At 72.7% G+C, this 112,710-nt stretch carries 115 protein-coding genes, 1 tRNA gene and 1 riboswitch (2 of these 117 cut by a window edge); of the genes, 69 read left to right on the top strand and 47 right to left on the bottom strand.

The genetic code is table 11. The features are described from left to right. The 6 genes from mqnC to ACYVP9_RS10160 form a co-directional block, all read left to right on the top strand. On the top strand, positions 1-756 hold the 3' portion of the coding sequence (mqnC, locus tag ACYVP9_RS10185; RefSeq protein WP_460604694.1) for a radical SAM protein. 411 nt of this gene lie to the left of the window's left edge; 756 of the gene's 1,167 nt are visible here — the last part of the coding sequence; its start codon lies off the left edge, out of view; it ends in the stop codon at positions 754-756. A 66-nt stretch (positions 757-822) separates the two neighbouring features. Then, entirely contained in the window at positions 823-1,764 is a 942-nt protein-coding gene (locus ACYVP9_RS10180) for a DMT family protein (RefSeq protein WP_460604693.1), read from the top strand. Between the two features lie 21 nt (positions 1,765-1,785). After that, the gene (locus tag ACYVP9_RS10175; RefSeq protein ID WP_460604692.1) at positions 1,786-2,493 is read left to right on the top strand and encodes a class I SAM-dependent methyltransferase; all 708 of its coding nucleotides are present in this window, start codon (positions 1,786-1,788) and stop codon (positions 2,491-2,493) included. 58 nt (positions 2,494-2,551) lie between these two features. Beyond that, positions 2,552-2,815, top strand: a complete 264-nt coding sequence (locus ACYVP9_RS10170) for a hypothetical protein (protein WP_460604691.1) — start codon at positions 2,552-2,554, stop codon at positions 2,813-2,815. Between the two features lie 3 nt (positions 2,816-2,818). Then, positions 2,819-4,078 carry a cupin domain-containing protein gene (locus tag ACYVP9_RS10165; protein ID WP_460604690.1) on the top strand — a complete coding sequence of 420 codons (1,260 nt, stop codon included), beginning with the start codon at positions 2,819-2,821 and terminating at the stop codon, positions 4,076-4,078. After that, positions 4,075-4,980 (top strand): sucrase ferredoxin, encoded by a 906-nt coding sequence (locus tag ACYVP9_RS10160; RefSeq protein WP_460604689.1) that lies wholly within the window; start codon positions 4,075-4,077, stop codon positions 4,978-4,980. Before ACYVP9_RS10165 ends, ACYVP9_RS10160 begins: the two co-directional genes overlap by 4 nt. Positions 4,981-5,004: 24 nt before the next feature. Here the strand turns inward: ACYVP9_RS10160 and ACYVP9_RS10155 are convergent, their stop codons facing one another. Then, a complete protein-coding gene (locus ACYVP9_RS10155; RefSeq protein ID WP_460604688.1) occupies positions 5,005-5,514 on the bottom strand; it encodes an inorganic diphosphatase in 510 nt (169 codons plus the stop codon). A gap of 40 nt (positions 5,515-5,554) precedes the next feature. Between ACYVP9_RS10155 and dacB the strand changes: the two genes are divergently transcribed. From dacB to ACYVP9_RS10035, 24 genes are all read left to right on the top strand, one after another. Then, the gene (dacB, locus tag ACYVP9_RS10150; RefSeq protein ID WP_460604687.1) at positions 5,555-6,937 is read left to right on the top strand and encodes a D-alanyl-D-alanine carboxypeptidase/D-alanyl-D-alanine-endopeptidase; all 1,383 of its coding nucleotides are present in this window, start codon (positions 5,555-5,557) and stop codon (positions 6,935-6,937) included. A 62-nt stretch (positions 6,938-6,999) separates the two neighbouring features. After that, positions 7,000-8,049 carry a zinc-dependent metalloprotease gene (locus tag ACYVP9_RS10145; RefSeq protein WP_460604686.1) on the top strand — a complete coding sequence of 350 codons (1,050 nt, stop codon included), beginning with the start codon at positions 7,000-7,002 and terminating at the stop codon, positions 8,047-8,049. Positions 8,050-8,071: 22 nt separating this feature from the next. Further along, the gene (tilS, locus tag ACYVP9_RS10140; protein WP_460604685.1) at positions 8,072-9,019 is read left to right on the top strand and encodes a tRNA lysidine(34) synthetase; all 948 of its coding nucleotides are present in this window, start codon (positions 8,072-8,074) and stop codon (positions 9,017-9,019) included. Positions 9,020-9,098: 79 nt separating this feature from the next. Beyond that, complete coding sequence (gene hpt / locus ACYVP9_RS10135) at positions 9,099-9,647, top strand: phosphoribosyltransferase (RefSeq protein ID WP_460604684.1); 549 nt, start codon at positions 9,099-9,101, stop codon at positions 9,645-9,647. 132 nt (positions 9,648-9,779) lie between these two features. Next, positions 9,780-12,044, top strand: a complete 2,265-nt coding sequence (gene ftsH / locus ACYVP9_RS10130; protein ID WP_460604683.1) for an ATP-dependent metallopeptidase FtsH/Yme1/Tma family protein — start codon at positions 9,780-9,782, stop codon at positions 12,042-12,044. Beyond that, on the top strand, positions 12,041-12,628 hold the full coding sequence (folE, locus tag ACYVP9_RS10125) for a GTP cyclohydrolase I (protein WP_460604682.1): 588 nt from the start codon (positions 12,041-12,043) through the stop codon (positions 12,626-12,628). Before ftsH ends, folE begins: the two co-directional genes overlap by 4 nt. A gap of 5 nt (positions 12,629-12,633) precedes the next feature. Beyond that, on the top strand, positions 12,634-13,479 hold the full coding sequence (gene folP, locus ACYVP9_RS10120; RefSeq protein ID WP_460605057.1) for a dihydropteroate synthase: 846 nt from the start codon (positions 12,634-12,636) through the stop codon (positions 13,477-13,479). Continuing rightward, positions 13,476-13,847 carry a dihydroneopterin aldolase gene (folB, locus tag ACYVP9_RS10115; RefSeq protein WP_460604681.1) on the top strand — a complete coding sequence of 124 codons (372 nt, stop codon included), beginning with the start codon at positions 13,476-13,478 and terminating at the stop codon, positions 13,845-13,847. Before folP ends, folB begins: the two co-directional genes overlap by 4 nt. Then, on the top strand, positions 13,844-14,353 hold the full coding sequence (gene folK, locus ACYVP9_RS10110; protein ID WP_460604680.1) for a 2-amino-4-hydroxy-6-hydroxymethyldihydropteridine diphosphokinase: 510 nt from the start codon (positions 13,844-13,846) through the stop codon (positions 14,351-14,353). Before folB ends, folK begins: the two co-directional genes overlap by 4 nt. Next, the gene (locus ACYVP9_RS10105; protein ID WP_460604679.1) at positions 14,350-14,814 is read left to right on the top strand and encodes a DUF3180 domain-containing protein; all 465 of its coding nucleotides are present in this window, start codon (positions 14,350-14,352) and stop codon (positions 14,812-14,814) included. The genes folK and ACYVP9_RS10105 overlap by 4 nt, the downstream gene beginning before the upstream one ends. A 52-nt stretch (positions 14,815-14,866) precedes the next feature. After that, positions 14,867-16,735 carry a DUF6779 domain-containing protein gene (locus ACYVP9_RS10100; protein WP_460604678.1) on the top strand — a complete coding sequence of 623 codons (1,869 nt, stop codon included), beginning with the start codon at positions 14,867-14,869 and terminating at the stop codon, positions 16,733-16,735. A 68-nt stretch (positions 16,736-16,803) separates the two neighbouring features. After that, entirely contained in the window at positions 16,804-17,295 is a 492-nt protein-coding gene (locus ACYVP9_RS10095) for a DUF2975 domain-containing protein (protein ID WP_460604677.1), read from the top strand. After that, on the top strand, positions 17,295-17,558 hold the full coding sequence (locus ACYVP9_RS10090) for a helix-turn-helix domain-containing protein (protein WP_460604676.1): 264 nt from the start codon (positions 17,295-17,297) through the stop codon (positions 17,556-17,558). Before ACYVP9_RS10095 ends, ACYVP9_RS10090 begins: the two co-directional genes overlap by 1 nt. 107 nt (positions 17,559-17,665) lie before the next feature. Beyond that, on the top strand, positions 17,666-18,460 hold the full coding sequence (locus tag ACYVP9_RS10085) for an SDR family NAD(P)-dependent oxidoreductase (RefSeq protein WP_460604675.1): 795 nt from the start codon (positions 17,666-17,668) through the stop codon (positions 18,458-18,460). Beyond that, the gene (locus ACYVP9_RS10080; protein WP_460604674.1) at positions 18,454-19,332 is read left to right on the top strand and encodes a 3-hydroxyacyl-CoA dehydrogenase family protein; all 879 of its coding nucleotides are present in this window, start codon (positions 18,454-18,456) and stop codon (positions 19,330-19,332) included. The genes ACYVP9_RS10085 and ACYVP9_RS10080 overlap by 7 nt, the downstream gene beginning before the upstream one ends. Before the next feature lie 36 nt (positions 19,333-19,368). After that, the gene (locus ACYVP9_RS10075) at positions 19,369-20,610 is read left to right on the top strand and encodes an amino acid ABC transporter substrate-binding protein (RefSeq protein WP_460604673.1); all 1,242 of its coding nucleotides are present in this window, start codon (positions 19,369-19,371) and stop codon (positions 20,608-20,610) included. A 19-nt stretch (positions 20,611-20,629) separates the two neighbouring features. Further along, positions 20,630-21,514, top strand: a complete 885-nt coding sequence (locus ACYVP9_RS10070; protein WP_460604672.1) for a branched-chain amino acid ABC transporter permease — start codon at positions 20,630-20,632, stop codon at positions 21,512-21,514. Further along, positions 21,511-22,515, top strand: a complete 1,005-nt coding sequence (locus tag ACYVP9_RS10065) for a branched-chain amino acid ABC transporter permease (protein WP_460604671.1) — start codon at positions 21,511-21,513, stop codon at positions 22,513-22,515. The genes ACYVP9_RS10070 and ACYVP9_RS10065 overlap by 4 nt, the downstream gene beginning before the upstream one ends. After that, complete coding sequence (locus tag ACYVP9_RS10060) at positions 22,508-24,097, top strand: ATP-binding cassette domain-containing protein (RefSeq protein WP_460604670.1); 1,590 nt, start codon at positions 22,508-22,510, stop codon at positions 24,095-24,097. Before ACYVP9_RS10065 ends, ACYVP9_RS10060 begins: the two co-directional genes overlap by 8 nt. Before the next feature lie 18 nt (positions 24,098-24,115). Continuing rightward, positions 24,116-24,961 (top strand): cyclase family protein, encoded by an 846-nt coding sequence (locus ACYVP9_RS10055; RefSeq protein WP_460604669.1) that lies wholly within the window; start codon positions 24,116-24,118, stop codon positions 24,959-24,961. Next, entirely contained in the window at positions 24,961-25,347 is a 387-nt protein-coding gene (locus tag ACYVP9_RS10050) for a cupin domain-containing protein (protein ID WP_460604668.1), read from the top strand. The genes ACYVP9_RS10055 and ACYVP9_RS10050 overlap by 1 nt, the downstream gene beginning before the upstream one ends. Next, positions 25,344-26,159, top strand: a complete 816-nt coding sequence (locus ACYVP9_RS10045) for a beta-keto acid cleavage family enzyme (protein ID WP_460604667.1) — start codon at positions 25,344-25,346, stop codon at positions 26,157-26,159. Before ACYVP9_RS10050 ends, ACYVP9_RS10045 begins: the two co-directional genes overlap by 4 nt. Before the next feature lie 7 nt (positions 26,160-26,166). Beyond that, complete coding sequence (locus ACYVP9_RS10040) at positions 26,167-26,856, top strand: DAPG hydrolase family protein (protein WP_460604666.1); 690 nt, start codon at positions 26,167-26,169, stop codon at positions 26,854-26,856. 36 nt (positions 26,857-26,892) lie between these two features. Then, positions 26,893-27,666 carry an IclR family transcriptional regulator gene (locus ACYVP9_RS10035; RefSeq protein ID WP_460604665.1) on the top strand — a complete coding sequence of 258 codons (774 nt, stop codon included), beginning with the start codon at positions 26,893-26,895 and terminating at the stop codon, positions 27,664-27,666. Positions 27,667-27,731: 65 nt separating this feature from the next. Here the strand turns inward: ACYVP9_RS10035 and ACYVP9_RS10030 are convergent, their stop codons facing one another. The 11 genes from ACYVP9_RS10030 to ACYVP9_RS09980 all read right to left on the bottom strand — a co-directional run bounded on the left by ACYVP9_RS10030 (position 27,732) and on the right by ACYVP9_RS09980 (position 39,482). Next, on the bottom strand, positions 27,732-28,340 hold the full coding sequence (locus tag ACYVP9_RS10030) for a TetR/AcrR family transcriptional regulator (RefSeq protein ID WP_460604664.1): 609 nt from the start codon (positions 28,338-28,340) through the stop codon (positions 27,732-27,734). Continuing rightward, the gene (locus tag ACYVP9_RS10025) at positions 28,337-29,098 is read right to left on the bottom strand and encodes a Clp protease/crotonase-like domain-containing protein (protein WP_460604663.1); all 762 of its coding nucleotides are present in this window, start codon (positions 29,096-29,098) and stop codon (positions 28,337-28,339) included. Before ACYVP9_RS10025 ends, ACYVP9_RS10030 begins: the two co-directional genes overlap by 4 nt. Continuing rightward, on the bottom strand, positions 29,098-30,258 hold the full coding sequence (locus tag ACYVP9_RS10020; protein WP_460604661.1) for an acyl-CoA dehydrogenase family protein: 1,161 nt from the start codon (positions 30,256-30,258) through the stop codon (positions 29,098-29,100). Before ACYVP9_RS10020 ends, ACYVP9_RS10025 begins: the two co-directional genes overlap by 1 nt. Positions 30,259-30,331: 73 nt before the next feature. Further along, positions 30,332-32,281, bottom strand: a complete 1,950-nt coding sequence (locus ACYVP9_RS10015) for an acetyl/propionyl/methylcrotonyl-CoA carboxylase subunit alpha (protein WP_460604660.1) — start codon at positions 32,279-32,281, stop codon at positions 30,332-30,334. 157 nt (positions 32,282-32,438) lie between these two features. Beyond that, a complete protein-coding gene (locus ACYVP9_RS10010; RefSeq protein WP_460604659.1) occupies positions 32,439-34,037 on the bottom strand; it encodes an acyl-CoA carboxylase subunit beta in 1,599 nt (532 codons plus the stop codon). Then, complete coding sequence (locus tag ACYVP9_RS10005; protein ID WP_460605056.1) at positions 34,037-35,182, bottom strand: acyl-CoA dehydrogenase family protein; 1,146 nt, start codon at positions 35,180-35,182, stop codon at positions 34,037-34,039. The genes ACYVP9_RS10010 and ACYVP9_RS10005 overlap by 1 nt, the downstream gene beginning before the upstream one ends. 8 nt (positions 35,183-35,190) lie before the next feature. Continuing rightward, positions 35,191-36,870: an acyclic terpene utilization AtuA family protein gene (locus tag ACYVP9_RS10000; RefSeq protein ID WP_460605055.1), complete on the bottom strand. Its 1,680-nt coding sequence runs from the start codon at positions 36,868-36,870 to the stop codon at positions 35,191-35,193. 5 nt (positions 36,871-36,875) lie between these two features. Beyond that, on the bottom strand, positions 36,876-37,655 hold the full coding sequence (locus tag ACYVP9_RS09995) for a TIGR03084 family metal-binding protein (protein ID WP_460604658.1): 780 nt from the start codon (positions 37,653-37,655) through the stop codon (positions 36,876-36,878). Positions 37,656-37,771: 116 nt separating this feature from the next. After that, entirely contained in the window at positions 37,772-38,203 is a 432-nt protein-coding gene (locus ACYVP9_RS09990) for a hypothetical protein (RefSeq protein ID WP_460604657.1), read from the bottom strand. Between the two features lie 197 nt (positions 38,204-38,400). Further along, positions 38,401-39,156: an SDR family oxidoreductase gene (locus tag ACYVP9_RS09985; RefSeq protein ID WP_460605054.1), complete on the bottom strand. Its 756-nt coding sequence runs from the start codon at positions 39,154-39,156 to the stop codon at positions 38,401-38,403. Next, positions 39,153-39,482 (bottom strand): hypothetical protein, encoded by a 330-nt coding sequence (locus ACYVP9_RS09980; RefSeq protein WP_460604656.1) that lies wholly within the window; start codon positions 39,480-39,482, stop codon positions 39,153-39,155. The genes ACYVP9_RS09985 and ACYVP9_RS09980 overlap by 4 nt, the downstream gene beginning before the upstream one ends. A gap of 121 nt (positions 39,483-39,603) precedes the next feature. On the opposite strand from ACYVP9_RS09980, the gene ACYVP9_RS09975 reads away from it, so the two are divergent. The 6 genes from ACYVP9_RS09975 to ACYVP9_RS09950 all read left to right on the top strand — a co-directional run bounded on the left by ACYVP9_RS09975 (position 39,604) and on the right by ACYVP9_RS09950 (position 45,644). After that, positions 39,604-40,494 carry a Rossmann-like and DUF2520 domain-containing protein gene (locus ACYVP9_RS09975; RefSeq protein WP_460604654.1) on the top strand — a complete coding sequence of 297 codons (891 nt, stop codon included), beginning with the start codon at positions 39,604-39,606 and terminating at the stop codon, positions 40,492-40,494. After that, complete coding sequence (gene panC / locus ACYVP9_RS09970; RefSeq protein ID WP_460604652.1) at positions 40,491-41,315, top strand: 4-phosphopantoate--beta-alanine ligase; 825 nt, start codon at positions 40,491-40,493, stop codon at positions 41,313-41,315. Before ACYVP9_RS09975 ends, panC begins: the two co-directional genes overlap by 4 nt. After that, positions 41,312-42,931: an L-aspartate oxidase gene (locus ACYVP9_RS09965; protein WP_460604651.1), complete on the top strand. Its 1,620-nt coding sequence runs from the start codon at positions 41,312-41,314 to the stop codon at positions 42,929-42,931. Before panC ends, ACYVP9_RS09965 begins: the two co-directional genes overlap by 4 nt. Then, positions 42,928-43,767 carry a nicotinate-nucleotide diphosphorylase gene (gene nadC, locus ACYVP9_RS09960; protein ID WP_460604650.1) on the top strand — a complete coding sequence of 280 codons (840 nt, stop codon included), beginning with the start codon at positions 42,928-42,930 and terminating at the stop codon, positions 43,765-43,767. Before ACYVP9_RS09965 ends, nadC begins: the two co-directional genes overlap by 4 nt. Before the next feature lie 23 nt (positions 43,768-43,790). Then, on the top strand, positions 43,791-44,555 hold the full coding sequence (locus tag ACYVP9_RS09955) for a type III pantothenate kinase (RefSeq protein ID WP_460604649.1): 765 nt from the start codon (positions 43,791-43,793) through the stop codon (positions 44,553-44,555). A gap of 171 nt (positions 44,556-44,726) precedes the next feature. After that, on the top strand, positions 44,727-45,644 hold the full coding sequence (locus ACYVP9_RS09950; RefSeq protein ID WP_460604648.1) for an LLM class F420-dependent oxidoreductase: 918 nt from the start codon (positions 44,727-44,729) through the stop codon (positions 45,642-45,644). Between the two features lie 90 nt (positions 45,645-45,734). Here ACYVP9_RS09950 and ACYVP9_RS09945 read toward each other — a convergent pair whose 3' ends face one another. Genes ACYVP9_RS09945 through ACYVP9_RS09930 form a run of 4 tightly spaced genes read right to left on the bottom strand, consistent with a single transcriptional unit; the run spans position 45,735 to position 49,169 of the window. Then, a complete protein-coding gene (locus ACYVP9_RS09945; RefSeq protein ID WP_460604646.1) occupies positions 45,735-46,340 on the bottom strand; it encodes a response regulator transcription factor in 606 nt (201 codons plus the stop codon). Next, positions 46,337-47,467, bottom strand: a complete 1,131-nt coding sequence (locus tag ACYVP9_RS09940) for a sensor histidine kinase (protein WP_460604645.1) — start codon at positions 47,465-47,467, stop codon at positions 46,337-46,339. The genes ACYVP9_RS09945 and ACYVP9_RS09940 overlap by 4 nt, the downstream gene beginning before the upstream one ends. A gap of 23 nt (positions 47,468-47,490) precedes the next feature. Beyond that, the gene (locus ACYVP9_RS09935; protein WP_460604643.1) at positions 47,491-48,222 is read right to left on the bottom strand and encodes an ABC transporter permease; all 732 of its coding nucleotides are present in this window, start codon (positions 48,220-48,222) and stop codon (positions 47,491-47,493) included. Continuing rightward, positions 48,219-49,169 (bottom strand): ABC transporter ATP-binding protein, encoded by a 951-nt coding sequence (locus ACYVP9_RS09930; RefSeq protein ID WP_460604641.1) that lies wholly within the window; start codon positions 49,167-49,169, stop codon positions 48,219-48,221. Before ACYVP9_RS09930 ends, ACYVP9_RS09935 begins: the two co-directional genes overlap by 4 nt. Before the next feature lie 99 nt (positions 49,170-49,268). Between ACYVP9_RS09930 and lysS the strand changes: the two genes are divergently transcribed. Then, positions 49,269-50,792 carry a lysine--tRNA ligase gene (lysS, locus tag ACYVP9_RS09925; RefSeq protein WP_460604639.1) on the top strand — a complete coding sequence of 508 codons (1,524 nt, stop codon included), beginning with the start codon at positions 49,269-49,271 and terminating at the stop codon, positions 50,790-50,792. A 163-nt stretch (positions 50,793-50,955) separates the two neighbouring features. Continuing rightward, the gene (locus ACYVP9_RS09920; protein WP_460604637.1) at positions 50,956-51,303 is read left to right on the top strand and encodes a histone-like nucleoid-structuring protein Lsr2; all 348 of its coding nucleotides are present in this window, start codon (positions 50,956-50,958) and stop codon (positions 51,301-51,303) included. 55 nt (positions 51,304-51,358) lie between these two features. On the opposite strand, the gene ACYVP9_RS09915 is transcribed toward ACYVP9_RS09920, so the two are convergent. Further along, positions 51,359-52,072 carry a dienelactone hydrolase family protein gene (locus ACYVP9_RS09915; RefSeq protein ID WP_460604636.1) on the bottom strand — a complete coding sequence of 238 codons (714 nt, stop codon included), beginning with the start codon at positions 52,070-52,072 and terminating at the stop codon, positions 51,359-51,361. Between the two features lie 202 nt (positions 52,073-52,274). On the opposite strand from ACYVP9_RS09915, the gene ACYVP9_RS09910 reads away from it, so the two are divergent. Then, positions 52,275-54,788 carry an ATP-dependent Clp protease ATP-binding subunit gene (locus tag ACYVP9_RS09910; RefSeq protein WP_460604634.1) on the top strand — a complete coding sequence of 838 codons (2,514 nt, stop codon included), beginning with the start codon at positions 52,275-52,277 and terminating at the stop codon, positions 54,786-54,788. Between the two features lie 65 nt (positions 54,789-54,853). Here ACYVP9_RS09910 and ACYVP9_RS09905 read toward each other — a convergent pair whose 3' ends face one another. Next, entirely contained in the window at positions 54,854-55,741 is an 888-nt protein-coding gene (locus tag ACYVP9_RS09905; RefSeq protein ID WP_460604632.1) for an HhH-GPD family protein, read from the bottom strand. 101 nt (positions 55,742-55,842) lie between these two features. On the opposite strand from ACYVP9_RS09905, the gene ACYVP9_RS09900 reads away from it, so the two are divergent. Continuing rightward, positions 55,843-56,502: a hypothetical protein gene (locus ACYVP9_RS09900; RefSeq protein WP_460604631.1), complete on the top strand. Its 660-nt coding sequence runs from the start codon at positions 55,843-55,845 to the stop codon at positions 56,500-56,502. 174 nt (positions 56,503-56,676) lie between these two features. Here the strand turns inward: ACYVP9_RS09900 and disA are convergent, their stop codons facing one another. The 3 genes from disA to ACYVP9_RS09885 all read right to left on the bottom strand — a co-directional run bounded on the left by disA (position 56,677) and on the right by ACYVP9_RS09885 (position 60,086). Then, entirely contained in the window at positions 56,677-57,756 is a 1,080-nt protein-coding gene (disA, locus tag ACYVP9_RS09895) for a DNA integrity scanning protein DisA (protein ID WP_460604629.1), read from the bottom strand. A gap of 48 nt (positions 57,757-57,804) precedes the next feature. Next, entirely contained in the window at positions 57,805-59,301 is a 1,497-nt protein-coding gene (gene radA, locus ACYVP9_RS09890) for a DNA repair protein RadA (RefSeq protein ID WP_460604627.1), read from the bottom strand. 86 nt (positions 59,302-59,387) lie between these two features. Further along, positions 59,388-60,086 (bottom strand): hypothetical protein, encoded by a 699-nt coding sequence (locus ACYVP9_RS09885; RefSeq protein ID WP_460604625.1) that lies wholly within the window; start codon positions 60,084-60,086, stop codon positions 59,388-59,390. Between the two features lie 237 nt (positions 60,087-60,323). Between ACYVP9_RS09885 and ACYVP9_RS09880 the strand changes: the two genes are divergently transcribed. The 3 genes from ACYVP9_RS09880 to ispF are packed head-to-tail and all read left to right on the top strand — an operon-like array spanning position 60,324 to position 61,978. Next, positions 60,324-60,815 carry a CarD family transcriptional regulator gene (locus tag ACYVP9_RS09880; protein WP_460604623.1) on the top strand — a complete coding sequence of 164 codons (492 nt, stop codon included), beginning with the start codon at positions 60,324-60,326 and terminating at the stop codon, positions 60,813-60,815. A 31-nt stretch (positions 60,816-60,846) separates the two neighbouring features. After that, positions 60,847-61,515 (top strand): 2-C-methyl-D-erythritol 4-phosphate cytidylyltransferase, encoded by a 669-nt coding sequence (ispD, locus tag ACYVP9_RS09875; RefSeq protein WP_460604621.1) that lies wholly within the window; start codon positions 60,847-60,849, stop codon positions 61,513-61,515. A gap of 1 nt (position 61,516) precedes the next feature. Next, complete coding sequence (gene ispF / locus ACYVP9_RS09870; RefSeq protein ID WP_460605053.1) at positions 61,517-61,978, top strand: 2-C-methyl-D-erythritol 2,4-cyclodiphosphate synthase; 462 nt, start codon at positions 61,517-61,519, stop codon at positions 61,976-61,978. On the opposite strand, the gene ACYVP9_RS09865 is transcribed toward ispF, so the two are convergent. Beyond that, positions 61,968-63,077, bottom strand: a complete 1,110-nt coding sequence (locus tag ACYVP9_RS09865; protein WP_460604619.1) for a trans-sulfuration enzyme family protein — start codon at positions 63,075-63,077, stop codon at positions 61,968-61,970. The two genes, ispF and ACYVP9_RS09865, sit on opposite strands and share 11 nt — an antisense overlap. Before the next feature lie 33 nt (positions 63,078-63,110). On the opposite strand from ACYVP9_RS09865, the gene rlmB reads away from it, so the two are divergent. After that, entirely contained in the window at positions 63,111-64,061 is a 951-nt protein-coding gene (gene rlmB, locus ACYVP9_RS09860; RefSeq protein ID WP_460604618.1) for a TrmH family RNA methyltransferase, read from the top strand. Here rlmB and ACYVP9_RS09855 read toward each other — a convergent pair. Together ACYVP9_RS09855 and ACYVP9_RS09850 are read right to left on the bottom strand one after the other, a co-directional pair. After that, positions 64,058-64,798, bottom strand: coding sequence for a lysophospholipid acyltransferase family protein (locus tag ACYVP9_RS09855; RefSeq protein ID WP_460604616.1), 741 nt, complete (start codon positions 64,796-64,798; stop codon positions 64,058-64,060). The two genes, rlmB and ACYVP9_RS09855, sit on opposite strands and share 4 nt — an antisense overlap. A 55-nt stretch (positions 64,799-64,853) precedes the next feature. Then, on the bottom strand, positions 64,854-65,630 hold the full coding sequence (locus tag ACYVP9_RS09850; protein ID WP_460604614.1) for a hypothetical protein: 777 nt from the start codon (positions 65,628-65,630) through the stop codon (positions 64,854-64,856). A 65-nt stretch (positions 65,631-65,695) separates the two neighbouring features. On the opposite strand from ACYVP9_RS09850, the gene ACYVP9_RS09845 reads away from it, so the two are divergent. Beyond that, a tRNA-Thr gene (locus ACYVP9_RS09845) sits at positions 65,696-65,769 on the top strand. A 63-nt stretch (positions 65,770-65,832) separates the two neighbouring features. Here ACYVP9_RS09845 and ACYVP9_RS09840 read toward each other — a convergent pair. The 6 genes from ACYVP9_RS09840 to ACYVP9_RS09815 all read right to left on the bottom strand — a co-directional run bounded on the left by ACYVP9_RS09840 (position 65,833) and on the right by ACYVP9_RS09815 (position 72,944). Then, complete coding sequence (locus ACYVP9_RS09840) at positions 65,833-66,540, bottom strand: collagen-like triple helix repeat-containing protein (RefSeq protein WP_460604612.1); 708 nt, start codon at positions 66,538-66,540, stop codon at positions 65,833-65,835. Positions 66,541-66,614: 74 nt separating this feature from the next. Further along, entirely contained in the window at positions 66,615-67,391 is a 777-nt protein-coding gene (locus ACYVP9_RS09835; protein ID WP_460604611.1) for a Rossmann-fold NAD(P)-binding domain-containing protein, read from the bottom strand. A gap of 502 nt (positions 67,392-67,893) precedes the next feature. Then, positions 67,894-69,342, bottom strand: a complete 1,449-nt coding sequence (locus ACYVP9_RS09830) for a S1C family serine protease (RefSeq protein WP_460604610.1) — start codon at positions 69,340-69,342, stop codon at positions 67,894-67,896. A gap of 77 nt (positions 69,343-69,419) precedes the next feature. Next, complete coding sequence (locus ACYVP9_RS09825) at positions 69,420-70,091, bottom strand: Rossmann-fold NAD(P)-binding domain-containing protein (RefSeq protein WP_460604609.1); 672 nt, start codon at positions 70,089-70,091, stop codon at positions 69,420-69,422. 28 nt (positions 70,092-70,119) lie between these two features. Then, positions 70,120-70,932, bottom strand: coding sequence for a sulfotransferase family protein (locus ACYVP9_RS09820; RefSeq protein WP_460604608.1), 813 nt, complete (start codon positions 70,930-70,932; stop codon positions 70,120-70,122). Positions 70,933-71,048: 116 nt separating this feature from the next. Further along, positions 71,049-72,944 (bottom strand): hypothetical protein, encoded by a 1,896-nt coding sequence (locus tag ACYVP9_RS09815; RefSeq protein ID WP_460604607.1) that lies wholly within the window; start codon positions 72,942-72,944, stop codon positions 71,049-71,051. 173 nt (positions 72,945-73,117) lie between these two features. Between ACYVP9_RS09815 and ACYVP9_RS09810 the strand changes: the two genes are divergently transcribed. From ACYVP9_RS09810 to ACYVP9_RS09795, 4 genes are read left to right on the top strand one after another with little or no spacing between them, the layout of a single operon-like run. Then, the gene (locus ACYVP9_RS09810) at positions 73,118-74,539 is read left to right on the top strand and encodes an SDR family NAD(P)-dependent oxidoreductase (protein ID WP_460604606.1); all 1,422 of its coding nucleotides are present in this window, start codon (positions 73,118-73,120) and stop codon (positions 74,537-74,539) included. Then, positions 74,536-76,074, top strand: coding sequence for a methyltransferase domain-containing protein (locus tag ACYVP9_RS09805; RefSeq protein WP_460604605.1), 1,539 nt, complete (start codon positions 74,536-74,538; stop codon positions 76,072-76,074). The genes ACYVP9_RS09810 and ACYVP9_RS09805 overlap by 4 nt, the downstream gene beginning before the upstream one ends. A gap of 13 nt (positions 76,075-76,087) precedes the next feature. Further along, positions 76,088-76,411, top strand: coding sequence for a hypothetical protein (locus ACYVP9_RS09800; protein ID WP_460604604.1), 324 nt, complete (start codon positions 76,088-76,090; stop codon positions 76,409-76,411). Further along, a complete protein-coding gene (locus tag ACYVP9_RS09795) occupies positions 76,408-78,291 on the top strand; it encodes a glycosyltransferase family 2 protein (protein WP_460604603.1) in 1,884 nt (627 codons plus the stop codon). Before ACYVP9_RS09800 ends, ACYVP9_RS09795 begins: the two co-directional genes overlap by 4 nt. A gap of 374 nt (positions 78,292-78,665) precedes the next feature. Here the strand turns inward: ACYVP9_RS09795 and ACYVP9_RS09790 are convergent, their stop codons facing one another. Together ACYVP9_RS09790 and ACYVP9_RS09785 are read right to left on the bottom strand one after the other, a co-directional pair. After that, positions 78,666-79,358, bottom strand: a complete 693-nt coding sequence (locus ACYVP9_RS09790) for an IspD/TarI family cytidylyltransferase (RefSeq protein WP_460604602.1) — start codon at positions 79,356-79,358, stop codon at positions 78,666-78,668. A gap of 24 nt (positions 79,359-79,382) precedes the next feature. Continuing rightward, positions 79,383-80,165: a Rossmann-fold NAD(P)-binding domain-containing protein gene (locus ACYVP9_RS09785; protein ID WP_460604601.1), complete on the bottom strand. Its 783-nt coding sequence runs from the start codon at positions 80,163-80,165 to the stop codon at positions 79,383-79,385. A 74-nt stretch (positions 80,166-80,239) separates the two neighbouring features. Here ACYVP9_RS09785 and ACYVP9_RS09780 point away from each other — a divergent pair, with 74 nt between their 5' ends. The 4 genes from ACYVP9_RS09780 (at position 80,240) to ACYVP9_RS09765 (ending at position 84,068) form a co-directional block, all read left to right on the top strand. Further along, positions 80,240-80,992 (top strand): class I SAM-dependent methyltransferase, encoded by a 753-nt coding sequence (locus tag ACYVP9_RS09780; protein WP_460604600.1) that lies wholly within the window; start codon positions 80,240-80,242, stop codon positions 80,990-80,992. Between the two features lie 78 nt (positions 80,993-81,070). Next, positions 81,071-82,081 (top strand): acyl-CoA dehydrogenase, encoded by a 1,011-nt coding sequence (locus ACYVP9_RS09775; RefSeq protein ID WP_460604599.1) that lies wholly within the window; start codon positions 81,071-81,073, stop codon positions 82,079-82,081. Beyond that, a complete protein-coding gene (locus tag ACYVP9_RS09770) occupies positions 82,078-83,403 on the top strand; it encodes a bifunctional PIG-L family deacetylase/class I SAM-dependent methyltransferase (RefSeq protein ID WP_460604598.1) in 1,326 nt (441 codons plus the stop codon). Before ACYVP9_RS09775 ends, ACYVP9_RS09770 begins: the two co-directional genes overlap by 4 nt. Continuing rightward, positions 83,400-84,068, top strand: a complete 669-nt coding sequence (locus tag ACYVP9_RS09765; RefSeq protein ID WP_460604597.1) for a glycosyltransferase family 2 protein — start codon at positions 83,400-83,402, stop codon at positions 84,066-84,068. Before ACYVP9_RS09770 ends, ACYVP9_RS09765 begins: the two co-directional genes overlap by 4 nt. A gap of 4 nt (positions 84,069-84,072) precedes the next feature. Here ACYVP9_RS09765 and ACYVP9_RS09760 read toward each other — a convergent pair whose 3' ends face one another. Next, complete coding sequence (locus ACYVP9_RS09760; protein ID WP_460604596.1) at positions 84,073-84,828, bottom strand: Rossmann-fold NAD(P)-binding domain-containing protein; 756 nt, start codon at positions 84,826-84,828, stop codon at positions 84,073-84,075. A gap of 76 nt (positions 84,829-84,904) precedes the next feature. Here ACYVP9_RS09760 and ACYVP9_RS09755 point away from each other — a divergent pair, with 76 nt between their 5' ends. Beyond that, positions 84,905-85,399 (top strand): SigE family RNA polymerase sigma factor, encoded by a 495-nt coding sequence (locus ACYVP9_RS09755; RefSeq protein ID WP_460604595.1) that lies wholly within the window; start codon positions 84,905-84,907, stop codon positions 85,397-85,399. After that, positions 85,399-86,322 (top strand): hypothetical protein, encoded by a 924-nt coding sequence (locus ACYVP9_RS09750; RefSeq protein ID WP_460604594.1) that lies wholly within the window; start codon positions 85,399-85,401, stop codon positions 86,320-86,322. The genes ACYVP9_RS09755 and ACYVP9_RS09750 overlap by 1 nt, the downstream gene beginning before the upstream one ends. On the opposite strand, the gene ACYVP9_RS09745 is transcribed toward ACYVP9_RS09750, so the two are convergent. Beyond that, positions 86,319-87,644 carry a cytochrome P450 gene (locus tag ACYVP9_RS09745; protein WP_460604593.1) on the bottom strand — a complete coding sequence of 442 codons (1,326 nt, stop codon included), beginning with the start codon at positions 87,642-87,644 and terminating at the stop codon, positions 86,319-86,321. The genes ACYVP9_RS09750 and ACYVP9_RS09745 overlap by 4 nt on opposite strands. Positions 87,645-87,812: 168 nt before the next feature. On the opposite strand from ACYVP9_RS09745, the gene ACYVP9_RS09740 reads away from it, so the two are divergent. After that, positions 87,813-89,000, top strand: coding sequence for a sensor histidine kinase (locus tag ACYVP9_RS09740; RefSeq protein WP_460604592.1), 1,188 nt, complete (start codon positions 87,813-87,815; stop codon positions 88,998-89,000). Next, on the top strand, positions 88,997-89,662 hold the full coding sequence (locus ACYVP9_RS09735) for a transcriptional regulator (protein ID WP_460604591.1): 666 nt from the start codon (positions 88,997-88,999) through the stop codon (positions 89,660-89,662). Before ACYVP9_RS09740 ends, ACYVP9_RS09735 begins: the two co-directional genes overlap by 4 nt. Before the next feature lies 1 nt (position 89,663). On the opposite strand, the gene ACYVP9_RS09730 is transcribed toward ACYVP9_RS09735, so the two are convergent. Then, entirely contained in the window at positions 89,664-90,122 is a 459-nt protein-coding gene (locus ACYVP9_RS09730; protein ID WP_460604590.1) for a MarR family winged helix-turn-helix transcriptional regulator, read from the bottom strand. Positions 90,123-90,214: 92 nt separating this feature from the next. On the opposite strand from ACYVP9_RS09730, the gene ACYVP9_RS09725 reads away from it, so the two are divergent. Genes ACYVP9_RS09725 through ACYVP9_RS09710 form a run of 4 tightly spaced genes read left to right on the top strand, consistent with a single transcriptional unit; the run spans position 90,215 to position 92,503 of the window. Beyond that, positions 90,215-90,982 (top strand): pirin family protein, encoded by a 768-nt coding sequence (locus ACYVP9_RS09725; RefSeq protein ID WP_460604589.1) that lies wholly within the window; start codon positions 90,215-90,217, stop codon positions 90,980-90,982. Beyond that, entirely contained in the window at positions 90,979-91,857 is an 879-nt protein-coding gene (locus tag ACYVP9_RS09720) for a DUF5996 family protein (protein ID WP_460604588.1), read from the top strand. The genes ACYVP9_RS09725 and ACYVP9_RS09720 overlap by 4 nt, the downstream gene beginning before the upstream one ends. Then, positions 91,854-92,165: a GNAT family N-acetyltransferase gene (locus ACYVP9_RS09715; protein WP_460604587.1), complete on the top strand. Its 312-nt coding sequence runs from the start codon at positions 91,854-91,856 to the stop codon at positions 92,163-92,165. Before ACYVP9_RS09720 ends, ACYVP9_RS09715 begins: the two co-directional genes overlap by 4 nt. Further along, positions 92,162-92,503, top strand: coding sequence for a ubiquitin carboxyl-terminal hydrolase family protein (locus ACYVP9_RS09710; RefSeq protein ID WP_460604586.1), 342 nt, complete (start codon positions 92,162-92,164; stop codon positions 92,501-92,503). Before ACYVP9_RS09715 ends, ACYVP9_RS09710 begins: the two co-directional genes overlap by 4 nt. Before the next feature lie 6 nt (positions 92,504-92,509). Here ACYVP9_RS09710 and ACYVP9_RS09705 read toward each other — a convergent pair whose 3' ends face one another. Together ACYVP9_RS09705 and ACYVP9_RS09700 are read right to left on the bottom strand one after the other, a co-directional pair. Beyond that, positions 92,510-93,007: a hypothetical protein gene (locus ACYVP9_RS09705; protein ID WP_460604585.1), complete on the bottom strand. Its 498-nt coding sequence runs from the start codon at positions 93,005-93,007 to the stop codon at positions 92,510-92,512. Positions 93,008-93,038: 31 nt separating this feature from the next. Next, the gene (locus tag ACYVP9_RS09700) at positions 93,039-93,782 is read right to left on the bottom strand and encodes an endonuclease/exonuclease/phosphatase family protein (RefSeq protein WP_460604584.1); all 744 of its coding nucleotides are present in this window, start codon (positions 93,780-93,782) and stop codon (positions 93,039-93,041) included. A 108-nt stretch (positions 93,783-93,890) separates the two neighbouring features. Here ACYVP9_RS09700 and ACYVP9_RS09695 point away from each other — a divergent pair, with 108 nt between their 5' ends. Then, on the top strand, positions 93,891-95,009 hold the full coding sequence (locus ACYVP9_RS09695) for a glycosyltransferase family 4 protein (RefSeq protein ID WP_460604583.1): 1,119 nt from the start codon (positions 93,891-93,893) through the stop codon (positions 95,007-95,009). 130 nt (positions 95,010-95,139) lie between these two features. Further along, positions 95,140-96,630 carry an alkaline phosphatase PhoX gene (locus ACYVP9_RS09690; RefSeq protein ID WP_460604582.1) on the top strand — a complete coding sequence of 497 codons (1,491 nt, stop codon included), beginning with the start codon at positions 95,140-95,142 and terminating at the stop codon, positions 96,628-96,630. A 76-nt stretch (positions 96,631-96,706) separates the two neighbouring features. Here the strand turns inward: ACYVP9_RS09690 and ACYVP9_RS09685 are convergent, their stop codons facing one another. Both ACYVP9_RS09685 and macS read right to left on the bottom strand, forming a co-directional pair. Then, on the bottom strand, positions 96,707-97,417 hold the full coding sequence (locus ACYVP9_RS09685; RefSeq protein ID WP_460604581.1) for a transcriptional regulator: 711 nt from the start codon (positions 97,415-97,417) through the stop codon (positions 96,707-96,709). Further along, entirely contained in the window at positions 97,414-98,565 is a 1,152-nt protein-coding gene (gene macS / locus ACYVP9_RS09680; protein WP_460604580.1) for an ATP-binding protein, read from the bottom strand. The genes ACYVP9_RS09685 and macS overlap by 4 nt, the downstream gene beginning before the upstream one ends. 77 nt (positions 98,566-98,642) lie before the next feature. Here macS and ACYVP9_RS09675 point away from each other — a divergent pair, with 77 nt between their 5' ends. Genes ACYVP9_RS09675 through ACYVP9_RS09665 form a run of 3 tightly spaced genes read left to right on the top strand, consistent with a single transcriptional unit; the run spans position 98,643 to position 101,505 of the window. After that, complete coding sequence (locus ACYVP9_RS09675) at positions 98,643-100,094, top strand: purine-cytosine permease family protein (RefSeq protein WP_460604579.1); 1,452 nt, start codon at positions 98,643-98,645, stop codon at positions 100,092-100,094. After that, positions 100,091-100,549, top strand: a complete 459-nt coding sequence (locus tag ACYVP9_RS09670) for a nucleoside deaminase (protein ID WP_460604578.1) — start codon at positions 100,091-100,093, stop codon at positions 100,547-100,549. Before ACYVP9_RS09675 ends, ACYVP9_RS09670 begins: the two co-directional genes overlap by 4 nt. Continuing rightward, a complete protein-coding gene (locus tag ACYVP9_RS09665) occupies positions 100,546-101,505 on the top strand; it encodes an isopenicillin N synthase family dioxygenase (RefSeq protein WP_460604577.1) in 960 nt (319 codons plus the stop codon). Before ACYVP9_RS09670 ends, ACYVP9_RS09665 begins: the two co-directional genes overlap by 4 nt. On the opposite strand, the gene ACYVP9_RS09660 is transcribed toward ACYVP9_RS09665, so the two are convergent. From ACYVP9_RS09660 to ACYVP9_RS09635, 6 genes are all read right to left on the bottom strand, one after another. Beyond that, positions 101,492-102,730, bottom strand: a complete 1,239-nt coding sequence (locus ACYVP9_RS09660) for an MFS transporter (protein WP_460604576.1) — start codon at positions 102,728-102,730, stop codon at positions 101,492-101,494. The genes ACYVP9_RS09665 and ACYVP9_RS09660 overlap by 14 nt on opposite strands. 53 nt (positions 102,731-102,783) lie before the next feature. Next, a complete protein-coding gene (locus tag ACYVP9_RS09655; RefSeq protein ID WP_460604575.1) occupies positions 102,784-103,452 on the bottom strand; it encodes a DUF4232 domain-containing protein in 669 nt (222 codons plus the stop codon). Next, positions 103,449-106,241 carry a fibronectin type III domain-containing protein gene (locus ACYVP9_RS09650; protein WP_460604574.1) on the bottom strand — a complete coding sequence of 931 codons (2,793 nt, stop codon included), beginning with the start codon at positions 106,239-106,241 and terminating at the stop codon, positions 103,449-103,451. The genes ACYVP9_RS09655 and ACYVP9_RS09650 overlap by 4 nt, the downstream gene beginning before the upstream one ends. A gap of 373 nt (positions 106,242-106,614) precedes the next feature. Further along, positions 106,615-108,240: a long-chain fatty acid--CoA ligase gene (locus tag ACYVP9_RS09645; RefSeq protein ID WP_460604573.1), complete on the bottom strand. Its 1,626-nt coding sequence runs from the start codon at positions 108,238-108,240 to the stop codon at positions 106,615-106,617. Between the two features lie 84 nt (positions 108,241-108,324). After that, on the bottom strand, positions 108,325-109,575 hold the full coding sequence (locus ACYVP9_RS09640; protein ID WP_460604572.1) for a hypothetical protein: 1,251 nt from the start codon (positions 109,573-109,575) through the stop codon (positions 108,325-108,327). Then, a complete protein-coding gene (locus ACYVP9_RS09635) occupies positions 109,572-109,931 on the bottom strand; it encodes a hypothetical protein (RefSeq protein WP_460604571.1) in 360 nt (119 codons plus the stop codon). Before ACYVP9_RS09635 ends, ACYVP9_RS09640 begins: the two co-directional genes overlap by 4 nt. A 209-nt stretch (positions 109,932-110,140) precedes the next feature. Here ACYVP9_RS09635 and ACYVP9_RS09630 point away from each other — a divergent pair, with 209 nt between their 5' ends. Then, on the top strand, positions 110,141-110,443 hold the full coding sequence (locus tag ACYVP9_RS09630) for a DUF3263 domain-containing protein (protein ID WP_460604570.1): 303 nt from the start codon (positions 110,141-110,143) through the stop codon (positions 110,441-110,443). Here the strand turns inward: ACYVP9_RS09630 and ACYVP9_RS09625 are convergent. Next, the gene (locus ACYVP9_RS09625; RefSeq protein WP_460604569.1) at positions 110,440-110,769 is read right to left on the bottom strand and encodes a hypothetical protein; all 330 of its coding nucleotides are present in this window, start codon (positions 110,767-110,769) and stop codon (positions 110,440-110,442) included. The genes ACYVP9_RS09630 and ACYVP9_RS09625 overlap by 4 nt on opposite strands. Here ACYVP9_RS09625 and ACYVP9_RS09620 point away from each other — a divergent pair. Continuing rightward, positions 110,705-111,025, top strand: coding sequence for a LytR C-terminal domain-containing protein (locus ACYVP9_RS09620; RefSeq protein WP_460605052.1), 321 nt, complete (start codon positions 110,705-110,707; stop codon positions 111,023-111,025). The genes ACYVP9_RS09625 and ACYVP9_RS09620 overlap by 65 nt on opposite strands. Before the next feature lie 51 nt (positions 111,026-111,076). Further along, a riboswitch (SAM riboswitch) is annotated at positions 111,077-111,209 on the top strand. Between the two features lie 14 nt (positions 111,210-111,223). Continuing rightward, positions 111,224-112,486, top strand: coding sequence for a threonine synthase (gene thrC / locus ACYVP9_RS09615; protein ID WP_460604568.1), 1,263 nt, complete (start codon positions 111,224-111,226; stop codon positions 112,484-112,486). A gap of 64 nt (positions 112,487-112,550) precedes the next feature. Here the strand turns inward: thrC and ACYVP9_RS09610 are convergent, their stop codons facing one another. Next, a protein-coding gene (locus tag ACYVP9_RS09610; RefSeq protein ID WP_460604567.1) for a hypothetical protein crosses the window boundary here: on the bottom strand, positions 112,551-112,710 show its end. 743 nt of this gene lie beyond the right edge of the window; the window shows 160 of its 903 coding nt (coding positions 744-903); its start codon lies beyond the right edge, outside the window; the stop codon is at positions 112,551-112,553.

Here is a 112,710-nt window from a genome sequence, read left to right as displayed (position 1 = left end):
CTGCACTCGCTGGGTGCGTCCGAGGTCGTGCACATCGGACGGACGTCCGGGCTCGACCACGCCACCGTCATCCGCCGCCTGCACGAGGCGGGCCTCGACTCGTTCGCCGGTGCCGGTGCCGAGATCCTCGTCGAGCGGCCCCGCACCGCGATCGCCCCGCTCAAGGAGAAGGGCGAGGTGTGGCTGGCGGTCATGGAGCAGGCGCACGAGCTGGGCGTCGAGTCGACCGCCACCTTCATGATGGGCACCGGCGAGACGAACGCCGAGCGCATCGAGCACCTGCGCATGATCCGCGACGTGCAGGACCGCACCGGCGGGTTCCGGTCGTTCATCCCGTGGACCTATCAGCCCGAGAACAACCACCTCAAGGGACGCACCCAGGCGACCAGCCTGGAGTACCTGCGCATGGTGGCCGTGGCGCGGCTCTTCTTCGACAACATCACGCACCTGCAGGGTTCGTGGCTGACCACCGGCAAGGACATCGGGCAGCTGACGCTGCACTTCGGCGCCGAGGACCTCGGCTCGGTGATGCTCGAGGAGAACGTCGTGTCCAGCGCCGGTGCGCGCCACCGGTCCAACCGCCAGGAACTCATCGAGCTCATCCGCGGTGCCGGGCGTATCCCCGCACAACGGGACACCTTGTACAACCACCTCGTGGTGCACCGCGACCCCGCCGACGACCCGGTCGACGACCGCGTGCACTCGCACGTCAGCTCGACCGCGTTCGCGCAGCTCCCCGTCGTCGCCGCGAGCTGAACCGGGGGCAGTCCTGCCCCTCCGTCCGGAGGGACCGGCCGGCGTCCGGCCGTTAGTCTCACCAGCGTGTCCCTCGCCGTCGCGATCCCGTTCGGTCTCGCGTCGGCGGCTGTCTACGGCACGTCGATCGTGGTGCAGCACCGCGTGGCGCAGGAGCAGGCGGACGACCACGGCGCCAGCGCCGCCGGTCTGATCCGCCTCGTCAAGCACCCGATCTTCCTGCTCGCGCTCGCCGGCGACTTCGTCGGCTTCCTGCTGCAGCTGGTGGCGCTGTCGACCGGACCGGTCGTGATCATCCAACCGCTGGTCGTGCTCATGCTCCCGGTGGCGTTGATCGTCGGGTTCCTCATGGGCGGTCACAAGCCCAACCGCGGCGACTACGCCGGTGTGGTCGCGGTGCTCGGCGGCCTCGCCGTCTTCCTCGCCCTCATCGGGCATCCGGCCGAGCCGCGCGTGCCCAAGGTGCGCTTCATCGTCATGACGATCCTGATCGTGCTCGCGGTGGCGCTGGCGGTGTGTCTGGTGACGCTCGGGCGCAGCAAGACCGTCCGGGGCGCCGCCTACGGTGCCGCGGCGGGCATCTGCTTCGGCACGCTCGCCATGCTGGTCGACGCCGCCTCGGTGCGGCTGGCGGACCGGGGCGTCGCCGGCCTGCTCGACAGCCCCAAGGGGCTCGTGCCCATCGTCGGCATGTTCGTCGTCGGCACCGCCGGGATGATCCTCACCCAGATGTCCTTCCAGGTCGGGGCGCTCGGCGCGACGCTGCCCGCGAACCTGGCGGCCGACCCGCTCGTCGCCGTGCTGCTCGGCGCGCTCGTGCTGCGCGAGAGCATCCCGTCCGACGCCCTGCACCTGCTCGCCTACGCCGCGTGCCTCGCCGTCGTGACGGCCGGGGCGATCAAGCTCGCGAACCCGTCCGACGGCCACCTCGGCGAGGGCCGGGCCGCGGCCGATCCCCCCGCGCCCGTCGGCCGCGGGGACGAGTCGCCGCCGCGCTCGGCCGCCTGACCCGCGTGACAGACTGAGGTCGTGGGCCGCGCGACTCTGGACAAGCAACCCGTCGAGGTCGCCAGGATGTTCGACGGCGTCGCCCGTCGTTACGACGTCACCAACACCGTCCTGTCGTTCGGTCAGGACCGCCGGTGGCGGCGGCACACCCGTCAGTGCCTGCAGCTGGAGCCCGGGCAACGGGTGCTCGACCTCGCGGCCGGCACCGGGGTCTCGACCGTCGAACTCGCCCGCAGCGGTGCCGACGCGGTCGCCTGCGACTTCTCGCTCGGCATGCTGCGGGCAGGGGCTGCGAACAAGCGCCGTCGAGGCGTGCCGTTCGTGGCCGGCGACGCCACCCGGCTGCCCTTCGCGGACCAGTCCTTCGACGCGGTGGTCATCAGCTTCGGCCTGCGCAACGTCGTCGACGTGCCGCGCGCCCTGCGCGAGATGGCCCGAGTGACCAGACCCGGCGGACGGCTGGTGGTGTGCGAGTTCAGCACGCCCACGTGGCGTCCGTTCCGCGCGCTGTACATGCGCTACCTGATGCGGGCGCTGCCGGCGATCGCGAAGCGCGTGTCGTCCAACGCCGAGGCCTACGTCTACCTCGCCGACTCCATCCGCGTCTGGCCGGCGCAGGAACAGCTCGCGGCCGTCCTCGCGGGCAACGGCTGGAGCGACGTCCGGTTCCGCAACCAGACCGGCGGCATCGTCGCGCTCCACATGGCGGCGCGGGTCGCGGTCAGTTAGCGGCTCGCCGTCCGGGGGTAGTTCCGGAGCGAGAGACCCTGCTGACGAAAGGACCACGATGACGTTCGAGGACGACGAGATCCAGGCCATGGACGGCGGCGCCGACGGCGGTGCCGACGGTGGCGCTGACGGTGGTGCGGACGGCGGCGGCGACGGCGGTGCCGACGGCGCGGCGACCCCGGGCCCCGAGGGCCCGGCCGACAGCGGCGACGGCGGTGCCGACGGCGCGGCGACCCCGGGCCCCGAGGGCCCGGCCGACAGCGGCGACGGCGGTGCCGACGGCGCCGCGACCCCCGGTCCCGAGGGCCCGGCGGACAGCTGAGCAGTGAGCACCACCGACACCGGTGGTGACCCCGGCGGTGCGGTCGGCACGGCGCTCGCGCGCTGCGTCGCCCGCACCGCCGGTGCGTTCGCCGCCGAACACTGGGGACGCGCGCCGCTGCTGAGCCGCGCGGCCGAGCTGCCGTCCCGCTTCGACGACCTGCTCACCGCGGCGGCCGTCGACGAGCTGACCTCCGAGCGCGGTCTGCGCACGCCGTTCCTGCGCATGGCGAAGGACGGCGAGGTGCTGCCCGCCAAGCGCTTCACCCGTGGCGGCGGCGCCGGCGCCACCATCGCCGACCAGGCCGCCGACGACAAGATCCTGACCACGATGGCCGACGGCGGCACCCTCGTGCTGCAGGCCCTGCACCGCAGCTGGCCGCCGCTGGTCGACTTCAGCTCCCGCCTCGCCCAGGAACTCGGCCACCCGGTGCAGGTGAACGCCTACATCACCCCGCCGCAGAACCAGGGCTTCGCGGCGCACTACGACGTGCACGACGTGTTCGTGCTGCAGGTGTCGGGCCGCAAGCGGTGGTCCATCCACGCGCCCGTCGTCGACGCCCCGCTCGACGACCAGCCCTGGGACGCGCGCGCCGACGAGGTGCGCGCCGCCGCCGCGGGCGAGCCGCTCATCGACACGGTGCTCGAGCCGGGCGACGCGCTCTACCTGCCGCGCGGCACCATCCACTCGGCCGCCGCTCTCGGTGAGACGTCGATCCACCTGACCGTCGGCGTGCACCCCCTGACCCGCTACCACCTGGTTCAGCACCTGCTGAAGGCCGTAGCGGACGACGTCGAGTTGCGCCGCTCCCTGCCGATGGGCGTCGACCTGGGCGACCCGGCCGCGTTGGCCGCCGAGTTCGCCGAGACGCTCGAGGCGCTGCAGGCCTCCCTCGCGCACCGCAGCGCCGACGCCGCCGCGCGGCACCTCGATCTCGACCTGATGCGACGGACCCGTCCCGAGGCGATCGGACCGCTCGCGCAGCTCACAGCCGCCGAGCGCCTGACCGGCGAGACCGCGCTGCGGTTGCGGCGGGGTCTGCGGCTGCGGCTCGAGCACGTCGGCGACGAGCTCCGGGTGGTGCTGCTCGACCGCACCGTCGTGCTGCCGGCGCGCATGGCCGACGCGGTCAAGACCGCGGTGTCGGGTGGCCGTGTCACCCCGTCCCAGCTGCCCGGGCTGGACGCCGACACGCAGCTCACCGTCGCCCGCCGGTTGGTGCGCGAAGGAGTCCTCGTCCCCGCTGCCACACTCGCAGGGTGAGCGGAGCCCGACCCCGGCCGCGCGAGACGCCCGACCGGTGCGCCCTGCGCTCGCAACTGCGCGGCGACCCGATGCTCGGCACCGCCTTCCCGGCCGCCCGCGTACTGCTGATCGAGCAGCCCGGGCCGTGGGGGCGGCGGGGACTGCAGGACTCCCACTTCGACCACGAGGTCGCGACGCCGCTGATCGCGCGGGCGAACCGGGCCGGGGTGCGGGTGCAGGCGATACGCCGGCACGGCCGCACCGAGACCCACCGTCATCGCGCGTGGATCCTCGCCGACACCCGGCCCGGACACGAGTCGCTGCGGTGGGGGCTGTACGAGCGCGACGCCGACCTGCTCGAGCTGCCGCTGGACGGGTCCGTCGGCACCGAGGCCGACGGCGTCCTCTACCTCGTGTGCGCCCACGGCAAGCACGACCCGTGCTGCGCGCTGCGGGGACGCACCGTCGCCAAGGCGCTCGACGAGCTGCGTCCCGATCGCGTGTGGGAGACGACCCACCTCGGCGGCGACCGGTTCGCTGCCAACGTGCTCGTCCTGCCCACCGGCCTGCTCTACGGACGGGTGCTGCCGATGGCCGCGCCCGAGTTCGTCGCCGCCGCCGAGGCGGGCGAGGTCGTCGGCGCCCTGCTGCGCGGCCGCGTCGGGCTGCCCCCGGCCGCCCAGGCGGCGCTGGCGTTCGGCTTCGAGCACCTCGCCGTGCGCAGGGTCGACGAGCTGGCGGTCGTGTCGCACAAGCGGGCGGACGACGGTTCGGTGACCGTCCGGCTGCGCGGCCCCCACGGGCTGCTCGACGTGCGCGTGAACGTCGAGCAGACCGCCGTCTCGGGCCTGACCTGCGTGAACCCCCGGCCCGGCACGTTCCTGACCTACCGTCCGGTGGCGATCGAACCGGTCCTCTGAGCCGACCGGCTCATCGCCGAAGGGTCAGTGCTGGTCCTCGGGGTGCTTCCCGTGCTTGCGCGCCCGCTCGTACGACCGCTCGATCTCGGCCTCCGCCTCCTTGCGGCCGACCCAGTTCGCACCCTCGACGCTCTTGCCGGGCTCGAGGTCCTTGTAGACCTCGAAGAAGTGCTGGATCTCGAGCCGGTCGAACTCGGGCAGGTGGTGGATGTCGCGCAGGTGCTCGAGGCGCGGGTCGGCGTCGGGCACGGCGAGCAGCTTGTCGTCGCCGCCCTTCTCGTCCGTCATCCGGAACATGCCGATCGCCCGGCACCGCACCAGCACGCCCGGGTAGAGCGGGTCGCCGTGCACCAGGACGAGGGCGTCGAGCGGGTCGCCGTCCTCACCGAGGGTGTCCTCGACGAAGCCGTAGTCGGCCGGGTACTGGGTGGCGGTGAAGAGGGTGCGGTCGAGGCGCATCCGCCCGGACTCGTGATCGACCTCGTACTTGTTGCGACTGCCACGAGGGATCTCGATGAGGACGTCGAACTCCACGGCTGCTCCTTCGCCTGTCAGGGTTCTCTAGTCTCGCACCGTGGACGACGACCGGGCACGCCGAGCCGCCCGCCGGGCGCTGCTCGTCACCGTGATCGTGGTCCTCGCGCTCGCGGCCGGTGCCGCCGGCTTCCTCGTCACCCGCGAGGCGCGCACTCCCGACGCCGGTGCGCCGGCGGCGCCGGCCCCCCGCGTCTACGCGCGGGCCACCGCCGCGGCGCCCACGGCGTCGGCGTCGGGGACGGCGGCCGCGGTGCCCCCCGCCGACCTGCGCGCCGCCCTCGCCGGCGCGGTCGGCAACCCCGCTCTCGGACGGCTGCTGGCCCGCGTGATCGACGCCCGCACCGGCCAGGTGCTGTACGACCGGTCGGGCGCGCGCCCCACCGCGCCGGCGTCGACGACCAAGCTCGCCACCGCGTTCGCCGCGCTCACCGAGTTCGACGCGACCGACCGCTTCACCACCAGCGTGCGGACCGACGGCCGCGGCACCGTCGTGCTCGTGGGCGGCGGCGACCCGACGCTCTCGGCGGCGCCGGCCGGCGCGGACACCCTCTACCCGCAGGCGGGACGGCTGTCGACGCTGGCCCGTGCGGTCGCCCGCTCCGGTGTCCGCGTCACGCGCGTCGTCGTCGACGGCAGCCGGTTCGCCGGCCCGTCGGTGTCGCCGGCCTGGGCGTCCGAGGACGTGCCCAGCAGCTACGGCGCGGCCGTCACCGCGTTCATGGCCGACGGCGGGCGCCCGTCCCCGACCGCGACCGTCCGCTCGGCCACGCCCGACCTTGCCGCGGGACAGTCGTTCGCCGCCCTGCTCGGCCGTCCCTCCGTCCCCGTCGTGCGAGGGTCGGCGGGCACCGGGCGGACGATCGCGTCCGTCCGGTCCGCGCCGGTCGGCGTGATGGTCGAGCAGATGCTGCTCGACTCCGACAACGTGATCGCCGAGGTGCTGTCGCGGCAGGTGGCGGTCGCCCGGAAGCTGCCCGTGAGCTTCACCGGCGGCGCCGCGGCCACGCGCGCGGTGCTGCGGGCCGCCGGGCTCGACCCGGGAACCGGGCTGGTCGACGGCAGCGGTCTCGCCGCCCGCGACCGGCTGACACCCGCGTTCCTCGCGCAGCTGCTGCGCACGGTCGCGACCGCGCCCGCCGACGATCCGGTGCGCGAGATCCTCGCCGGGCTTCCGGTCGCGGCGTGGTCGGGCTCGCTGCAGACCCGGTACCTGGCCGGGTCGGCCCGCGCCGCGCAGGGTGCGGCGCGCGCGAAGACCGGCACGCTCACCGGCGTCTCGACGCTGGCCGGTTTCGTCCCGACCGCGGGCGGACGGCTGCTCGCGTTCGCGCTCGCCGCCGACGGCAACGCCGACACCCCCGCCGCCCAGGGCGCGCTCGACACCCTCGTCGGGCGCATCGCGGCCTGCCGCTGCAGCTGACCGGGCGCGAACGGCAGCCGTGCAGACCGCACGCACAGTGAACGGTGGGTAGCGTGGCGCCCGTGGGCTCGCTCATCGACTGGGAACTCGCCGCCCGGACCGCGCGACGGGTGAGCCCTGCCTCGCCCGACGTGTCGCGCCGCGAGGCCGACGACGTGGTGACGCAGCTGTACCGGGCCACCGCCGAGGCCGCCGACCACGTCGCCGAGCTCACGCACCTGTCCGAACCGCCGGTCACCGCCGCCACCCGCGTCATCGACCGTGCCGCCTGGATCGACGCGAACGCCGGCGGCATGCGCAACGTCATGTCCCCGATCGTCGAGCGGCTCACGGCCGAGAACCCGGTCGGCAAGGTCGCCGAGCGGGTCGGCGGGCGCCTCACGGGGGTCCAGGTCGGCGTCGTGCTCGGGTTCCTCTCGGGCAAGGTGCTCGGCCAGTTCGAGTTCTTCGACCGCCCCGGTGGGCAGCTGCTGCTCGTCGCCCCGAACCTGGTGGCCGTCGAGCGACAGCTCAAGGTCGACCCGCACGACTTCCGGCTGTGGGTGTGCTTGCACGAGGTCACCCACCGCGTGCAGTTCACCGCCGTGCCGTGGCTGCGCCAGCACATGCTCGACGAGGTCGACGCCCTGTCGGCGACGCTCGACGCCGACCCCGCCGAGTTGCGCAAGCGGCTGTCCGGGGCGGTGGGCGAGCTCGTCAAGGTCGTCCGCGGGCAGGACGACGGCGCCGGGCTGATCTCGGTGCTCGCCACCCCCGAACAGCGCCTCGTGCTCGACCGCGTCACCGCGTTCATGTCGCTCGTCGAGGGCCATGCCGAGTACGTGATGAACGCGGTCGACCCGTCCGTCATCCCCAGCCAGCAGGTCATCGAGAACCGGTTCGCCGCCCGCCGCAGCCGCCGGGGCGGCAACCCGCTCGACCGATTGCTGCGCCGCCTGCTCGGCCTCGACGCCAAGACCCGGCAGTACGTCGACGGTTCGTCGTTCGTCCGCACCGTCGTCGAGCGCATCGGCGTCGACGACTTCAACGCCATCTGGACGTCGCGCGACACCCTGCCCACCAAGGCCGAGATCGCCGATCCGGCCCGCTGGATCGCGCGCGTCCACGCCTGAGCCGGCGGGTCGGGCGGACCGGATGAGCGGGCCGACGCCCGCGGTGGCGGCGGTGCGCACCGCCGTCCGCGCGGTGATCGGCGACCGCCGGGTGCTGGTGGCGTGTTCCGGCGGCGCCGACTCCGTCGCCCTGGCGGCGGCGACCGCGTTCGCGGCACCGCGCGCCGGCGTCGCGGCGGGTCTGATCACCGTCGACCACGGTCTGCAGGACGGGTCGGCCGACGTCGCCCGCGCGGTCGCCGCCCTGGGACACGAGCTGGGCCTCGACCCGGTCGAGACCGTCCGCGTCGAGGTGGGCGCCCACGGCGGCCCGGAGGCGGCCGCGCGCGAGGCCCGCTACGCCGCGCTCGGCCGCGCGGCGTCCGCCCTGGACGCCGACGTGCTGCTCGGCCACACGCTCGACGACCAGGCCGAGACGGTGCTGCTCGGGCTCGGGCGCGGGTCCGGTCCACGCTCGATCGCCGGCATGCGTCCGGCGGACGGACGGTGGCTGCGGCCGCTGCTGGGCGTGCGCCGGGCGACCACCCGCCGGGCGTGCGCCGACCTCGGGCTGGCGGTGTGGGACGACCCGCACAACGACGACCCGTCGTTCCGGCGGGTACGCCTGCGCCACGAGGTGCTCCCGCTGCTCGAGGACGTCCTCGGTGGCGGCGTCGCCGAGGCGCTGGCGCGCACCGCGAACCTGCTCCGCGACGACCTGGACGCCCTCGACTCGTGGGACCCCGGCATCGCCGCCGACGGCCCGACCCTGGACGTGGCCGCGCTCGCGGAGCTGCCGCGCGCCGCCCGGACCCGGGTGCTGCGCGCCTGGGCGCTCGCGCGGGGCGCCGCGCCCCTCTCCGCCGAGCGGACCGCCGCCCTCGACGCCCTCGTGAGCGACTGGCACGGCCAGGGACCGATCGATCTACCGGGGGGCGTCAGCGTCCGCCGCGCGTCTGGGAGACTCGAAACCGTGGGGATTTCAGCGTGAGCGACGCTTGCGGAGCGAACCGGAAACACAGTGTGACGTGGAGCCTCGCGGCGTCCCCGGAGCGCAGCGAGGAGACGCCGTGAGCGAACTCGACCGCGACATCGACGAGGTGCTGATCAGCGCTGACGCGATCAGCGCGAAGATCGGCGAGCTGGCCAAGGAGATCGACGCCGAGTACTCCGACCGCGAACCGGTGCTCGTGGGCGTCCTCAAGGGCGCGGCCATGTTCATGTCCGACCTCGCCCGGGCGCTCGAACGGCCGGTGACGATGGAGTTCATGGCCGTCAGCTCCTACGGCAGCGGCACCCAGAGCAGCGGCGTGGTCCGCATCCTCAAGGACCTCGACCGCGACATCGCGGGCAAGGACGTCCTCATCGTCGAGGACATCATCGACTCGGGCCTGACGTTGAGCTGGCTGCTGAAGAACCTGCGCGCCCGCCAGCCCGCGTCGATCCGCATCGTCGCCCTGCTGCGCAAGCCCGAGGCGGTGAAGGTCGACGTGCACGTCGACCACATCGGCTTCGACATCCCGAACGAGTTCGTCGTCGGGTACGGCCTCGACTACGCCGAGCGCTATCGCGACCTGCCCTACATCGGACGGCTGCGCCCCGCCGTTTACGGGGGTTAGGCGCCTCGGCGCCCGGGCGCGCCGTGTACCGTCAGTGGTCCGGGAAGGCCGCTCCCCGAGTGGTGTCGGCCACCTGTCGGACCGTCCACTTCTGGGAAGGAACGCGAGCGGCTCCCCGTTCGTGGTAACGATATGAATCGCAGGCGCATTCTCCGGTCGTGGTGGCTCTGGGCCATCGTGATCCTCTTCGGCTTCATCGTGCTGCCGAACCTGCTCTCGAGCGGCAGCGACTACCACGGCGTCTCGAGTTCCGACGCCCTCGCCGAGGTCCAGGCCGGGCACGTCCGCAAGGCCGTCATCGACGACAAGGCCCAGACGATCAAGCTCGAGCTCAAGAAGGGCGAGTCGTTCGAGGGCAAGTACGAGAAGATCAGCTCGCAGTACCCCTCGGGCTCGGCCAACAACGTCTTCACCCAGCTGCAGAAGGCCGCCGACACCAAGGGCAACGGACTCGAGTTCCGCACCTACGTGGCCAAGGAGAACACCTGGCTGTCGATCCTCGTCAGCCTGCTGCCCATCCTGTTGATCGTCGGCATCCTGTTCTTCGTCATGAGCCAGGTGCAGGGCGGCGGCAGCCGGGTCATGAGCTTCGGCAAGAGCAAGGCCAAGCTCGTCAGCAAGGACACCCCGAAGACGACGTTCCAGGACGTCGCCGGGGCGGACGAGGCGATCCAGGAGCTCGACGAGATCAAGGAGTTCCTCGCCAACCCGGCCAAGTTCCAGGCCATCGGCGCGAAGATCCCCAAGGGCGTCCTGCTCTACGGCCCGCCCGGCACCGGCAAGACGCTGCTCGCCCGCGCGGTCGCCGGCGAGGCGGGCGTGCCGTTCTACTCGATCTCCGGATCCGACTTCGTCGAGATGTTCGTCGGCGTCGGCGCGTCCCGTGTGCGTGACCTGTTCGAGCAGGCGAAGAACAACGCGCCCGCGATCATCTTCGTCGACGAGATCGACGCCGTCGGCCGCCACCGCGGCGCCGGCATGGGCGGCGGTCACGACGAGCGCGAGCAGACGCTGAACCAGATGCTCGTCGAGATGGACGGCTTCGACGTCAAGGGCGGCGTCATCATGATCGCCGCGACGAACCGTCCGGACATCCTCGACCCGGCGCTGCTTCGCCCGGGCCGTTTCGACCGCCAGATCGCCGTCGGCCCGCCCGACGTGCTGGGCCGCGAGGCGGTCCTCAAGGTCCACGCGAAGGGCAAGCCGTTCGCCGCCGACGTCGACCTCGGCGTCATCGCCCGTCGCACGCCCGGCTTCACCGGCGCCGACCTCGCGAACGTCATCAACGAGGCCGCGCTGCTCACCGCGCGCACCAACGGCCGCCTCATCACGGGCGCCGCCCTCGAGGAGTCGATCGACCGCGTCATCGCCGGCCCCGAGCGCAAGACGCGGGCGATGAGCGACAAGGAGAAGCGGGTCACCGCCTACCACGAGGCGGGCCACGCCCTCACTGCGTGGGCGATGCCGAACCTCGACCCGGTGCACAAGGTGACGATCCTGCCGCGCGGCCGCTCGCTCGGACACACGCTCGTGCTGCCGCTCGAGGACCGCTACACGCAGACTCGCGCCGAGATCCTCGACCAGCTCGTCTACGCGCTGGGCGGGCGTGCCGCCGAGGAGCTCGTGTTCCACGAGCCCACCACCGGCGCGTCCAACGACATCGAGAAGGCCACCAAGCTGGCCAAGGCGATGGTCACCGAGTACGGCATGAGCGCGAAGCTCGGTGCGGTCAAGTACGGCACCGGCGACAGCGAGCCGTTCATGGGCCGCGACTACGGCAACCAGCGCGACTACTCCGAGGACATCGCCGCCGACATCGACGCCGAGGTGCGCGACCTCATCGAGGGTGCGCACGACGAGGCGTGGGAGATCCTGCAGCAGTACCGCGACGCACTCGATGCCATGGTGCTCGAGCTCGTCGAGAAGGAGACGCTGTCGAAGGACGACCTCGAGCGCATTCTCGCGCCCGTGCGCAAACGTCCGCCGCACAACACGTTCACCGCGTTCGGCAAGCGCACGCCGTCCGACCGCCCGCCGGTCGACATCCCGCCGTCGCTGCGCAAGCCGGCACCGAACGGGGTCGACGCCTCGAACGGTCACCACAACGGCAACGGGCACAACGGCAACGGCAACGGCAGCGGCAACGGCCACGGGGCGCAGCCCGGCGTGACCCCCGAGCCCGTCGCCCCGCAGCCGCCGTCCGGTCAGGGTGGCTACTTCGGACCGCCGCAGGCGCCGCCCGGCGGCTACGGTCCGCCGCCCGGGCAGCCCGGCCAGTACGGCCCGCCGCCCAGTGGGTACGGTCCGCCGCCCGGCCAGCCGGGGCAGTACGGTCCGCCGCCCGGGGGCAACCCGCCGCCGTCCGGGCCGTACGGCACCGGCGGCGACGGTCGGTGAGCGATTCCGAGGCGCTCGGTATCGACGTCGCCCGCGCCGAGGCAGCGGTGCGTGAGCTGCTGCTGGCCATCGGCGAGAACCCCGACCGGGACGGGCTGAAGGCCACACCCGGACGGGTCGCACGTGCCTACGCCGAGGTGTTCGGCGGCCTGGCCGTCGACCCCGCGGACGTGCTCGAGACGACGTTCGACGAGGACCACGACGAGCTCGTCCTGGTCAAGGACATCCCGCTGTACTCGATGTGCGAGCACCACCTCGTGCCGTGGCACGGCACGGCGGCGGTCGGCTACATCCCCGGCGCCGACGGCCGCATCACGGGCCTGTCGAAGCTGGCGCGGCTCGTCGACCTGTACGCCCGCCGACCGCAGGTGCAGGAGCGGCTGACCACCCAGGTCGCCGACGCGCTGGCCGACCGGCTCAAGCCGCGCGGGGCCATCGTGGTGATCCAGGCCGAGCACCTGTGCATGGCGATGCGCGGCATCCGCAAGCCGGGTGCGCTGACGATGACCTCGGCCGTCCGCGGCATCTTCAAGAGCGACCAGCGCACCCGCTCCGAGGCGTTGAGCCTGATCCTGGGTCGGTGACCGTGGTGGGCGCCGGCGTGCTCCCCCGCCGCGACGACCGCCTGGTCGTCGTCGGCGTGCTGAACACGACCCCCGACTCGTTCTCCGACGGCGGGCAGCACGACGACGTCGACGCCGCCGTCGCCCACGGGTTGCGGCTGCGCGCCGAGGGCGCCGACCTCGTCGACGTCGGCGGTGAGTCCACCCGTCCCGGTGCGCGCCGGGTCGAGGCGGACGAGGAACTGCGGCGGGTGCTGCCGGTCGTCACCACCCTGGCCGCCGAGGGCGTGCCCGTCTCGATCGACACGTACCGCGCGAGCGTGGCCGAGGCGGCGCTCGGCGCCGGTGCGCTCATGGTCAACGACGTCTCGGGCGGCCTCGCCGACCCCGCGATGGTGTCCGTGGTGCGCGACGCCGGCGCGCCGTGGGCGCTCATGCACTGGCGCGCGCACGCCGACCACATGAACGAGCACGCCGTCTACGACGACGTCGTGAAGGACGTCCGCGACGAACTGCAGGCCCGGGTCGACGCCGCGCTGTCCGCGGGGATCGACGCGTCCCGGCTGGTCGTCGACCCCGGCCTGGGGTTCGCGAAGACCGCCGCCCACAACTGGGCACTGCTCGCGCACCTGCCCGTGCTCGAGGAACTCGGTCTGCCCGTGCTCGTGGCGGCGTCGCGCAAGTCGTTCCTCGGCCGGTTGCTCGCCGGCGCCGACGGCACTCCCCGCCCGGTCGACCAGCGCGAGGACGCCACCGTCGCCATCACCGCGCACTGCGCCGCCGCCGGCGTGTGGGGCGTGCGGGTGCACGAGGTGCGCCGCTCGGTCGACGCCGCGCTCGCCGTCGCCGCCATCAGAAGGGCCACCCCATGACCCGTCCCGACGCCATCTCGCTGCGCGGGCTCACCGTCCGCGGTTTCCACGGCGTGTTCGACCACGAGCGGCGCGACGGCCAGGACTTCGTCCTCGACGTCGTCCTGTTCGTGCCCACCGCGGCCGCCGCGCGGTCGGACGACCTCGCCGACACCGTCGACTACGGCGCGCTCGCCCAGGGTCTCGCCGCCGTCGTCGAGGGCGAGCCGGTGAACCTGCTCGAGACGCTCGCCGACCGTCTCGTGGCCGTCTGCCTCGCCGACGAGCGGGTCGAGGCCGCCACCGTCACCGTCCACAAGCCCCAGGCGCCGATCCCGCTGACGTTCGCCGACGTGTCGGTCACCGTGCACCGGGAGAGATCGGCGTGACCGGGGCGGTGCTGTCCATCGGGTCGAACCTGCCCGACCGCGGCGGTCACCTGCGCACCGCGCTCGACACGCTGCGGCCCTGGGTCACCGGGGTCTCGCCGGTCTTCGAGACGCCGCCGTGGGGTCCGGTCGAGCAGGGACCGTTCCTCAACGCCGTGCTGCTGGTCGACGACGACACGGCGGACGCCGACGAGTGGCTGCGCCGGGCGCACGCCGCCGAGGACGCCGCCGGACGTACCCGCGAGGTGCGCTGGGGTCCGCGCACCCTCGACGTCGACGTCGTGACCGTCGTCGAGGGGGGCGTGGAACTGCGCGACGAGCGGCCCGACCTCACGCTGCCCCATCCCCGCGCGCACGAGCGGGCGTTCGTGCTGGTGCCGTGGGCGGCGCTCGACCCGTCCGCCCGGCTCGGCGGACGGCCGGTGGCCGACCTGATCGCGGCCCTCGAGGCAGCCGACCCCGGTGAGGTCGCGGCCGTCCGCCGGGTCGAGGCGGCACTCGCGTGACCCGCCCGGGCATGCAGCGCACCGGATGGCGCGAGCTCGTGCTGCCGGCCGTGGTCGTCGGCGGGCTCGTCTACCTGCTGCTGCGCTACGCCTACGACTCGATGCCGCCGCTGCAGCTGCTCGTCCCGGTGCCCGTGGCCGCCCTCGCGGTCGCCGAGTTCGTCGCCGCGCGCCGGGTACGGGCGGCCGTCCGCCACGACCCGGACGCCAAGCCGATGGCGGCGATCGTCATCGCCCGGTGCGTCGCGCTCGGCAAGGCGTCCTCGATCGTCGGCGCGGGCGTGGGTGGTGCCGCGCTCGCGCTGCTCGCCCGGGTCTTCCCGGACGTGGGAACGGTCGACGCCGCCGGTCACGACGCGATCGTCGCGACCGCCATGTTCGTGGCGTGCGTGCTGCTCGTGGGGGCCGGTCTCTGGCTCGAACGGGCGGGACTCGACCCCAACCGCGACCGCCGCCCCTGAGGGGTTCGTGCGAGCCGGCTGCGGCTCTGGTCCCGGCCTCTAAACTGTCCCGGTGCCGCCCCGGACCAGACCCCCGCTCACGCGTGGCGTCGTGCTGCGCGGCATCGGCTTCACCGTCGCGATCGCCCTCGGCGGCATCGCGGTGTGGCTCATCGTCACCAGCGACACGCAGAAGAGCCTGCGCATCGCGATCCTGGTCGGTCTCTGGGGACTGCTGCTCGGCGCGTACTCGATGTTCGGCGCCCGTCGCAGCCTCGCCGACGAGCTCGCCGAGGCGTCCGCCGACGCCCCCTCGCGCCGCGAGGTCGCGGTGCGCGACTCCCGTACGGCCGTCGAACGGGCGGACGACGCCAACGCCCGGCGCGAGTGGGAGCACCGCCTCGAGCGGCTGATCGCCCACGAGATCAGCAACGGCGTCGCCCGCGAGACCGCCGCGCTGCGCGGCGAGATCGCGGCGCTGCGCAAGGAACTGCTCGAGAAGGTCGGCGGCCAACTGCGCCTCGAACGCATCGAGACCACGCGGGTCATCGGGTCCGACCTCGAGGCGCTGCAGCACGAGGTGCGGCAGCTCAAGTCGGTCACCGAGGACGTCCGCCTGCCCGAGTTCGGCGACCAGCGGCTGTCGCTGCGCCCGGTGGTCGAGCCGGCGCGGGTGCGTCCGGTGAGCCGCGCGACGGCGGAGGTCGAAGCGGACGTCCGGCCCGCCAACTCCGAGGTGCCCGAGCACGGCGCGCCGTCGCTCACCGCCCCCGGGGCGAGGGCCGGGGCGCCCGCCCGGGTCGCGGGCCCGCCGGCCGACGACCCGGCCGCCAGGGTGCACCAGCCGCCACGCGAGGACGGGCGTCCGGTGCAGCAGGACGTTCCGGCATCCCGCGGTCCGGCCGCTCCGGCGGCCCAGCCGGGCGCGCAGCGCCCCGCGCAGGTCGCCGGTACCGGTGGGCCGCAGCAGGCGGGCGGCACGGGCGGCACGGGCGGAACTGCCCAGCCGCCGTTGCGCCCCACGTTGCGTCCCGCGCAGGGCGCGCAGGCAGCGCAGCCCGCGGCCACGCCGCCCCGGCCGGAGCAGCCGCGCACGAGCCAGCAGGCGGCCGACCCCCGTCAGTTCGGACCCCAGCAGGCGGCCCAGCAGCCCGGCCGGTCGGCGCCCCGTCAGTCGGCGCAGCACCAGGCGGCGGCCGAGGAGGCGGCCCGGCAGGAGGCGGCGCAGCACGCCGCCCAGCAGGCGGCCGAGCAGCAGCGCCGGGCGCAGCAGGCGGCCGAGCAGCAGCGCCTGGCCCAGCAGGCGGCCGAGCAGCAGCGCCTGGCCCAGCAGGCAGCCGAGCGCCGGCACGCCGAGCAAGCAGCCGAGCGCCGGCGCGCCGAGCAGGCGGCCGAGCAGCAGCGCGTGGCGCGGCAGGTGGCCGAGCGACAGCGCGAGGAGCAGCAGGCACCGCAGCAGGGGAGCGACGCGCCGGCCGCCGGCCCGTCGGTGCCGCCGGCCGACCGCGCGGCCGACCGGGCCGCCGCGAAGCGCCGCGACGACGACCCCTTCGCGTCGCTGCCCCGCTTGACACCGTTTCGCGACTTCGCCCTCGACGACGCCATCGACCAAGCCCCCGACGACGCCCCGGTCAACGGCAACGGCAACGGCACCGCCCACGCCGACGCTGCCGCCGACGGCCCGGCCTACACCGGCCGCCGCCGGCGCTCGGCCGGAGCGGACGGCGAGCCGGGCGGTCACGGTGCCGTGCGCGACACCGACGCCACCGAGGACACCGAGGACATCGAGGACACCGAGGCCGCCGACGTCGATGCCGCCGGCGCCGCCGACACCGACGACGACAACGGCCGGCGTCGCCGGCATGCGAGCGACGCTGCCGACGACGGCAACGACCTGCTCGCCCGCCTGCTCGCGCGCGAAGGCGGTCGCCGCCCTTCCTGACGCCCGACCTTGCCGCACCTATCGAAAATCGATAGATTTCTCTCGAAGAACGAGCGAGGGAGTGCGTGATGGGTCGTGTGACGGTGCTGGCGCTGCGCGGGGTGCTCCTGGCTGCGGGTCTGTCGACGCTCGCGGTGCAGGCGGGCACGATCGCGCTGCTCGCCACGGTCGGCCGGGGCGACGTGCCGGCCCCGCAGCGGGTGCAGGTGGCGGTGGGCGTGGCGCTCGCGGTCGGGTGCGTGCAGCTCGCGATGGTCGGGGTGTGGCGCCTGGTCACCCGTGTCCGCCGGGGCACGGTGTTCTCGACCGGCTCGTTCGGCATCGTCGAGTCGGTGCAGTGGGCGCTGGTCGCGGCCGCCGTGCTCGTGCTGCTCGTCGGCTGCGCGCTCGCGCCGGGTGAGGCGGTGCCGCCCGGCATGGTGCTGCTGGTCGGGGTCGTCGGACTCGTGCTGGGTGGGGTCGCCCTCGTCGTCGCGGTGTTGCGCGGCCTGCTCGCCCAGGCCGTCGACCGCGACGGCGAGGCCCGCCGGCTGCGTGCCGAGCTGGACGCGGTCGTCTGATGGCGATCGTCGTCGATCTCGACGTGCTGCTGGCGCGCCGGAAGATGTCCGTCGGAACGCTGGCCGACCGTGTCGGCATCACCCCCGCCAACCTCGCGGTGCTCAAGAACGGGCGGGCGAAGGCGGTCCGCTTCACCACCCTCGACGCGCTGTGCGCGGTGCTCGAGTGCCAGCCCGGCGACCTGCTGCGCTGGGTGCCCGACGATCCCGCGGCAGGTTCGACCGCGGGTCCGCCCACCCCGGCGGGCGTGGCGTCCGGCTGAGGTCGCCCGTCCGGCCCGTCCGCCCGGTCACTGCTTGACGTTGTGACGCGGGCAACTCTATGGTCTCCCGTCAAGCGGAACAACTGTTCCGCAGATCGGGAGAAGACATGGACGCCGCGGGAGCCACGACGAACCCGTCCGCCCTGTTCGACCTGTCCGGACGGTCGCTGCTGATCGTCGGCGCCACCGGGGCGCTCGGCTCGGTCGCGGCGCGCACGCTGGCTGCGGCCGGCGCCCGGCTGACGCTCACGGGCGGGTCGGCGGACGCCCTCGAGGCCCTCGCCGCCGGGCTCGGCACGAGCGACGTGCGCACCGTCGCCCGCCGTCCCGACACCGAGGACGACGCCGCGGCGATGGTGGCCGAGGCGGAGAGCCAGGGCCCGCTGGCCGGCGTGCTCGTCACCGCCGGCGTCAACCACGTCGCGCCCATCACCGACATGGCGGTCGACGACTTCGAGCGGGTGCTCGACGTCAACGTGCGCGGCTCGTGGCTGGTCGCCCGCGCGGCCGGCCGGGTGATGCTCGAGCACGGTGGCGGCAGCGTCGTGCTCGTCTCGTCCACCCGTGGCCGGCTCGGTCATCCCGCGGGGTACAGCGCCTACTGCACGTCCAAGGGCGCGGTCGACTCGCTGACGCGGACCCTCGCGGCCGAATGGGGCGGGCGCGGCGTGCGCGTCAACGCGCTCGCCCCGACCGTGTTCCGCTCGGAGCTCACCGCGTGGATGTACGCCGACGACGAGAAGGGCCGCGCCGTCCGCGAGGCGATGTTCGCGCGCATCCCGCTCGGCCGCTTCGCCGAGCCCGAGGACTTCGCCGGTGCGCTCGTCTACCTGCTCAGCGACGCGGCCGCCTTCGTCACCGGGCAGATCCTCTACCTGGACGGCGGGTACACGGCGTGCTGACGCTGTCGCGCGTGGCGGTGGTGGGCGCCGGCCTGATGGGCCGGGGCATCGCCCGGGTGTTCGCCGAGCACGGCCACGACGTCGCGCTGTTCGACCTCGACGCCGCGGCGCTCGACGGCGCGACGGCCGGGATGCACGCCGACGGGCTCGACGTCGGACGGGCGATCGACCTCACCGACCTCGCGCACGACGCCGACCTGGTCGTCGAGGCCGTCGTCGAGGACCTCGCCGTCAAGCAGGACCTGCTCGCCGAGTTGTCGCGCATCACCGACACCGCCGTTCTGGCCACGAACACCTCCGTGCTGCCGGTGACCGCGATCGCGGCGCACACCCGCCGTCCGGAGCGGGTCGTCGGCACCCACTGGTGGAACCCGCCCGACCTCGTCCCGGTCGTCGAGGTCGTACGCGGCGAGCGGTCGGAGGCGGCCGCGCTCGACGCCGTCACCGCGACACTCACCGCGCTCGGCAAACTGCCCGTCCGCGTCGAACGTGACGTCCCCGGCTTCATCGGCAACCGGCTGCAGCACGCGTTGTGGCGCGAGGCGATCGCGCTCGTCGCCGACGGCGTGTGCGACGCCGCCACCGTCGACCTCGTCGTCCGCAACACGATCGGCCTGCGGCTGGCGACCCTCGGGCCGCTCGAGAACGCCGACCTCGTCGGGCTGGACCTCACGTTGGCGATCCACTCCGCGGTGCTGGCCTCGCTGAACGCCGACCCGCATCCGTCCCCGCTGCTCGAGAAGCACGTCGCCGACGGGCGGCTGGGGGCCAAGTCGGGGTCGGGGTTCCTGGCGTGGCCGCCCGGTACCCGCGAGGCCACCACCGCCCGGCTGCACGAGCACGTCCGCCGTCAGCTCGCCGCCACGCCCTGACCCGTCCGTCCCATCGCGTCTCACCGAGGAGAGCACATGGCCATCGTTCCCCTGTCCCGGCGGGCCGCGCGGCGCGCCGCGCTCGGCGCCGCCGCCGTCGCGACGCTCGCGCTCACGGCGTGCGCACCCGACTCGGGCAACGACGACCCCGGCGGCGGGGACGGGCCGATCGTCATCGGCGCGAGCCTGCCGCTGTCGGGGCCGCTCGCCGGCTTCGGCAGCTTCCAGGACTGGGGCTACAAGCGCGCCGTCCAGCAGGTCAACGCCGCCGGCGGCATCGACATCAGCGGCACGAAGCGCAAGGTCACCCTCAAGATCGTCGACGACAAGACCGACCCCAACCAGGTCACGTCGAACATCAAGAGCCTGATCTCCGGCGACGACGCGGTCGGCCTGCTCGGCTCGTGCACCCCCGACCTCGTCAACCCCGGCGCGGTCGTCGCCGACCAGCAGAAGGTTCCCTTCGTCGCGGGGTGCGACCCGATCGAGGTGTTCTCGGGCGTCAAGAAGTGGACCTACGCGTGGGACATCTTCTTCAGCGTCCCCGAGCTGGCCGCCCTGTCGTTCGAGACCCTCGAGGGCCTGAAGCTGGCGACCAACAAGCGGGTCGCGATCCTGCACGACAACGGTCCGGACGGCAAAGCGGTCGGCAACGAGATCTGGCCGGGCCTGGCGAAGAAGTACGGGTACTCGGTCGTCGCGAACGTCGAGTTCCCGACCGACAACACCGACTTCTCCGCCTCCATCCAGAAGGCCAAGAACTCCGACGCGGACGTGCTCCTCGTCGACAGTGTGACGCCGCAGGCGATCTCGCTGCGCAAGCAGATGGCCGCCGTCGGCTATCGCCCGAAGTACATGGTCAGCGAGAAGGGCGCCGAGCCGGTGCAGTACGCGCAGGCGCTCGGCACGCTCGCCGACGGCGTGATGGTCGGTGCGTACTGGGACCCGAGCTTCCCGTACCCGGGAGCGGCCGCTCTGCAGAAGGCGTTCGAGTCCGAGACGGGCAAGACCTCGAGCCAGCACATCGCCGACAGCTACACCGCCGCACAGGTGCTGCTGGACGCCATCGCGAAGGCGGGCTCCACCGACCCGAAGAAGATCAACGACGCGATCCGCGCCACCGACAAGACCTACGTCGTCGGTCCGGTGAAGTTCAGCGGCAACAACACCTCGAAGATCCCGGTCGCGCTGTCGCAGTGGCAGAACGGCAAGCCGGTGATCGTCTGGCCCGCGAACCGGAAGACGGGCTCCATCGTCTTCCCGCTCCCGTCGTCGTGACGCGGGGGCGGCGACCGTCATGACCATCCCGAGTGCCGACGCGCTGCTGCAGGCCGTGGTGCTGGGCCTGCTGCTGGGCGGCCTCATGTCGCTGAGCGCGCTGGGCCTGTCGATCGTGCTGGGCGTGATGCGGCTGGTGAACCTCGTGCACGGCGAGATCGTCGTGCTCGGGTCGTACACCGCTTTGCTGCTGCTCGACCACGCCGGGCTCGATCCGCTGCTGTCGCTGCCGATCGTGTTCGCGGGTGCGCTGCTGCTGTTCTACCCGCTGTACCGGTTGCTGCTGGCCCCGGTCGCGAAGTACGGCGACGAGGCCCCGCTGCTCACGGCGTTCGCGCTGTCGATCATCGGACAGAACCTGTTCGTCCAGGGCTTCACCGGAGACGTCCGGTCGCTCGACCGGCCCTACACGCGCAGCAACTTCGACCTGCTGGGCGTCACGGTGCCCACGGTCTACCTGATCGGCTTCGGGGTGGCCCTGGCCATCACGGCGCTGGTGTACCTGCTGATGACCCGCACCGGCCTCGGCCGCCGGATGCGGGCCAGCGCCGAGGACCCGGCGGCCGCCGCCATCGTCGGGGTGCCGGTCGGACGGGTGCACGCCCTCACGTACGCACTCGGAGCCGCTCTCGCGGCGGTCGGCGGCATCCTGATCGCGCTCTGCTTCTCGTTCACGCCGGCGTCGGGCACGGAGTACCTGCTGCTCGGGTTCACGGTCGTCGTGCTGGGCGGGCTCGGCAGCGTGTTCGGCACCTTCGCGGGCGGTCTCGTGCTCGGTGTGCTGCAGGCCGTCGGCGCGCTGCTGTTCGGCGACGGGTACCGCACCTTCGTCGGGCTCGTGCTGTTCCTCGTCATCCTCGCGCTGCGGCCGCAGGGCCTGTTCCGGAAGGCGGCGACGGCGTGACCGCCCTGCACGCCGCCCCGGCCGGCACCGCCGAGCCGGCCGCCCCGGCACGGCGACGTCCGCCGTGGGTCCGCGAGTTCGCGGTGCTCGCCGCCGGCGCGGTCCTGCTCTTCCTGGTGCCCTACGTCGCGAGCACCTACCTCGTCGAGGTGGGTTACCTGTTCCTGCAGCTCGCGGCGCTGGCCACGGCGTGGAACCTGCTCGCCGGTTACACCGGCATGGTGTCGCTCGGCTCGGCGTCGTTCGTCGGCATCGGGGTCTACGCGTTCGCCCAACTGGACTCGTCCCTGGACGGCGTCCCGTTGCCGGTCGGGCTGCTCGCCGGTGGCGTGCTCGCCGCCGGGTTCGCCGTGGTCGTCAGCCCCGCGATGTTCCGGCTGCGCGGCCTGTACTTCACCATCGGGACGCTCGCGCTCGCCGAGGCGCTGAGGCTGTACATGAGCACGAGCGCCACCTTCGGCGGCGCGAGCGGCATCTTCCTGGTGACACCCTCGCCGGAGGCCTACCAGCTGTACTGGATGGTGCTCGGCGTCGCGGTGGTGGCCACCGCGGTCGTCCTGGTCCTGCTGCGCCGGCCGATCGCCCTGCGCCTCAACGCCGTCCGCGACGACGAGACGGTGGCGCGCACGATGGGCGTGTTCACCTTCCGCACCAAGCTGATCGCCTTCGTGATCGCGGGTTTCCTCATGGGCGTGGTCGGGGCCGTGCAGGCGCTCGACGCGGGTGTCGTCGAACCCGACGGGGCCTTCGGGCTGACCTGGACGGTCGACATCGTGACGGCCGCGATCATCGGCGGTCTCGGGACGCGCACCGGCCCCTGGGTGGGCGCCCTGTTCGCGGTCGCGCTCGCGGAGCTGCTCAAGGACTACGCCACCGTGCACCTCGCGGTCACCGGCGCGGTGCTGCTGCTCGTCGTCCGCTTCGCGCCGCTCGGCATCTGGGGCAGCCTGGTCGCCGCCGCGTCGCGGGCGCGTGCCCGCCGGACGGTGTCCCGTGGGTGACACCGTCCTGGAGGTCCGCGGTCTGACGCGCCGCTTCGGCGGCGTGGTCGCCATCGACGACCTGTCGCTCGACGTGCGCCGCGGCGAGGTGGTGGGCGTCATCGGCCCGAACGGTGCGGGCAAGAGCACCTTCGTCGGCCTGGTGTGCGGCGCGCTGCCCGCGTCCGCCGGCACGGTCGCGATCGACGGGCAGGACGTGACCCGCCTGGACGCTGCGCGCCGGGCGCGGCTGGGCGTGGGTCGCACGCACCAGATCCCGCGGCCGTTCGACCGCATGACGGTGCTGGAGAACCTGCTGCTCGCAGCGGGCAGCGTGCCGAAGGGCCGCTCGGCCAGGCAGCGGGAGGCCTTCTGCCGCGACGTGCTCGCCCGCACCGGTCTCGCCGACCGTGCCGACGAGCGCGCCGGCGGGCTGACCCTGCTGCGCCGCAAACGGCTCGAGCTGGCCCGGGCGCTCGCCCTGAGCCCCCGGCTGCTGATGCTCGACGAGATCGGAGCCGGGCTCGTCGAGTCCGAGACGGCGGAACTGATCGAACTGATCCTGCAGCTGCGTGACGAGTGCGACGCGCTGCTCGTCATCGAGCACGTCATGGACGTCATCACGACCTGCTGCGACCGCACGGCGGTGCTCGACTTCGGCCGGCTCATCGCGCTCGGCCCGACCCGTGAGGTGCTCGCCGACGCGAAGGTCGCCGCCGTCTACCTGGGCACGGCCTCCGTTCGTCACCGCGCCGGCGACGCGACCGAACCGACCGCGTCCGACGGTCACCGCGCCGCCGAGGTGACCGAACCGCCGCCCGCCCACCACCCCGTCGCACCGGACGCGATCACGCCGCTGGTCGACACGTCCGGCCCCGGCGACGGCCCGCTGCTCGAGGTGCGCGGCGTCTCGTACGCCTACGGCGGGCTGCGGGCGCTGCGGGACGTCGACCTGACCGTCGGCCGGGGCGAGGTCGTGGCGCTGCTCGGCGCGAACGGGGCGGGCAAGACCACGCTGACGCGGGTCGTCGCCGGCGCGTTGCACCCCGACACCGGCACCGTCCGCTTCGACGGCCGCGAGACCACGGCGATGCGCGCCGACCGCGTCACCGGCCTCGGGCTCGCGCAGTGCCTCGAGGGCCGCCGCATCTTCGGCACCCTCAGCGTGCAGGAGAACCTCGTGCTCGGCGCCGGCGACGCATCGGCCGCCCAGCGGGCCGAACGCCTCGACGCCGTGTACGGCGTCTTCCCCGCCCTCGCCGAGCGTCGTCACCGCAGCGGCACCGCCATGTCGGGTGGGCAGCAGCAGATGCTGGCGATCGGACGGGCACTCATGTCGGCGCCCAAGCTCGTCGTCCTGGACGAGGTGTCGCTGGGCCTGGCGCCCATCGCCGTCGACCGCCTCTACGAGGCGCTCGCGGCCATCGCTGCCTCCGGCGTCTCGCTGGTCCTCGTCGAACAGAACATCGGACGCGGGCTCAGCCTCGCCGCGCGCGCATACGTCCTCTCGCAGGGACGCATCGCGCTGTCCGGAACCACCGAAGACGTCGCCGCGCACCCCGCGCTGCGTGCCCTCTACGTCGGCGAGACCGCCGATGCCTGACAACCGGAAGGACGTCCGATGACCGCCACGAAGACCGAGTGGACCTGGCCCGCCGGCCCCAAGGAGGCCGGACTGCAGTTCTTCGACCTCTCGCACCCGTGGGGGCACGGTGTGCCGGCGTGGCCGTACTTCGAGGACGTCAAGATCGAACGGCTGCACGGCATGGCGAAGAGCCGCGTCCTCACGCAGAAGATCACGACGGTGATGCACTCGGGCACCCACATCGACGCCCCCGGCCACGTCATCGAGGGCACGCCGCTGCTGCACGAGATACCACTCGCCAACTTCTTCGGCACCGGCGTCGTGCTCGACATCCCGAAGAAGAAGTGGGGTGTCGTGACCCCGGACGACCTCGAGGCGGCGAGCGAGCGGACGCCGGTGCGCGAGGGCGACATCGTCATCGTGAACACCGGCTGGCACCACACCTACGCCGACAGCGCCGAGTACTACGCCTACAGCCCGGGCTTCTACAAGGAGGCGGGCGAGTGGTTCGCCGCCAAGGGACTGAAGGCGGTGGGCACCGACACCCAGGCGCTCGACCACCCGCTCGCCACCGCCATCGGCCCGCACGGGCCCGCGGCCGAGTCCGGCGGACTGCTGCCCTGGGCGTGCGCCGAGTACGAGGCCGAGACCGGACGGTCGGTGCTGCAGGACTTCCCGGAGTGGGAACCGTGCCACCGCGCGATCCTGTCCAAGGGCATCTACGGGTTCGAGAACGTGGGCGGCGACCTCGACGCGGTCACCGGCAAGCGGGTCACCTTCGCCGCCTTCCCGTGGCGCTGGGTCGGCGGCGACGGGTGCATCGTCCGCCTCGTCGCCATCACCGACCCGACGGGTGAGTACCGCTTCGAGCCGGGGTCGTGATGGCCGCGCGCGTCACCCGTTTCGACGCCGCCCCGCGGTACGAGCCGCCGCTGCACAACGGCGTGGCCGGACGGCGGCTGCAGGGTCTCGAGGCGGGACCCACCGATGCGTTCTGGGTCGGGCACTCGCACTACCCACCCGGTGCCGACTCCGAGCTCGCACCCACGGCGGCCGAGACGGTGTACGTCGTGCTGGGCGGCGAGCTGACGCTGCACGTCGAGGGGGAGCAGCCGGTCGTGCTGCGCCGGCTCGACTCCGTCCACCTGCCGCAGGGAACGGTGCGCCGCGTCGTCAACGACACCGGCGACGACGTCGAGGTGCTGGTCGCGATCGCGTCCGCCGGCGGTCCCGACGCTGCTCACCGCCCGTCGGGGGACGGGCGGTGAGCGTCGTCGTCACCGTCGCGCCCACGGGGCCGATCGCGTCCAAGGCCGACAACCCGTCCCTGCCCACGCAACCGCACGAGATCGCCGCCGCGGTCGTCGCCGCGTACGGGGCCGGCGCGTCGGTCGCGCACCTGCACCTGCGCGACGAGCAGGACCGTCCGACCGCCGACCCCGGCGTGGCCCGCCGGACGATGGACCTCATCGCCGAGCGGTGCCCGATCCACCTGCAGCTGTCGACCGGGGTCGGGCTGTCGGTGCCGTTCGAGGAGCGGGAGAAGCTCGTCGAACTGCGGCCCCGGATGGCGACGTTGAACCCGTGCTCGATGAGCTTCGGTGCCGGGGAGTTCCGCAACCCGCCGGACGGGGTGCGGCGTCTCGCCGCCCGCATGCAGGAGCTGGGGGTGAAGCCCGAACTGGAGGTGTACGACACCGGCCACCTCGACGCCTGCCTGCGCCTGCGCGACGAGGGGCTGCTCGACGGCGTCTTGACGTTCAGCATCGTGCTCGGCGTCGTGGGTGGCGCCGCGGCGACGGTCGACAACCTGGTGACCATGGTGCGACGGCTGCCGCCCGGTGCCGTCTGGCAGATCATCGCGATCGGGCGGGCCAACCTCGAGCTGACCGCCATGGCCCTGGCGATGGGCGGCAACGCACGCGCCGGCATGGAGGACACCCTGTATTTGCGCAAGAGTGAGCAAACACCCGGCAACACGCCACTCGTCGAGCGCACCGTGTCACTGGTGCGGGCTCTCGACCGCACGGTGGCGTCCGTCGACGAGGCCGCGTCCGCGCTCGGCCTCCCCGAGAGCTGAGGCCGCCGTGGACCTCTCCGGCGTGGGCGCCCTGCTCGACCCGACCCCGCTGAACCTCGAGACGGGCTGGGAGCGCCTGCCCGACGGCGTACTGCACGTCGCCTGCCGCACCGACATGCACGGCTGCAGTGGCGAGATGTTCGAGTGGTGGTTCCGGTGGCGCTGCGACACGCAGAAGTACACGTGGTGGCACCCGGTCGACCACGTGTACTCGGCCTGGTCGGGAACGCTGCGCGACGACACGCACGTCGGCAGCGAGCACGTCGTGACCGAGTACTTCACCGGCCTGCCGGCGGAGGACCTCACCATCCAGTTCCGCGATCCGGCGGAGTTCTTCGACGCGGACGCCTACGCCGCGGCGCGGACGTCCGGTGCGCTCACCTGTGCCGTGCTCGGGCGGACGGGCATGTCGCACGAGCCGTCCCGGCGCGACGACGGCGCGGTGCTCGGCGGACGGCTGCTGCACGTCGGGCGCGACACCCCGTGGGGCCTCGCGCTGCGCAGCCACTTCTTCATGGGCCAGGACCTCCCGGCCCGCGGCCTGACGCCGACCCAGGTCGCCGACCAGGTTCCGGGCGCGTTCGGGATCGCGTTGCTGCAGCACTGCTACAACGAGTTCACGTTCCTGTCGCGGTTCCTGCCGTCGTTGTTCGTCGCCGAGCACCGGGACGAGAGGACGCCCGATGTGCCGTGGTAGATCGGAAGTGTCCGTTCCGCTGGCAGGATGGAAACCGTGACAGAGCACGTCGATGCACCCGGTGACGCCGGGCGCGGGGCCGGCATCCAGGTGATCGCCCGGGCCGCGGACATCCTGCGCGCCCTGTCGGCCAACCCGGGCGGGCTCAGCCAGGCCGATCTCGTCGAGCACCTCGGGCTCGCCCGGACGACCGTGCACCGCATGGTGAACGCGCTCGTCGCCGAGGGTCTGGTGGGGGTCTCGCGCGGGCGTGGCCGCTACCAGCTCGGACCCGAGATCGCCCGGATGGCGACCACCGTGCGGCGCGATCTGGTGGCGGGCTTCCATCCGCTGCTCGAGAGCCTGTCGGCGCGGCTGCAGGAGACGGTCGACCTGTCGATGCTCGAGGGCAGCCGGGTCGTGTTCCTCGACCAGGTCACCGCCCCGCAGCGGCTGCGGGCGGTGAGCGCGGTCGGCGAGTCGTTCCCGGTGCACGCGTGCGCCCCGGGCAAGGCGCTGCTGGCCGGGCTGGCGCACGACGAGATCTCCGCCGTCGTCCCGGGCCGGCTCGAACCGCTGACCTCGCGCACGATCACGTCCTTCCCGGCGCTGATGAGCGAGATCACCGGCGTGCGGCAGGCCGGTGTCGCGTTCGACCGGGAGGAGCACACCGAGGGCATCTGCGCCCTCGCCGTCGCCCTCGACCAGGACGGCGGCAGCCGGGTCGCTATCAGCGTGCCCATGCCGTCCCAGCGGTTCTACGGACGTGAGGAGCAGCTCGCCGAGCAGCTCCGCAGCACGGTCGAGGAGTGGCCCTCGCTGTTCGCCTGACCGCCACAACCGGCGAAGCTGCCGGTCGGTCGGCGAAGCCGCCGGTCGACCGGCGAAGGTGCCGGTCAGTTCGGGGCGGCGGCGGGCAGCAGCGCGGCCAGCGTGCGGGACCACTCGGCGGCGATGCGGGTGCGCCGGTCGGTGTCGTCGGTGAGCAGGTTCGCCAGTCCCAGCCCGCGGGCGAGGTCGAGCGTGGCCTGCACGGTCTCGCGCACGCCCGGCTCGCGCTCGTCGACCCCCAGCAGCGAGACCACCATGCGGTGCACCTCGCGCCCGATGCGGGCCTCGAGCGGCACGACCTGGTCACGCAGCTGCGGGTCGGACGCGGCCGCGACCCACAACATGAGCGCGGCCCGGAAGAACGTGCCCGAGTAGAGGTCGAAGACGAGCGCGACCACCTGCTCGGCGTCGAGCCGCTCCCGGCCGGCCAGCTCGCGGCGCAGTTGCTCGGTGCGCTCGCCGGTGACGTGCTCCAGCGCGGCGGTGAACAACGCCTCGCGGGTGGGGAAGTGGTGCTGCGCCGCGCCCCGCGAGACGCCCGCCCGCTCGGCGACGACGGCGACCGTCGACGCCGTCCACCCGAGCTCGGCGAGGCACCTGATCGCCGCCTCGAGCAGCCGGGCCCGGGTGGCCCGGGACCGGTCCTGCTGCGGCGGACGGTCGACGGCGGTCACTGCACCGCGGCCCACCGGGGCGGCCGCTTCTCCAGGAACGCGAGCATGCCCTCGCGGGCCTCGTCCGAGCCGAACAGCCGGGCCGACAACGCCTGCAGGTCGCTCGCCCCCGCCTCGAACGCGGCGCGCGCCCGCGCGGTCGTCAGCGGCTTGGTCTCGGCGAGACCCTGCGGCGAGCACCGGCGCAGCGCGTCGAGCACACCGTCGGTCTCGGCGCCGAGGTCGTCCGGGGCCGCCGTGACCAGACCGGCCGCGAGTGCCTCGGCGGCGCCGAACGTCTCGCCGGTCAGGTAGTAGCGCGAGGCGGCCCGCTCGGTCATCCGTCCGAGGGTGGTGAGCGAGATGATCGCGGGCGCGAGACCCAGGCGCACCTCGGTGAAGGCGAACGTCGCCGCAGGGCCGGCCAGCGCGATGTCGCACGCGCCGACCAGCCCGACCCCACCGGCTCGGACGGCGCCGTCGACCTTGGCGATCACGGGCTTGGGCAGCTCGACGATCGAGCGCATGAGGTCGAGCATCCGCTGCGTGCCCCGCTGTGGCCCGCCCTCGGACGACTGCTCCTTCAGGTCGGCGCCGGCGCAGAACACGGTGCCGGTGTGGGTGAGTACCACCGCGCGGACGTCGGCGTCGGCGGTCGCCGTCCGCAGGTGATCGGTCAGCTCGTCGACCAGCTGTGACGACAGGGCGTTGCGGTTCGTGGGTGAGTCGAGGGTGAGCGTGACTATTGCGCGATCCTGCGCATACCGGACGACGCTCATCAGTACGACTTCGGCAGGCCGAGGCTGAACTGCGCCACGAAGTTCAGGATCATCTCGCGCGACACCGGGGCGATGCGCGCGACGCGGGCGCCGATGAGCAGGTTGCCCAGCCCGTACTCGTGGGCCAAGCCGTTGCCGCCGTGGGTCTGCACGGCCTGGTCGACGCAGGCGATGGAGGCCTCGGCGGCCGCGTACTTCGCCATGTTCGCCGACTCGCCGGCTCCCATGTCGTCGCCGCTGTCGTACAGCGCCGCCGCCTTCTGCATCATCAACCGGGCCAGCTCGAGCTCGACCTTCGCCTTGGCGAGCGGGTGCGAGATGCCCTGATGGGTACCGATGGGCTTTCCGCCCCACACCGTGCGCTCGTTGGCGTACGCGACCGCCTTGTCGAGCGCGTAGCGGCCCATGCCGACCGACCCGGACGCCGCCATGATGCGCTCGGGGTTGAGCCCGGCGAACAGCTGCGCGAGGGCCGCGTCGCCCTCGCCGACGAGCGCCTCGGCGGGCAGGCGGACGTCGTCGAGGTAGAGCATGAACTGCTTGTCCGGCATGACGACGTCCATGTCGATGGCCGTGTACTCGAAGCCGGGAGTGTCGGTCGGGAACGCGAACAGCGCGGGCTTGAGCTTGCCGGTGTCGGCGTCCTCGGTGCGGGCGACGATCAGGATGGCCTGCGCGTGGTCGACGCCGGAGACGTAGTACTTGCGGCCGTTGAGGATCCAGTCGCCCCCGTCGCGTCTCGCGGTCGTGGTGATCCGGTGCGTGTTCGATCCCGCGTCGGGCTCGGTGATGCCGAACGCCATGATCGTCTCGCCGGACGCGATGCCGGGCAGCCAGCGCCGCTTCTGCTCGTCGGTGCCGAAGCGGCTGATGATGGTGCCGTTGATGGCGGGTGAGACGACCATCATGAGCAGCCCGCAGCCCGCGGCGTTGAGCTCCTCTCCGGCGATGGCCAGCTCGTACATGCCGGCCCCGCCGCCGCCGTACTCCTCGGGCAGGTTCAGGCCGATGAAGCCGCTGCGCCCGGCCTCCTGCCACAGCTCGGTCAGCGGCTCGTGCGCCCGCGCGCGCGGCGCGGTGTACTCGTGCCCGTAGCGGCGTCCCAGCTCGGCGACCGCCTTGCGCAGCGCGATCTGCTCCTCGGACTCTCTGAAGTCCACGGCAGTCCTCTCCTCGGTACTCGTCGTCGGTTCTCGTCGGGTGATCGTTGGGTGATCGTTGGGTGATCGTCGGTCAGTTCTCGTCGTCGACGACGGCGAGCGTCTGTCCGACCTCGACCTGCTGACCCACCTCGACGGGCAGCTCGGTCACGACGCCCGCCGCGGGTGCGGCGATGCGGTGCTGCATCTTCATGGCCTCGAGCCACAGGACGGGATCGCCCGCCTGCACCCTGTCGCCGACCGCCACCGCGACACGGACGACGGCCCCGGGCATGGGGGCGAGCAGCGAGCCGGCGGCGACCTGGTCGGCGGGGTCGGTGAAGCGGGGCACGCGCCGCAGCCGGACGGGCCCGAGCGCGGAGTCGACGTGCACCTGCTCGCGGGCCACCGCCACGGCGAAGGCGCGGCGCACCCCGTCGACGTCGAGCACGACGCGATGGGGCGCCGCCGCCACCAGCGTGACGCCCTCGACGCCGATCAGACCGTCGCGGGTGAGTCGGTACTCGACCGTGTGCTCGTCGAACACCGTCCGCTGCGGCTGGCTGGGTACGTTGCGCCACCCGGACGGGACGCTGCGCAGCACCCGCGCCGACGACCTGTCCGCGCTGTCGATCGCCAGGGCGGCGGCCAGGGCGGACAACTGCGTGGCGGCGTGGTCGGCGAGCGGCGCGGCCAGCACGTCGAGGCCGTGCGTGGCGAAGAACGTGGTGTCGGTGTCCCCTGCGAGAAAGGCGGGGTGCCGCACCGTGCGCACCAGCAGGTCGCGATTGGTGACCACGCCGTGCACCTCGGCCCGGGCGAGGGCTCCCGCCAGCCGCGCCGCCGCCACCGCCCGCACGGGCGCCCATGCGATGACCTTCGCGAGCATCGGGTCGTAGTGCACCGACACGACCGACCCGTCCGCGACACCGCTGTCGAGCCTCAGCCCTGCTTTCGCGCCGTTCTGCGCGAATGCGGTGTCGGCACCGGGTACGCGGAAGCGGGTGAGGGTGCCCGACTGCGGCTGCCACTCGGCGGACGGGTCCTCGGCGTACACGCGCACCTCGATCGCGTGACCTCGCGACGGTGGCGGCTCGGGGTCGAGGCGCGCGCCGTCCGCCACCGCGAGCTGCAGCGCGACCAGGTCGAGTCCGGTGGTCGCCTCGGTCACCGGGTGTTCCACCTGCAGGCGCGTGTTCATCTCGAGGAAGTGGAAGCTGCCGTCCTCGTCCGCCAGGAACTCGACCGTGCCCGCTCCGGTGTACCCGATCGCCCGCGCGGCCAGCCGGGACGCCTCGAACAGCCGCTCCCGCATGCCGTCCGTGCGCTCGACGAGCGGGGACGGCGCCTCCTCGACCACCTTCTGGTGCCGTCGCTGCACCGAGCACTCGCGCTCGCCGACCGCCCACACCGTCCCGTGCGTGTCGGCCATGACCTGCACCTCGATGTGCCGCCCGGTCGCCAGGTACGGCTCGCAGAAGACCGTCGGGTCACCGAACGCGCTCGCGGCCTCGGCCCGGGCCAGTTCCGTTTCGGACGCCAGGTCGGCGAGCGACGTGACGACCCGCATCCCCCGCCCACCACCGCCCGCGGAGGCCTTGACGAGGACGGGCAGATCCGCGGCCGTCACGTCGGCCGGGTCCAACTCGGCGAACACCGGCACGCCGGCGTCCGCCATCAACCGCTTGGCCCCGATCTTCGAGCCCATCGCGTCGATCGCCTCCGGAGACGGTCCGATCCACGCCAACCCGGCCTCGATCACCGCCCGCGCGAACCCCGCGTTCTCGGACAGGAATCCGTACCCCGGATGCACCGCGTCGGCCCCCGCCCGCCGTGCCGCCTCGATCAGCAGATCCGTCCGCAGGTACGTGTCGGCCGGCGCGGATCCGGGCAACCGCACCGCCGCGTCCGCCTCCGCCACGTGCGGCGCGTCCGCGTCCGGATCGCTGAAGACGGCCACCGTCCCCAGCCCCAGCTCCCGGCACGTCCGGAACACCCGCCGCGCGATCTCTCCGCGATTCGCCACCAACACCGAGGTGATCACAGACGGTCACCTTCGTCGGTCTGCGAGGGGCGGGACGGAAGGGCCCGACCGTGAGCGTGGACGGGACTGGCCGCCGAGCGAGGGACGAGCGAGGCCGGTTGCGAACGGTCGGGCCCTTCCGTTCCGACCCGGACGGACGCCGGACCCACGATGTCCCTCACAGCCGAAACACCCCGTACCCCGTCGCGCCCTCGACCGACCCCGAGTGGATCGCCGAGAGCGCGATCCCCAGGACCGTCCGGGTGTCGCGCGGGTCGATGATGCCGTCGTCGTACCCCATGCCCGACAGGAACATCGCGGCCGACTCCTTCTCGATCTGCGCCTCGACGTACTGCCGCATCTGCGCGTCGGCGGCCTCGTCGAACTCCTGGCCGCGGGCGGCGGCGGCCTGCCGTCCGACGATGGACATGACGCCGGCGAGCTGCGCGGGTCCCATGACGGCCGACTTCGCGTTGGGCCAGGTGAACAGGAAGCGGGGGCCGTACGCCCGTCCGCACATGCCGTAGTTGCCGGCGCCGTAGGACGAGCCCATCGTGACGGTCAGGTGCGGTACGCGCGAGTTCGAGACGGCGTTGATCATCTGTGCGCCGTGCTTGATGATGCCGCCGCGTTCGTACTCGGCGCCGACCATGTACCCGGTCGTGTTCTGCAGGAACAGCAGGGGCGTGTCGGCGCGGTTGGCGAGCTGGATGAACTGCGCGGCCTTCTGCGCCTCCTCGCTGAACAGCACGCCGCGGGCGTTGGCGAGGATGCCGATCGGAAAGCCGTGCAGCGACGCCCACCCGGTGACGAGGGACGTTCCGTAGAGCGGCTTGAACTCGTCGAAGTCGGACCCGTCGACGATGCGGCCGATGACCTCGCGCGGGTCGAAGGGCGTCTTGGGGTCGGACGGCACGAGGCCGAGCAGGTCCTCGACCTCGAGCACGGGTTCGGCGGGGTCGGGCGCGGGCGCGGGGCCGTGCTTGCGCCAGTTGAGCCGGGCGACGATGCGGCGGCCGATGCGGATGGCGTCCTGCTCGTCGAGGGCGTAGTGGTCGGCGAGGCCGGACTGCCGCGCGTGCAGGTCGGCGCCCCCGAGCGACTCGTCGTCGGAGTCCTCGCCCGTGGCCATCTTGACCAGGGGTGGTCCGGCGAGGAACACCTTCGAGCGTTCCCTGATCATCACGACGTGGTCGCTCATGCCGGGCACGTAGGCGCCGCCGGCGGTGCTGTTGCCGAACACCAGCGCGATGGTCGGGATGTTCGCGGCGGAGAGGCGGGTGAGGTCGCGGAAGATCCGTCCGCCGGGGATGAAGATGTCCTTCTGCGTCGGCAGGTCGGCGCCACCGGACTCGGTGAGTCCGATGACGGGCAACCGGTTCTCGAGCGCGATCTCGTGGGCGCGCAGTTGCTTCTTCAGGGTGTGCGGGTTCGACGCGCCGCCGCGGACGGTGGGGTCCGACCCGCTGATCAGGCATTCGACGCCGCTCACCACGCCGATGCCGGTGACGACGGACGCGCCGACCGGGAAGTCGGTGCCCCAGGCCGCGAGCGCACCGAGCTCGAGGAACGGCGAGCCGGGGTCGAGCAGCAGCTCGATGCGCTCGCGCACCAGCAGCTTGCCGCGGTCGTGGTGCCGCTTCGTGTACTTCTCGCCGCCGCCCGCGACCGCCTTCGCGTGTTCGACGTCGAGGGCGGCGAGTTGCTCGAGCAGGGACGCCCGGTTGGCCGCGTACTCGTCGGACGTCGGGTCGACGAGACTGCGCAGCACGCTCATCAGGAGTAGCCCAGCATCTTGGCCGCGAGCCCGGCGAGGATCTCGGTGGTGCCGCCGCCGATGCCGATGATGCGCATGTCGCGGTACTGCCGCTCGACCTCGCACTCGCGCATGTAGCCCATGCCGCCGTGCAGTTGCACGGCCTGGTGCGCGACCCACTCGCCGGCCTCGACGGCGGTGTTCTTCGCGAAGCACGCCTCGAGGATCAGGTTCGGGTCGGCGACCGCGCGCTGCGCGACCGAGCGTGTGTAGACGCGCGCCACCTCGATGCGGCGCGCCATCTCGGCGAGCGTGTGCTGCACCTGCTGCCGGCTGATCAGCGGACGTCCGAACGTGTCGCGCTCGCGGCACCACTGGGCGGTCAGGTCGAGGCAGCGCTGCGCGCACGCGTACGCCTGCGCGGCGAGGCCGATGCGTTCGGACACGAAGTTCTGCGCGATCTGCACGAAGCCGCTGTTCTCCTCGCCGACCAGGTTGGCGGCGGGCACGCGGACGTCGGCGTAGGACAGCTCGGCGGTGTCGGAGCACAGCCATCCCATTTTCGCGAGTTTGCGCGAAACCGTGAAACCCGGCGTGCCCTTGTCGACGACCAGGAGGGAGATGCCGTGCGCGCCCTCGTCGCCGGTGCGGACGGCGGTGACCACGAAATCGCCCCGCACCGCGGACGTGATGTAGGTCTTCGACCCGTTCACCACGTACTCGTCGCCGTCACGCTTCGCGGTGGTGCGCAACCGGGCGACGTCCGACCCGCCGTCGGGTTCGGTGACGGCGAGCGAGCCGATGAGCTCTCCCGCGAGTGTCGGACGGACATAGCGGTCGATCAGCTGCTCGCCGCCGCCGGCGACGATGTGCGGCAGGGCGATGCCCGATGTGAACAGCGACGCGAACGCCCCGCTCGAACCGCCGGCGTAGTGGAACTCCTCGGTGAGGACGAGCGCGTCGACCGCGTCGCCACCCCCGCCGCCCACGGCCTCGGGGTACGACAGCCCGATCAGCCCGAGCTCGCCCGCCCGCTTCGACAGCGAGCGCGGCAGTTCGCCGTCCGCCTCCCACTGCTCGAGGTGCGGCAGGACGTCCGTGGCGACGAAGCGGCGGACGGTGTCACGCAGCGCTTGCCGCTCGGGGGTCGAGAACGGATCGCTCACCACGGGGTTCACAGCAGCTCCTCCGGGACGTCCACGTGACGGGACCGCAACCACTCGCCGAGTGCCTTGGCCTGCGGGTCGTGTCGGGCGTCGTAGGCGACGCCCTCGCCGAGCAGGCCGTCGATCACGAAGTTCAGGGCGTGCAGGTTGGGCAGCACGTGCCGCTCGACCGGCAGGTGTGCCGCTTCGGGCAGCAACCGCCGCAGCGTGGGAACGTCGAGGAACCCGAGCAGCCACTGGAACTCGTGGTGCGTGCGGGCCCACACGCCCACGTTGGCGCCGCCGCCCTTGTCACCCGACCGCGCGCCGAACAGCCGCCCGAGCGGAACTCTCTGCTTCGGTCCGCCGTCCCACCTCGTGATCCGCGGTTCCGGGACGTCCTCGAGTTCCCTCGTCGCCCCCGTGGGCTCGATGCCGACCCGGGTGCCGTCGGGCAGGACGGCGACGTGCGGCACGGCGGCGCGGTCGACGGACGCGGCGCGGAACACGCCGTACGGCGACGCGTCGCCGGGTGGGGCGGTGACGTGGAAGCCCGGCACCGACGCGAGCGCCAGCTCGATGGCCCGCGACGAGAACGCCCGTCCGAGGGACTTCTGGTCGCTGCCGCGCACCACGCAGTGCAGCAGCGCCGACGCCTCCTCCTGCACGTCGGCGTCGGGCCGGTCGGTGCGTGCGAGCGTCCAGGTCGCGTCGACGTCGCGCAGCTGGGCGCGCAGCCACTCGGCCTTGGCGTCGATGTCGAGGCCGGTGAGCACGAAGGTCACCTCGTTGCGGAAGCCACCCAGAGCGTTCACGCCCACCTTGAGCGTGGGCGGGGGCGGTTCGCCGCGGACGCCGCTGATGCGGACGCGGTCGGTGCCGTCCTGGGCGAGGGCGATCGTGTCGAAGCGGGCGGTGACGTCCGGGCCCGCGTACCGGACGCCGCCGATCTCGTACAGCAGCTGCGCGGTCACGGTGCCGGTGGTCACCGCGCCGCCCGTGCCGGCGGGTTTGGTGACGACGGACGATCCGTCCGCCGAGACCTCGGCGATCGGGAAGCCGAGCGGACGGTCCCGGTGCGGCAGTTCGGTGAAGAAGGCGTAGTTGCCGCCGGTCGCCTGGGGTCCGCACTCGATGACGTGACCGGCCACGACCGCGCCGGCGAGCGCGTCCCAGTCGTCGCGGGCCCAGCCGAAGTGGGCCGCCGCGGGGCCGACGACCAGGGACGCGTCGGTGACCCGTCCCGTGACGACGATCTGCGCGCCGGCGCGCAGCGCCTCGGCGATGCCCCACGCGCCGAGGTAGGCGTTGACGGCGAGGGCATCGGCGCCCAGGTCGAGCTCGGCGGCACGATCGCGCAGGTCGTCGCCCTCGACGTGCGCGACGGCCACCTCGATGCCGGCGTTGTCGGCGAGCGTCCGGACGGCGTTGGCGAGCCCCGCCGGGTTCAGGCCACCCGCGTTGACGACGATGCGCACGCCCTTCTCGACCGCGGGCGCGAGCGCGGGTTCGAGCTGGCGCAGGAAGGTCCTCGCATAGCCGAGGTGGGGGTCGCGCAGGCGGTCGCGACCGAGGATGAGCATCGTCAGCTCGGCGAGGTAGTCGCCGGTCACGACGTCGCCCGCGCCGATCTCGGCGCAGGTCACCATGTCGTACAGCGCGCCGGCCCGGTCGCCGTAGAAGCCGGACGCGTTCGCGATGCGCAGCATCCCGGTCACGGGGCCTGCCGTCCGGTGCCGATCTTGCCGGCGAAGGCCTGGGCGATGTCGAGCCACCGGTCGGCGTCCGCGCCGACGGCCACGACGGCCAGCTCGCCGCGGTGGCGGCGCTGCGTGACCAGCAGGCAGAAGTCGAGGGCGGGTCCGGCCACCTGCTGGTCGGCGTCGTCGGGCCCCCAGGCCCAGAGATCGCCCGTGGGGCCGGTGAGTTCGACGCGGAACGGTTCGTCCGGAGGCGTCAGGCCCCGCAGCCGGAAGGAGAAGTCACGGGTGCGGACGCCGATATGCGCGATGCCGCGCAAACGGTCGGTGGGGCGGCGGGTGACGTCGAGCGTGTCGGCCACGTCCTGCCCGTGGGCCCACGTCTCCATCAGCCGTGCGGTCGCCATCGACACCGCGCCCATGGGCGGACCGAACCACGGCAGCTTCGCGCCGTCGGGCAGGGCGACCAGGGCTTCGCGCAGCGTCCGCCGGCTGTCGCGCCAGCCGGCCAGCAGCTGATCGGGGGGGCGCGCCGCGCCGCGCTCGGCCGCGTCGTCGACGAACGTGTCCAGGGTGGCGCTCGCGGTGGCGACGAACTCGTCCCAGCCCTCGCCCGTCGCCGCGGCGATCGCCGCGGAATCCGTCCAGGTCAGATGCGCGATCTGGTGCGCGATCGTCCAACCCTGCGCCGGGGTCGCGCGGCGCCACCCGGCGTCGTCCAGCGGGGCGACCAGGTCGTCGAGCGTCGCCGCCTCGGCGTCGAGATCGCCGAGCACCTCGGAGAGCGCGACCATGGGCGGGAGCCTGGCACGCCCACCCGAAAGAAGCAAGCACGCCTGATTGTTTTCAGTCGACGCCCTGGGTCGAGCACCGGCGTCGAGCGGCGAGTGCCGCGCGCCGGAAGGCGACGTCAGCGGGCGCGGCACTCCGGGGCGGCGCGCAGCATGCGGGTGTTGGCGACGGCCACCAACCCGTCCTCGGAGGCGAGCAGGGTGTTCAGCAGCCCGATGCGGACGATCTCCGCCTCGACGAGGGACGCGCGCTCGGGCAGGTAGAGCCGCACGCGCTCGCCGGGCTGGTACGGACGGATCAACAGCAGGCTGATGCCGGCGGCGACGCTGGCCGTGGTGCGGTGCGCCAGGACGAGGCCGGCGACGGCGACGGCCGCCGCTCCCGCGACGACGACGGGCGCCCCCGCGCCGAGCAGCAGCAGGAGCAGGACGACCGCGCCGGCGACCGCCACGGTCGCGGCCAGGGGTGCGAGCAGCGGCGCCGGACGGGAGAACGCGCGCTCGCGACGGGCCGCCAGGGCCCGCCGCGCGTCCTCGCGCATACTCGTCATCCGCTCCACATCCCCTGTCTAACAAGGCTTTCCCGCTTCAACAGTGCCCGGGCCGCCGACGTGCCGTGCGCCCTAGGTGAGAGCCGTCACCCCGATGCGATACCGCCCTGATTGCACCGATGCGTCCGGACGGACCGGGCAGCGAGAACCCTGCGACGACTCGTATCGCGGACGTCGCCTGCGTACGGCGAGCGGTGTCAGGCGAAGCGGCGGACGAGCCCCAGCGGCGCGTGTCGCAGCAGCATGCCGATCGGGCGCCACGGCCAGCTCGGCACCTCGGCGGACGCGACCTCGCGCTCGATCGCCCGCACCATGGCGCGCACCCCGGCCTCGGTCGTCGTCATGAGCGGCGTCCGTCGTGCGACGCGGTCGTTCATCTCCGACTCGATGTAACCGGGGAACAGGGTCGTCACCCGGATGCGCGTGCCCAGCGTCTCGGCGCGCAGACCTTCGGCGAGCGTCGCCACCCCGGCCTTGGACGCGGCGTACGCGGTCATCGACCTCGGCATGCCGCGCATCGCCGACATCGAGGAGACCACGACGAGATGGCCGGCGTCCGCAGCACGGAACAGCTCCATCGCCGCCTCGCACTGCGCCAGCGCCGACACGAGGTTGGTCGTGATCGTCTGCCGGTTGACGTCGAAGCGTCCGGTGCCGATCGGGGCGCCCTTGCCGAGCCCGGCGTTGACGACGACGCGGTCGAGGCCGCCCAGCTCGTCCGCCAGCGCACGGAAGCCCGCGAACACCGCGTCGTGGTCGTCGACGTCGAGCGCGCGGACGGCCACGGTGCAGCCGGGGTGGGCGGCCGTCACCTCGTCGCGCAACGCGTCCAGCCGGTCGAGGCGCCGCGCGCACAACGCCAGGTCGTGACCTCGGGCGGCGAACTGCCGTGCCATCTCGGCGCCGAGCCCGGCGCTCGCCCCCGTGATCAGGACCCGGCGGCGGGCCATCAGTTGCCGAAGGGCCAGGCGGCGTCGCCCTGGGGCTCCAGCTGGGCGCGGGTCTGCTGGGCCTGCTGCGCCAGTCGGTCGGCGGTGGCGAACACCAGCTGCGCGACGTCGACACCGGTCTGGTCGGCGAGCAGGTAGACGCCGTAGGCGAGCTCGCCCAGGCGCGAGCCCCAGTCGGGGCCGGGGCGGTACGGCCGGCGGCCACGGTCGGTGCCGTCCGTCGCCGTGGCGCTCAGCGCACCCAGCATGGTCTGCAGCTCGAGCAACAGGGTCGGGACCGTGGCGTGCAGATCGGCGACGTCGGCGCTGCGCGCGACGGCCTGTTGCACGTCCCGCCGGGGGTCCCGACTCGAATCTGTGCTCCCTGGGCTTTCGGTCACGACGTGTGAACTTACCGTCCGGCGACGGCGCGGCAGGCGGGCCGCCCGTCCGCCATTAGGCTCGCGTCCCGTGGGCGGTGCCAGCGGTGAGTCGCCGCGACCCGCGCGGTTGCGCGTCGGAGTGCTGGGTGTGGGCCGGGTCGGCAGCGCGCTCGGCGCGGCGCTCGCGCGCGCCGGTCACGAGGTCGTGGCGGTGGCGGCGGTGTCCGACCGCTCGCGCGCCCGTGCGGCGCAGCGGCTTCCCGGTGCGGCCGTGCTGCCGCCCGACGAGGTGGTCGCCGCGTCCGACCTCGTGCTCGTCGCGGTGCCCGACGACGCGTTGCGTCCGCTGGTGTCCGGGCTCGCCGACACCGGCGCGTGGCGCCCCGGGCAGCTCGTCGCGCACACGTCGGGCGCCCAGGGCATCGGCGTGCTCGACGCGGCTGCGGCCCGCGGGGTCGTCGCGCTCGCCCTGCACCCGGTCATGACGTTCGCCGGCCGCGCGGAGGATCTCGACCGGCTCGCCAACACGCCGTTCGGCGTGACCGCGCAGGACGACTTCCGCGTCGTCGCCGAGTCGCTCGTGCTCGAGATGGGCGGCGAGCCGCTGTGGGTGCCCGAGCGGGCCCGCCCGCTCTACCACGCGGCGTTGTCGGTGGCGTCGAACCACCTCGTCACCGTCGTCAACGACGCGCTGTCGATGCTCGACGGCGTGGGGGTCACCGACCCGGCACGCCTGGTCGCGCCGCTGCTCAGCGCGTCGCTCGACAACGTGCTGCGGCTGCGCGACGACGCCCTCACCGGACCGGTGTCGCGCGGTGACGTCGCGACCGTCCGCCGGCACCTGTCCGGTCTGGCGGCGGACGCACCGGACGTCCTGCCCGCCTACCGGGCGATGGCCCTGCGCACCGCCGAACGGGCCCTGGCGTCCGGACGGCTGGACGCCGGTCAGTTCGCGTCGATCACGGAGGTGCTGTCGTGAAGGTCGTACGCAGCCGCACGGAGTTCCTGGCCGCGCGGGCCCAGCTGGCCACGCCGGTCGGTCTCGTGCCCACGATGGGGGCGCTGCACGCCGGTCACCGCGCCCTGCTCGAGACCGCCCGCGAGCAGTGCGCGAGTGTGGTCACGACGAACTTCGTCAACCCGATGCAGTTCGCCCCGACGGACGATCTCGCGCGCTACCCGCGCACCCTGGAGGCCGACCTCGCGCTGTGCGACGAGGTGGGCGTCGACCTCGTCTGGGCCCCCGGCGTCGAGGACGTCTACCCGCGCGGCAGCAGCCGCATCCGCATCGAACCGGGACCGGCCGGCGACCTGCTCGAGGGCGCGTCCAGGCCGGGTCATTTCGCGGGCGTGCTCACCGTTGTCGCGAAGTTCCTCAATCTCGTCCGACCGGGTCGTGCGTACTTCGGCGAGAAGGACTACCAGCAGTTGACCCTCGTCCGGCAGCTCGTCGACGACCTGGACCTCGACTCGGCGATCGTCGGGGTGCCCACGGTCCGCGAGCCGGACGGTCTCGCGCTGTCCAGCCGCAACGTCTACCTCTCGGCGGACGAACGGCGCCACGCCCTCGCGCTGTCCCGTGCGTTGCTGGCCGGTCAGGCGGCGTCGCCGGCAGGCGCGATCGCCGTCATCACCACTGCCACGGCCGAACTCGCGCTGGAACCGGGGGTCGACGTCGACTACCTCGAGCTGCGCGCCGCCGACCTCGGCGAGATCCCCGAGCACGGGTCGGCGCGACTGCTGGTCGCCGCCCGGGTCGGCACCACCCGGCTCATCGACAACGTGGGGATCGAACTGTGACCGCCTTGCAGGCGCCCGCCCCCGGCTGGACGGTCGACACCGACGTCGTGGTGGTCGGGTCCGGCATCGCCGGGCTGACGACCGCGCTGCACCTGAGCCGGCAGTCGTCGCTGCGGGTGCTGCTCGTCACCAAGGACGTGCTCGCCGCCGGGTCGACGCGCTGGGCCCAGGGCGGCATCGCCGCGGCGCTCGGCGCCGCCGACTCGCCGGACGACCACTTCACCGACACGGTGGTGGCCGGCGCGGGTGTGTGCGACGAGGCCGCCGTCCGGCTGCTGGTGCGTGAGGGCCCGGCGGCCGTCCGCGAGCTCGCGCAGCTCGGCGCGCGCTTCGACACGGCACTCGACGGGACGCTGTCGCTCACCCGCGAGGGCGGGCACCACCGCGACCGCATCGCGCACGCCGGCGGCGACGCGACCGGCGAGGAGATCGAGCGTGCGCTCGTCACCCGCGTCCGCGACGCGAGCGGTGTCGACATCATCGAGCACGCGCTGCTGCTCGACCTCGCCCACGCGGCGGACGGCAGCGTCGCCGGGCTCACCCTGCACGTGATGGGCGAGGGGCAGCGCGACGGTGTCGGACGGGTCCGGGCGCGCGCCGTGGTGCTCGCCACCGGTGGCTTCGGGCAGGTGTACGCCTCGACGACGAACCCGAGCGTGTCGACCGGGGACGGCGTCGCGGCCGCGCTCCGCGCGGGCGCCGTCGTCCGTGACCTCGAGTTCGTGCAGTTCCACCCGACCGTCACGTGGCTCGGGCCGGCGTCGCGCGGCCAGCAGCCACTGGTCAGCGAGGCCGTCCGCGGCGAGGGGGCGTTCCTCGTCGACGACGAGGGCAACCGCTTCATGCAGGGGGTGCACGAGCTCGCCGACCTCGCACCGCGCGACGTCGTGGCGAAGGCGATCCTGCGCCGGATGCGCGAGACCGGCGCCGAGCACGTCTGGCTCGACGCGACCCACTTCGGGCTCGAGAAGTGGCGCGTGCGGTTCCCGACCATCCACGCGACGCTGCTGTCGCTCGGCATCGACCCGGTCACCCAGCCGATCCCGGTCGTGCCCGCCTGCCACTACGCCAGCGGCGGCGTCCGCGTCGACCTCGACGGCGAGTCGTCGTTGCGCAACCTGTTCGTCGTCGGCGAGGCCGCGTGCACCGGTGTGCACGGGGCGAACCGGCTCGCGTCGAACTCGCTGCTCGAGGGACTCGTGTTCGGCCACCGCATCGCCGAGCGGGTCATGGCGCGGCTGGGCGAGCCCGCGGCCCCGCCCGACGCGACGACGGGTCCGTCGACACCCCTCGTCGGTGGCGACGCGCGGCGCTCGCTGCAGCGGCTGATGTCGCGCGACGTCGGCGTGCTGCGCGACGAGAAGGGGTTGGCACTCGCGTCCGCCGAACTCCCCGAGCCGGACGGCGCCGCCGAACCCGGTACCGAGGCCTGGGAGACGACCAACCTCGTCACCGTGGCCCGCGCACTCGTGCAGGCGGCGCAGCGGCGCGAGGAGACGCGTGGCACCCACTGGCGCGACGACCATCCCGACACCGACGACCGCTGGCGCGGCCATCTCGACACCGTCATGGCGGCGGACGGCACGCTCACCACGAGCTTCGAGGCGGACGCGTGAGCGACCTGCCCGAGCACGTCGTCGCCGATGTCGTCGCCCGCGCGCTCGAGGAGGACCTCGGCGCCGCCGGTGACGTCACGACCCTCGCCACCGTGCCCGCGGACGCGATCGCGCGAGCCGAGCTGGTCAGTCGCCAGCACGGGGTCGTCGCGGGGCTGCCGGTCGCCGCGGCGGCGTTCGCGGCGGTCGGCCAGGGCCGGGTGCACGTCGAGTTCGGCAGCGCCGACGGGGCACGCGTCGAGCCCGGCGAGGTGCTCGCCACCGCCCACGGACCTTTGCGCGACCTGCTCACGGCCGAGCGGACGGCCCTCAACCTCATCGGGCACCTGTCCGGCGTCGCCACGCTCACCCGCCGCTGGGTCGACGCGATCGAGGGCACCGGCGCGCGGGTTCGCGACACCCGCAAGACCATGCCCGGCCTGCGCCTGCTCGAGAAGTACGCCGTGCGTTGCGGTGGCGGCGTGAACCACCGCATGTCGTTGTCGGACGCCGCCCTGGTCAAGGACAACCACGTGGTGGCCGCGGGCGGTGTGGTGCCGGCGTTCGAGGCCGTCCGCCGCGCCTACCCGGGACTCCCGCTGGAGATCGAGGTCGACACCGTCGAGCAGGCCCGCGAGGTCATCGACGCGGGCGCCGACCTGGTGCTGCTCGACAACATGGCTCCCGAACTCATGCGTGAGGTCGTCGATTTCTCGCGCGGTCGCGCAAAACTCGAGGCGTCGGGCCGGTTGTCGCTCGACAACGCCCGTGCGGTCGCGGAGACGGGGGTCGACTACCTTGCGGTGGGGGCGCTCACGCACTCCGCGCCCGTCCTCGACATCGGTCTCGACCTCTAGCCCCAGCACCCAAGGACCTACTGATGCTGCTCGCCATCGACGTCGGCAACACGAACACGGTCATGGGCGTGTTCGAGGGTGAGGAGATGCGCGATTCGTGGCGCATCAAGTCCGACGCCCGCACGACCGCCGACGAGCTCGCGCTCGCGTTCCGGGGTCTCGTCGCCGACACCCCGGTCACGGGCATCGCCGCGTGCTCGACCGTCCCGGCGGTCATGCGCGAACTGCGGACGATGCTCGCGCGCTACTACGCGGGCATCCCGACCGTGCTGGTCGAGCCGGGCGTGCGCACCGGGGTCAGCATCCTCACCGACAACCCGAAGGAGGTCGGCAGCGACCGCATCTGCAACACCGCGGCCGCGTACCACCTCACCGACGGGCCGTCGATCGTCGTCGACTTCGGCACCTCGACGAACTTCGACGTCGTGAGCCCGCGCGGCGACTTCCTCGGTGGCGCGCTCGCCCCGGGCATCGAGATCTCGCTGGACGCCCTCGCCGCCCGCGCCGCCCAGCTGCGCAAGGTCGAGCTCGTCGCCCCGCGCAGCCCCATCGGCAAGAACACCGTCGAGTCGCTGCAGTCGGGCATCCTCTACGGCTTCGCCGGCCAGGTCGACGGCATGGTGCGCCGCCTGTCGTCCGCGCTCGTCCCCGACGACCCGGGCAGCGTCCACGTCATCGCGACCGGCGGCCTCGCGTCCCTCGTGATCGACCACAGCGAGACCGTCACGCGCTACGAACCCGCCCTCACCCTGATCGGGCTGCGGCTGATCTGGGAGCGCAATTCCTGATCGCCGCGGCGCCAGCGGCACCCTCCTGCGAAATCTGTATTACACGCGCCGACGCGTGTAATACAGATTAGGGACGAGGGGGTCGGGCGGACCGGGGCCGCCGAGCACCGTCCGCACCTGTGCGTCGGAGTCGCGTGAACGCCGCTTCGCGCCCCTCCCTAGGCTCGGACCATGCAGCTTCGCATCTTCACCGAACCGCAGCAGGGCGCGAGCTACGCCGACCTGCTGACCATCGCGAAGGCCACGGAGGACCTCGGGTACGACGCCTTCTTCCGGTCCGACCACTACCTCAAGATGGGTGGCGTGGACGGTCTGCCGGGACCGTCCGACGCCTGGATCACGCTGGCCGCCCTCGCCCGCGACACCTCGCGGGTGCGGCTCGGCACGCTGGTCACGCCGGCGACGTTCCGACACCCCGGACCTCTCGCCATCAGCGTCGCCAACGTCGACGACATGAGCGGCGGACGGGTCGAGCTCGGCCTGGGAGCGGGCTGGTTCGACGCCGAGCACAAGGCGTACGGCATCCCGTACCCCGACACGAAGGAGCGCTTCGACCGCTTCGCCGAGCAGCTCGAGATCATCGCCGGCCTGCTGGGCACGCCCGCGGGCGAGACGTACTCGTTCAGCGGCGAGCACTACACCGTCACCGACTCGCCGGCGCTGCCCAAGCCGGTGCAGTCGCCGCGTCCGCCGATCATCCTCGGCGGCGCCGGCAAGAAGCGTGGCGCCGCGCTCGCCGCCCGCTTCGCCGACGAGTACAACGTCGCGTTCTCGTCCCTCGAGGACACCAAGGCCGTCCTCGGACGGGTCCGTGCGGCCGTCACCGAGCGGGAGATCGTCTACTCGGCCGCGCAGACGCTCTGCCTGGGCAAGGACGACGCCGAGGTCGCCCGCCGCGCGCAGGCGATCGGGCGCGAGGTCGACGAGATCCGCGGCTCCAGCGCCGCCGCCGGCACCGTGAGCGAGGTCGTCGACAAGATCGGAGCGTTCGGGGCCGAGGGCGTCACCCGGTTCTACCTGCAGGTGCTCGATCTGGCCGACCTCGACCACCTCGAGCTCGCCACCGAGCTGGCCCGCCAGCTCCCGTAACCCGTTGAGTGGCGCGGTTTCGCGACGAGTGGCGCGGAATTCCGCGCCACTGGGCGGCGAAACGCGCCACTCAACCGGAGTGTGGGCAGGTCAGAGCCAGCCCCGCTCGTCCGCGACGCGGATCGCCTCGATCCGGTTGCGGACACCGGTCTTGGCGATCGCGGCCGACAGGTAGTTGCGCACGGTTCCCTCGGACAGGAACAGCTTCGCGGCGACATCGGCGACGGTCGCGCCGTCGCGGGCGGCGACGAGCACGTCGCGCTCGCGTCCGGTGAGGGGGGACGGTCCGCCGGCCAGCGTCGCCGCGGCCAGCGCCGGGTCGACCACGCGTTCGCCGCGGGCGACCCGGCGGACCGCGTCGGCGAGCTGCTCGGCCGGGGCGTCCTTGACCACGAAGCCGGACGCGCCCGCCTCCATCGCGCGGCGCAGGTATCCGGCCCGCCCGAACGCGGTGAGGATCAGCAGTCGGCATCCCGGCAGCTCCTGTGCGAGCGCGGCCGCCGCGGCGAGGCCGTCCATGCCCGGCATCTCGATGTCGAGCAGGGCGACGTCCGGACGGGCCTCCACCGCCGCCGCCACCACCTCGTCGCCGCGGGCCACCTGCGCGACCACCTCGAAGTCGTCCTCGAGGTCGAGCAGCGCGGCCAGGGCGGTGCGGACGAGGTTCTGGTCGTCCGCGAGCAGCAGCCGGATCACGGGACGGCCGCCGGGGTCGGGGCCACCGCGGGGACGGGCACGTCGACACACAGCCGGAATCCGTCGCCCTGGTGGATCTCCAGCGTGCCGCCGACGGCCTCGACCCGCTCGCGCAGCCCCGTCAGGCCGTTGCCGGGGACGGCCGAGCCGCCCCGCCCGTCGTCGGCCACCTCGAGCCGTCGCGGACCGAACGTGACGCGGACGTGCTGGGCGCGGGAGTGGCGGACGGCGTTCGTCACGCCCTCGCGCACGACCCAGCCGAACAGCTGGTCGACGTCGGCGTCGACCTCGGCCACGCTGGCGGGCAGTTCGGCGATGATGCCCGAGGCGCGCAGCACCTCGCGGGCGGTCGCGAGCTCACCGGCCAGCGTGATCTCGCGATGGGACGACACCGCCGCACGCACGTCACCGAGCGTGCGCCGGGCGAGCTGCTCGACCTCGCCGATCTCGGCGCGGGCGCGGTCGTCCTCGCCGCGCTCGGCCAGCTTGCGGGCGAGACCCGCCTTCACGGTGATCGTCGTCAGCGAGTGGCCGAGCAGGTCGTGCAGGTCGCGGGCGATGCGAGAGCGCTCGTTCTCGGCCGCCAGCCGCGCGACCTCGGCCCGCGCCCGGGCGAGCGCGATGTTCGACTCGACGACGGCGAAGAACCCGAACATCGCCAGCGACACCAGGGCGGTGACGACGCCGAGATCCCAGGCGATGCCGGTGTCCCACGCGGGCACGAGCGGCGGCAGGAACAGCGACACCAGCACGTAGCCGCCGACCGCGAGCGGCGCCCAGCGCCTGCGCGTGGCCACCGTGAGCACCGAGAGGTAGACGAGGAACACCAGCGCGTCGCCGTGGGCGAAGAAGCACTCGACGACCGTGAGTGCTGCCGCGGCCGCGTAGAGCCACCAGAAGCGGCGGTGCATGCCCGACCAGCCCACGGGCAACGCCGTCAGGTACACGACGGCGAAGGCGGCGAGCACCACGTAGCCGACCACCTGTGCGGCGCCGTCCGAGTGCTCGCGGACGCCGGTGCCGGTCTGGCCGAGGTAGATCAACCACAGGCCGGGGAACGCGTACCGCTGCCACCCGCGGTTCCACCCGCGGACGGTGCCCTGGGCGGTGGCATCGGGCTCGGACATGTCGTCCACGCTAAACCGGCGCCTCAGGTCCGGGCGGTGTCGCGGCGGTACGCCCACGCCGCGCCGACGCCGAACACGACCGTCCAGGCGGCGACCACGATCCACGCCTCCGGGGTCCAGCTCTCGCCGCCGACCCCGGTCTTGCCCGCCTGGACCAGCCAGAAGGACGGGATGAGCCGGACGAACTCGTGCATGAACCCGCCGCCCTGGCCGATGGGGAAGTAGGCCCCGCCGAGCAGCGAGAACAACGACATGCCACCGCCGATGACCGGTCCCATGCTGTCGCTGCGGATGAGGTGGCCGAGCATGATGCCGATCGCCGCGAACGGCACCAGCGCGACGAGCACGAGTCCGACCGTCGTCGCCCAGTCGGCCGCGGAGAACGTCACGCCGAGGGTCAGCGCCGCCGCCGTCAGCAGGGCCAGCACGATGACCGCGAGCACGTAGGACGTCACGATCTTCGTGCGCAGGTACGCCGACGGTGCCAGCGGCGTGAGCCGCAGCGACCGGTTCCAGTTGATCTGCCGCTCGTAGGCGATGCGCGCCCCTCCCGACAGCACCGCGGCGAGCGTGCCGAAGGCGACCATGCCCGCGAAGTAGAAGCGCGGGAACGACACGCCGGGCACGGCGTCGTTGTTGCGGTTGGATCCTGCGATGGCGAAGAACATGACCATCGGGAAGACGATCGAGAAGATGAAGTTCTGCCGGTTGCGGAACAGCCGCAGGAACTCGTACTTCGTATAGACGGCGTTCATCGCGCGACCTCCTGCGTGGTGTCGGTGGCGGACGGCTCGTCGCCGGTGAGGGCGAGGAAGGCGGCCTCGAGCCCGGCGCCGCTCACCTCGATGTCGCGGGCCTGCTCGTAGCCGTTCAGCAGCGCCCGCAGCGCGGTGTCGGCGTCCTGGCAGGTGAGGATCACCGAGTCGCCCCTGCTGTCGGTGGCGACGACGCCGGGCAGCCGGCCGAGCTCGAGCAGCGACGCCCCGGGGACCGTCGCCCGGATGGTGCGCGAGCCGACGGTCGCCTTGATCTCGTTCGCGGGACCGTCCGCGACGACCCGGCCGCGGGCCATCAGCACGATCCGGTCGGCGTACTGGTCGGCCTCGTCCAGGTAGTGGGTCGCGAACAGCACCGTCCGGCCGCCCCGGGCGAAGTCGCGGACGGCCTCCCAGAACACGTGCCGACCCTCCACGTCCATCGCGATGGTGGGCTCGTCGAGCACGAGCAGGTCGGGGTTGCTCACCAGCGCGAGCGCCGCCCGCACCCGCTGCGTCTGGCCGCCCGACAGCTTGTCGGTGCGGCGTCCGGCGATGTCGGCGATGCCGGTCACCCGCATGACCTCGTCCAGTGGCATGGGGTCGCGGTAGAGCGCGCCCATCATGACGAGCAGCTCGCGGACGGACATGAACGGCAGCAACCCGCCCGTCTGCAGCATCGCGCCGACCGCGCCCGAGCGGGTGGCCTGCGTCGGCTGCTGTCCGAAGACGGTGATGCGTCCGGCGTCGGGGTCGGCGAGCCCCAGCAGCATGTCGATCGTCGTGCTCTTGCCGGCGCCGTTCGGCCCGAGCAGGGCGACGGTCTCGCCGGGGGCGATCCGCAGGTCGAGACCGGCCACGGCGTGCACCGGGCCCTGGGGTGACCGGAAGGTCTTCGTGACGCCGGTGAGCTCGATGCCCGCCGACGTGGTCGGTGTCGAAGTCATGCCCGCTACGTTCGCGGACGGGCGTTTCGTCCGGCAGTGCTGAGGCCCTGCTATCCGCCATGACATTCGTCAGGGGGACCGTCGTTAGGCTTTGGTCCCGTGACCGACCCCGCCGTGGCCCCCGCTGGGGACCCTGCCGCCGCCGACGACCTGCCCGAGCAGCTGCGGGTCCGTCGTGAGAAGTACGACCGGCTCGTCGCGGACCCCGAGCACGCGCCGTTCCCGACCGGGGTCCCGCGTACGGCGACCCTGGCCGAGGTGCGCGCGGCGCATCCCGCGGTCGAGCCCGGCGAGGGCACCGGCGTCGTCGAGGGCGTCACGGGGCGCGTGATCTTCGTCCGCAACACCGGCAAGCTCTGTTTCGCGCTGCTGCGTGAGGAGGACGCCGAACTGCAGGTCATGCTGTCGCAGGACAGGGTCGGCGCCGACCGACTGGCGGCGTGGAAGGCCGACGTCGATCTCGGGGACATCGTGTTCGTGCGCGGCGAGGTGGTCGCGTCCAAGCGCGGCGAATTGTCGATTATGGCGGACGAATACCGCGTCACCGCGAAAGCACTACGGCCCCTGCCCGTCGCGCACAAGCCGTTGTCGGACGAGCTGCGCATGCGGCAGCGCTATGTCGATCTCATCGTGCGTCCCGAGGCGCGCCGAATGGTGTACACGCGCGCACGCGTATTGCGGTCGCTGCGCGAGACGTTCGACGCGCGCGCGTACACCGAGGTCGAAACGCCGATCCTGCAGAGCGTGCACGGGGGCGCGGCCGCGCGGCCGTTCCACACGCACCTGAACGCATTCGATCAGCAGATGTCGCTGCGCATCGCCACCGAGCTGTACCTGAAGCGGTGCGTGGTCGGCGGAATTGCCCGCGTCTACGAGATGGGGCCGGCCTTCCGCAACGAGGGTGTCGATTCCAGTCACTCGCCCGAATACACCTTGCTCGAGGCGTACGAGGCCTACGGCGACTACGACACGATGGCCGACCTGATGCGCGCCCTGATCGTCGACGCGGCGGAGGCGGTCGGCAATCCGCGTCCGGTGACGGCGGACGGGGTCGAGCTGGACCTGCCCGGCGAGTGGCGGCGGGCGTCCCTGCACGGGCTGGTCGCCGAGGCGCTGGGCGAACCCGTCGACGTCGAGACCCCGGCCGCCACGCTGCGCGAGCTCGCCGACCGTGCCGGCGTGGGCCTCGACCCGAAGTGGGACGCGGGCGAGATCGTCCTCGAGCTCTACGAGAAGCTCGTCGAGCACACCCTCGTGCAGCCGACGTTCGTGCTCGACTATCCCGCGTCCGTGCGCCCGCTGGCCCGCCCGCACCGGGACGATCCGCGCCTGGCCGAGGCCTGGGACCTCGTCATCGACGGCGTCGAGGTCGGGGTCGCGTACTCCGAGCTCGTCGATCCGGTCGAGCAGCGCCGCCGGCTCACCGAGCAGTCGATCGCGGCCGCGGCCGGCGACCCCGAGGCCATGGAACTGGACGAGGACTTCCTGCGGGCACTCGAATACGGCGCGCCGCCGATGGGCGGCCTCGGACTCGGCGTCGACCGGTTGCTGATGACGCTGACCGGCAAGGGCATCCGCGAGACCATCCTGTTCCCGCTGCTCAAGGACGCGCCCGAAAGCTGAGCGCGCAATTACTGTCCGCTGTGGGCACGGTCAATTGGTGCCGCCTAATGCGCCGAATCGGTTTTGCCGCGCCACGGATGCAGTCCCGCCGCTTTATGCAGAGGCGGTAGGCTATCGTGGGTTGCGTCGAATGAAACCCCCCGCGACAGAAATGGCACACTCCATGGCACAGAAGACCGTCGTCACCCTTATCGACGACCTCGACAACTCCAAGGCGGACGAGACGGTGTCGTTCAGCCTCGACGGCGCCAGTTACGAGATCGACCTTTCCTCCTCGAATGCGGCCGAGCTGCGTGACGTGATGGCCAAATACGTCGCGAACGCCCGCCGTGCCAGCGGCCGCGGCCCCCGCACGAATGGCACGGGCGCCGTCAAGCGCGGCCGTCCGGCCCGTGGCGACCGTGAGCAGACCCAGGCCATTCGCGAGTGGGCGCGCAACCACGACTACAAGGTCGGCGAGAAGGGTCGTATCCCGGCGCACATCGTCGAGGCGTACAACGCCCAGAACTGAATTCCGCACGTACCGAACAGGGCCCGGGTCGAGCTGACCCGGGCCCTGTCGCGTGTCAGTGCAGGTGCCGTTCGAAGAACGCCTCGATGCGGGACCAGGCGTCGTCGGCGGACGCGGGATGGGGCCCGAGCCCCGCGATGCGCTGCAGCGGCTGCGTGACGGACGGGCCGAACCCGCGGTCGTTGAGGAACGAGTGGCCCGCGCCGGGGTACTCCTTCACGTCGTGCTCGACGCCGAGCCGCTCGAGCGTCCGCTCGAGTGTCGCGGCCGACCCGCGCAGGGTGACGTCGCGCCGGCCGTAGCTGGCCACGACCGGGCAGGCGCCCCGCAGGACCTCGTCGGCGTGGCGGGGCACGGTGCCGTAGTTGGCCGACGCGGCGTCGAAACCCCGGGCGGCGGTCACGAGGGCGAAGCCGCCGCCCATGCAGAAGCCGATGACGCCCACCTTGCCGCTGCACCGCGCGTCCCCGGCCACGTGCTGCCGGGCCGCCTCGATGTCGGCGTACGGACGTCCCCGCTGCGCCAGCAGGGCCCGGAAGGTCGACAGCAGGCAGCGCCGGGCACCCCCGTCGCTGAACAGGTCCACCGCGAACGCAAGGTAGCCGGCGGCTGCGAGCCGGTCGGTGTGGCGCCGGGTGATGTCGTCCAGGCCCAGCGCCTCGTGCAGCACGACGACGCCGGGGAAGGGGCCGGTGCCCTCCGGTTCGGCCAGATACCCGCGCAATCGCTGCGATCCGCCGTCGACCCGTCCGAGCACCTCATCGGCCATTCCTGCTCCTCGCGCAGCTGCGAAACCCGGGCCGTCCGACCCGTTATCGCGTCATTGTGGACGGGCGGGGGCGGGCGCCGTTCGCCGCGGGCGTAATCAAACCGGGCATCCCGGTCCCCGTCCGTCCGTTGCAGCGAGCAGTCGCCCCCCGACGGCGACTACAGTTGGTCACGAGCGTTCTCAGCGCGGAAGGAGCTGCCTGATGTTCGAACGGTTCACGGACCGCGCGCGGCGGGTTGTCGTCCTGGCCCAAGAAGAGGCCCGGATGCTCAACCACAACTACATCGGTACCGAGCACATCCTGCTCGGGCTGATCCACGAGGGCGAGGGCGTCGCGGCCAAGGCCCTCGAGTCCCTCGGTATCTCTCTGGACGCCGTGCGCCAGCAGGTCGAGGAGATCATCGGCCAGGGCCAGCAGGCGCCGAGCGGGCACATCCCGTTCACGCCGCGGGCCAAGAAGGTGCTCGAGCTCTCGCTGCGCGAGGCGCTGCAGCTCGGCCACAACTACATCGGCACCGAGCACATCCTGCTCGGTCTCATCCGCGAGGGTGAGGGCGTCGCCGCGCAGGTGCTGGTGAAGCTGGGCGCCGACCTCAACAAGGTGCGCCAGCAGGTCATCCAGCTGCTCAACGGCTACCAGAGCAAGGAGCCCGCCGGCACGGCCACCGAGGCCACGCCGTCGACGAGCCTCGTGCTCGACCAGTTCGGCCGCAACCTCACGCAGGCCGCCCGCGAGGGCAAGCTCGACCCGGTCATCGGGCGCGAGAAAGAGGTCGAGCGCGTGATGCAGGTGCTCAGCCGCCGCACCAAGAACAACCCGGTGCTGATCGGCGAGCCCGGCGTCGGCAAGACCGCCGTCGTCGAGGGGCTGGCGCAGGCCGTCGTCAAGGGCGAGGTGCCCGAGACGCTGAAGGACAAGCAGCTGTACACCCTCGACCTCGGGTCGTTGGTCGCCGGCTCGCGGTACCGCGGTGACTTCGAGGAGCGCCTGAAGAAGGTGCTCAAGGAGATCCGCACCCGCGGCGACATCATCATGTTCATCGACGAGATCCACACGCTCGTCGGTGCCGGAGCGGCCGAGGGCGCCATCGACGCGGCCTCGATCCTGAAGCCGATGCTCGCCCGCGGTGAGCTGCAGACGATCGGCGCGACCACCCTCGACGAGTACCGCAAGCACCTCGAGAAGGACGCTGCCCTCGAGCGGCGCTTCCAGCCCATCCAGGTGCCCGAGCCGAGCGTGGCCCACACCATCGAGATCCTCAAGGGTCTGCGTGATCGGTACGAGGCGCACCACCGCATCTCGATCACCGACGCCGCGCTCGTCGCCGCCGCCGGGCTGGCCGACCGCTACATCAGCGACCGGTTCCTGCCCGACAAGGCGATCGACCTCATCGACGAGGCCGGCGCGCGCATGCGCATCCGTCGCATGACCGCCCCGCCGGACCTGCGCGAGTTCGACGAGCGCATCGCCGACGTGCGTCGCGAGAAGGAATCCTCGATCGACGCGCAGGACTTCGAGAAGGCGGCGGCTCTCCGCGACAAGGAGAAGACGCTGCTGGCCGAGAAGGCGCAGCGCGAGCAGGAGTGGAAGGCGGGCGACCTCGACGTCGTCGCCGAGGTCGACGACGAGGAGATCGCCGAGGTCCTCGCGACGTGGACGGGCATCCCGGTCTTCAAGCTGACCGAGGAGGAGACCGCCCGGCTGCTGCGCATGGAGGACGAGCTCCACAAGCGCGTCATCGGCCAGGAGCAGGCCATCAAGGCCGTCTCCCAGGCCATCCGGCGCACGCGGGCGGGCCTCAAGGACCCGAAGCGTCCGGGCGGCTCGTTCATCTTCGCCGGCCCGTCCGGTGTCGGTAAGACCGAGCTGTCCAAGACGCTGGCCGCGTTCCTGTTCGGCGACGACGACGCGTTGATCCAGATCGACATGTCCGAGTTCCACGACCGGTACACGGTGTCGCGCCTGGTCGGTGCTCCTCCCGGCTACGTCGGCTACGACGAGGGCGGCCAGCTCACCGAGAAGGTGCGCCGCAAGCCGTTCTCGGTGGTGCTGTTCGACGAGGTCGAGAAGGCCCACCCGGACGTCTTCAACACGCTGCTGCAGGTGCTCGAGGACGGCCGCCTGACCGACGGCCAGGGCCGCATCGTCGACTTCAAGAACACGGTGCTGATCCTGACCACCAACCTCGGTACCCGTGACGTCTCGAAGGCGGTCTCGCTCGGGTTCGCGGCGTCCAGCGACACCGAGTCGAACTACGAGCGCATGAAGCAGAAGGTCAACGACGAGCTGAAGCAGCACTTCCGCCCGGAGTTCCTCAACCGCATCGACGACATCATCGTGTTCCACCAGCTCAGCGAGGCCGAGATCGTCCAGATCGTCGATCTCATGCTCGCCCGCCTCGACGTCCAGCTGCGCAACAAGGACATGGGCATCGAGCTGACCCAGGACGCGAAGAACCTGCTCGCCGAGAAGGGTTACGACCCCGTGCTGGGTGCCCGGCCGCTGCGCCGCACCATCCAGCGCGAGATCGAGGACCCGCTGTCGGAGAAGATCCTGTTCGGCGAACTCGAGCCCGGCCAGATCGTGCTCGTCGACGTCGAGCCGGCCGACCCGATGAAGAAGGACGGTCCCAAGACGTTCTCCTTCCGCGGTGAGGCGAAGCCGTCGACGCTCGCGCTCGACGAGCCGCCGGCGGCGGGCGTGTCCGCCGACTGACGACCCGCACGACCCACGGAGCCCGTCCGGACACTGTCCGGGCGGGCTCCGTCGTACCCCGGCCCTCAGCCCGGCAGGGCGTAGGTGCCGTCGGGCAACGGGTCGACGAGGCCGTCCGCCACGAGGGTGTCGAGCGCGCGCTCGCGCTGCACCGGGTCAGACCACACCAGGTCCAGCGCGGGCTTCGCGACCGGCGCGTCCGCCGCGCGCAGCACACCCATGAGCAGCCCGCGCACCTGACGGTCGGTGCCGGCGAACGTCTGCGCACGGACGGCCGGGCCGGCGTACGGCGGCGACCCCGCCAGCCGCCAGGCGCACTGCGCGGACACGGGGCACCGGTCGCACCGCGGCGTGCGCGCCAGGCAGACCAGCGCCCCCAGTTCCATGAGCGCGATGCTCAGCCGGGCGGCGCGTCGCTCGTCGTCCGGCAGCAGTGCCTCGACCTCGGCGAGATCGCGCCCGGTGGACGGTGGCCCCGCGTTGCCCTGACCGGTCACGGCGCGGGCCACGACCCGGCGCACGTTCGTGTCGACCACGGGCTGCCGCTGCCCGAACGCGAACACGGCCACCGCGCGCGCGGTGTAGACGCCGACGCCGGGCAGCGACAGCAGCGCGTCGACGTCCGCGGGAACGTCGCCGCCGAACCGCTCGACGAGCGCGACCGCGCAGGCGTGCAGGCGCAGCGCCCGGCGCGGGTACCCGAGGCGGTCCCACATGCGGATGGCCTCGCCGGCCGGGGCGGCCGCCAGGTCGGCGGGGCTCGGCCAGCGGCGCAGCCAGGCCGTCCAGGCGGGCAGGACCCGGTTCACCGGCGTCTGCTGCAGCATGACCTCGCTGACCAGCACCGCCCACGGCCCGACCCCGGGCGCGCGCCACGGCAGGTCACGGGCCTCACGGGCGTACCAGGCGGTCAGCGGCGCGACGAGCGGGTGGTCCGCGGACGGTGCAGGCATGGCTCCCGGATCGTCGCACGGCCGCCGCGCGGCCCGGTGCGCGCGTCGCTCGCGGGGTTCCTGGGCGCTCGGGTTAGCGTGGGGCCGACATGTTCTCGCCCGTGGGTAATCTGCCGCCGTCGGTGTACTGGCGCCGCCGGATCCTTGTGATCGGCTCCGTCGTCCTGCTCCTGCTGCTGCTCGTGCTGACCGTGCGCGCCGTGACCGGCGGCGGTGGCACCACCCCGGTCGCGGACGGATCGTCGACCCCGACCGGCGCCTCCACCGTCGCGCCCACCACCAGCGGCGGACGGTCCACCACCCGCGGCTCCTCGACGGAGCGGGAGGCGACCGCCCGCAGCTCGTCGAGCATGCCCCGCACCTCGGCCGCTCCGAAGCAGTGCGCGAAGGCGGACCTCGCCGTGCAGGCGGTCGTCGGCAAGTCGACCTACAAGGTGGGCGACAAGCCGGTCGTCGAGCTGCAGGTCACCAACGTCGGCGCCAAGCCCTGCATCCAGGACCTCGCCGACCAGCAGGTCGTGCTCAAGGTCTACAACGGGGAGTCCCGCGTCTGGGGCAGCCACGACTGCGAGGTGCAGAAGGGCACCAACGAGCGCACCCTGCCGGTGCGCAAGCCCGTGCGCGTCAGCATCACCTGGTCGGGACAGACCTCGCAGGAAGGCTGCAAGGGCACCCGCCAGCGCGTCGGTGTCGGCACCTACACCCTCTACGCCACCCTCGCCGGCAAGGACGGCAAAGCCGCCCAGTTCTCGATCTCGTGACGCCCAGGCACACGATCTGCGGCGTTGTCGGCACTCGGCAGTAGCAAGCTACAGCTCTCGCGCCTCCGCCTTGCAGCTCGCGCACCTGAGCGCCACGATCTCGTGACGCCCAGGCACAGAATTCGCCGGGTTGTCGGCGCTCGGCAGTAGCAAGCTGCAGCTAGCTGGGGCGCGTCAGTTGAAGCGGTCGATGATGCTGACCTCGGCGAGCCTCGAGATGGCCTCGCGGATGGCGCGGGCGCGGCTGTCGGAGACGCCGTCGACGACCTGGAGGTCCTCGGCGGAGGCGGCCAGCAGCTTCTGCAGGCCGTCGAAGTGTTCGACGACGCGGTCGAGGATGGCCGGGTGCAGCCGCGGCACGCGCGAGAGCAGGCGGTACCCGCGGGGGCTGATCGCGCTCTCCTGCGACTCGGGCGTGTTGGGCAGGCCCAGGGCGCGGGCGACCTCGGTCAGGTCGAGCAGCTCGACCGCGGACAGCTCGCTGAGGTCGGCGAGCACCGCCTCGACGGTGCGGCCGCGCTTGCCCGGCGGCGTGTAGTCGCGGACGGTCAGCGACAGGTCGGCGTCCGAGCCCGAGACCAGTTCCTCGAGCTGCAGGGCGAGCAGCCGGCCGTCGGTGCCCAGCTCGACCACGTGGCCGGTGACCTCGTCGGCGATGCGGCGCACCATCTCGAGCCGCTGCACGACCACCGCGGCGTCGCGGACCGTGACGAGGTCCTCGATCTCGAGCGCGGACAGCGCCTGCGAGACCTCCTCGAGGCGCGAGGTGTAGCGCTCGAGCGTGGCGACGGCCTGATTGGCGCGCGACAGGATCTCGCCGGTGCCCTCGAGCACGTACCGGCGGTCGCCGACGTACAGGCTGATGATGCGCATCGACTGCGACACCGAGATCACGGGATAGCCGGTCTGCAGCGCCACCCGTTGGGCGGTGCGGTGCCGGGTGCCGGACTCCTCGGTGGGGATGGCCGGATCGGGCATGAGGTGCGTGGCCGAGTAGACGATGCGCAGGCCGTCGGTGCTCAGCACGACCGCGCCGTCCATCTTGCACAGCTCGCGCAGGCGCGTGGACGAGAAGTCGACGTCGAGCGGGAAGCCGCCGGTGCACAACCGCTCGACGGTGTCGTCCCACCCGATGACGATCAGTGCGCCGGTGTTGCCGCGCAGGATGCGCTCGAGCCCGTCGCGCAGGGCGGTGCCGGGCGCGACGGTGGCGAGGACGGAACGCAGCGCGTCGTCCCGTTCGGTGCCCGGCATGGTGAGTCCTCCGTCAGTGGCTGTCGTCGATCAGCTTAGAACGCGGGGTCAGGACGGTGCTCCCGATTCCGCGTCCGCGCCGTCCGTGCCGTCCGCACCGCCGAAACCGACCGACCGCAGGGTGACGTGGGTGTCGGTGGTGCGGCGACCCGGGTTGACCGGGGGAGGGGCGACGAGCGCCAGCAACGACTCCTCGACCGAGCCCACCTCGATGAGCCGTGCGGACGCGACCGAGCGGCCGAGCCGCTGCCGGGTGCCGACCGGAACGAGCAATCGCTTGAAGCCGAGCCGCAGTGCCTCGGACACGCGCTCGGACATCTGCGTGGCCGGACGGATGTCACCGGACAACGTGACCTCGCCGATGGCGAGCATGTCGAGCGGCATCGTCCGTCCGCCCGCCGCCGAGAAGATCGCGAGGCAGACGGCGAGATCGGTGGCCGGGTCGTTGAGCTTCATGCCGGCGACGGTGGCGAGGAAGACGTCGCGGTCGAACAGCCGGGTCTTGGCCGACCGCTCGCTGACCGCGATGAGCATCGCGCAGCGGCCGTTGTCGAGCCCTGAGAACGCGCGGCGGGGGTTCGGCACGGTGGTCTGCGCGACCAGTGCCTGCACCTCGGCGAGCAGGGCGCGGTTGCCCTCGACGGTGACGGTGACGCACGTGCCCGGTACCGGCAGCTCGCGTTGCTCGCGGAACAGGCTGCTCGGGTCGAGCACCTCCTGCATGCCGCCGTCGGTCTGCTCGAAGGCGGCGACCTCGAGCGAGCCGAACCGGTTCTTGACCGCGCGCAGCAACCGCAGCGACGTGTGCCGGTCGCCGTCGAGGCTCAGCGTGGTGTCGACGATGTGCTCGAGCGCGCGGGGACCGGCGACGGTGGAGTCCTTGGTCACCTGGCCGACCAGCAGCATCGGCAGGCCGCGGGCCTTCGCGACGCGGGTGAGGACGGACGCGACCTCCATGACCTGGGTGACCCCGCCCGCCCGTCCGTCGACGTCGGCGGACGAGACCGTCTGCACCGAGTCGACGACCACGAGCGCGGCGTCGGGATGGGCCTCGATGTGGCCGAGCACGGCACCGAGGTCGGTGTCGTCGGCGAGCAGGAGGTTCGGCGAGACGGCCCCGATGCGGCGGGCCCGCACCGCGATCTGCTCGACCGACTCCTCGCCGGAGACGTAGAGCACCGGACGCCGCTGCGTCTGCGCGACCGAGTCGGCGACGGCGAGCAGCAGCGTGCTCTTGCCGGAGCCGGGCGGACCGCTGCACAGGCACACCTGCCCGGGGACGAGACCGCCGCCGATGACACGGTCGAACTCGCCGATGCCGGTGCCGGTGCGCCGCGCCGGCTCGCCCGCGGTGACCTCGCTGACCGGCCGGGCCGGGCGGGCGGGGGCAGAGGCGGTGGCCGCCGCCCGCAACCCGCTGGTGGACGCGACCGGGGCCGCTTCGGAGACGGTGGAGAACTCGCCGCAGCGCGGGCAGCGGCCGTACCACTTGCTGCTCGTGGCGTCGCACGCCGAGCAGCGGAACGTCGTCGCCGGCTTGGCCATCAGCGCGACCCGGAGGTGCAGAGCTTCACGGGCGAGACGCTAACCGCGACCTCCGACAGAACCCGGACGCCGCGGCGGGCGGACGGCTACTCGCCGCCTTCGCCCTCGCTGCCGGGGGCGACGGCCGGCTCCTCCGGACGCTCGCCGATCTGCACCGGGACGCTGACGGTCACGGTGCCGGCCTTCGCGAACGTGAAGGTGACCTTGATCGTCGAACCGGGGTACAGCGTGCGCGTGGTGCCGGTGAGCAGCAGGTCGGAGTTCGAGTCGGGCACACCGAACGAGGCGCGTCGCAGCGACAGGATCTTCACCGACTGGCGGCCGCCCTCGGGGGCGCCACCGTTCGAGCCCGCGCCCGACGAGGGGGCGCCGACGACGCCGGTCTCGCCGTCGGAGAACGACGGTGCGGCCGCACTCGAGGACGACTCGGACGCCGCCGACTTCGGGTAGGCGCCCCAGCCGCTCGCGGCCGCGGTGCGCACGCCGGTGAGGGTGTCGGTGGCGCGGCCGTTGTTGACGATGACGAGGGTCATCGGGATGGAACTGCCCTTGGCGTAGGAGGCCTTGCCCTCGGGCGCCTCGAGCGCGATGCCGCGCAGGTCGATGACGCCCACGCTCGCGTTGTTGCCGTCGATGCTCGGCTTCTCGTAGGCGGTCTGGGCGAGCTGGCCCGCGGCGCACGCGCCGGTGACGGCAGCGGCGGCGGCGGCCAGGCCGACGGTGCGCAGCACGGTCGTACGGCGGCTCGAGCGGGGCTCGGCGACGGTACCCGGCACAGCGTCCACAACGACTCCTGGCGATCGACGACGATCATGGTGCGACTGGAAGCGCACGGCTCCCACCGAACGCGTCCTCAGAGTAGCGAGCGGCTTCCCGACGGGCGTGCTCGGCATCGGATACACGCGGCCAGGACGCTGTCAAGCCCGTGTTCGTTGGGCTGCGTGGCCGTTGGCCGTCCGAAGAGGCGGGTCCGGACGATGTGCTGCGTGTTACCCTGGAGGGAGCGAAAGGGGCGCTCACATATGACTTTCAAGGTCGGCGAGACCGTCGTCTACCCGCACCACGGTGCAGCACTGATCGAAGCGATCGAGGAGCGACTGCTCCAGGGCGTGAAGAAGACCTACCTGCGTCTGAAGGTCGCCCAGGGCGACCTGACGGTGCTCGTCCCGGCCGAGAACGCCGAGGTCGTGGGTGTCCGCGACGTCGTCGGTCAGGAAGGCCTCGACAAGGTCTTCGAGGTCCTGCGTGCCCCGCACACCGAGGAGCCCACCAACTGGTCGCGGCGCTACAAGGCGAACGGCGAGAAGCTGGCCTCCGGTGACGTGAACAAGGTGGCCGAGGTCGTCCGTGACCTCTGGCGCCGCGACCGCGACCGCGGGCTGTCCGCCGGCGAGAAGCGCATGCTGGCCAAGGCGCGTCAGATCCTCACCAGCGAGCTCGCGCTCGCCGAGGGCACGAACGAGGACAAGGCCGAGGTCGTGCTCGACGAGGTGCTGGCCGAGGCCGTCGCCTAGCTGTAGCTCAAGTCAACTTCACATTGCCTCGATGACGGCGGCGAACGGTCCTGTGACCGTCGCCGCCGTTCTCGTTGCGGCGGGTTCCGGCTCGCGTCTCGGGGCCGACGTGCCCAAGGCGTTCGTCCGCGTCGCCGGCCGCACCCTGCTCGAGCACGCCGTCGACCGCTTCCGAGACCACCCGGGGGTGGGCGAGATCGTCGTCGTCGCCCCGCAGGCGCAGCTGCGTGCCGCCGCCGACCTGGCCGCGGCCACCGTGGTCGCCGGCGGCGCCACCCGCCAAGCCTCCGTGCTCGCCGGACTCGCCGCCGTGACCGCCGACCTCGTGCTCGTTCACGACGTGGCCCGTCCGTTCGTGCCCGGGACGGTCGTGACGGCCGTGATCGAGGCGTTGACAGCCGGAGCGGACGCGGCGGTGCCCGTGGTGCCGGTGCACGACACCATCCGCCGCATCGGCCCGGACGGCGGGTTCGCCGGCGTCGTCGACCGCGCGTCCCTCGTTGCCGTGCAGACGCCGCAGGGCTTCCGCCGCGAGGTGCTGGTCGCCGCGCACGAGGCCGGACGCCACCTCGAGGTCACCGACGACGCCGCGTTGCTCGAGGCCGCCGGGCGCACCGTCGTCGCCGTCCCCGGCGCGGACGAGGCCTTCAAGATCACGCGCCCGTGGGACCTGCGGGTGGCGGAGGCGATCGGTGGTTGAGCTGCGCACGGGTCTCGGCGTCGACGTGCACCCGATCGAGGCCGGACGCGACTGCTGGGTCGCCGGCCTGCTCTGGCCCGGGGTCGACGGCTGCGAAGGACATTCGGACGGCGACGTCGCCGCCCACGCCGCGTGCGACGCCCTGCTGTCGGCCGCCGGGCTCGGCGACCTCGGCGCGGTGTTCGGCACCGGACGGCCGGAGTGGTCGGGCGCGTCCGGCGCGGCGCTGCTGGCCGAGACCGTCCGCCTCGTCACCGCCGACGGCTGGACGATCGGCAACGTCGCCGTCCAGGTGATCGGCAACAGCCCCAAGATCGGCCCGCGCCGGGCCGAGGCCGAGGCGGCCCTGCGCGAGGTGGTGGGCGCGTCGGTGTCGGTCGCCGCGACCACCACCGACGGACTCGGGCTCACCGGGCGCGGCGAGGGGCGGGCCGCGATGGCCACCGCCCTGCTCAGCCGCTGACCGCCTGCACCAGGTCGTCCCAGAGGTCGTCGACGTCCTCGATGCCCACCGACAGGCGGACGAGCCCTTCGGGCGTTCCGTAGGCGGCGTCACCGGGGTGCCGGGCCCGCCGTTCGAGCGTCGACTCGACGCCGCCCAGCGATGTCGCGTGGGTGACGAGCCGGACGTTCGCGCAGAGCCGCTCGGCCTCGTCCGCGGTGGCGAACTCGATGCTGACGACCGCCCCGAAGGCGGCGTGGTCGCGCGAGGCGACGGCGTGCCCGGGGTCGTCCGGCAGGCCGGGATAGCGCACCCGGACGACACCCGGCAGCGACGCCGACCGGCGCGCCAGCTCGCCGGCGTTGGACCAGTGGCGCTCCATGCGGACGGCCAGCGTGCGGACGCCCCGCGTGGCCAGGTACGCCTCGAGCGTGCCCGGGGTGGAGCCGGCGAGGGTGCGGCGGTCGTGCAGCGCGGTGTGCAGCTCGCCGGACCGGGTGACGAGCACGCCGATCAGGGCGTCCGAGTGGCCGGCGAGGTACTTGGTGGCCGAGTGCATGACGACGTCCGCGCCGAGGTCGAGCGGACGCACCGCCAGCGGCGTCGAGAAGGTCGCGTCGACGGCGAAGAGCGCGCCCGCGTCGTGGGCGATCGCGGCGATCGCGGGCAGGTCGGCGACCGTCAGCAGGGGGTTCGACACGGTCTCGACCCACACCAGCGCGGCTCCGTCGGCCGCCGCCCGCACGGCGGCGTGGTCGCGGACGTCGACGGTGCGCACCTCGAGCCGACCCAGGTCCTGCTGCTCGGCGTACAGGCCGACGTACCCGCCGTAGCCCTCGCGGGGCACGACCACCGCCGATCCGGCCGGCAGCCGGTCGATCAGGCACGAGAAGGCGCTGATGCCGCTGCCGAAAGCCAGGGCGCGTCCGCCCTCGAGCGCCCCGACGACGTCCTCGAACGCGGTGACGGTGGGCGACACGTGGTGGCGTCCGTACGGGTTGGTCGCGCCGTCGAACCGGTACGCGGTCACCGGAGCGATCGGGGTGTTCACGGTGGCGCCCGGCTCGTGCGGACGTCCGGTGGCGACGACGAGCGACGAGGGCCGCAGCGGTGAGCTCACGGCTCGACGGTAGTGCCCACCTACGATGGGCGTATGGCTGGCAACTCGCAACGACGCGGCGCGATCCGCAAGGGCAAGAAGGGCGCGCAGGTCGGTTCGGGCGGTCAGCGACGTCGCGGACTCGAAGGACGCGGCCCGACCCCGAGGGCCGAGGACCGCACCGGGCACCCGGCGAACCGCAAGGCACGCCGCGACGCGCGCGACACGACGACCTCGACGCGCAGCAAGCCGCACGCGCAGGCGTCCGAACTGCTGGTCGGGCGCAACCCGGTCGCCGAGGCGATGCGCGCACGCATCCCCGCGACGGCGTTGTACGTCGCCGTCGGCGTCAGTGCGGACGAACGCATCACCGAGGCCATCCGCATGGCCGGCGACCGCAATCTGCCGATCCTCGAGATCTCCCGCGCCGAGCTCGACCGGCGGACGAACAACATCGTGCACCAGGGCATCGCGCTGCAGGTACCGCCCTTCGCGTACCACGCGCTGCCGGATCTGCTGCGCGAGGCGGACGAGAGCGGGCAGCCGCCGATGATCGTCGCGCTCGACGGTGTCACCGATCCACGCAACCTCGGTGCGATCGTCCGCTCGGCCGTGGCGTTCGGCGCGCACGGCGTGATCATCCCCGAGCGCCGGTCGGCCGAGATCACGCCGACCGCGTGGCGCACGTCCGCCGGCACCGCCGCCCGGCTGCCGATCGCGAAGGTGACGAACATCGTCCGGGCGCTCAAGGACTGCAAGGACGCCGGACTGTTCGTCGTCGGCCTCGACGCCGACGGCACGACCACGCTGGACGACCTCGAGCTGGCGACCGAACCGGTCGTGGTGGTCGTCGGGTCGGAGGGACGCGGGTTGTCGCGGCTCGTGGGCGAGACGTGCGACCTCACGCTGTCGATCCCGATGGCGGACGCCGCCGAGTCGCTCAACGCGTCCGTCGCGGCCGCGGTGACGCTGGCCGAGATCGCCCGGCGGCGCCGCCAGGCCTAAGCGGCCTTCCGCTTCCGATCGACGTACTTGCGCTCGGGGACGTAGAACGTCGCCGGCGCGGGTTCCTTGCGCAGCGTCGCGACCTCCCGGCGGACGGCGCCCATGATCTCGTCCGTGATCGCGCGCAGGTTCTCCTGCGTCGGCTCGGCGCCCTTCCAGTGGCCGAGGTCGAGCGGTTCGCCGGGTACGGCCTCCCAGGTGCGGCGCCGTCCGAGCCGCTTCAGGCTCGGGCCGCGCTTGTCGGCGCCCCACTGGCCCACCGGGACGACGGGGATCTCGGGCGCGAGCAGCACGAGCCGGGCCACGCCGGTCTTGGCCTGCATGGGCCAGTTGGCGGGGTCCTTGGTCGTCGTCCCCTCGGGGTAGATGACGACGGCCTCGCCGCTGCGCAGCGCGGTGACGGCGTCGCGCAACGCGGCGGACGCGTCGCTGGTGCCGCGGTGGACGGGGATCTGCCCTGCGCCCCTCATGATCCGGCCGACGACCGGCCACCCGAACACGCCCGACTTGATCATGAATCGGGGGATGCGACCGCTCTGCCACACGAACCGGGCCACGAGGACGGTGTCGAGTTGCGAGGTGTGGTTGACCGCGATGATCACACCGCCCTCGGACGGGGCGGGCATGCGGTCGAGGTGACGCATGCGCAGACGGAACAGCAGGGCGTCGAGCGGGTAGAGGATCACGACGCAGAGGCGGATCCAGAATCCGGCCTTCGGCTGGTGCAGACGGGACATCGATCGCCGCTTCCTGACGACTACCTACGGTTGCGTAGGTAAGTCTGCCCGGTGCTCAGACGACCTCGTGGATCGACCCCGACAGCAGGAAGGCGAGGGCCTCGGCGTGCTCGGCGTGGAGCTCGTCGGCGCCGACCTCGGCGGCGACCTCGGCGTAGGCGACCAGCGCCGCGACGCGGGTGACCAGGTGCCGCTCGTCGCCGTCGGCGGCGGCTTCGTCCTCGATGCGGTCGAGTTCCGTGGCGAGCGGCAGCGCGCAACCGCTGCGGCCCAGCACCCCGCTGCGCCAGGCCGCGGTGTCGACGATGCGTTGCGCCGCGGCGGACGCCACCCCGACGAGAGCGCGGTGACGGTCGGGCTCGGGCCACGCGCGGCTGGGCGACCAGCGTCCGGCCGCTGCGATCGCCTTCAGCTCACGCGGACCGACCCGCAGCGGGTCGGCCGCGGCGTAGCGGACGGACACCACCACGGCCGCGGTCAGGCCGATGAGCACGAGAGCGCAGACCAGGGCGACGGTGCCGGCACCGGACACCAGCGCCACCACGATCACGACGAGGTCGACGAGGACCAGCAGCAGCGCCGGCAGAGCGACCCGCTTCACGACGCCGAGCCGGGGGAACTCGAGCCCGGCCGGGTCGAGCCCCGCCTCGAGACGCCGGACGGCTAGGGCGCCCGCCTCGCCGTCCAGCGGCTTGATCGGCGTCGGCGACCGGACGACGACGGGCTCAGGCGGCGCGATGCCGTCCAGGGTGGCGACGACCTGCCTGCGCGCCCGGCGCAGCCGATCGGCGGGGTGCATGGGCACCGCCGACCCCGAAGCGGAAGAGACCATCCGGACATCGTCGACCCCGCGCATGTGAGGGCGCCAGGCACCGGCACAGGTAATCTCGAGCCACTGCCGCCTTAGCTCAGCTGGCCAGAGCAACCGCCTTGTAAGCGGTTGGTCGCGGGTTCGAATCCCGCAGGCGGCTCCGGCACCCGTGCGCGCGCGACGAGGCCCACCCGTCCGGAACGGACGAGCGGGCCTCGGCCGTTCAGGTGGTGGGGACGACCGATCCCGCGATGCCGCAGCGCGAGACCTGGGGCTGCGACGTCGCGTCCGCGTCGAGGTCCACCGAGATCGTCTGCACGACGCCGTTCGAGCCGACGACGCGCAGCGAGGAGATGTACTCGTGACGCACCTGGTTCTGGGCGATGAGGTTCACCGCCTTCTCGGTCGTGAAGGTCGCCCGGTACGACACGGTGGACACGACCGTGCTGATCTCGGTCGTGGTCTGGACGATGCCCGAGACCGTGGCGGTGACACCGGCCGGCGGCTTGACGAACAGGGTGGTCGTGACCGTGGTGTCCGCCTGCGTGTCGTCGACGTCGCAGCCGAGGCTGTACACGAAGCCCTGGACGGTCGCGCCCAGCTTCGCGCCACTGCCGTCCGAGCGCAGCAACAGCTTGCGCGCACCGGGTCCTGCCGGTCCGGTCGCGCCCTTCGCGCCGGTGGCACCCTTGGCGCCGGTCGCGCCCTTGGGGCCCTGCTTGTTGATGACGATGCCGGCGAAGCCCTTCGGGCAGTGCCCGGCGGCGTTGCGCAGGGCGAGTCGGCCGCCGGCGTTGGCACAGGCCTTCACGGTCTTGACGGCGGCGCCGCTGCCGGCGGCGGCGTAGCCGACGCCTGCACCGGTCAGGGCGACGACGGTGCCGGCGGCGAGAGCGACGACGACGGCTTTGGTGGTGAACGAGGTGCGCATGAGGTCCTCCCGGAAAGGTGGTGACTGGTGTCCGGGAGCTTCGTGAGGGTGCCTTCGCGAACCCTTAAGGTTGCCTACTTGGGCGGCATCCGGATGCCGCCGTCGACGCGGACGACCTCGCCGTTCATGTAGGGGTTGGTGAGGCACTCGACGACCATGCGGGCGAGCTCGTCGGGCACGCCGAGCCGCTTCGGGAACAGCACGCTCTGGCCGAGCTTGGCCTTGAACGCCTCGGCCTCGTCACCCTCGCCGTAGATCGGGGTGTCGATCAGGCCGGGTGCGATCGTGTTGAGGCGGATGCCCGCCGCCGAGAGGTCGCGGGCGACGGGGAGGGTCATGCCGACGACCCCGCCCTTCGACGACGAATAGGCGGCCTGCCCGATCTGACCGTCGAACGCGGCCACACTGGCGACGTTGACGATCGCGCCACGGCAACCGTCCTCGTCCGGCTCCCCGCGACCCATGACGGTGGCGGCCAGGCGGGTGACGTCGAAGGTGCCGATCAGGTTGATCGCCAGGACCTTCTTGTAGGCGTCGAGGGAGTGCGCGGAGTCGTACTCGCCGTCCTTGCCGATCGTCCGTTGCGCCCAACCGATGCCGGCCGAGTTGACGACCGCGCGCAGCGGCGCGAGCTGGGCGGCCTTGTCGACGGCGGCACGGATCTCGTAGGTGTCGGTGACGTCGACGTGTGCGAACGTGCCGCCCACCTCGTCGGCCAGCGCCTGGCCTGCGCTGTCCTGCACGTCGGCGACCACCACGTGCGCGCCGAGTGCCGCCAGGCGCCGGACGACCGCCGCTCCGATACCGCTCGCGCCGCCGGTGACGAGGGCGCTCGAACCCGAGATCTCCATGAATCGGACCCTAACGGGTCGCGGCGACCGGGCCATGAGCGCGCCCGCGCGGGTCCCGTTCCTCCTGTCGGCACACCTCGGACGAGAACAATTGAGTGGGCTTCACGAGTGGGCTTCACGAGTGGGCTTCACGAGTGGGCTTCACGAGTGGGCTTCACGAGTGGGCTTCACGGGTCGGCCGCCGACGTCGAGGGACTGGCGTCGTCATGCCGCCGCCGGGCCATGAAGATCGCGCCCGGAGCCGGACGAACGCCTCGGAGTCCAGCCTGAAGGGGTCTCGTGAAGGGGTCTCGTGAAGGGGTCTCGTGAAGGGGTCTCGTGAAGGGGTCTCAATTGTTTCGACACGACCCCGTACGTGGGTCGTCGTCGGGGTGACCTGCGCGCCCGCGGACCGAGGTGGGCCGGGCCGGTTCGCCGAGGCGGCTCCGCGGTGGGGAACGCGGACGGGGCGCCCCGCAGCGCGGGACGCCCCGTCGACGAGCGTGCGCCCGGCACGGGTGGGTCAGTCGGCGGGGCCGGTGGCCAGGGTGACGGTCGCCGTGCGCTGTCGGCCCTGGGTGTCGTTCCAGGTCAACGTGACCTTCTGTCCGGGCTCGTACGCGGCGAGCCGGGTCTTGAGCGACGCGGCGTCGTTCACGGACTTGCCGCCGACGGCGGTGATGACCGAACCCGCGGTGATGCCGGCCTTGGCGGCCGGACCGTTCTCCAGCACCGAGGTGATGCCCGCGCCGTTGCCGGTGGTCGCGTCGGCGACGCCGACGCCGATGAAGGCGGGCAGACCGATGTGCACCGAGCTGGTCTCGACGCCGCGCTCGATCTGGTCGGCCAGCGTCAGCGCGTCGTCGATCGGGATCGCGTAGGCGACGGACGCCCGTCCGGTGTTGGTGCCGTTGCCGGTGGCGGCGGCGGTGTCGATGCCGACGACGTCGCCGTCGCTGTCGTACAACGGCCCGCCCGAGTCGCCGGCGACGATGGGGGCGTCGGTCTGGATCAGCCCGGTGAGCCGCTCGGAGTTGCTGCCGTCCTCGTCGGTCGCGGTGATCGTGCGCTCGAGGGCGGTGACCTTGCCGGACGCCGCGGTGAGTGTGCCGGTGCCGCCCCCGTTGCCGACACCGGTGACCGCGTCACCGACCCGGAGATCGGAGACGTCCGAGGCGTCGCCGACCCTCGCGGTCGTGAGCCCGGACGCGTTGCTCAGCTTGAGCACCGCCACGTCGTTCGCGGGCGAGGTGCCGACGACCGTCGCCCGGTACGACTTGTCGGTGGTCTCGTCCGTGACCCTGATGCTGGTGGCGCCGGAGATGACGTGGTTGTTCGTCAGCACCTCGCCGTCCGAGCTCAGGATCATGCCGGTTCCCGCCGACTGCGCGTTCTGGTAGCCGAGCGTCGAGACGATCGTGACGATGCCCTTCTGCTGCGTCGCCGTGGCCGTCGGGTTGGACGACCTGCCCGACCCGGTGCCGCCGCCCGAGCCGCCGCCGGGGAACAGGTCCGGCAGCTGGAACGTCGGCTGCTGCTGCGTCGGGTCCTGCTGCGTCGGGTCCTGCCCGCCGGCGACCGAACCGTTGCCGTCCGTCCGGTCGACCGCTCGTCCGATGCCGAACCCGGACGCGACCAGGGCGGCGGCGGCGACGACCGCGGCGGCGCCGACGAGCGTCCGCCGGCCGCGGCTCGGCCCGGTCGGCGGCTCGGCCTGCCGACCCGGCTGCGGCGGGTGGAACCGCGCGTACGGGTCGGGGTACTGCACCCACTGCCCGGCACCCGCATACGGGTCGTACCGCACCGGCGGCCAGGGCTGCGGGTAGGGCTGCGGATGAGCCTGCGGGTACGGCGGGTGCGCGGCCTGCGCGCACTGCTCGGACGGCTGCGGGCTGGTCTGGTCGTAGTGGGGAGCGGCGGGGTACGGCTGTCGCGCCGCCGCGTCGGCAGGGTTCTGGTCGGGTTCGCTCATGGATCCAGTAACCGTGCGCCTTCCAGGCGTTCTCTGAGTGAAACCGAGGTGGTTCCTGTGCCACACTTCGTCGGTTTTCAGGCGTCGCGCTCGCCGACGACGTGGCGGAACTGCGAACGGTCGGCGTGCAGGTCCCAGAGGTGTCGGGCGAGCACGTCGGGGTCCTTGTGCGGGTCACCGGCGACGATCTGCCCCGGGACGACCAGCTGGGCGACGTGGATGCCCTCGCCGGCCAGCTCGTCGTGCAGCAATCGCGCGTAGGCGGCCTGCCCGGCGAACGCGACGGACGTGCCGGTGACGGTGCGTCCGGGTGTCACCGCCGACCCGCCGTTGACGAACAGGATCGTGCCGCGCGGGCCGTCGAGGAACCGCATACCGGGCAGCACCTGGTGCACGGCGGCGACCGAGCCGTAGATCGAGAACTCGACCGGTCCGCGCAGGTCGGCCGGGGTGGTCTCGAGGACCGGCCGCATGAAGTCCTTCTGCGGCAACGGGCTGTACTGCAGCACCTCGACCGGACCGAGCGTCTCGGCGACCTGCTCGAGGGCGGCGGCGAGCGTGTCCGGCTGCCGCACGTCCGCGGTGAACCCCGCCGCCTCGACTCCGTCCGCCCGCAGCTCGGCGGCCAGCGCGTCGACCCGTCCGCGGTGGCGCGCAACCAGTCCGACCGAGAAGCCCTCCCGGCCGAACCGGCGGGCGGCCGCCGCCCCCAGGCCCCGTCCGGCGCCGATGATCGCGAGAGTCGTCATGCCGAGGTCATGCCCCGGCGCGGTGAGCTCAGTAACCCCAGCGGCGGGTCAGGTCGAGCAACTCCTCGGGGACGTCGGCCTCCTCGGGCAGCTCCTCCAGCGGTTGGATGCGGCCCGAGCGGATCGCGTCCGACCAGTCGCCGAGGCCGGCGCGGCTGTTGGTGCTGCGGTACTCGAGCATGCTCGGTTGGAAGCGGACGCCGAGGTACCGGCAGACCTCGCGCATGGTCTCGGCCGGCTGCTGCAACAGGTCCTCGTAGCGGACGGTGGGCCCCGGCAGTGCGTCGCGGGCCTCGTCGAGCCAGGTGCCGTAGTTGGTGACCGTGCGCAGGTGCGTCGCCCGGGACACGTGTTCCTGCGCGCGTTCGAGCGAGCGCAGGATCGCCGCGGGATGGCGGCGCAGGTGCAGGTAGCGGGCGTCGGGCCAGAACTCGTGAATGCGCTTCCAGATGCGGGCGTTCTGCGGCGTCTTGTCGACGATCACCCGCTTGCCGCTGCGCGTCAGGTTCAGGTGCAGCACCCGGTCCCACAGGACGTTCGCCAGCAGGTCGGTGTCGAGACCCAGCGCCTCCCACGAGTCGAGCGCGTACTGCTTGTCGGTGCCGACCGACAGCGTCATCAGGTGCATCTCGTGCGGCGCGCAGATCGCGCTGTGGCTGTTGAGGATGGACCGCAGCAGGGTCGAGCCGGAGCGCACGGGGCTGAGCAGGAACACCGGGTCGTGCACGAGGTGCAGCCCCTGGGCGTCCGGATGGAGGGCCCGGCGCACGGCGTTGCGTCGGCGGTTGACTGCGCGGCGGGCGATCCCCGCCGGCCGACGGACCTGGGCGGGGATGGCCATGGTGCTCCGAGACTCGGACGCGGATGTCCGGAAGGTGACGTGCCGGTCTCGCCTGTATACCAGTCGGGCCGCGATGCGAGATGTGGCCGGATCGGCCGGCGGACGGTCGACGCGCGTCAGTCGCGCGCCACGAGGCGGTCGACGGCGGCCCGGAAGCGCGCCAGCGCCTCGTCGCCGTAGCAGCTGACGAGCCGGTCCCGGGTCACGGCGCGGGCCGTGGCCGTCGGGTCCTCGCCGCGCGCGGCGGCCAGCACGTCGTCGAGGGTGCTCAGGTCGGGGCGCAGCACGAAGCCGCCCGCGGCGACACCGGCCCGTGTCCGGAAGGCGGCGTCCGACTCGTCGAGCACGTTGACGACGGCGTACGGCCGGTCGGCGGCCAGGAAGTCGGACGTCACGCTCGAGACGTCGCTGATCAGGACGTCGCAGTGCCGGAAGCAGTCGTACAGGTCGGGGGCGGGTTCGGTCAGCACGCGGTGACGCGGACGCTGCCGCCAGAAGTCGTCCTGCCAGCGGTCGAGCGCCACGCGGTACCCGCGGTCGGACGCCGGCCACTGCAGCGTGCGCTCCAGCGCGTCGGCCGTCGATCCGCGGCTCGGCTTCGGCGGGGCCGACGGTCCCGCGCCGGCCGCCCGCAGCAACTGGACGATCTCCCCGTGCGCCTGCCGGGTCGCGCGGTCGAGATGCCCGATGCGTGGGTGGGGGCGGTACATGACGCGCACGCCCGGCCGGGCCAGCAGGTCGCGGACCAGCGCAGGTCCGACGGTGGGCACGGACGAGTGGTCGGACGACTCGCCCCAGCCCTCCCAGGTCGGCGCGTACAGCACCGTCAGCATCGGCTCGTCGTCGGCGACCCGCGGGATCTCGGCGAGCTGCGGCCGTCCGACGTCGACGAACGCGTCGTCCGGGACGTCGACACCGGCCGCGCGGTAGCGCAGCCGGCCGGCCTCGCCTGCGACCCAGATCTCGTTGTAGACGCGGCTGAACGGGTTCGAGCTGGCGCCCTTGTCGCTGTCGCCGTGCCCGATGAACGAGCTGCGCAGTTCGGGGCGGCGCAGCAGATGCAGGTTCGAGGCGTTGTTGCCCACGAACAGCGACGCGCGCAGCCACGGCAGGGGCATGCCCAGCAGGGTGGCGGCGAGCGGGACGCACACCACCGGCACGGTGGTCGGGGGCAGCGTCCGCAGCACCTCCCGCTCGCGGACGAGCGCGATGACCGGACGGTCGAGCCGTTCGAGCACCGGCAGCCACTGCTCGAGCTGGTACTGCCATTCGGGACCGTCGCCGAAGTACACGACCGTCGTCGGGCGCAGCCGTTCGAGCTCGCGCGCGATCGCGGCGGGGACGCGTTCGCGCGGGCGGGTGCGCAGCAGCCGCAGGGTGTGGAACGTGCTCACGACGGCGGGCACGAGCGCGAGCACCGCGGCGACGAGCAGGCCGGTGACGGCGAGCACGCGGTCGCTGCCGGCCGAGCTGACGTCGGCCGCGACGACCGACGCGGCCGCGATCACCTCGACCAGCGGGGCGGCCGCGGCGCGTCCGGTGAAGGCGGTGGGCGGCGCCCCCGGCACGTCGCCGAGCCGCAGCGGCAGCCCGGTGGCGAGCACCGGCGGGCGGCGCAGGTACCCGAGCAGTTGGGCCATCGCAGCGGTGACCGCGTTGCCGAGCACGACGACCATGACTGTCGCGACGACCACGGCGGTGACGCCGTTGTACCCGAGGCGGACGGCGAGCAGCACGACCGCGACGCCCCGCAGCACCGCCCGGACCGCGAGCCCGAGCTGCAACTGGGCGAGCAGCCACACCGCGGCCGGCAGGCGCCGGTCGATGACGACCTCGCCGACGAGGACGGCGGCCGCGGCGGCGACGGTCCACCAGCGCAGCGGGACGGCCGCGAACAGCAGCAGCGCGGCGTACGCGCCGAGGAAGGCGAGCACGGAGGCGCCGATGACCGGGCCCCGTCGCAGCGGCGGGCGGGAGTCGTCGTCGGTCGACAGCTCGAACGCGAGGTTCACCACGGAACCGTCACCACCGAACCGTCACCACGGGATCGGACCCGCTCTCCCGCCAGAGGCGATCCGGGGCGATAGGGCAGAATCGCGCGGGTGCGCAGCCCTCGTCCGCCCGCTCTCGACGCGGGGGAGCCTAACAGGGTGACGCCTCCCGCCCCCGCCCGTCGGACGGGCGCATGACCCGTCCGACGCCGGACGGACGTCCGCGCACGGTTGCCGTCGTTCTCGCCGGCGGCACGGGCAGCCGCGTCGGCCTCGACCGCCCCAAGCAGCTGCTCAAGGTCGCCGGGCGCACCGTCATCGAGCACGCCGTGGCCGCGTTGCACGAGTGTCCCGAGATCGACGAGATCATCGTGATGATGACCGCCCACTTCATCCCCGAGGTCGAGCCGCTGCTGGTCGGCCGCGACGAGCTGCCGAAGGTGACCCGCGTGCTCGAGGGCGGCACCGACCGCAACGACTCCACCCGCCGCGCCCTGGCCGCCATCCCCGACGAGGACGGTTACGTGCTGATGCACGACGCGGTCCGCCCGCTGCTGCCGGCGCGCGTGGTCCGTGACTGCGTCGCCGCGCTCGGCTCGTTCGAGGCCGTCGACGTGGCGATCACGGCCGCCGACACGATCATCCGCGTCGACGACGCCGACCGCATCGTCGACATCCCCGAGCGGGCGCACCTGCGCCGCGGGCAGACGCCCCAGGCGTTCCGGCTGCGGACGATCCGCCGGGCGTACGAGCTCGCGCAGGACGACCCCGACTTCAGCGCCACCGACGACTGCGGAGTGGTGCTGCGCTACCTGCCCGACGTGCCCATCCACGTGGTCGCGGGCGCCGAGCAGAACATGAAGATCACGTACCCGATCGACGTGTTCCTCGTCGACAAGCTCTTCCAGCTGGCCTCGCACCCGCCGGGCCGTGGCCACCGCGAGCGCCTGGCCGGCAAGGTCGTCGTCGTGTTCGGCGGCAGCCACGGCATCGGCGCCGATGTCGCCGCCCTCGCCGCCGGGGCGGGCGCCACCGTGCACGCGTTCAGCCGCTCGAGCACCGGTACCCACGTCGAGCGTGCCGATTCGGTGGCCGACGCCGTCGCGCGGGTGCTCGCCACCGACGGGCGCATCGACGCCGTCGTCGTGACCGCCGGACGGTTGGTCACCGGCCCGCTCGCCCAGTTGCCGGACGAGGACGTGAGCGCCGTGCTCGACGTCAACCTCGTCGGCGCCGTCAACGTGGCCCGGGCCTGCGCGGCGCCGCTGCGCGCGACCAGTGGTCACCTGGTGCTGTTCACCTCCAGCTCGTACACCCGCGGCCGTGCCGGGTACGCGCTGTACTCGGCCACCAAGGCCGCGATCGTGAACCTCGCCCAGGCGCTGGCCGACGAGTGGTCCGACGCCGGCGTGCACGTCAACGTCGTCAACCCCGAGCGCACCCGCACGCCCATGCGCGAGCAGGCGTTCGGCGACGAGCCCGACCACATGCTGCTCGACAGCCGCACGGTCGCGGGCACCGTGCTCGACGTCATCACGTCGGCGAGCACCGGCCAGGTGGTCGACGTGCGGCGGGACAATCTGACCGCCGGCGAGATCGAGGTGGGTGAGGCGTGAGAGGCAACGTGTCCGCGACGCGGCGCGGGTTCCGCGTCCGTACCGGCGACCGTCCGGTCGGCACCGTCGACGTGTTCTTCGACGGCCACCGCATCTGGTCGGTGAAGTTGCCCGACGAGGTCGGCCGCGGCGGCAGCCGGTACGTGCGGTGGCACCGCGCGATCACCCCGCACCTGCACGGCGCGACGACCCTGTCGGTGCGCGACTCGGCCACGGGCGACGAGCTGGGCTCCGCCGAGGTGCGTTTCGACCCCGCGCGCTCCCGCGGCAAGCGGGTCGAGATGGTCGACGCCCAGGGCCGTCGGTTGACGATGGACAAGTGGAACCGGCTCGGCCCGACGTTCGAGGGCAACGAGTCGGGGGTCCAGCAGCGGTTGCTCGCCGGTTCGGTCGAACTCGCCGAGCGGATGCAGCAGTGGGGCTACCCGATCTACATCGTCGGCGGCACGCTGCTCGGTGCGTTGCGCTCGGGGGGCCTGTTGCCCCACGACGACGACGTCGATTTTGCGTACTGGTGCGACAAGTCGAACCCCGAGGACGTCACGCTCGTCAGCTTCGAGGTCGAGCGACGGCTGACGGACGCGGGGTACACGGTCGTGCGCCACAGCCACGCCCACCTCGAGCTCGTCTTCTTCGCCGCGGACGGGCGCATCGACCACTACATCGACATCTTCACCGGCTACCACTCGCCCGACGGCCTCTACAACCAGCCGTTCGCGCTGCGCGGGGACCTGCCGCTCGAGAAGTTGCTGCCGCAGTCGACGATCGAGGTCGACGGCGTGACGCTGCCGGCCCCGGCGGAGCCGTCCGCGTGGTGCGAGTTCGCTTACGGCCCCGACTGGCTGGTGCCCGACCCGTCGTTCCAGTGGAAGACGCCGCGGTCGACGCTGCGCCGCTTCGAGAACTCCTTCGGCGTCTTCAACCGGCAGCGGGTGTTCTGGGAGAAGCGCTGGCAGCAGGTCGAGGAGCGGCGACCGAGCCGTCCGGGGGAGTTCGAGGACGCCGACCGCATGCTGCGACTGCTGCCGCCGAACTCGTTCGTGGTCGACCTGGGCTGCGGGGACGGCCGGCAGGCCGAGCACCTCGCCGCCGCCGGGCACCGGGTGCTCGGCGTCGACTACAGCCTCGAGGCGCTGCGCGTCGCGCGCCGCACGCAGCCGGAGAACGTCGAGTACCGCTTCCTCAACCTCAACGACCGGCACTCGCTCGTCACGTTCGGCCTCGAGCTGATCGCGAGCGGGCAGCGGCCGTACTTCTTTGCCCGCGAGCTGCTGCAGGAGATGCCGCAGCTGGGCCGGTCCGATCTGTTCACCATGCTGCGCGGCGTGCTCGACCACTCGTCGTGCCTGCTCGCGAGCTGGGACGCCAACCCGGTCGGCCGCATCGCCGCGAACCCCGAGACCTGGCACGTCAGCGTGCCGGGTCTGCGGCGCGAGGCGTGGCGCTGGAAGCTCGGCATGACCGTGCTCGCCGACCGCGAGCGCGACACCCCCCACGGCACACGGAACACGGTGTCCGCCGTGATCTGGGTCTGAGAGCAGGGAGCACATGGCCATCAAGGCGTTCCTCACCCGGCAGGCGCAGCGGCTGGCCCCGCGCACGCTGCACAACATCCGCACGCTGTCGTCCCTCGACCAGGAGTTCGAGCAGGGACCGGCCCGCTTCATCGACTACGAGCGCGAGATCCGCGCGCTGCGTCGCGACATCGACGAGCTGCGCCGCGACAACCGGCGCGTGGCCGAGCTCTACGACGCCGTCTTCGACTGGGCGCGCACGAACGCGGCGGCGCTCGGCACCGTGCCGCCGCCGGACGGCGGCGCGCTGGTCAGGCGCATCGCCGACGAGGCCGCGCGCGGGGAACGCACCGAGTGACCTCACCGGTGCCCGGCCCGAAGGTCTCGATCGTCGTCCCCACCTACGCGCCGGGCGACCGCATCGACGGTCTCGTCCGCTCGCTCGACGAGCAGACGATGCCCGTCTCGGACTTCGAGGTGATCTTCGTCGACGACGGGTCGCCGGACGACACGTGGCAGCGGCTGCAGCGCATCCGTGACCGGCACCGCAACGTCCGCATCGAACGCATCGAGAACTCGGGCTGGCCCAGCCGTCCCCGCAACGTGGGGCTCGACCTCGCGCGCGGCGAGTACGTGCTGTTCATGGACCACGACGACCAGCTCTACCCGCGCGCCCTCGAGGCCGGGTACGCGATGGCCGCGCGGACGCACGCCGACGTGCTGAACGGCAAGGAGACGCGCACCGACCAGAGCAAGTGGGCGCTCGAGACCTACGAGGCCAACGCCGACAACGTGCTCGGCCGCACCGACGTGCACCCGCTGATCCCGACCAACCCCCACAAGCTGTTCCGGCGCGAATTCCTGCTCGAGCACGGCATCCGCTTCCCCGAGGGACGGCGGGTGCTGTGGGAGGACGTCTTCTTCAACCTCGACGTCGCCCGGCACGCGTCCGTCGTCAGCACGATGGCCGACACGCCCTTCTACCACTGGGTGCGCGACGGCGGCACGGCGTCGTCGTCCTACGGCAAGGACCTGCGCGAGTTCTGGCGCTGGGTGCGCGAGATCGTCGTGCAGACCGACGAGAAGCTCGCCGGTGACGCGTTGCGCGGCCAGTGGCGGCTCATGCTCGCCCACCAGTACCGCAGCCGCGTGCTCGCGCCGCTCGCGGCGGTGTTCCGGGCGGAGCCGGACGTGCGTGCCGATGTCCAGGACATGGTCGCCGACATCGTGGCGATGATCCCGACCGAGCTCGACGCCGTGCTGACACCGACGCAGCTCGGGCGTGCGGTGCTGCTGCGCGCGGGCCGGTGGGACCTGCTCGAACGCTACGTGCAGGTCGACGCCGGTCTCGTCGGTCTGAGCACCACCACCGCGGTCGAGTGGGACGGCGACGTCGTCCGCATCGCCGCCGAGTCGCAGTGGAGGGTGTCGGGCGACAAGCCCCTCGCGCTGCGCTTCGACGGCGACCGCGTGGTGCGCGACCTGCCCGCCGACATCGCCGCCGAGCTGCCCGACGCCGCGCTGGACATGACCGCCGCGCTCGCGGCCGCCCGCACCGGCATCGCCGTCCGCGGTCGCGACAGCGCGGTGGTGTGGATGCTGCCCGGTGCGCACGAGACGTCGATCGTCGACGTGGGCGGCCGTCCGGACGTCACCGTGACGGCGACCGCGACGCTCGACCCGCGGACCGCCGCGTTCGGACGTCCGCTGGACGAACGGACCTGGGACCTCTCCGCGCGCAACGAGCTCGTCGGCACGATCAACCAGCGCGGCCTGCGCACCCGCACCGCGTCACGCAACGCCGTGTTCGGCGGACACGTGTACGTCGTCTACCGCAACAAGTCGGGGATGCTCGCCCTCGACATCGATCAGAAGAACCGCAGCCTGATCGGGTCGGCCCCGCCGGACCTGTCGCGCGCGGTGATCCGGTCGCTGCCCGCGCCCAAGCGATCGCTGCTCGGCCGGCGCCCGTACGCGGCGTCGCTCGAGCTGCCGTTCGCCTCGCTCACGTCCCGGGAGGGCACGGTCATCCGCGGCCGCGTCACGGTCGGCGGTGGTGACCCCACCCCGGCGCGCATCGAGACCCGGGCGGACGGCGCCTGGCTGGTCGCCGAGCTGCGCGCGCCGCGGGGCACCCATCCGCTCGCGCTGGAGTTCCACGGACGTTCGGTGCCGGCGAAGATCGACGTCGTCGTCGACGCGTCCGGCGCGATGCGGCTGTCGGCTGCGGCCGACTGACCGAGGCGGTGCGCCCGGCGTCCGCGGCCGGTCCCAACCGGCGGCACTCATGACGTCCGGGCCCCGGGCCCCGACCCCGTTGTTGTTCCTCCTGACCTGCTTCCACTGCGGAGGCAGGTCAGGAGGAACGCGGAAGGGGGGTGGGCCGGGCACCCGCACGAACGGGCTCGCTCGGCCGGACGGACCCACGGGACACAGCGGGACGCCTGTCATCGGGGAGGCGAGTCGTCAGCGCCACCGGTCGTCAGCGCCGCCGGACCTCAGCGCCGCCGGTCGTCAGCGCCGCCGGTCGTCAGCGCCGCCGGTCGTCAGCGCCGCCGGTCTTCAACGCCGCCGAACCTCAGCGCCGCCGGTCGTCACGGACGCAGGACGGCTCACTCCCAGTCGGCCTGGGCCATGATCTGGTCGGCGATGAGCAGGTCCGTCCGCGTGGTGATCTTGATGTTGTAGTCCTCGGACTCGACGATCTTGACCTTGTGGCCGCAGTACTCGGCGACCAGGTCGGCGTCGTCACTCACGCGGGCGTAGCGGTCGGCGAGCGCGGCGGAGTAGGCCTTCTCGAGCAGTTCGCGGCGGAACACCTGCGGGGTCTGGCCGAGCCAGCTGCGTGAGCGGTCGGGCGAGCCCTCGATGAAGCCGTCCTCGTCGACGAGTTTGAGCTGCACGACGGTCTTGGTGCCGAGCATCGCCGCACCGTATTCGTCACCGGCCGCGAGCGCGCGGTCGATGAGCTCGGCATTGACGAACGGACGCACCCCGTCGTGCACGCAGACGAGGTCACCGGTGGTGGCCTGCAGCCCGTTCATCGCCGAGACGAAGCGTTCCTCGCCGCCGTCGACGAGCGTGACCGGCAGGCCCGCCTTCTCGATGAGGATCCGCGAGTACTCCTCGCGGTTCTCCGGACTGATCGTGACGACGACCTCGTCGATGCTCGGGTGCACGAACTCGCGCACCGTCTTCTCGAGCACGGTGACGCCGTTCATCTTCACCAGCAGCTTGTTGCCGCCGAACCGCACGCCGCGACCGGCGCAGGTGATGATCGCCGAGACCTTCCGGGAGTTGTACACGCCCGCGATCCTCGCACGCGGCCCTCAGCCGCGGCGTTCGGCGACGAATGACCGCAACGCCGCCAGCTCGGTGGCCTCGTCGTGCAGGTAGCCGTCCGGCCCGCCGTACAGGTGGGCGTGCGCGGTGCGCATGTCGCGCGTGTACATGCGCGAGAACGGCGACTCCTCGCCCGGCACCTGCTGGCCGGCGATGTCGACCCCGAACACCTCGGACGCGACGCGGTCGCTGCGCAGCGGCGGCGTGGCGATGTTCAGTGCGTCGAGGCCGTGGTCGAGGGCGACGCCGATGTCGTCCCAGAGGCGGCGCAGGTCGTAGTACTGGAACAACCCGTCCGGGCGGATGAACTCGACCCGGTAGTCGTTGAGCAGGTCGTGGACGATGCCCTTCTTCAGGTTCCGTCCGTACAGCTGCGGCAGGCGGACGGGCAGCGTCGCGAACCGCTCGGCGAGCACGCGCTCCATGTGCAGCCGGTTCGCGCCGTACGGCGTCAGGCCGTCCGGCGACAGCGGGGTGGACTCGTCCGGGGTCGTGCCGCCGGGGTAGACGCAGACGGTCGAGATGAGCACGAGCCGGTCGGTGTCGACCGAGGTCAGCACGGACAGGTACTCGTCGATCTCCGCGAGGTCGGCCGCGCCGTCGTTGTTGATGCGGTGGGAGTCGGCGCGGGCGGCGGCGGACACCACGAGGTCGTAGCGCTGCCCGCGCAGGTCGGCGATGTTCGCGGTGTTGTAGACGTCTGTGAACGGGTGCGCTGCGGCGAGATTGCTGCCCACGAACCCGGTGTGGCCGATCAGTGCCGTCCGCACCCGGTGTCTCCCTCGCATCCGTCCGACCCGACCTGGCTATCGTAGGGACGCTCACGAGCGGGAGGACGCGGAGAATGGCAGCAGCGGTCACGGCCACGATGACCCGGCACGAGTTCCTCCAGTCGCTGCACGACCAGTTGGCGCCACGGACGTACCTCGAGACCGGCATCCACAAGGGGCAGAGCATCACGCTGTCTCGCACCCCGAGCGTCGGTATCGACCCCGAGTTCGCGATCAACCGCGAGCTGTTCGCCCCGGTGCACCTCGCGCGCACGTCCAGCGACGAGTTCTTCGCGCGCAAGCGCCCGCTCGCGCAGCTGCCGCTCGACGTCGTCGACCTCGCGTTCATCGACGGCATGCACCTGGCCGAGTACGCGCTGCGCGACTACCTGGCGGTCGAGCGGTTCACCACCCCCGCCAGCGTGATCGTCTTCGACGACATGCTGCCCCGCAACGTCGACGAGGCCGCCCGTTACCGCCACACATCCGCGTGGACCGGCGACGTCTACAAGGCGGCCGAGGCGCTGCGGACGCTGCGTCCGGACCTCGTCGTCATCGAGCTCAACACGAAGCCGACCGGGCTGGTCATGGTGCTGTGCCCCGACGCGACCCGCGACGGGGTGCTGCCGGAGTACGACGAGTGGGTCGAGCAGGCCGTCAACGCCGACCCGCAGGACGTGCCCGAGGAGATCCTGACCCGCTCGCGGGCGATGAACCCGCACCGGCTGCTGGGCAGCAGCGGCTGGACCGAACTGCAGCGGCTGCGCCGCAAGCGCAAGGGCCCGACCGCCGCGCAGGTGCGGGCAGCGTTCGCGGACGTGCTCTGAGCGGTTAGGCGGTGCTGCTGTTCCGGTAGAACGGACAGCGTCGAGACGCGGCACAAGCTCCCAGCCCGAGGAGTTCCCGTGCCGTCGTCGTACCCTCTCGCCCCCGCCGACACGGCCGACGCCGTGGCCGGTGCCGCCGAGGCCGGCGAGGACCTGGACGCCCTGCTCGCGTTCGCCGCGGACGCCGGCCGCCGCCTGCCGCCGCCCGGGCGTGGTGCCACCGCGGCACGGTGGGCCGTCCTCACCGAGGTGGCACGCGTCAACCTCACCGCGGCCCGGGTGCTCGAGGCGCACTCGGACGCGCTCGCCATCCTCGACGAGGCGGGCGCGCCGCCGCCGACGGGGACCTGGGGCGTGTTCGCGGCCGAGACCCCGACCGACCGGCTCGTCGCCGAGCAGGTGGACGGCGCGGTGCGGCTGCGGGGCACCAAACCCTGGTGCTCCCTCGGCGGCGTGCTCGACCACGCCCTGGTCACCGCCCACGTGGCCGAGGGCAGGCGCCTCTTCCGGGTCGACCTGCGGCACCCGTCCGTCACGGCCCGTCCGGCCGACGGCTGGGTCGCCCGGGGTCTGCGGACGGTCACGAGCGTGCCCCTGGACCTCGCCGGGACACCGGCCGAGCCGGTCGGGGACGCGGGGTGGTACCTAACGCGGCCCGGCTTCGCCTGGGGTGGCATGGGGGTGGCCGCGTGCTGGTTCGGTGGGGCGCTCGGCGTCGCCGCGACCCTGCGCCGCTTCGCGTCCCGACGCCGCGACGACCTCACCGCGATGCAGCTCGGGGCGGTCGAGGTGGCGTTGCACGGGGCGCGGGCCGTGCTCGCCGACGCCGCCGTCGACGTCGACGCCGGACGGGCGGACGGCGCCGCGGGCGCCACCCTCGCGCTGCTGGTGCGGTCCGTGGTCGCCGACGCCGTCGAACGCGTGGTGCGCGCGGCGGGTCACGCGATGGGACCGGCCCCGCTCGCCTTCGACGCCGACCACGCGGCGCGCGTGGCGGACCTGGAGCTCTACGTGCGCCAGCACCATGCCGAGCGGGATCTCGCCGCTCTCGGCAGTGCGCTGCTCGACGGCGAGGGGACGGCCCGGTGAGCTTCGACCACCGCGTGCCGGGGACGCCGGCGTCCGCCTGGCGCGACGCGATCGCCGCGCTGCCGGTGGCACCGGCGCCGGGGCGGGGCGACCACCTGCTGGTGCTCGCCGCCCACCCGGATGACGAGACGCTCGGCGCCGGCGGGATGATCGCCGCGGCCGCCCGCCGCGGGGCGCAGGTGACCGTCGTCGTGGCCACCCACGGGGAGGGCTCGCACCCGGACTCGCCCACGCACACCCCGCAGCGGCTCGCCGCGATCCGCCGGCGCGAACTGCGCGAGGCGCTGACGGTGCTGGCCCCGGACGCCGCCGTCGATCATCTGGACCTGCCCGACGGCGGGTTGTCGGAGCGCGTCGAGAAGCTGGTGGTCGCGCTCGGGCAGTGGGTGCCGGGCTGTACCCATCTCGTGACGCCCTGGCGCGCCGACGGGCACCCCGACCACGAGGCGTGTGCCGACGCCGGGCGCATCGTCGCCTCCCGGCACGGTCTGGTGCACTGGCAGTACCCGATCTGGGCGTGGCACTGGGGCGACGCCGGCTCCGGCGACCTGTTGCGCGACGCGGTGCGGGTGCCGCTCGACGACGACGTGCGGACGGTCAAGGCGCGCGCGCTCGATCGTCACGAGAGCCAGAACCGCCCGCTGTCGCCGGCGCCCGAGGACGGCGCGGTGCTCGAACCGTTCGTGCTGGAGCACTTCACGGGTACCGACGAGGTGTTCGTGCTCGAACGCCGTGACACCCCCGTCGGGTACTTCGAGCAGCTGTACGACGAGGCGGACGACCCCTGGGGTCTCGAGTCCCGGTTCTACGAACGCCGCAAGCGGGCGGCGCTGCTGGCCGCGCTGCCGCGGGAACGCTTCCGTCGCGCGTTCGAACCGGGGTGCGCCAACGGCGCCCTCACCGCGGAGCTCGCGCTGCGATGCGGGTCGGTCGTCGCCACCGACGCGGTGGCGGCGACCGTCGCGCGCACGACGGAGCGCTTCGGGCACGTGCCGTCGGTGTCCGTCCGCCTCGGCGTCATCCCCGAGGAGTGGCCGGACGGGCAGTTCGACCTCATCGTCCTGAGCGAGGTCGGGTACTACTGCGCAGATCTGCGCAAACTCGCGTCCAGGGTCGGGTCGTCGCTGACGGACGACGGCGTCCTCGTCGCCTGCCACTGGCGTCACCCGGCTCCTGCCCACCCCTACTCGGCGCCGGACGTCCACGCCGCGCTCGGCGCCGGTCTGCGTCCCGTCGTCGAGCACACCGAGGCCGATTTCCTGCTGCACGTGTGGAACCGCAGCGGCGAGTCCGTGGCCGCGGCCGAGGGGATCGTCCCGTGATCGACGAGCTCGTGGTGGTCGTGCCCGCGAACGACGAGGAGGCCCGGATCGGTGCCTGCCTCGACGCGCTCGCCGAGGCGCGTGCCCTCGTCGCGGACCGGGTACGGACGGGCGTGGTCGTCGTCCTCGACCGGTGCACCGACGCGACCGCGCGCATCGTCGCGACCCATCCGGACGTCGCCGCCGTCGAGAGCATCGCCGGCTGCGTGGGCACCGCGCGGGCGGTGGGGGCGACGACCGCCCTCGACGGTCGTGACCCCTCGCGGACGTGGCTCGCCAACACCGACGCCGACTCGACCGTGCCGGTCGGCTGGCTGGCGCATCAGCTCGACCTCGCGGTGTCCGGGGCCGACCTGGCGCTCGGCACCATCGTGCCCGCGGCCGGGCTTGCGCCCGAGCTGTGGTCGGCGTGGCGGTCGGAGTACTCCCCGGTACCCGGCCACCCGCACGTGCACGGCGCGAACCTCGGGGTGCGCGGCGACGCGCTGCTCGCGCTCGGGGGCTGGCGTCCGCTCGTCACGGACGAGGACGTCGACCTGGCCGCCCGCGCCGTCGCCGCCGGGCTCGACGTCCGCCGGAGCGCCGAGCAGCCGGTGTCGACGAGCGTCCGGACGGTCGGCCGCGCGCCGCTCGGGTTCTCGAGCTACCTGCGGGCGCTCGGCTGACGCGTCATGCGTCCTGCTCCGTCGGACGGATCAGCAGCTCGTTGATCGCGACCCGACGGCGGCGCGTGACGATGTAGGCGATGGCGTCGGAGATGTCCTCGGCCTCCATGCGCTCCATGTCCGCGAACCGCTTCATGGTCTGCGGACGCACCTCGTCGCGCAGGTGATCGGTCAGCTCCGTCGCGACGGCGCCGGGCTCGACGAGCGACACCCGCACGTGGCGCTTGGTGACCTCCTGTCGCAGCGACTCGCCGAACGCGCCGACACCGTGCTTGGTGAGGTTGTAGACACCGCTGCCGTTGCGGGCGACGCGGCCGGCGACCGAGCTGACGAGCACCAGGTCGGCGACGTTGCGGGGCTCGGACTGCGCGGCCGACAGCAGGTGCGGCAGCGCCGCGTGCGCCGTGTAGAGCAGGCCCTTCACGTTCAGGTCGACCATGCGTTCCCACTCCTCGAGCGGGGCGTCGACGATCGGGCCGAGCAGCATGACGCCGGCGTTCGCGACGACGGTGTCGAGCCGGCCGAAGTGCTCGGCCGCCTGCGCGACGGCGTCGGTGGCGGCCCGCTGCGAGGTCACGTCCGCCTCGATGACGAGCGCGTCGTCGCCGATACGCCCGGCGAGTTCGTCGAGCCGGTCACGGCGCCGCGCCACGACGGCCACCTTGGCGCCGAGCCGCGCGAGCTCGAGCGCCGTGGCGTGTCCGATGCCGCTGCTCGCGCCGGTGACGAGCGCGACGGTTCCTTCGAGTCGATCTGCCATGGATTCCACGCTACTGCCGTGCAGCACATTCGCGCCGCCGCGCGTTGGTGGACGACGATCATGCGAAGGAGGGTCAGTGACGTTCGACGACTACGTCCGTGAGCAACGCCCGGCATTGCTGCGGTTCGCCACCGTGCTGAGCGGCCAGGTGTGGCTGGCGCAGGACATCGTGAGCGACGTGCTCGACCGCGTGTACGAGAAGTGGGACCACATCGGTGGGCTGGCGCACCCGCACGCGTACGTCCGCCGCATGGTCGTGAACGACTACACCTCGTGGCACCGCCGTGTCGCCCGCACGTCGCCGCGGGCGGACGTCGACCCGGGCGCCGTCACCGACGTCTCGAGCGCGTACGCCGAACGCGACGCGATGATCCGCCGGCTCGAAAATCTGCCGCCGAAGCAGCGGGCGGCGGTCGTGCTGCGTTATTACGCCGGGATGGCGGACGACGAGATCGCCGACCACCTCCGGTGCCGGCCCGGCACCGTCCGCAGCCAGATCGCCCGAGCGCTCGCGACGCTTCGGGTGCAGCTGCAGGAACCCGCCCTGCATTCCGTCTCAGAGGAGGCCTGATGTCCGATCTCGACCACCTGCACGCCGCGTTCGCCGAACTCGAACGACGTGCGGACGACGCACCCGAACCGTCCGTCACCACGGTGCACCACCGCACCCGCTGGGGGCTGGTGGCCGCGTCCGCGGTCGCCGTGCTCGCGGTCGGCGGCGGGGTGCTCGCGCTGTCCGTCCACGACGGGTCCGGCCCGAGCACCCAGGCCGGCAGCCGGCCGGCAATGACGTCGCCGTCCGCACGCACGACGGCGCCGCCGGCCACGTCGGCGACGCCGGCGCCCGGTTCACGCGCAGCCCGGATCCTGGGCGACGCGGCGACCGCGCTCGACGCGGCCACGACCTGGCGAACGCCGGCCGCGGACGAGTACTTCTACGTCCGCACCACCGAAGCGACGACCTGGACGTCCGTGAGCGGACGGCAGGCCGGCAAGGGTGTGAACTCCGACGGGGTGCGCATCTGGGTGCCCGGCTGCGAGAACGGCAGCTTCAGCGCGGGCAGCGGGCAGGACGGCAGCTGCACCCTGAACGACGTCCCGCACTACCGCGGGGATGCCCCCACGGTGCCGGCGCGGTGGGACGCCTATCTCGAAGGCATTGCCCCCGGCGCGAAGGCGGGCGGCGCGCAGGGCAAGATCATCGTCCAGGTGCTGCACCAGGACCTGATCTCGCCGAAGGCGACCGCCGCGCTGCTGCGTCACACCGAGAGCTGCTCCGGTCTGCGCACGGTGAAGGTCGCACCCGTCGGTGGTCGGCAGCTGGTGGGCGTCACGTGCACGAGCATGGCGGCCGGTTCCTACGCGCTCGTGTTCGACGCCGACACCCACGACTTCGTCGGGTTCCAGGTCGTCAGCGCGGCGGGCAAGGCCAAGGGGCAGCCGGAGCTGGTTCTGCGGACGGGCATCGTCGACGCGCCGGGGCAGCGACCCTAACGAGCCGCCACCGGCAGGTGCTCGAAACCGCGCAGCACACGGGTGCGCCGCCGTCGCGGCGCACCCGTGATGCGCAGGTCCGGGAAGCGCTCGAAGAGCGTCTCGAGCGCGATCGCGGCCTCCATGCGCGCGAGCTGGGCGCCGATGCAGTAGTGGATGCCGGACGAGAACGCCAGATGCTGGCGGGCCTCGGCGCGGGTGACGTCGAAGCGATCGGGGTCGGCGAAGACGTCCGGGTCGCGGTTGGCGGCACCGAGCATCAGCACGACGAACTCGCCCGCCCGCACCCTCTGCCCGGCTACCTCGGTGTCCTGCCGGGCGACGCGGACGGTCACCTGGACGGGCGCGTCGTAGCGCAGGGTCTCCTCGACCGCGTTGGGCCACCCGCTCGCGTCCGCCTTCAAGCGGTCGAGCTGACCGGGGTTGTCGAGCAGCAGGGGCACGGCGTTGCCGATGAGGTTGACGGTCGTCTCGAAACCGGCTCCGAGCAGCAACAGCGTGTTGACGCGCAGTTCTGCGTCGGTGAGCCGGTCGCCGTCCTCGTTGGCGCGGATCATCGTGCTGAGCAGATCGTCACCCGGATTTGAGCGGATGTCCGCAATGTGTTCGTCGAGGTAGGCGTGCGCGTCTCTGATCGCCTGGTCGGCGACGCGGTAGTCGCGCCACCCGACTGCGGGGTCGAGCGTCAGCGCCGCCTCGTTGCCGATGCGCAGCAGCTCCGGCCGCCGGTCCTCCGGTACCCGCATGATGTCCGCGATCACGGTGAGCGGCAGCGGCGCCGCGAACGACTCGACGAGATCGAAACCGGACGGGTCCACCCGGTCGAGCAGCTCGTTCGCCACGCGCCGGATCGTGTCGGCGTGCCGGGCGATCGCCCGCGGCGTGAAGGCGTGCGCGACCAGCTTGCGGATGCGGCTGTGCTGCGGCGTGTGCACCGCCAGCAGCGAAGGCGCGTCGACGAGGCCGAGGGCGCTCGGGTCGACGGCCGCGGCCAGCACCCGGTTCAGCGGCTTGAAGGGCGCCGCGCCCGGGTCGGCGGCGAAGTGCTCGTGACGCAGCACCTCGTTGGCGACCGCGTGCCGGGCCGTCGCCCGCACCATCCGGTTGCCGCCGAGCGGGCCCATCGCGTGCAGCGCGGCGAAGTGCGACGCCGGGTCGGCCAGGACGTCCGGGTCGACGGACGAGCGCGCGATCGGGTCGCCCCGCTTCGCCGCCGCCCGCAGCGCGACACCCTGGATGCCGTACCGCATCGCCCACACGACGGCCGTCCGCGACGTCTCCAGCAACGTCGCAGGCGTCCGCCCGGCCTCGACCACGCTCATGCCACACCCTCCTGTCGGACGCCGCGACGGCGCCTGCCGACCACGCTAGGCACCCGGACGGCGTCGCGCGTCGGACCACGGCACCGACTCCTTCTCCTACCCAGGTAGGAGACGTGATGCCTGCCGCGGCCGGATTGCGGCGTCCGCCGCCGTTCCTAGAGTGGACACGTGGTGACCGGCATGCGGCGTCTGCAACTGCGCATCGAGCGCAGTTGCGAGCGCATGGGCGCGACCTACCCCTGGTGGATCCCGGCGTTCACCACGCTGGCGACGGTCGCGATCGCGGTCGCTTCGTGGGCGCAGCGGGGCGCTGTGAACGCCCCTGTGTCCGTGCAGCTCGCGACGGTGTTGACGGTGTCGCCGCTGGTGCTGTGGTGTCTGACGGCGCGCATGCTCATGCCGCTGGTCGAGTCGGCCACGACCCTCGTGGCGGTCGCGCTCTTCCTGACCGATCCGGCGAGCCCCGACCTGGCGCCGCTGCTGCTGCTGATCGCGGCCGGTGAACTGGCGGCCGTCCTCGGCGTGGCGGTCGCCCTCACCGCGGCGGCCGTCGACGTCGGGGTGCTGGTCGTCGCCGCGGCGCTGGACCACCTCGACAACCTCGGCGTCTACGCCATCGGTGTCGTGCTCGCGGCCCAGGTCGGCATCGCGCTGCGCTGGCAGATGCGCGCGCTGCGCGCCGAACGCGAGAACACCGCGCACGCGCAGGAGCGCGCGATGCTCGCCGAGCGCCAGCGCCTCGCCCGCGAGGTGCACGACGTCGTCGGACACTCGCTGAGCATCAACCTGCTGCACGTCACCGCCGCCCGTCACGCGCTGCAGCAGCACGCCGACATCGCCGACGCCGTCGAGTCGCTGTCCGAGGCCGAGCGTGTCGGCCGCGCCGCGATGCGTGACCTGCGGCGGACGGTCGCGGTGCTCGCTGCGGGCCCGAGCGAGGCCCACGCGCTGCCCGGCGCCGCCGACATCCCCGAGCTGGTCGAGCGCTCCCGCGCCGCCGGTCTGGACGTCACGATCGACAGCACCGGCGAGCTGGGTGCGCTGGGCCCGTCCGCCGGGCTGGGGCTGTTCCGCATCGTCCAGGAGTCGCTGGGCAACATCGCCCGGCACGCGCCGAACGCGCGGGCGACGGTCACCGTCGACGAGACGCCGGACGGCCTGCGGCTCGAGATCGTCAACACGCTGCCGGACGGTCCGCGGGAACCGTCCGCCGGCGGCAGCGGGCTGCCCGGGATGGCGGCCCGGGCCGAGCAGCTCGGCGCGGACCTGCGCGCCGGGGTCGAGGGGGTCGAGGGGGCACGGTGGGTCGTCGAACTGACCGTGCCGCGCCGGGCGCGTGTCGGGGTGGCTCCGTGACCGCGCCGACCCGGGTGCTGCTCGTCGACGACCAGGAACTCGTCCGCTCGGGCCTGCAGCGCATCCTCCGGCGCCGCGACGGGTTCGCGGTCGTGGCAGAGTGCGGCGACGGGGCCGACGTCCCGGACGCGCTCGCCGCCCACGAGGTCGACGTGATCGTCATGGACCTGCGCATGAAGCAGGTCGACGGCATCGAGGCGACCCGCCGCCTGCAGGACATCGCCGGTGCCCCGCCGGTGCTCGTCCTCACCACCTTCGACGACGACGAACTGCTGTCGGCGGCGTTGCGCGCGGGGGCGGCGGGCTTCGTGCTCAAGGACTCCGCCGCCGAGGACCTCATGCGCGCCGTGCGGGCCGTCGCGGCAGGGGACAGCTGGCTGGACCCCGCGGTCACGTCCCGGGTGCTGGACGCCTACCGCGCGGCGCCGCCGACGCCCGGCACGGTCGCCGAGGAACTCACCGCACGCGAGCGCGACGTGCTCGCCGCCATCGGCAACGGACGGACGAACGCCGAGATCGCCGCCGATCTGGTCATCAGCGAGCTGACGGTGAAGAGCCACATCGGACGGGTCTTCGCGAAGCTCGGGCTGCGCGACCGCGCGGCCGCGATCGTCTACGCCTTCGACCACGGCATCGTCACGCCGTCACCGCAGCGTCGCTGACTCAGCCGGCGTCGTCCGCGATGCGCCCGATCACCCGCTCGCCGATCTCGGTCAGCGTGCGGCGCTCGGTGTCGTCGAGCGCGTCGAACAGCACCCGGCGGACGGTCGCCACGTGCGCCGGCGCGGCCGCGGCCAGGCGCTGCCGGCCGTGGTCGGTGAGCGTGACGAGCAGTCCGCGCCGGTCGTGGGTGGGCTCGGCGCAGGCGACCAGTCCTCGGGCCGTCATGCGCCGCAGGTGGTGGCTCATGCGGCTCTGCTCCCACTGCAGCAGGTCGCAGAGCTCGAACGCGCGCAGCCCGCCCTCCGGCGCCTCGTGGACGTTCACCAGCACGTCGTAGTCGGCCAGTGACAGGTCGGCGTGCTGCTTGAGGTCGCGGTTGAGGTGCGCGGTCAGCCGGGAGGACATCTGCAGGTAGGCCCGCCACGCGCGCTGCTCGTCGTCGCTCAGCCACCCCGTCACAGGGTCACCCTATTGCCCGGTTGATGACGTGTCATGTAACGTCGCCGACGACCCGATACATGACGTGTCATGTTCATCGACGAGGAGTTGCCATGACCGAGATCCAGGTGCACCCGGGCGTCGACGTCCGCCGGGCCGACGAGCGTGCCGCCACGAAGCTGTCCTGGCTCGACTCGAAGCACTCGTTCTCGTTCTCGCGCCGCTGGGACCCCGCGAACACCCACCACGGCCTGCTGCTGGTCAACAACGACGACGTCGTCACGCCCGGCACCGGCTTCGAGACGCACCCCCACCAGGACATGGAGATCGTGACCTGGGTGCTGCGGGGCTCGCTCGTGCACCAGGACTCCACCGGCCACAACGGGGTCATCTATCCCGGGCTCGCGCAGCGGATGTCCGCCGGCACCGGCATCCTGCACTCCGAGAAGAACGACGCCTTCCGGCTGTCGGACGGCCCCCGCGAACCGGTGCGCTTCGTCCAGATGTGGGTGCCGCCGGACACCGCCGGCATCACCCCGGGCTACGAGCAGCTCGAGATCGACGACGCCCGGCTGGCGTCCGGGCTCGTGCCGGTGGCCTCGGGCATGCCGCAGCACGCCGACGACACCGCCATCCGCATCGCCAACGAGTACGCGGCGCTGCACGCCTCGCGGCTGCAGCCCGGCCGGACCGTGGAGCTTCCCGACGCGCCGTTCGCCCACCTGTTCGTCGCGCTCGGCAGTGTCGAACTCGAGGGCGGCCCGACGCTGCTCGAGGGCGACGCCGCCCGGTTGACCCTCGCCGGAGCGCGTAGGGTCACGGCCCTCGAACCCTCGGAGGTCCTCGTGTGGGAGATGCACGCCACGCTGGGTGCCGCGTGACCGCGCCCCGGTGGCCCGAGCTGCCGCTGTCCGAGTGGCAGGGCACCCGTGACGCGCTGCACCTGTGGTCGCAGGTCGTGGGCAAGACGAAGCTCGGGCTCGTGCCGCCGCTGAACCACTCGTGGGGCGTCGCCCTGCTCGTGAACGCCCGCGGCCTGACCACGGGTCTGATGCCCGGCGGCCTCGAGCTCGCGTTCGACCTCGTCGACCACGAACTGGTGCTCACCACGACGCAGGGCGAGCGGCGGACGATGCCCCTGCGCGCGGAGTCGGTCGCCGACTTCTACGGCCGCTACATACAGCTGCTCGGTGATCTCGCCGTCCCGATCGACACGACGCCCACCGAGATGGTCGACGTCACGCCGTTCGAGGACGACCGCGAGCCGCGCCCCTACGACCCCGAGGCCGTGCGCCGCTTCTGGACCGCCCTCGTCGCCATGACCGAGGTGTTTGCGCAGTTCCGCGCAGAATATCGGGGCAAGGCGAGCCCGGTGCACTTCTTCTGGGGCGCGTTCGACCTCGCCGTCACCCGCTTCTCGGGGCGGCCCGCACCGCAGCATCCCGGTGGCGTGCCGAACTGCCCCGACCGCGTCATGCACGACGCCTACGACTCCGAGCTGTCCAGCGCCGGCTACTGGCCCGGGCCGGACGGCGAGGGGGTCTTCTACAGCTACGCCTATCCCGAACCGGACGGGTACCGCGACACCGATCTCGGGGTGCCCGGTGCCCGCTTCGATGCCGCGCTCGGCGAGTTCGTGCTGCCGTACGCCGCCGTGCGCACGTCCGACGACCCCGACGCGGTGCTGCTGGCGTTCCTGCGGTCGTCCTTCGAGGCCGCCGCGCGCACCGCCGGCTGGCCGGGGGAGGTCTCGTGAGCGAGCAGGTCGACGTCCGCGACAACCCGGACGAGCAGCGCTACGAGATCACGGTCGACGGCACCCTCGCCGGCTTCGCGGTCTACCGGCTCGACGGCCCCGACAACGGCCGCACCGTGTTCGTGCACACCGAGATCTCGCCCGACTTCGGCGGACGCGGGCTCGGCAACACCCTGGCCGCCGCGGCCCTCGACGACGTGCGGGCCCGCGGCCGCCTGGCCGTCCCGATCTGCCCGTTCATCGCCGCCTTCGTCCGGCGGCACCCCGAGTACCAGGACCTCGTGGCCCGAGAAGGAGAGCAGCGATGACCGACGCGATCGACCCGTCCGCCGTTCCCAGTGGTGAGGGCTGTCTCGAGTGCGACGGCGCCGGTGGTTGGTGGGTGCACCTGCGCCGCTGCGCCACGTGCGGCCACATCGGCTGCTGCGACACCTCGCCCTCGCAGCACGCCCGGCGGCACCACGAGCAGACCGGTCACACCGTGATCACCAGCTTCGAGCCCGGCGAGGACTGGTTCTACGACTTCACGACCGACGAGGGCCTCGCGGGACCGGAGCTCGCCCCGCCGCACGCGCACCCCGTCGGCCAGCCCGTGCCGGGCCCAGCCGGACGGGTGCCGGCCGACTGGCGCTCACACCTGAACTGAGATCGGTCAGCCGAGCGCGCGGCGGGCGGCCTTGCGGATGCTGCCGCGCAGTTTCGTCGCGCGATCGGCGGGAAGCACGCGCATCGCCGCGTCGGCGGCGCGGCCGGCGGTGGCGATGGCGCGGCCACGCGCGTCGCGCGGGTTCGACGGACGCGGCACGCGCGAGCGCGGGTCGTCCGCACCCCACAGCAGCACGAGCGGACGCTCGCCCTGCACGAGCAGTCGCGCGGCCAGCCTGGGTCCGTCGGCGCCGAGGCGCAGGCCCCAGATGCCGTCGGCGAGCTCGCCGCGGGCGATGGTGGCGACGAGCGCCGGGCGTCCGGCGCGCTCGGTCACGGCGGCTCGGGCGGTGACCTCCCGGTCCTTGCGCCGCAGCACGACCGTGGTCGCCGAGGGCACGTCACCGGTCGGCTGCGCGAACACCAGTTCGGCGTCGCCGCCGCGGCGGCGGGCATAGCTGCCCACGAGATCGAAGTCCGCCGACGGTGGCATGGAGTCGCCCATGTCGCGTGAGCCTAATGCCCGTCGTGCCCGGTCATCGCCGCAGGCGCAGCTGGGCCACGACGGGGTTGTGGTCGGACGGGATCATCCCGACGAATCGTCCGGCCCGCAGCCGCACGACCACCGCGACCGACTCGACCGCGACGCCGGGTGAGGCGAAGACGCGGTCGATGCTGTCGCCGAAGGCGGGCGGCACGCGGCGATACTGGTTGGCGCTGTTGTACCGCAGCCCGTACCGCCGCTGCGCGACGTACTGCGCGTCCGCCACGCCGGCGGCGCGCATCGCGAGACCGGGCCCGTCGAACACGTGCGTGGTACGGGATTCGTTCGAGTTCACGTCGCCGGCATAGACGACGGGCACCCCCGACCTGCGGGCCCGGGCGGTGCCGAGGCGCAGCATCGTCCGCGTCTCGCGCCACCGGGTCGCGTCGGCCGCGCGCCCGCCGCCCGCGGGCAGGTGCGGAGCCACGACGAGCACCCGCGACCCCGGCGCCCCGAACTCCTGCCACGCCGCGTAGTGCTCGACGCCGGCCGTCGTGCCCGTCGTCCAGACGCCGCCGGCGCCGACCGGGCGGACGGCCGCCGTGCGGTAGAGCAGGTAGACGCCGTGCCGGTGATAGCCGTGCTCGCTCGGCGGGCGCTCGGTGGCGGCCAGCGCGAACCCGGGCAACCGGCGCACGAGATCGTCGATCTGGCGGGTGCCGCCGTAGCCCTGCGGCTCGGGGGCGGCGATCACCAGCGCGAGAAGGGTCAGGACGCCGAGCACCGTCGATCGCAAGGCAGAACCCTCCCGTCCGTGAGCGCCGAGTATGCGTCACCCGCTGTTCAGCTGCGCGCCGTGTCGTGTCCGCGGGGTGGACGGTCGGCGACCCCACCGTGAGGAAACGTGCGCATCGCGTTGATCGCCGAGACCTTCACCCCCGCCGTGAACGGCGTCGTGAACTCGGTCAGACAGGTCGCCGACCAGCTCGCCGGCCGCGGCCACCGGCCCGTCGTGGTCGCGCCGAGCGGCACGGCCTACCTCACCGCCCGCGGTCACGCCGTCGACGTCGTCACCGTGCCGTCGACCCGGTTGCCGGGGTACCGCGGGCTGGAGATCGCCCGCCCAGGGGTCGACCTGCGCGACACCCTGGCCCGGCTGCGTCCGGACGTCGTCCATCTGGCCTCGCCCGCCGTGCTGGGCGCTGCAGCTGTGCGCGCCGCCACCGAGTTGGGAATTCCTACTGTCGCTGTCTGGCAGACCGACCTCTCGGCCTTCGCGCGGCGTTACCACGTGCCGCTGCGCGCGACGTTCGTGTGGAACCGGTTGCGCAGCATCCACAACGCCGCAGGCCTCACGCTGGTGCCGTCGAGCGCGTCGGCCTACCAACTGCGGCAGCAGGGGATCGGGCCGCTCGCGCTGTGGCAGCGGGGTGTCGACACCTCGCTGTTCCACCCCCGTCGGCGCGACCGCGCCCCGGGCGGCGATCTCGTCGTCGGTTTCGTCGGACGGCTCGCGCCCGAGAAGCGGGTGCACCTGCTCGCCCCGATCAGCCGGATGCCGGGCGTGCGGCTCGTCGTCGTGGGCGACGGGCCGAAACGCGCCGCGCTCGAACGGGTCATGCCCCGCGCCCACTTCACCGGTCAGCTGACCGGGGAAGAGCTCGGTCGCGCCGTCGCCTCGCTCGACCTGCTGGTGCATCCAGGCGCGGACGAGACGTTCTGCCAGGTCGTGCAGGAAGCCCTCTGCGCGGGTGTCCCGGTGATCGCCACCGCGGCCGGCGGACCGCTCGACCTCGTCCGTCACGGCGACAACGGGCTGCTCTGGGCCGGCGGCGACCCCGGCACGCTGGCCGCGCAGGTGAGCGAGCTGGGCGACGACCGCGCCGGGCTGGCCCGCCTGGCGGCACGGGCCCGTCCGTCCGTCGAGCACCGCACCTGGGAACGGGTGACGGACGAGCTGCTCGGCCACTACGACCGCGTCCTTACGGCGCCGGACGCGTCGCGCGTGCGCAGGGCGGGTTAGTCGCTTACCCGATTCACAGGCTGTGTCGGCCCTGCGGCCGGACGGTCTTCACCCGTTCGTCACCTTCCGCCCCGAGTGTCCTGTGCGGCACGAACGGTCCGAACCACCCGACACCCAGGAGTACCAGGACATGGCCGTATCCCGGCGTCAGATCCTCACCGGTGGAGCCGCAGGCGTCGGCCTCGCCGTCGCGGGCACCATCCCCGCCCTCAGCTCGGACGCGCTCGCGGCCCCGGCGCCGCAGGGCAAGGCCCCGAAGCCGCCGAAGCCGCCGAAGCCGCAGCGGGACAACCCGCCCTTCCCGCCGCTGCAGGCCGACCCGGACGGGCTGCTCGCCCTGCCCGCCGGCTTCTCGTACCGCATCGTCACCGAGACGGGGAAGACCGAGCTCGACGGCGGCGGCAAGACCCCGGGCGCGCACGACGGCACCCACGCCTTCGCGGCGTCCAAGGGCCGCACCCGCCTCGTCCAGAACCACGAGCTCACCTCGTACGGCAACGAGTTCGGTGTTCCGCACGTGCGCGGCACCGTCTACGACCGCGGCGCCGACAACGCCGGCGGCTGCACCGTCATCGAGGTCGACCGCGACGGTCGCAACCTCGGCGAGTGGGTCGGCATCTCCGGCACGCTCACCAACTGCGCCGGTGGGCACACCCCGTGGGGCAGCTGGCTGACCTGCGAGGAGACCGAGACCAAGGCCGGCACCACCTGGACCAAGGGCGACCGGTCGGGGACCTACCAGAAGGACCACGGCTACGTCTTCGAGGTCTTCGCCGAGGCCTCGACCCGGCAGCTGCCCAAGCCGATCAAGGCGTTCGGCCGCTACGCCCACGAGGCGCTGGCCGTCAGCCCCGACCGCACCCGCGTCTACCTGTCCGAGGACGCCAGCGGCCCGAACGGCCTGTTCTACCGCTGGACCGCCCCCAAGGGCGTCAAGCTCGGCGCCGGCATCGCCAACCAGCTCGGCCCCAAGGCCGGCGTGCTCGAGGCGATGAAGATCGTCCTGGACGACGGCAGCGTCCTGCCCGACGTCGCCTACATCACCTCGGCGCAGCTCGGCCGTCCGTTCAAGGTCGAGTGGGTCGAGGTCCCCGACCGCGACGCGGCCTCCGTGTCCGTCCGCAAGCAGTTCACCGACGGTCAGGTGACCCGCGGCAAGAAGTTCGAGGGCGTCTTCGGCACCGACCACGGCGCCTACGTCGTCAACAGCTTCGCCTTCGGTGCCGCGGACCTGCCGGCCGACGCCGTCAAGCACGACGGCCTGGTCTGGTTCTACGACTACAAGGCCGAGACGATCAAGCTGGTGACGTACTTCCCGCACCAGGCGCAGGCCGAGGGCTCGGTCACGCCGAAGTACAGCGACATGACGTTCGACGGTCCCGACAACGTCACCGTCACGCCCTGGGGCAGCCTCGTGCTCGCCGAGGACGGCGTCGGCGCCTCGCACGTGCTCAGCTCGGTGCCCAACGGCCCGACCTATGCGATCGCCCGCAACGAGCTCAACGACAGCGAGTTCACCGGTCCGACGTTCTCGCCCGACGGCCGCACGCTGTTCGTGAACATGCAGACCCCGGGCTACACGTTCGCCATCACCGGTCCGTGGGAGAAGTACCTGGGCTGACCCCCACCCTCTCGTCACTTGTGGCGCCCTGACGCGGCATACGGCGTCAGGGCGCCAGAAGTTGTCCGGAGGGACGTCAGTCGGCGATGCCGTGCTCGACGGCCCAACGGGTCAGCTCGACCCGGTTGTGCAGCTGCAGCTTCTGCAGCGTGTTCTGCACGTGGTTCTGCACGGTGCGGTACGAGATGCCGAGCCGCTCGGCGATCGCCTTCGCCGACTGTCCCGTCGCGATCTGCTTCAGCACCTGCGTCTCACGGTCGGTGAGCACGGCCGCCGGGGACGGCTCCTCCCGGTCGATGCGGCGGTACTCGCCCAGCACCAGCGCGGCCAGGCCGGGCGAGTACGTGGCGCGTCCCTGGGCCGTCCGCGCGACAGCGGTGAGCAGGTCGTCACGCGCAGCCGACTTCACCAGGTAACCGCGGGCGCCGGCCTTCATCGCCGCGAGCACGTCGGCGTCCTCCCCGGACTGCGAGAACATCAGGATGCGGACGGACGGGTCGCCCGCCACCAGCGCCGCGGTCGCCTCGACCCCGGACATGCCGGGCAGCTGCAGGTCCATCAGCACGACGTCCGGACGGACGGCCGGTGCCGTCCGCACCGCCGACTCGGCGTCGCCGAAGGTTCCGACCACGTCGTAACCGGCCTCGGCGAGATCGCGTTCGAGCGCGTCGCGCCAGATCGGGTGGTCGTCGACGAGCACCACCCGGACCCCGGCGCCGTCAGGGGATTCCGGGACGACCTCGGTCGCGTCGGTGTTCCTCGGGTTCGCTGTGCGGAAGTCGCTCATCGCAGCGGCACCGTCATCTCGATCTCCGTTCCCTGACCCGGTGCGGACGTGATCGTGCACTGCCCGCCGAGGTCCTCGATGCGGCCCCGGATCGAGCGGGCGACCCCGATCCGCCCGTCCGCGGCTGCCTGCTCGAGGCGCCCCGTCGCGAAGCCGGGACCGTCGTCGCGCACCGTCACGACGACCTCGTCGCCCAGCGCCTCCAGGAGTACCCACGCCTTCGCGTCCGGGCTCGCGTGCACCTCGACGTTGTGCAGCGCGGCGCGCACCGCGTCCGTGATCCCACGTGCCGCCGCGGCCGGCACCACCACGGGCGAGCCGGGCACCGACACGGTCACGGTGCCCGAGCGCAGCGTCCGCAGGTCGTCGGCGAGGTCGCGTTCGCCGATCACGCCCTCGTCCGGGCGAGAGGTGATGAGGCCGCGCAGCGCCGCCTCCTGCTCGGCGGCGGCGTCGGCCAGCGCGGCCCAGCGCCCGCCCTCGTCCCGCCCGGTGCGGTGGACGAGCCCGAGCACCTGCAGCACGCCGTCGTGGATCGAGCGGGCCAGCCGCTCGCGCTCGGCGAGCGCGGCCCGCTCGGCGGCCGCCGCCTGCAGTTCGTGCTCGGCGCGCACCACGTAGCGGGTGAGCAGGCCGACCACGACGCCGACGATCGCGAGAAGGAGCCCGCTGTACAGCGTCTCGCCCGCGTAGCCGCCGCGGACGGTGTACGCGGCCGCGTACTGCACCAGGCCGGCGGCGACCCCGCCCAGCGGGCCGGCGACGAACGCGGCCTCGATGGTGGGACCGGCGGCCCAGATGGTGGTCAACGTGACCATGCCGCCGTGTTCCTGCGGCGTCGTCTGCGCGGCCAGCGTCGCCAGCGTCAGCCCGGCGGTGACCAGGACGTCGGCCACCACGACCGTCCGCCGGTGGGCCCGACCGCGGGCCGCGAGCACCGCGACCACCCCGGTCACGACCGCCATGGCGGCGCCGACGGCCAGCGCGACGGGGGCCCGGTCGTACAGCGGCTGCCAGCGGACGATGAGGTAGAGACAGACGACGAGCCCGGCGAGTCGGAAGTACGCGACGGCCCGCCAGAGGGACAACCGCACCCCGGTGACGGGCAGGGTGGGCCGCGCGGACGGCGTCACCGCGGGCGCGCGCATGGTCGCACCGTAAACCGAGTGGTCAACCTGTGCGTTTCGTAATATCGCTGACATCCGCCGTCTGCCACGATCCGGCCATGGCTGCCCCTGATCTTCGGACGTCCGACGTGACCGCACCCGTCGACGACCCCTCCCGGCACTACGGCGACCGGGTCGTCGCCGTCGAACCCGGCGGCGTCGAGCCCATCCCGCTCGACGAGCGGCACGGACGGCCGATAGGCCTGTTCTGGACGTGGACGTCGCCGAACCTCGAGTTCGCGACGATCACCCTGGGCCTCCTGGGCCCGATCGCCTTCGGGCTGACGTTCTGGCAGTCGGTGCTCGCGGTCGTCGTGGGCACGGGCCTGGGCTCGATCACGCACGGCATCCTCTCGGCGTGGGGCCCGAGGCACGGGCTGTCGCAGATGGTGCTCGGGCGGACGGCGTTCGGCTTCGTCGGCAACATCCTGCCCGCGGGCATCAACGCGATCGTCGCGAGCGTCGGCTGGTTCGCGGTGAACAGCGTCAGCGGCGCCCTCGCCCTGCACGCGCTGGTCGACACGATCCCGAAGCCGCTGTGCCTGATCATCGTGGTGGTCGTGCAGATCGCCGTCGCGTTCTTCGGTCACAACCTGGTGCACGCGTTCGAGCGGTTCGCCTTCCCGGTGCTCGCGCTGGTCTTCCTGGTCGCCTGCATCATCGTGCTGACCAAGACCGATTCGTCGGCGAAGCCGTTCGCCGACGGTGGTCTCGGCGGCTTCCTGATCATGGTCGGCGCGACGTTCGGCTACGCCGCGGGCTGGAACCCGTACGCGTCCGACTACACGCGCTACCTCGAGCCCAAGACGCCGCGCGTGCCCGTCGCCCTGGCCGCCGGCCTCGGCGTGTTCGTGCCGTGCGTGCTGCTGCAGGTCGCCGGCGCCGCAGTGTTCACCGCGGGCGGCACCGCGGTCGACCCCACCTCGCTGACCGACCTGTTGCCGACCTGGCTCGGCAAGCTCTCGCTGCTGTGCATCGCGCTGGGCGCGGTCGCCGCCAACGCGATCAACATCTACAGCGGGTCGATCTCGTTCCTCGCCGTGGGCGTGAAACTGCCGACCCAGCTCGCGCGGGCGGCGGTCGCCCTCGCCTTCGGCGTCGCCGGGTTCTTCGTCGCGCTTTCGGCCCTGGACAACGCCGCCGCCGACTACGAGCAGTTCCTGCTGATCATCGCGTACTGGATCGGTCCGTGGCTGGGGGTCGTGCTCATCGACCGGCTGCTGCGGCGGGGCCAGGACCTCACCCCGCTGCTCGGTGACACCCCGGCCAACCGCAACTGGGCCGGTTTCATCGCCATGGCCGTCGGCATGGCGGTGTCGATCCCGCTGTTCTCCAACCAGGCCGACTTCGTCGCGGTCGTGCCGAAGAACGTCCCGTCCGTCGGTGACCTCACCTTCGAGGTCGGGTTCGTCGTCGCGGCAATCGTGTACGCCGTGCTCTACAAGCCGCTGCGGCAGCGGGTCACCCCGGCGGCGAGCGACGCGGCGGCCTCGAAGACACTGGCGTCGTGAGCCACGCCGAGTTCCTCTCCTGGTTGGACGTCGCCGTCGAGGAGGCCCGCGCCGGGCTCGACGAAGGGGGCATCCCCATCGGAGCCGCGCTGGTCGGGGCCGACGGCACCGTGCTGGGGCGGGGTCACAACCGCCGCGTGCAGCAGGACGACCCGTCGATCCACGGCGAGACGGACGCGTTCCGCAACGCCGGACGGCAGCGCACCTACCGCGGCACCACCATGGTCACCACGCTGTCGCCGTGCTGGTACTGCAGCGGGCTGGTGCGGCAGTTCGGCATCAGCCGGGTCGTCATCGGCGAGGCGAAGACGTTCTCCGGCGGGCACGACTGGCTGGCCGAGAACGGCGTCGACGTCGTGTTGCTCGAGGACGAGCGGTGCGTGCAGCTCATGACCGACTTCATCGCCGCCCGTCCGGAACTCTGGTTCGAGGACATCGGGGAGGACGCGCCGTGACGGAACCCATGGCCACCATCGACCTGACGCCCTGGTTCGAGGGCGACGCCGACGCGCGCGCCGAGGTCGCCGCACATGTCGACGCCGCGCTGCGCGACGTCGGGTTCCTGCTCGTCACCGGCCACCGCGTGCCGGCCGAGACACGTGCGGCACTGCGCGAGGCGTCCCGGGCGTTCTTCGCCCTGCCCGCGGACGTCAAGCAGAAGTACGCCGTGACCGTCGCCGGGCGCGGCTGGCTGCCGCCCGGCGTCGAGGCCAACGGGTACTCCGAGGGCACCGAGACGCCACCGGACCTCAAGGAGTCGTACTCCGTCGGCGCGGACGACACGACCGCGCCGCTGGACGGGTACTGGTTCCAGCGCAACGTCTTCCCGGACGAGGTCCCGGCGCTCGAGACCGCCGTGCGCGACCACCTCGCGCGGATGAAGACGCTGGCGGACGACCTGCTGCGGCTGTGCGCCGCGGCGCTGGGCCTGGACGAGGACTTCTTCACCCGCCACACCGCGCAGGCGACCCACACGCTGAACCTCAACTGGTACCCGCCGGCGGCGGTGGCGGGCACGCCCGAGCCCGGACAGTTCCGCATCGGTCCGCACACCGACTTCGGCACCGTGACCATCCTCGACCGCGAGCCGGGCCGGGGCGGGCTGCAGGTGTGGACCGAGCAGGACGGCTGGGCCGACGCGCCGTTCCATCCCGACGCGCTCACCATCAACACCGGCGACCTGCTCGCCCGGTGGTCGGGCGACCGGTGGAAGTCGAACCGGCACCGCGTGCTGCCGCCGCAGGCCGAAGCCCCGGACGAGGACCTCGTCAGCCTCGTGTACTTCTACGAGACCGACCGCGACACCGTGGTCGAGGCCCTGCAGCCGCCGGTTGGAAAACCCAACTCGTACGAGCCGGTCGTGGCTGCCGACTTCTTGCGCGAGCGGCTCGACGCCATCACGATGGCCTGAGGGCCGCCTCGCTCAGGTCGTCGTCCACGTACCGTCCGGTGGTCGACGGCAGGGCCGCCGTGCTCATCACGGCGACGGCCACGAACAGCACCGTCATCGGCAGCGCCCACGAGCCGGTCGCGCCGAACAGGGCGCCGAACAGCAGGGGTCCGGTGCCCGCGATCACGTAACCGATCGTCTGCACGAACGCCGAGAGCGTGGCGGTGCTGTCCGGGGTACGGGCGCGCGTGCCGAGCAGCGTCAGGATGAGCGGGAACGAGCCGGACCCGATGCCGGCGAGCACCATCCAGACCCACGCGGTCGGGCGCGGCGCGACGCACATCAGCACGTACGCGCCGAGCAGGCACACGATGAAGAACGCGACCGTCGGACGGTGCAGGCGTGGCGGGATGCGCGGCACCGCCAGCGACACCGGGATCGAGAGGGCCGACAGCACCGCCAGCATGAGTCCCGCAGTGCCCTCGCTCTCGCCGTGGTCGGTGAGGAACCGCGGGAACCAGCCGAAGGTGATGTAGGCCTGCATGGACTGGGTGCCGAAGAAGATGGCGAGTGCCCACGCGGTGCGGCTGCGGGCCATCTCCCGCAGGCTGACCGCACGCCCCGGCAGCGCGGCGGACGCCCGCCGGTCGGCGAACACGGTGGGCAGCCACGGCACGATCGCGATCGCGCTGACGATCGCCCAGGTCGCGAGGCCGACCCGCCAGCTGCCGGCCGCATCGCCGATCGGCACGGTGAGCCCCGCGGCGCCGGTCGCGCCGACGGCGAGCGCCGTCGTGTAGGCGGCGGTCAGGGTGCCGATGCGATCGGGGAAGTGCAGCTTGACGAGGCTGGGCATCAGCACGTTGCTCACGGCCGCGCCCGCGAGCGCCGCGAGACTGATCACCGCGAACACGAGGGCGTTCGCCCCGAACGGACGTGTGGCCAGTCCGATCGTCGTGAGCGCCAATCCCAGCACGAGCAGCCGGTGCGGACCCCAGGTGCGCGCCAGCAGGGGCGTCACGACGCCGATGCCGGCGAAGGCGATCACCGGCATCGTGGTGACGAGGCCCGACTCGAAGCCCGACGCGTCGAGCCCGTCCTCGAGTTCCTTGAGAGCGGCGCCGACGCTCGTGACCGCGGTGCGCATCGACAACCCGGTGAGCAGCAGCGCCGCGACGACCAGGAGGCGGGTGCTGCGGGCGGTGTCGGCGCGCGGCGGCGCGGTGGAACTCGACGGGACGGTCACGTCCATCCATCCTGCCCGCCGCCCACCGGGCCGACACGGGCAGGGCGGACGGCTCAGCCCTGGCGGCCCACCGGCGCGAGCCGCAGGGTGCAGGCGCGCAGCTGGATCGGCCGGACGACAGTCTTGAGGGCGTTGCCCGTGCGGGTCGGCACGGTCACCCGGATCTGGTCGGACAGCGGCGCGTTGCAGGTCGAGAAGTCCTGCAGCAGGCTCTCGCCCACCGCTCCGGGTTCCAGCGTGTACGGCCGCACCGGCGCGTTGGTCGGTTCGGAAACCGGACCCACGTCCCGTCCGCCGCGCCGCAGCTGAGCCGTCGGTACGCCGGTGATGGTGCACGAGCGGCTGCTGCTGTTCTCGTACTGCACGCCGGCGATCTCGGCGCCCCGCACCGCGCCGCCCGGGATGACGCGGACGATCAGGTTCGTGCACGTGGTCACGAACGTCGGCCCGGTCGGCGACGAGGACGGGACGGGCGTCGACGAGGGCACGCTGCTGCTCGTCGGCGGGGTCGACGACGTCGGGGCGGACGACGTGGTCGGCGGCGCCGACGTGGACGGGGCGCTGCTCGTCGGTGGCGACGAGCTCGTCGGCGCGCTGGACGGCGCCGTCGACGGCGCCGTGCTCGGAGCGGGCGACGAGCTGTCACCCTCGCCGGACGACGAGCACGCCGCCGCGCTCACCGCGACCAGCGCGAGCGCCGCGAGGCGCAGCCGGGTGCTCAATAGTCGATCCGCAGGTCGGTGGAGTAGGGCAGGCTGCCGACCTTCAGGCGCGGGTGCGACTGCAGGTTGCTCCACATGCGCTTCCACGCCGCCGGTCCCGAGATGCTGCCGCAGCTGCGCGCCTGCGCGCAGGCGGTGACCTCGGTGAGCGGGCCACCGAACACGATGCGCGGCAGCCCCTTCTCGACGCCGGTCAGCGAGATGTACTTCCACTGGTCGGCCATCGTGAAGTTGTAGACCTGCGGCAGGTTGATGATGCGCGTGGGTGCGGCGCCGCCGGCCATCCAGTGCAACCCGATCATCGACCAGCCGTTGTTGCAGCCGCGGTTGGTGACGGTCCAGGCGCAGCCGTCCGCCGAGCCGTTGAACACGAACTTGGCCGAGGTCGAGGCGAGGTAACCGGACAGCCAGCTGCGCGTCGCCGACGCGGACCCGCGGAAGCCGGGTTCGATGTCGTTCGCACCCGAGATCGTCAGGCCCTTCGCGGACCACTGCTTGCCGTAGGCGACGAGCGGGTTGACGATCTTGACCGCCCAGTCGACGCCCGTCTGGTAGCTGACGTCCATGTCGTTGTTGACACCGATGGTGATCATCGCCGGGGCGCCCGCCTTCATCGCCGACGCGTAACCGGCGACGTACGCCTTCGAGCACCGCAGCAGGTTCGAGTAGCTCACGAACCGGGTCGTCGCGCTGAGCACGACGCCTCCGTAGGTGCGGCTCTGGCCACCGATGTCGAGCAACATCATGTACTTGTGGCCGCTCGGGTTGTTGCGGGCGTCGAGCGCGCCGAAGCCGTACATCTCGTTGAACTCGCCGGTCGTGCACGAGGTGATGTTGCGCATGTAGCGACTGGTCGACACCGGCGCCGGCGTGGTCTGCGGCGGCGGTCCGTTCTGCGTGCGCACCCTGGTCGAGACGCCCGCGGTGGACGCGCCGGCGACGTTCACGGCCCTGACGCCGAACGTGTAGAGGGTGTTGCTCGACAACCCGGTGACGGTGGCGCTGCGGACGGTGCCGGAGACGGTGACCGAACGGCCACCCGGGCTCGCGGTGACGACGTACTTCGACGGCGGCGCGCCGCCGTCGTTGGTCGGCGCGGTCCAGGTGACGGTCGACGAGCCGTAGCCGGAGGTCGCCTTCACGCCGGTCGGCGCGGCCGGCGCCTTCGGGTCGACGGCGATGATCAGCTTGCAGCCGAGCGAGAGGTCCTTGCCGCCGCCGACGTTCTTCACGGTGACGCAGACGGTGTGCTTCCAGTCGTCGGTCTTCACGACGGGCGCGAAGCCGCGCTTCGTGCCCGCGGACGGCCACAGCTTCGCGACGTCGGTGCGGGTGACCCCGGTGCGGTACGTGCCGACCACCTTGCCGTCGACGGTGATCACGGCGCTCGCCGCCGCCGTCGAGTCGGGATCGAAGCCCCAGCCGGTGACCCTGATGTCGTCACCGACGCGGGTCAGCGAGGTCAGGCCGCCGAGCGGTGAGAGCGCCAGCGCGACGGTGCGGCAGGAGGCCGCCGAGTTCTTCGTGCCCGCGCCGCGGTTCACGGCGATCGCGCACACCTTGTGCGTGCCGGACGTGCTCGGCAGCGTCCCGGTGAACGCGTGGCCCGGGCGAGGGCCGCCGGCCTTGTTGGCCGCGACGGTGGCGGCGGTGCGGCCGTCGACGGTCAGGCGGACGGACACCGCCGCGGTCGTGTCGGGGTCGGTCGCCCAGCCGGTGTAGGCGAAACCGGTGCGGGTGGCGGTCAGGCCGGTCAGCGCGGCGGACGGTGCGTGGTTGACGCTGACCGTCCTGCACCCGAGCGCGCGGGAGCTGCCGTAGCCGACGTTCGCCATGCTCAGGCACACGCTGTGCTTGCCCTCGCCGAGCGACAGCGTGCGGATGAACCCGTGGGCGCTGCCGGTGCCCGGGTAGACCTTCGCGACGTCGGTACGGGTGGCGTTCGCCGCGAAGTGCTGCGCGGCGCCGCCGTCGACCCGCATCGTCATGGTGACCGGAGAGGTCGGCTTGTCGCGGTCGATCGCCCAGCCGCGCAGCGCGACCGACTCGCCCTGTTGCGCGAGCGAGTCGAAGCGTCCGAACGGGGCGTCGTCGAGCGTGACGGACATGCAGCCGACCGGCTGGTTCTTGCCGAACCTAATGTTGGTCGCGGTCGCGCACACCCGGTGCGTGCCCTGCGAGGCGGGGTAGGTGACCTTGAACCCGTGGTTGTTGCCCGGGTACGCGCCCAGCGCCTTGGTGACGTCCGTCCGGGGCAGCGACGCTGTCGTCGTGGTCGCCGACCCGCCGTCGAGGCTGGTGACGACCTGGATCTGCGAGCGCGACGAGTCGGGGTCGACGGCCCAGCCCGAGAGGGTGATGTGGCCGGGTGTCAGCGTCGGGCGGTCGAACATCGAGCGCGGCCCGTAGTTGAGCGTCATCCCGGTGCACTGCAGCAGGGTCGAGGTCTTGTTCGCGGGCAGGTCGATCGCGCGGACGCAGATGGTGCGCGCGCCCTCGGGCGCCGGGACCACGGCGTCGAAAGCATGCTTCGTGCCGGCGCGCGGGTGCTTCTTCGCCAGCGCGGGCAGATCCCGGTCGGCCACGAAGGTGGTGACGCGTTTGCCGTCGACCCACGCCGACATCGTCACCGGCTTGGTCGCGGCGCTGGGGTCGATCGCCCACCCGGTCATGCGGACGCCGCCGGCGGCCTGGGTGAACGGGTTCGCCGCGCCGAAGGGCGCCCAGGGGTCGGTGGCGGCACTGGCCACGCCACTGCCCTGGGCGGCGGCGAGGGCGAGCACGGACACGGCGACCGCGACGACCGACGTGACCCGGCGCGCCCGGCGTGGACGACGGGACGTCCGGGCGGGGGATCCGGACGTATCGGGGTGGGCCGGGCGGGACCTGCGAGGGGAGCGGGTGGAGCGGATCAAACGGAACAGCGGTGATGCCATGACGATCCCGTCGGCTGTGGTGCGGGGGAAAACCGCAGTCGTCGGGGACGGTGCGCCGGAGGGGGGATACGCAACACGCCCACCCCCGGGAGCGGGGGTGAGATGATCAAACCATCCACGTTACTGGTGTGACAAGAGTGTCTCGTGTTGCGACACGCGGACGGATCGGACTTTCCCGGGCAACCCGTCGGATGATCCCCGGACGGGCGCGCCGCGCCGCGTGTGCTCAGGCGGTGGGCAGCTGGTGGTCACCGAACTTCTCGCGCAGCGACTTCTTGCTGAACTTGCCCACCGAGGTCTTCGGCACCTCGTCGATGAACACAACATCGTCAGGCACCTGCCACTTCGTGAGCTTTCCGGCGACGAATTCCAGGATCTCCTCCCGGGTGGCCTCCTGCCCCGGCTCGAGGACGACGCAGGCGAGCGGTCGTTCAGCCCATTTCGGGTGGGGCACGGCGATGACCGCCGCCTCGGCGACCTTCGGATGGCTCATGATCGCGTTCTCGAGCTCGACGGAGCTGATCCACTCGCCGCCGGACTTCACCAGGTCCTTGGTGCGGTCGACCAGCCGTACGTAGCCGTACGAGGAGATCGCGGCGACGTCGCCGGTGCGCAGCCAGCCGTCGTCGGAGAACTGCTCGCCCGGCTCGTCGGTGCGGTAGTACTGCTTGGCGATCCACGGGCCGCGCGCCTCGAGCTCGCCCGTGGCCCGGTCGTCCCAGGGCTGCTCCTGGCCGGCGTCCATGATGCGCAGCTCGACACCGGGCGGGGCGATGCCCGCGGTGGCACGCAGGTCGGCCTTCTGCTCCTCGGGGGCGTCGGCGAACTCGCCGCGGATGATGCCGACGGAGGCGATCGGCGACGTCTCGGTCATGCCCCACGCCTGCAGGATCGGGATGCCGATCTTCTCCCGGAAGCCCTCGGACAACGACTTCGGCACCGCCGAGCCGCCGCAGAGCACCTGCCGCAGGTGCGACAGGTCGTAGTCCTGCAGCTTGGGCAGCAGGCCCATCCAGATCGTGGGGACGCCCGCGGTCAGCGTCGCCTTCTCGTCCTGCAGCAGCCGCAGGATGCCGTCGGGGGAGAGGTCGGGTCCGGGCATCAGCATCGCCGAACCCGCCATGAGGCAGCCGTAGGGCAGACCCCACGCGTTCGCGTGGAACATCGGCACCACGGGCAGGGTGCGGTCGGTGTCGTTCAGGCCGAACGTGGAGACCAGCCCGCACGAGTTGGAGTGCAACCACGCCGAGCGGTGCGAGTAGAGCACGCCCTTCGGGTTGCCGGTCGTGCCCGTCGTGTAGCACAGCGCCGCCGCCTGGCGTTCGTCCTGGACGCGGTCGACGAACTCGACCGGCTCGGCACCGTCGATCACGTCGGACCACTGCACGATGCGCGGATCGTCCGGCACCTCGGCCGCCGCGCCGTCGTCCATCACCACGACGTGCTTCACGCTGTCGAGCTTCGGCAGGTACTTCTCGAACAGCGGCACCAGTGAACGGTCGACGAAGACCACCTCGTCCTGGGCGTGGTCGACGGTATAGATGAGCTGCTCGGCGAAGTAGCGGATGTTCAGCGTGTGCATCACCCGACCCGACCCGGGGATCGCGAGGTACAGCGCGAGGTGCCGCGCGGTGTTCCAGGCGAAGGTGCCCACCCGGCCGTCCGCGGAGACGCCGATCGAGTCGAGGTAGCCGGCCACCTTGCGCGCGTCGGCGCACACGTCGGCGAACGTGGAGCGCTCGAGCGCACCGGTGGCGGTGCGTGTCACGACCTCCCGCTCGGGGTAGAAGCGCTGCGCGCGCGAGTAGATCCAGTTGATGGTCAGCGGGTGGTCCTGCATGAGCCCGAGCATGGAACCGATCGTGGCCGACGCCACAGGCGTGACACAAGCTCACGAAGCGACGTACAGCGGCCGCCCAGCGCCGCTGCCGGCCGGTCATCGGTGCCGCTCGACCGTGAACGCGTGCTGGGTGACGTGCAGCCCGCCGAGGAACGCGCCCGCGCTGTCGACGAAGTCGCGCACCGAGCGGCTGCCCGCCGCCTGGGCGCGGCCGGCCAGGGGGACGTAGCTGTCGTCGAGGTCGTGATCGCCGCCCACCGACCCGTCGCCCTGGCGTCCGCTGACGGTGGTGACGTTCGGACGGTCGGGGTTCGCCCGGTGGTCGAGGCGGGGCACCAGGTCGCGGTCGTTCTCGAGCGCGAGCACCCGCACCGTCGGCGGCAGCGCGCCGACGGTGAGCCCGATCGGCGACCCGGCCGTCACCACGTGGGTGACGTGGAAGTCGCCGCTGCGGGTCGCCTGGCGGGCGACGTCGACCGCGACCAGGCCGCCCTGGCTGTGGCCGACCACCATGACCGCATCCCCGCGGCGGACGCCCGCCTGCCGCATGGCCGCCAGGACCCCCTGGGCGTAGGCGGTGGGCCGGCCGACGAGGCCGCGGGCGTTCGTCGCGAGGTCGGCGACGTCGCGTCCGCCGGACGTCCAGGTGCGGGTCCCGGTGATGTCGACGATCGCGGCGCGCCGGCCGTCCGGGCCGATGACGATGCGGACGTCGATGCCGCCGGGCGTGCCGTCGCGGTCGACGTCGGCGAGCCCCGCGACGACGTCGGCGAGGGTGCGTGGCGCCGGTGCCTGGGCGACGGACCCCGGCAGCGCGACGCCGGTGCCGTCGGACCCCTGCGCGGCGAACGCGGACAGCTGCGCGGTGCCGCTCAGGGACGCGACCAGGTCGACGGTCTCGGGGTCGAGTCCCGCGATGCGCCCGTCGGGGTCGCGGCCGCCGCCGAACATGCCGGCCGCGGGCCTGCCGAGCGGACCGAGCGCGTCGAGACTGCCGAGCAGCCCGCGCAGCACGTGACCCGGGCCGAAATCGAGCACCGATCCGTCCCACGGGTACCCCTCGGCCGCGGCGCGCAGCTTGACGGCCGTCTCGCCGATGTCGCGCGCGACGGCCGCCAGCGTCGCGACCGCGTCCGCAGCGCGCCGCAGCGTTGCCGGCCCGGCCGGGTCGAGCAGCGCCGGGCCCAGCAGTCCGCCGGAGGGGTCACCGTCGAACGCGGGCCGCAACCGCAGGCCCTCGATCAGCAACGACCCCGCGGCCGCGTCGTGCAGCGTCGCCAGGTGGTCGATGGTCGCCCGGTTCGCGGTGATGCCGCCCGCTCCGCCGGAGATCACGGGCGCGGTCACGACAGCAGCCCCAGCGGGTCGAGGGCCGTGGTGAGCCCGTGGCGCACCCGCCGCTGGGCCTGCTCGAGAGCGCGTCGCGCTCGGGCCTCCCGTTCGGCGTCCTCGGCGCGGACGGTCAGGGCGTGACGCCGCAGCGCGGCAGCGGCGGCCGCGAGTTCGTCCGCCGTGCCGCGCAGCCGGGAGAGCAGCCCGGCAGAGGCGTGGCGGAAGGCGCCGGCCGCCGGTCCGTCCCACCCCGACGCCGTCGCGACGCCCGTGGTGAGCGCGGCGGCCCACCGGTGCGCCTCGGCCGCGGCGGCGTCGAGCAACGCCGCCCGCTGCTCGGTCATCAGCGCGTACACCGCCGCTTCTCCCATGAGCCGAGCCTGCCGCGTCGTGACGGCCGGCGGGGCGCGCGAGCGTCCGCCTGTGGACAACCGCGGGCCGCGGCGCCGCCCGTCCACAGGCGCGGCGTGCGCCGGTTGCGCCGGGCGACCGTGGTTGAATGGCCACAGGAATTACACGCGTGGCATTCGCCCGAGTTCCGCCGTTCGACAGCTGTCCGACATCCAGGGAGTCCGCCAGCATGCAGTCCGCGCACGCCGCCGCCGGAGCCGGTGACACCGACGAGCCGGACGACGGCCTGACCCGCCGCGACCGCGAGATCCTCGCCTTCGAACGGCAGTGGTGGAAGTACGCCGGCGCCAAGGAACAGGCCATCCGCGAGCTGTTCGACATGTCGGCCACGCGCTACTACCAGGTGCTCAACGCCTTGATCGACACCCCGACCGCCCTGGCCGCCGATCCGATGCTGGTGAAGCGTCTGCGACGATTGCGCGCGAGCCGGCAGCGGCAGCGGTCGGCACGTCGTCTGGGTATCGAGGTCTAGGAACTGAGCGAGAAGCACGGACGCGTCGCGCGGCAGCAAGCGCGCCGCAGGCAACGAGAACGCATCACCGGCATCGTCCTGGCCGTTCTCGGGGTCGCGGTCGCGGTCGTCGCCGTCATCGCGATCACGCGGCCCACGGAGCACTCCGGCAAGGGCGTCGCCGCCCCGTCGTCGAGTGCGTCCTCGTCGACGCCTGCTCCCACCACGTCCACCCGGTCGTCGTCCGCGTCGAGCAGCAGCCCCCGTCCGAACGGCCCGACGCTGAGTCTCGGCAGCTCGTCGCCCTCCACGGCGCAGAAGCTGCCGCTGGTCGTCCTGAACAACACGCAGCAGACCGGCCTGGCCTCGCAGGCCGCGCAGCAGTTCCGCGGCGGCGGGTGGACGGTCACCGACACCGGCAACCTCGTCAACGACATCCTGTCGACCTGCGCGTACTACGACCCGTCCGTCGACGGGTCCAAGGCGGCCGCCGAACGGTTGCAGCAGCAGTTCCCCGCGATCCAGCGCGTGGCCGAGAGGTTCCCCGAGCTTCCGGCGGGCCCGATCGTGGTCGTCCTCACGAGCGACTACCAGCCCGGCTGAGGCACCCCGCGGGCTGTGCGAAGATGGCGCGGCACGACAACTGAAGAGCACCGCTCATCCAGAGGGGCAGAGGGACCGGCCCGACGAAGCCCCGGCAACCACCACGACGACTCGACCAGGTCGAGGCCACCGTGCGCAGGTGCCAACTCCGGCTCGCGCGAACTCCGCGCGGGGAAGATGAGGAGAAAGGCCTCGACCATGACCGCTGTCATCGACCGTCCCACCTCGCCGTCGCCGGCGTCCGGACTCGTCTGCCGCAACTGTCTCGCGGAATATCCCCTCGGCGCGCAGCACGCGTGTCTCGAGTGCTGGGGTCCGCTGGAGATCGGGTACGACCCCGCCGCCCTCGCCCGCGTGACCCACGCCGACATCGCCGCCGGACCGCACTCGCTGTGGCGCTACTCCGGGCTGCTGCCCGTCGGTCAGGATCCCGCCACGCGTGTCGACTCCGGCACCGGCATGACGCCGCTCATCCGCGCCGACCGGCTCGCCGACGAGCTCGGTTTCACCGCGCCGGTGTGGATCAAGGACGACTCCGCGAACCCGACGCACTCCTTCAAGGACCGCGTCGTGTCGGTGGCGATCACCGCCGCGCGCGAGCTCGGCTTCACCCGCATCGCGTGCGCCTCCACCGGCAACCTGGCCAACTCGGTCGCCGCGCACGCCGCGCGCATCGGCATGCCGTCCATCGTGTTCGTGCCCGCCGACCTCGAGGCCGCGAAGATCACCCAGACCGCCGTCTACGGGGGCACCCTGGTCGGCATCGAGGGTTCGTACGACGACGTCAACCGGCTGTGCTCGGAGCTGGGCGAGACCGACGAGTTCGAGGACACCGGCTTCGTCAACGTGAACGTCCGCCCGTACTACGCAGAGGGGTCCAAGACTCTCGGCTACGAGGTCGCCGAGCAGCTCGGCTGGCGCCTGCCCGAGCAGTACGTCGCGCCGATGGCGTCCGGCTCGATGCTCACGAAGATCCACAAGGCGTTCAAGGAACTCACCGGGGCGGGACTGGTCGAGCCCGCCTCGTGGACCGTGTTCGGCGCCCAGTCGGCCGGCTGCTCGCCGATCGCCACCGCGTTCGCGGACGGTGTCGACGAGGTGATCCCGGTGCGCCCCACCGGCATCGCCAAGTCGCTCAACATCGGCAACCCGGCGGACGGTCCGTACGCCCTGGACGCCGTCCGCTCCACCGGCGGCGCGATGGCGTCCGTGAGCGACGACGAGATCCGCGAGGGCATCCGGCTGCTCGCCCGCACCACCGGCGTCTTCGCCGAGACCGCCGGCGGCGTGACGGTGGCCGTGCTGAAGAAGCTCGCCGAGCAGGGACGCATCGACACGTCCAAGGAGACGGTCGTCTACAACACCGGCGACGGCCTCAAGACCATCGACGCCGTCTCGGCCCAGCCCACCGCCGTCATCAAGCCCACGCTCAAGGGCATGCGCGAGGCCGGCCTGCTGTAGGCGCTCGTCCGGGGCCGGCCCGATCAGGTTTGCGCTCGAGACGGTCGGTCGGGCGGCAGGTGGATCAGGTTTGCGCTCGAGACGGTCGGTCGGGCGGCAGGCGGATCAGGTTTGCGCCCCAGTTCACCGGTTCCGTCCGCTGAATCGACCATCTGCGGGGAAGACCTGATCGCTGGCGGGCGGCTCCCCGCTGGAACGCGCGCTCGATCTTGCCGCGCAGGGCG

The sequence above is a fragment of the Jatrophihabitans fulvus genome (assembly GCF_054781375.1).
This window is presented reverse-complemented; position numbering and strand designations above follow the sequence as displayed.

What these genes read in the sequence shown, in the direction of transcription:
- ACYVP9_RS10050 (WP_460604668.1), top strand. Translation starts at nt 24,961, where the DNA reads ATGGCCGCGCGCGTCACCCGTTTCGACGCCGCCCCGCGGTACGAGCCG.
- ispD (WP_460604621.1), top strand. Translation starts at nt 60,847, where the DNA reads ATGACGGCGGCGAACGGTCCTGTGACCGTCGCCGCCGTTCTCGTTGCG.
- radA (WP_460604627.1), bottom strand. Translation starts at nt 59,301, where the DNA reads ATGGCCAAGCCGGCGACGACGTTCCGCTGCTCGGCGTGCGACGCCACG.
- ACYVP9_RS09950 (WP_460604648.1), top strand. Translation starts at nt 44,727, where the DNA reads ATGCAGCTTCGCATCTTCACCGAACCGCAGCAGGGCGCGAGCTACGCC.
- ACYVP9_RS09745 (WP_460604593.1), bottom strand. Translation starts at nt 87,644, where the DNA reads ATGAGCGTGGTCGAGGCCGGGCGGACGCCTGCGACGTTGCTGGAGACG.
- ACYVP9_RS10170 (WP_460604691.1), top strand. Translation starts at nt 2,552, where the DNA reads ATGACGTTCGAGGACGACGAGATCCAGGCCATGGACGGCGGCGCCGAC.
- ACYVP9_RS09800 (WP_460604604.1), top strand. Translation starts at nt 76,088, where the DNA reads ATGGCCATCAAGGCGTTCCTCACCCGGCAGGCGCAGCGGCTGGCCCCG.
- ACYVP9_RS09750 (WP_460604594.1), top strand. Translation starts at nt 85,399, where the DNA reads ATGTCCGATCTCGACCACCTGCACGCCGCGTTCGCCGAACTCGAACGA.
- ACYVP9_RS09935 (WP_460604643.1), bottom strand. Translation starts at nt 48,222, where the DNA reads ATGAACGCCGTCTATACGAAGTACGAGTTCCTGCGGCTGTTCCGCAAC.
- ACYVP9_RS10055 (WP_460604669.1), top strand. Translation starts at nt 24,116, where the DNA reads ATGACCGCCACGAAGACCGAGTGGACCTGGCCCGCCGGCCCCAAGGAG.
- ACYVP9_RS09705 (WP_460604585.1), bottom strand. Translation starts at nt 93,007, where the DNA reads ATGGGCGACTCCATGCCACCGTCGGCGGACTTCGATCTCGTGGGCAGC.
- ACYVP9_RS10075 (WP_460604673.1), top strand. Translation starts at nt 19,369, where the DNA reads ATGGCCATCGTTCCCCTGTCCCGGCGGGCCGCGCGGCGCGCCGCGCTC.
- ACYVP9_RS10025 (WP_460604663.1), bottom strand. Translation starts at nt 29,098, where the DNA reads ATGAGCGTCGTCCGGTATGCGCAGGATCGCGCAATAGTCACGCTCACC.
- ACYVP9_RS09645 (WP_460604573.1), bottom strand. Translation starts at nt 108,240, where the DNA reads ATGCTCGGGCTCATGCAGGACCACCCGCTGACCATCAACTGGATCTAC.
- ACYVP9_RS09850 (WP_460604614.1), bottom strand. Translation starts at nt 65,630, where the DNA reads ATGGTCTCTTCCGCTTCGGGGTCGGCGGTGCCCATGCACCCCGCCGAT.
- ACYVP9_RS09685 (WP_460604581.1), bottom strand. Translation starts at nt 97,417, where the DNA reads ATGAGCGACTTCCGCACAGCGAACCCGAGGAACACCGACGCGACCGAG.
- macS (WP_460604580.1), bottom strand. Translation starts at nt 98,565, where the DNA reads ATGCGCGCGCCCGCGGTGACGCCGTCCGCGCGGCCCACCCTGCCCGTC.
- ACYVP9_RS09910 (WP_460604634.1), top strand. Translation starts at nt 52,275, where the DNA reads ATGTTCGAACGGTTCACGGACCGCGCGCGGCGGGTTGTCGTCCTGGCC.
- ACYVP9_RS10095 (WP_460604677.1), top strand. Translation starts at nt 16,804, where the DNA reads ATGGGTCGTGTGACGGTGCTGGCGCTGCGCGGGGTGCTCCTGGCTGCG.
- ACYVP9_RS09940 (WP_460604645.1), bottom strand. Translation starts at nt 47,467, where the DNA reads ATGTCCGAGCCCGATGCCACCGCCCAGGGCACCGTCCGCGGGTGGAAC.
- ACYVP9_RS10085 (WP_460604675.1), top strand. Translation starts at nt 17,666, where the DNA reads ATGGACGCCGCGGGAGCCACGACGAACCCGTCCGCCCTGTTCGACCTG.
- ACYVP9_RS09820 (WP_460604608.1), bottom strand. Translation starts at nt 70,932, where the DNA reads ATGGCCATCCCCGCCCAGGTCCGTCGGCCGGCGGGGATCGCCCGCCGC.
- ACYVP9_RS09830 (WP_460604610.1), bottom strand. Translation starts at nt 69,342, where the DNA reads ATGAGCGAACCCGACCAGAACCCTGCCGACGCGGCGGCGCGACAGCCG.
- ACYVP9_RS10090 (WP_460604676.1), top strand. Translation starts at nt 17,295, where the DNA reads ATGGCGATCGTCGTCGATCTCGACGTGCTGCTGGCGCGCCGGAAGATG.
- ACYVP9_RS09810 (WP_460604606.1), top strand. Translation starts at nt 73,118, where the DNA reads ATGACCCGTCCGACGCCGGACGGACGTCCGCGCACGGTTGCCGTCGTT.
- tilS (WP_460604685.1), top strand. Translation starts at nt 8,072, where the DNA reads ATGAGCGGGCCGACGCCCGCGGTGGCGGCGGTGCGCACCGCCGTCCGC.
- thrC (WP_460604568.1), top strand. Translation starts at nt 111,224, where the DNA reads ATGACCGCTGTCATCGACCGTCCCACCTCGCCGTCGCCGGCGTCCGGA.
- ACYVP9_RS09920 (WP_460604637.1), top strand. Translation starts at nt 50,956, where the DNA reads ATGGCACAGAAGACCGTCGTCACCCTTATCGACGACCTCGACAACTCC.
- rlmB (WP_460604618.1), top strand. Translation starts at nt 63,111, where the DNA reads ATGGCTGGCAACTCGCAACGACGCGGCGCGATCCGCAAGGGCAAGAAG.
- ACYVP9_RS09725 (WP_460604589.1), top strand. Translation starts at nt 90,215, where the DNA reads ATGACCGAGATCCAGGTGCACCCGGGCGTCGACGTCCGCCGGGCCGAC.
- ACYVP9_RS09840 (WP_460604612.1), bottom strand. Translation starts at nt 66,540, where the DNA reads ATGCGCACCTCGTTCACCACCAAAGCCGTCGTCGTCGCTCTCGCCGCC.
- folB (WP_460604681.1), top strand. Translation starts at nt 13,476, where the DNA reads ATGACCCGTCCCGACGCCATCTCGCTGCGCGGGCTCACCGTCCGCGGT.
- ftsH (WP_460604683.1), top strand. Translation starts at nt 9,780, where the DNA reads ATGAATCGCAGGCGCATTCTCCGGTCGTGGTGGCTCTGGGCCATCGTG.
- ACYVP9_RS09955 (WP_460604649.1), top strand. Translation starts at nt 43,791, where the DNA reads ATGCTGCTCGCCATCGACGTCGGCAACACGAACACGGTCATGGGCGTG.
- ACYVP9_RS09675 (WP_460604579.1), top strand. Translation starts at nt 98,643, where the DNA reads ATGGCTGCCCCTGATCTTCGGACGTCCGACGTGACCGCACCCGTCGAC.
- ACYVP9_RS09930 (WP_460604641.1), bottom strand. Translation starts at nt 49,169, where the DNA reads ATGACTTCGACACCGACCACGTCGGCGGGCATCGAGCTCACCGGCGTC.
- ACYVP9_RS09825 (WP_460604609.1), bottom strand. Translation starts at nt 70,091, where the DNA reads ATGACGACTCTCGCGATCATCGGCGCCGGACGGGGCCTGGGGGCGGCG.
- ACYVP9_RS10010 (WP_460604659.1), bottom strand. Translation starts at nt 34,037, where the DNA reads ATGAGCGTGCTGCGCAGTCTCGTCGACCCGACGTCCGACGAGTACGCG.
- ACYVP9_RS09710 (WP_460604586.1), top strand. Translation starts at nt 92,162, where the DNA reads ATGACCGACGCGATCGACCCGTCCGCCGTTCCCAGTGGTGAGGGCTGT.
- ACYVP9_RS09635 (WP_460604571.1), bottom strand. Translation starts at nt 109,931, where the DNA reads ATGGGAGAAGCGGCGGTGTACGCGCTGATGACCGAGCAGCGGGCGGCG.
- disA (WP_460604629.1), bottom strand. Translation starts at nt 57,756, where the DNA reads ATGCCGGGCACCGAACGGGACGACGCGCTGCGTTCCGTCCTCGCCACC.
- ACYVP9_RS09880 (WP_460604623.1), top strand. Translation starts at nt 60,324, where the DNA reads ATGACTTTCAAGGTCGGCGAGACCGTCGTCTACCCGCACCACGGTGCA.
- ACYVP9_RS10000 (WP_460605055.1), bottom strand. Translation starts at nt 36,870, where the DNA reads ATGCTGCGCATCGCGAACGCGTCCGGCTTCTACGGCGACCGGGCCGGC.
- ACYVP9_RS09915 (WP_460604636.1), bottom strand. Translation starts at nt 52,072, where the DNA reads ATGGCCGATGAGGTGCTCGGACGGGTCGACGGCGGATCGCAGCGATTG.
- ACYVP9_RS09995 (WP_460604658.1), bottom strand. Translation starts at nt 37,655, where the DNA reads ATGGTCGCGCTCTCCGAGGTGCTCGGCGATCTCGACGCCGAGGCGGCG.
- ACYVP9_RS09780 (WP_460604600.1), top strand. Translation starts at nt 80,240, where the DNA reads ATGGCAGCAGCGGTCACGGCCACGATGACCCGGCACGAGTTCCTCCAG.
- ACYVP9_RS09905 (WP_460604632.1), bottom strand. Translation starts at nt 55,741, where the DNA reads ATGCCTGCACCGTCCGCGGACCACCCGCTCGTCGCGCCGCTGACCGCC.
- ACYVP9_RS09855 (WP_460604616.1), bottom strand. Translation starts at nt 64,798, where the DNA reads ATGTCCCGTCTGCACCAGCCGAAGGCCGGATTCTGGATCCGCCTCTGC.
- ACYVP9_RS09990 (WP_460604657.1), bottom strand. Translation starts at nt 38,203, where the DNA reads ATGACGAGTATGCGCGAGGACGCGCGGCGGGCCCTGGCGGCCCGTCGC.
- ACYVP9_RS09630 (WP_460604570.1), top strand. Translation starts at nt 110,141, where the DNA reads ATGCAGTCCGCGCACGCCGCCGCCGGAGCCGGTGACACCGACGAGCCG.
- ACYVP9_RS09690 (WP_460604582.1), top strand. Translation starts at nt 95,140, where the DNA reads ATGGCCGTATCCCGGCGTCAGATCCTCACCGGTGGAGCCGCAGGCGTC.
- ACYVP9_RS09835 (WP_460604611.1), bottom strand. Translation starts at nt 67,391, where the DNA reads ATGGAGATCTCGGGTTCGAGCGCCCTCGTCACCGGCGGCGCGAGCGGT.
- ACYVP9_RS10070 (WP_460604672.1), top strand. Translation starts at nt 20,630, where the DNA reads ATGACCATCCCGAGTGCCGACGCGCTGCTGCAGGCCGTGGTGCTGGGC.
- ACYVP9_RS09760 (WP_460604596.1), bottom strand. Translation starts at nt 84,828, where the DNA reads ATGGCAGATCGACTCGAAGGAACCGTCGCGCTCGTCACCGGCGCGAGC.